The sequence below is a fragment of the Vibrio sp. DW001 genome (assembly GCF_029016285.1).
In the GTDB taxonomy this organism is placed as follows: Bacteria; Pseudomonadota; Gammaproteobacteria; order Enterobacterales; family Vibrionaceae; genus Vibrio.
In genome coordinates this window covers 519045-634387 of record NZ_CP091976.1, presented here as the reverse complement: position 1 = coordinate 634387, position 115343 = coordinate 519045, and the positions used below count along the sequence as shown (strand labels likewise).

At 40.6% G+C, this 115343-nt stretch carries 99 protein-coding genes, 2 pseudogenes and 1 riboswitch (2 of these 102 cut by a window edge); of the genes and pseudogenes, 49 read left to right on the top strand and 52 right to left on the bottom strand.

The window, feature by feature from the left end:
* The 5 genes from L3V77_RS20215 to punR form a co-directional block, all read right to left on the bottom strand.
* On the bottom strand, positions 1 to 497 hold the start of the coding sequence (locus L3V77_RS20215) for an efflux RND transporter permease subunit (protein WP_275138039.1). Its footprint begins 2650 nt before the window's first position; 497 of the gene's 3147 nt are visible here — the first part of the coding sequence; the start codon lies at positions 495 to 497; its stop codon lies off the left edge, out of view.
* Positions 497 to 2206 carry an efflux RND transporter periplasmic adaptor subunit gene (locus tag L3V77_RS20210; RefSeq protein WP_275138038.1) on the bottom strand — a complete coding sequence of 570 codons (1710 nt, stop codon included), beginning with the start codon at positions 2204 to 2206 and terminating at the stop codon, positions 497 to 499. The genes L3V77_RS20215 and L3V77_RS20210 overlap by 1 nt, the downstream gene beginning before the upstream one ends.
* The gene (locus L3V77_RS20205) at positions 2206 to 3546 is read right to left on the bottom strand and encodes a TolC family protein (protein WP_275138037.1); all 1341 of its coding nucleotides are present in this window, start codon (positions 3544 to 3546) and stop codon (positions 2206 to 2208) included. Before L3V77_RS20205 ends, L3V77_RS20210 begins: the two co-directional genes overlap by 1 nt.
* A gap of 124 nt (positions 3547 to 3670) precedes the next feature.
* Positions 3671 to 4081 carry a hypothetical protein gene (locus L3V77_RS20200; protein WP_275138036.1) on the bottom strand — a complete coding sequence of 137 codons (411 nt, stop codon included), beginning with the start codon at positions 4079 to 4081 and terminating at the stop codon, positions 3671 to 3673.
* Between the two features lie 169 nt (positions 4082 to 4250).
* On the bottom strand, positions 4251 to 5165 hold the full coding sequence (punR, locus tag L3V77_RS20195; RefSeq protein WP_275138035.1) for a DNA-binding transcriptional activator PunR: 915 nt from the start codon (positions 5163 to 5165) through the stop codon (positions 4251 to 4253).
* 141 nt (positions 5166 to 5306) lie between these two features.
* Here punR and punC point away from each other — a divergent pair, with 141 nt between their 5' ends.
* The gene (gene punC, locus L3V77_RS20190; RefSeq protein WP_275138034.1) at positions 5307 to 6521 is read left to right on the top strand and encodes a purine nucleoside transporter PunC; all 1215 of its coding nucleotides are present in this window, start codon (positions 5307 to 5309) and stop codon (positions 6519 to 6521) included.
* A 62-nt stretch (positions 6522 to 6583) separates the two neighbouring features.
* Here punC and L3V77_RS20185 read toward each other — a convergent pair whose 3' ends face one another.
* From L3V77_RS20185 to hisC, 3 genes are all read right to left on the bottom strand, one after another.
* Positions 6584 to 7273 (bottom strand): glutathione S-transferase N-terminal domain-containing protein, encoded by a 690-nt coding sequence (locus L3V77_RS20185; protein ID WP_275138033.1) that lies wholly within the window; start codon positions 7271 to 7273, stop codon positions 6584 to 6586.
* Positions 7274 to 7628: 355 nt separating this feature from the next.
* Entirely contained in the window at positions 7629 to 8396 is a 768-nt protein-coding gene (locus tag L3V77_RS20180; protein WP_275138032.1) for an ABC transporter substrate-binding protein, read from the bottom strand.
* A 19-nt stretch (positions 8397 to 8415) separates the two neighbouring features.
* Positions 8416 to 9507: a histidinol-phosphate transaminase gene (gene hisC, locus L3V77_RS20175; protein WP_275138031.1), complete on the bottom strand. Its 1092-nt coding sequence runs from the start codon at positions 9505 to 9507 to the stop codon at positions 8416 to 8418.
* 180 nt (positions 9508 to 9687) lie between these two features.
* Between hisC and L3V77_RS20170 the strand changes: the two genes are divergently transcribed.
* Positions 9688 to 10569: a LysR family transcriptional regulator gene (locus L3V77_RS20170; protein WP_275138030.1), complete on the top strand. Its 882-nt coding sequence runs from the start codon at positions 9688 to 9690 to the stop codon at positions 10567 to 10569.
* A gap of 240 nt (positions 10570 to 10809) precedes the next feature.
* Here L3V77_RS20170 and L3V77_RS20165 read toward each other — a convergent pair whose 3' ends face one another.
* From L3V77_RS20165 to add, 7 genes are all read right to left on the bottom strand, one after another.
* Entirely contained in the window at positions 10810 to 11433 is a 624-nt protein-coding gene (locus L3V77_RS20165) for a hypothetical protein (protein WP_275138029.1), read from the bottom strand.
* Between the two features lie 50 nt (positions 11434 to 11483).
* A complete protein-coding gene (locus L3V77_RS20160; protein WP_275138028.1) occupies positions 11484 to 13238 on the bottom strand; it encodes an FAD-binding protein in 1755 nt (584 codons plus the stop codon).
* 5 nt (positions 13239 to 13243) lie between these two features.
* Positions 13244 to 13459, bottom strand: a complete 216-nt coding sequence (locus L3V77_RS20155; protein WP_275138027.1) for a 4Fe-4S binding protein — start codon at positions 13457 to 13459, stop codon at positions 13244 to 13246.
* A gap of 24 nt (positions 13460 to 13483) precedes the next feature.
* Entirely contained in the window at positions 13484 to 14866 is a 1383-nt protein-coding gene (locus L3V77_RS20150) for a ferredoxin reductase family protein (protein WP_275138026.1), read from the bottom strand.
* A 221-nt stretch (positions 14867 to 15087) separates the two neighbouring features.
* Positions 15088 to 18291 (bottom strand): EAL domain-containing protein, encoded by a 3204-nt coding sequence (locus L3V77_RS20145; RefSeq protein ID WP_275138025.1) that lies wholly within the window; start codon positions 18289 to 18291, stop codon positions 15088 to 15090.
* A 272-nt stretch (positions 18292 to 18563) separates the two neighbouring features.
* Positions 18564 to 18920, bottom strand: a complete 357-nt coding sequence (gene raiA, locus L3V77_RS20140) for a ribosome-associated translation inhibitor RaiA (RefSeq protein WP_195705922.1) — start codon at positions 18918 to 18920, stop codon at positions 18564 to 18566.
* 295 nt (positions 18921 to 19215) lie between these two features.
* Positions 19216 to 20211: an adenosine deaminase gene (add, locus tag L3V77_RS20135; protein WP_275138024.1), complete on the bottom strand. Its 996-nt coding sequence runs from the start codon at positions 20209 to 20211 to the stop codon at positions 19216 to 19218.
* Positions 20212 to 20234: 23 nt separating this feature from the next.
* Positions 20235 to 20334: riboswitch (purine riboswitch) on the bottom strand.
* A 392-nt stretch (positions 20335 to 20726) separates the two neighbouring features.
* Between add and trpS the strand changes: the two genes are divergently transcribed.
* Positions 20727 to 21737, top strand: a complete 1011-nt coding sequence (gene trpS / locus L3V77_RS20130) for a tryptophan--tRNA ligase (RefSeq protein ID WP_275138023.1) — start codon at positions 20727 to 20729, stop codon at positions 21735 to 21737.
* 179 nt (positions 21738 to 21916) lie between these two features.
* Here trpS and L3V77_RS20125 read toward each other — a convergent pair whose 3' ends face one another.
* The 3 genes from L3V77_RS20125 to L3V77_RS20115 all read right to left on the bottom strand — a co-directional run bounded on the left by L3V77_RS20125 (position 21917) and on the right by L3V77_RS20115 (position 25043).
* Entirely contained in the window at positions 21917 to 22447 is a 531-nt protein-coding gene (locus L3V77_RS20125) for a MerR family transcriptional regulator (RefSeq protein ID WP_275138022.1), read from the bottom strand.
* 37 nt (positions 22448 to 22484) lie between these two features.
* Positions 22485 to 23303: a DMT family transporter gene (locus tag L3V77_RS20120; RefSeq protein ID WP_275138266.1), complete on the bottom strand. Its 819-nt coding sequence runs from the start codon at positions 23301 to 23303 to the stop codon at positions 22485 to 22487.
* A 540-nt stretch (positions 23304 to 23843) separates the two neighbouring features.
* Entirely contained in the window at positions 23844 to 25043 is a 1200-nt protein-coding gene (locus L3V77_RS20115) for an NADH:flavin oxidoreductase/NADH oxidase family protein (RefSeq protein WP_275138021.1), read from the bottom strand.
* Between the two features lie 125 nt (positions 25044 to 25168).
* On the opposite strand from L3V77_RS20115, the gene L3V77_RS20110 reads away from it, so the two are divergent.
* Positions 25169 to 26065 carry a LysR family transcriptional regulator gene (locus L3V77_RS20110; RefSeq protein ID WP_275138020.1) on the top strand — a complete coding sequence of 299 codons (897 nt, stop codon included), beginning with the start codon at positions 25169 to 25171 and terminating at the stop codon, positions 26063 to 26065.
* A gap of 337 nt (positions 26066 to 26402) precedes the next feature.
* The gene (locus tag L3V77_RS20100; protein WP_275138019.1) at positions 26403 to 26819 is read left to right on the top strand and encodes a hypothetical protein; all 417 of its coding nucleotides are present in this window, start codon (positions 26403 to 26405) and stop codon (positions 26817 to 26819) included.
* An 88-nt stretch (positions 26820 to 26907) separates the two neighbouring features.
* Here the strand turns inward: L3V77_RS20100 and L3V77_RS20095 are convergent, their stop codons facing one another.
* From L3V77_RS20095 to L3V77_RS20080, 4 genes are all read right to left on the bottom strand, one after another.
* Complete coding sequence (locus L3V77_RS20095; RefSeq protein ID WP_275138018.1) at positions 26908 to 27516, bottom strand: hypothetical protein; 609 nt, start codon at positions 27514 to 27516, stop codon at positions 26908 to 26910.
* Positions 27513 to 28061 carry a sigma-70 family RNA polymerase sigma factor gene (locus tag L3V77_RS20090; protein ID WP_275138017.1) on the bottom strand — a complete coding sequence of 183 codons (549 nt, stop codon included), beginning with the start codon at positions 28059 to 28061 and terminating at the stop codon, positions 27513 to 27515. Before L3V77_RS20090 ends, L3V77_RS20095 begins: the two co-directional genes overlap by 4 nt.
* Positions 28061 to 29761, bottom strand: coding sequence for a VWA domain-containing protein (locus L3V77_RS20085; protein ID WP_275138016.1), 1701 nt, complete (start codon positions 29759 to 29761; stop codon positions 28061 to 28063). Before L3V77_RS20085 ends, L3V77_RS20090 begins: the two co-directional genes overlap by 1 nt.
* A gap of 88 nt (positions 29762 to 29849) precedes the next feature.
* Positions 29850 to 30755, bottom strand: a complete 906-nt coding sequence (locus tag L3V77_RS20080; RefSeq protein WP_275138015.1) for a DMT family transporter — start codon at positions 30753 to 30755, stop codon at positions 29850 to 29852.
* A 98-nt stretch (positions 30756 to 30853) separates the two neighbouring features.
* Between L3V77_RS20080 and L3V77_RS20075 the strand changes: the two genes are divergently transcribed.
* Complete coding sequence (locus tag L3V77_RS20075; RefSeq protein ID WP_275138014.1) at positions 30854 to 31771, top strand: LysR family transcriptional regulator; 918 nt, start codon at positions 30854 to 30856, stop codon at positions 31769 to 31771.
* Between the two features lie 39 nt (positions 31772 to 31810).
* Here L3V77_RS20075 and yegD read toward each other — a convergent pair whose 3' ends face one another.
* The gene (gene yegD / locus L3V77_RS20070; protein ID WP_275138013.1) at positions 31811 to 33163 is read right to left on the bottom strand and encodes a molecular chaperone; all 1353 of its coding nucleotides are present in this window, start codon (positions 33161 to 33163) and stop codon (positions 31811 to 31813) included.
* Between the two features lie 233 nt (positions 33164 to 33396).
* On the opposite strand from yegD, the gene L3V77_RS20065 reads away from it, so the two are divergent.
* Positions 33397 to 34218: a GNAT family N-acetyltransferase gene (locus tag L3V77_RS20065; protein ID WP_275138012.1), complete on the top strand. Its 822-nt coding sequence runs from the start codon at positions 33397 to 33399 to the stop codon at positions 34216 to 34218.
* 124 nt (positions 34219 to 34342) lie between these two features.
* Positions 34343 to 35182 carry a helix-turn-helix domain-containing protein gene (locus tag L3V77_RS20060; RefSeq protein WP_275138011.1) on the top strand — a complete coding sequence of 280 codons (840 nt, stop codon included), beginning with the start codon at positions 34343 to 34345 and terminating at the stop codon, positions 35180 to 35182.
* 45 nt (positions 35183 to 35227) lie between these two features.
* On the opposite strand, the gene L3V77_RS20055 is transcribed toward L3V77_RS20060, so the two are convergent.
* The 5 genes from L3V77_RS20055 to L3V77_RS20035 form a co-directional block, all read right to left on the bottom strand.
* Complete coding sequence (locus L3V77_RS20055) at positions 35228 to 35758, bottom strand: lipocalin family protein (RefSeq protein ID WP_275138010.1); 531 nt, start codon at positions 35756 to 35758, stop codon at positions 35228 to 35230.
* Positions 35759 to 36073: 315 nt separating this feature from the next.
* Positions 36074 to 37102: an OmpA family protein gene (locus tag L3V77_RS20050; RefSeq protein ID WP_275138009.1), complete on the bottom strand. Its 1029-nt coding sequence runs from the start codon at positions 37100 to 37102 to the stop codon at positions 36074 to 36076.
* A 600-nt stretch (positions 37103 to 37702) separates the two neighbouring features.
* Entirely contained in the window at positions 37703 to 38872 is a 1170-nt protein-coding gene (locus L3V77_RS20045; RefSeq protein ID WP_275138008.1) for a 3-phosphoglycerate dehydrogenase family protein, read from the bottom strand.
* Positions 38873 to 38923: 51 nt separating this feature from the next.
* Positions 38924 to 40039, bottom strand: a complete 1116-nt coding sequence (locus tag L3V77_RS20040) for a phosphoserine transaminase (RefSeq protein WP_275138007.1) — start codon at positions 40037 to 40039, stop codon at positions 38924 to 38926.
* A 206-nt stretch (positions 40040 to 40245) separates the two neighbouring features.
* Positions 40246 to 40590 (bottom strand): hypothetical protein, encoded by a 345-nt coding sequence (locus L3V77_RS20035; RefSeq protein WP_275138006.1) that lies wholly within the window; start codon positions 40588 to 40590, stop codon positions 40246 to 40248.
* A gap of 174 nt (positions 40591 to 40764) precedes the next feature.
* On the opposite strand from L3V77_RS20035, the gene L3V77_RS20030 reads away from it, so the two are divergent.
* The gene (locus tag L3V77_RS20030) at positions 40765 to 41661 is read left to right on the top strand and encodes a L,D-transpeptidase family protein (protein ID WP_275138005.1); all 897 of its coding nucleotides are present in this window, start codon (positions 40765 to 40767) and stop codon (positions 41659 to 41661) included.
* 26 nt (positions 41662 to 41687) lie between these two features.
* Here L3V77_RS20030 and L3V77_RS20025 read toward each other — a convergent pair whose 3' ends face one another.
* Positions 41688 to 44129, bottom strand: a complete 2442-nt coding sequence (locus L3V77_RS20025) for an EAL domain-containing protein (RefSeq protein WP_275138004.1) — start codon at positions 44127 to 44129, stop codon at positions 41688 to 41690.
* A gap of 229 nt (positions 44130 to 44358) precedes the next feature.
* Here L3V77_RS20025 and L3V77_RS20020 point away from each other — a divergent pair, with 229 nt between their 5' ends.
* Positions 44359 to 44595, top strand: coding sequence for a DUF1059 domain-containing protein (locus L3V77_RS20020; RefSeq protein ID WP_275138003.1), 237 nt, complete (start codon positions 44359 to 44361; stop codon positions 44593 to 44595).
* 23 nt (positions 44596 to 44618) lie between these two features.
* Here the strand turns inward: L3V77_RS20020 and L3V77_RS20015 are convergent, their stop codons facing one another.
* The 7 genes from L3V77_RS20015 to L3V77_RS19985 form a co-directional block, all read right to left on the bottom strand.
* Entirely contained in the window at positions 44619 to 45209 is a 591-nt protein-coding gene (locus L3V77_RS20015) for a hypothetical protein (protein WP_275138002.1), read from the bottom strand.
* A gap of 81 nt (positions 45210 to 45290) precedes the next feature.
* A complete protein-coding gene (locus L3V77_RS20010; protein WP_275138001.1) occupies positions 45291 to 46079 on the bottom strand; it encodes a ribonuclease H family protein in 789 nt (262 codons plus the stop codon).
* Between the two features lie 297 nt (positions 46080 to 46376).
* Complete coding sequence (locus L3V77_RS20005; RefSeq protein WP_195705942.1) at positions 46377 to 46649, bottom strand: Lpp/OprI family alanine-zipper lipoprotein; 273 nt, start codon at positions 46647 to 46649, stop codon at positions 46377 to 46379.
* A gap of 197 nt (positions 46650 to 46846) precedes the next feature.
* Entirely contained in the window at positions 46847 to 47752 is a 906-nt protein-coding gene (cyoE, locus tag L3V77_RS20000) for a heme o synthase (RefSeq protein ID WP_275138000.1), read from the bottom strand.
* Positions 47745 to 48809: a COX15/CtaA family protein gene (locus L3V77_RS19995; protein ID WP_275137999.1), complete on the bottom strand. Its 1065-nt coding sequence runs from the start codon at positions 48807 to 48809 to the stop codon at positions 47745 to 47747. Before L3V77_RS19995 ends, cyoE begins: the two co-directional genes overlap by 8 nt.
* A gap of 10 nt (positions 48810 to 48819) precedes the next feature.
* On the bottom strand, positions 48820 to 49395 hold the full coding sequence (locus tag L3V77_RS19990; protein WP_275137998.1) for a hypothetical protein: 576 nt from the start codon (positions 49393 to 49395) through the stop codon (positions 48820 to 48822).
* Positions 49392 to 50171 (bottom strand): SURF1 family protein, encoded by a 780-nt coding sequence (locus L3V77_RS19985; protein ID WP_275137997.1) that lies wholly within the window; start codon positions 50169 to 50171, stop codon positions 49392 to 49394. Before L3V77_RS19985 ends, L3V77_RS19990 begins: the two co-directional genes overlap by 4 nt.
* On the opposite strand from L3V77_RS19985, the gene L3V77_RS19980 reads away from it, so the two are divergent.
* The gene (locus tag L3V77_RS19980; RefSeq protein WP_275137996.1) at positions 50137 to 50364 is read left to right on the top strand and encodes a DUF2909 domain-containing protein; all 228 of its coding nucleotides are present in this window, start codon (positions 50137 to 50139) and stop codon (positions 50362 to 50364) included. The genes L3V77_RS19985 and L3V77_RS19980 overlap by 35 nt on opposite strands.
* A 37-nt stretch (positions 50365 to 50401) precedes the next feature.
* On the opposite strand, the gene L3V77_RS19975 is transcribed toward L3V77_RS19980, so the two are convergent.
* Genes L3V77_RS19975 through coxB form a run of 4 tightly spaced genes read right to left on the bottom strand, consistent with a single transcriptional unit; the run spans position 50402 to position 54631 of the window.
* On the bottom strand, positions 50402 to 51301 hold the full coding sequence (locus L3V77_RS19975; RefSeq protein WP_275137995.1) for a cytochrome c oxidase subunit 3: 900 nt from the start codon (positions 51299 to 51301) through the stop codon (positions 50402 to 50404).
* On the bottom strand, positions 51298 to 51912 hold the full coding sequence (locus L3V77_RS19970) for a cytochrome c oxidase assembly protein (RefSeq protein WP_275137994.1): 615 nt from the start codon (positions 51910 to 51912) through the stop codon (positions 51298 to 51300). The genes L3V77_RS19975 and L3V77_RS19970 overlap by 4 nt, the downstream gene beginning before the upstream one ends.
* A gap of 8 nt (positions 51913 to 51920) precedes the next feature.
* Positions 51921 to 53552 carry a cytochrome c oxidase subunit I gene (gene ctaD / locus L3V77_RS19965; RefSeq protein ID WP_275137993.1) on the bottom strand — a complete coding sequence of 544 codons (1632 nt, stop codon included), beginning with the start codon at positions 53550 to 53552 and terminating at the stop codon, positions 51921 to 51923.
* Complete coding sequence (gene coxB, locus L3V77_RS19960) at positions 53549 to 54631, bottom strand: cytochrome c oxidase subunit II (RefSeq protein ID WP_275138265.1); 1083 nt, start codon at positions 54629 to 54631, stop codon at positions 53549 to 53551. The genes ctaD and coxB overlap by 4 nt, the downstream gene beginning before the upstream one ends.
* 731 nt (positions 54632 to 55362) lie before the next feature.
* On the opposite strand from coxB, the gene L3V77_RS19955 reads away from it, so the two are divergent.
* From L3V77_RS19955 to L3V77_RS19890, 14 genes are all read left to right on the top strand, one after another.
* A complete protein-coding gene (locus L3V77_RS19955) occupies positions 55363 to 56874 on the top strand; it encodes a fructose-specific PTS transporter subunit EIIC (RefSeq protein ID WP_275137992.1) in 1512 nt (503 codons plus the stop codon).
* A gap of 403 nt (positions 56875 to 57277) precedes the next feature.
* Positions 57278 to 57994 (top strand): FCD domain-containing protein, encoded by a 717-nt coding sequence (locus L3V77_RS19950; protein WP_275137991.1) that lies wholly within the window; start codon positions 57278 to 57280, stop codon positions 57992 to 57994.
* A 103-nt stretch (positions 57995 to 58097) separates the two neighbouring features.
* Positions 58098 to 58994, top strand: coding sequence for a 2-dehydro-3-deoxygalactonokinase (locus L3V77_RS19945; protein WP_275137990.1), 897 nt, complete (start codon positions 58098 to 58100; stop codon positions 58992 to 58994).
* Positions 58987 to 59649: a 2-dehydro-3-deoxy-6-phosphogalactonate aldolase gene (locus L3V77_RS19940; RefSeq protein ID WP_275137989.1), complete on the top strand. Its 663-nt coding sequence runs from the start codon at positions 58987 to 58989 to the stop codon at positions 59647 to 59649. Before L3V77_RS19945 ends, L3V77_RS19940 begins: the two co-directional genes overlap by 8 nt.
* An 18-nt stretch (positions 59650 to 59667) precedes the next feature.
* The gene (locus L3V77_RS19935; protein ID WP_275137988.1) at positions 59668 to 60651 is read left to right on the top strand and encodes a TRAP transporter substrate-binding protein; all 984 of its coding nucleotides are present in this window, start codon (positions 59668 to 59670) and stop codon (positions 60649 to 60651) included.
* Between the two features lie 53 nt (positions 60652 to 60704).
* Entirely contained in the window at positions 60705 to 61250 is a 546-nt protein-coding gene (locus L3V77_RS19930; protein WP_275137987.1) for a TRAP transporter small permease, read from the top strand.
* Complete coding sequence (locus L3V77_RS19925; protein WP_275137986.1) at positions 61250 to 62530, top strand: TRAP transporter large permease; 1281 nt, start codon at positions 61250 to 61252, stop codon at positions 62528 to 62530. Before L3V77_RS19930 ends, L3V77_RS19925 begins: the two co-directional genes overlap by 1 nt.
* 8 nt (positions 62531 to 62538) lie before the next feature.
* Complete coding sequence (gene dgoD, locus L3V77_RS19920; RefSeq protein ID WP_275137985.1) at positions 62539 to 63696, top strand: galactonate dehydratase; 1158 nt, start codon at positions 62539 to 62541, stop codon at positions 63694 to 63696.
* A 2-nt stretch (positions 63697 to 63698) separates the two neighbouring features.
* A complete protein-coding gene (gene ilvD, locus L3V77_RS19915; protein WP_275137984.1) occupies positions 63699 to 65402 on the top strand; it encodes a dihydroxy-acid dehydratase in 1704 nt (567 codons plus the stop codon).
* The gene (locus tag L3V77_RS19910; RefSeq protein WP_275137983.1) at positions 65399 to 66298 is read left to right on the top strand and encodes a dihydrodipicolinate synthase family protein; all 900 of its coding nucleotides are present in this window, start codon (positions 65399 to 65401) and stop codon (positions 66296 to 66298) included. Before ilvD ends, L3V77_RS19910 begins: the two co-directional genes overlap by 4 nt.
* Before the next feature lie 396 nt (positions 66299 to 66694).
* Positions 66695 to 67291, top strand: a complete 597-nt coding sequence (locus L3V77_RS19905) for a hypothetical protein (protein WP_275137982.1) — start codon at positions 66695 to 66697, stop codon at positions 67289 to 67291.
* A 123-nt stretch (positions 67292 to 67414) separates the two neighbouring features.
* Positions 67415 to 67879, top strand: coding sequence for an oxidoreductase (locus tag L3V77_RS19900; protein WP_275137981.1), 465 nt, complete (start codon positions 67415 to 67417; stop codon positions 67877 to 67879).
* Positions 67876 to 68994, top strand: a complete 1119-nt coding sequence (locus L3V77_RS19895) for a GGDEF domain-containing protein (protein WP_275137980.1) — start codon at positions 67876 to 67878, stop codon at positions 68992 to 68994. The genes L3V77_RS19900 and L3V77_RS19895 overlap by 4 nt, the downstream gene beginning before the upstream one ends.
* 1014 nt (positions 68995 to 70008) lie before the next feature.
* Entirely contained in the window at positions 70009 to 70440 is a 432-nt protein-coding gene (locus L3V77_RS19890; RefSeq protein ID WP_275137979.1) for a VOC family protein, read from the top strand.
* Between the two features lie 238 nt (positions 70441 to 70678).
* Here the strand turns inward: L3V77_RS19890 and L3V77_RS19885 are convergent, their stop codons facing one another.
* A complete protein-coding gene (locus L3V77_RS19885) occupies positions 70679 to 71071 on the bottom strand; it encodes a cupin domain-containing protein (RefSeq protein ID WP_275137978.1) in 393 nt (130 codons plus the stop codon).
* Positions 71072 to 72180: 1109 nt separating this feature from the next.
* On the opposite strand from L3V77_RS19885, the gene L3V77_RS19880 reads away from it, so the two are divergent.
* Positions 72181 to 73521 (top strand): S41 family peptidase, encoded by a 1341-nt coding sequence (locus L3V77_RS19880; RefSeq protein ID WP_275137977.1) that lies wholly within the window; start codon positions 72181 to 72183, stop codon positions 73519 to 73521.
* A 336-nt stretch (positions 73522 to 73857) separates the two neighbouring features.
* Positions 73858 to 75252: pseudogene (locus L3V77_RS19875) on the top strand (PTS mannitol transporter subunit IICBA); the annotation flags it as partial.
* A 233-nt stretch (positions 75253 to 75485) separates the two neighbouring features.
* Here the strand turns inward: L3V77_RS19875 and L3V77_RS19870 are convergent.
* Positions 75486 to 76091, bottom strand: coding sequence for a TetR/AcrR family transcriptional regulator (locus L3V77_RS19870; protein ID WP_275137976.1), 606 nt, complete (start codon positions 76089 to 76091; stop codon positions 75486 to 75488).
* 2880 nt (positions 76092 to 78971) lie between these two features.
* Between L3V77_RS19870 and L3V77_RS19865 the strand changes: the two genes are divergently transcribed.
* The 11 genes from L3V77_RS19865 to pstB all read left to right on the top strand — a co-directional run bounded on the left by L3V77_RS19865 (position 78972) and on the right by pstB (position 88669).
* Positions 78972 to 80312, top strand: a complete 1341-nt coding sequence (locus tag L3V77_RS19865) for a DEAD/DEAH box helicase (RefSeq protein WP_275137975.1) — start codon at positions 78972 to 78974, stop codon at positions 80310 to 80312.
* Positions 80313 to 80456: 144 nt separating this feature from the next.
* The gene (locus tag L3V77_RS19860) at positions 80457 to 80813 is read left to right on the top strand and encodes a helix-turn-helix domain-containing protein (protein ID WP_275137974.1); all 357 of its coding nucleotides are present in this window, start codon (positions 80457 to 80459) and stop codon (positions 80811 to 80813) included.
* A gap of 323 nt (positions 80814 to 81136) precedes the next feature.
* Positions 81137 to 81451, top strand: coding sequence for a hypothetical protein (locus L3V77_RS19855; RefSeq protein ID WP_275137973.1), 315 nt, complete (start codon positions 81137 to 81139; stop codon positions 81449 to 81451).
* Between the two features lie 61 nt (positions 81452 to 81512).
* Positions 81513 to 82508, top strand: coding sequence for a dihydroxyacetone kinase subunit DhaK (locus L3V77_RS19850; protein WP_275137972.1), 996 nt, complete (start codon positions 81513 to 81515; stop codon positions 82506 to 82508).
* A 129-nt stretch (positions 82509 to 82637) separates the two neighbouring features.
* Positions 82638 to 83279 (top strand): DAK2 domain-containing protein, encoded by a 642-nt coding sequence (locus tag L3V77_RS19845; protein WP_275137971.1) that lies wholly within the window; start codon positions 82638 to 82640, stop codon positions 83277 to 83279.
* A 10-nt stretch (positions 83280 to 83289) separates the two neighbouring features.
* On the top strand, positions 83290 to 84174 hold the full coding sequence (gene lsrF / locus L3V77_RS19840; protein WP_275137970.1) for a 3-hydroxy-5-phosphonooxypentane-2,4-dione thiolase: 885 nt from the start codon (positions 83290 to 83292) through the stop codon (positions 84172 to 84174).
* Positions 84175 to 84185: 11 nt separating this feature from the next.
* Complete coding sequence (locus L3V77_RS19835) at positions 84186 to 84734, top strand: DUF1097 domain-containing protein (protein ID WP_275137969.1); 549 nt, start codon at positions 84186 to 84188, stop codon at positions 84732 to 84734.
* 414 nt (positions 84735 to 85148) lie between these two features.
* Positions 85149 to 85970 carry a phosphate ABC transporter substrate-binding protein gene (locus tag L3V77_RS19830; protein ID WP_275137968.1) on the top strand — a complete coding sequence of 274 codons (822 nt, stop codon included), beginning with the start codon at positions 85149 to 85151 and terminating at the stop codon, positions 85968 to 85970.
* A 95-nt stretch (positions 85971 to 86065) separates the two neighbouring features.
* A complete protein-coding gene (gene pstC / locus L3V77_RS19825; RefSeq protein WP_195705972.1) occupies positions 86066 to 86986 on the top strand; it encodes a phosphate ABC transporter permease subunit PstC in 921 nt (306 codons plus the stop codon).
* Positions 86987 to 86991: 5 nt separating this feature from the next.
* A complete protein-coding gene (pstA, locus tag L3V77_RS19820) occupies positions 86992 to 87855 on the top strand; it encodes a phosphate ABC transporter permease PstA (protein WP_195705973.1) in 864 nt (287 codons plus the stop codon).
* A gap of 64 nt (positions 87856 to 87919) precedes the next feature.
* Positions 87920 to 88669 carry a phosphate ABC transporter ATP-binding protein PstB gene (gene pstB / locus L3V77_RS19815; RefSeq protein ID WP_275137967.1) on the top strand — a complete coding sequence of 250 codons (750 nt, stop codon included), beginning with the start codon at positions 87920 to 87922 and terminating at the stop codon, positions 88667 to 88669.
* A 226-nt stretch (positions 88670 to 88895) separates the two neighbouring features.
* On the opposite strand, the gene L3V77_RS19810 is transcribed toward pstB, so the two are convergent.
* The gene (locus L3V77_RS19810; RefSeq protein WP_275137966.1) at positions 88896 to 91694 is read right to left on the bottom strand and encodes a M16 family metallopeptidase; all 2799 of its coding nucleotides are present in this window, start codon (positions 91692 to 91694) and stop codon (positions 88896 to 88898) included.
* Positions 91695 to 91888: 194 nt separating this feature from the next.
* Entirely contained in the window at positions 91889 to 92608 is a 720-nt protein-coding gene (locus L3V77_RS19805; protein WP_275137965.1) for a GntR family transcriptional regulator, read from the bottom strand.
* A gap of 278 nt (positions 92609 to 92886) precedes the next feature.
* Here L3V77_RS19805 and L3V77_RS19800 point away from each other — a divergent pair.
* The 4 genes and pseudogenes from L3V77_RS19800 to L3V77_RS19785 all read left to right on the top strand — a co-directional run.
* Positions 92887 to 93336, top strand: a pseudogene (locus L3V77_RS19800) (fructose PTS transporter subunit IIA); the annotation flags it as partial.
* 307 nt (positions 93337 to 93643) lie between these two features.
* A complete protein-coding gene (mngB, locus tag L3V77_RS19795; protein WP_275137964.1) occupies positions 93644 to 96286 on the top strand; it encodes a mannosylglycerate hydrolase in 2643 nt (880 codons plus the stop codon).
* A 333-nt stretch (positions 96287 to 96619) separates the two neighbouring features.
* A complete protein-coding gene (soxR, locus tag L3V77_RS19790; RefSeq protein ID WP_275137963.1) occupies positions 96620 to 97084 on the top strand; it encodes a redox-sensitive transcriptional activator SoxR in 465 nt (154 codons plus the stop codon).
* A gap of 161 nt (positions 97085 to 97245) precedes the next feature.
* Positions 97246 to 97959: a transporter substrate-binding domain-containing protein gene (locus L3V77_RS19785; protein ID WP_275137962.1), complete on the top strand. Its 714-nt coding sequence runs from the start codon at positions 97246 to 97248 to the stop codon at positions 97957 to 97959.
* A 34-nt stretch (positions 97960 to 97993) separates the two neighbouring features.
* Here the strand turns inward: L3V77_RS19785 and L3V77_RS19780 are convergent, their stop codons facing one another.
* The 6 genes from L3V77_RS19780 to L3V77_RS19755 form a co-directional block, all read right to left on the bottom strand.
* Positions 97994 to 99646 carry a BatD family protein gene (locus tag L3V77_RS19780; protein WP_275137961.1) on the bottom strand — a complete coding sequence of 551 codons (1653 nt, stop codon included), beginning with the start codon at positions 99644 to 99646 and terminating at the stop codon, positions 97994 to 97996.
* A gap of 1 nt (position 99647) precedes the next feature.
* Positions 99648 to 101465: a VWA domain-containing protein gene (locus L3V77_RS19775; protein ID WP_275137960.1), complete on the bottom strand. Its 1818-nt coding sequence runs from the start codon at positions 101463 to 101465 to the stop codon at positions 99648 to 99650.
* A complete protein-coding gene (locus L3V77_RS19770; protein WP_275137959.1) occupies positions 101458 to 102423 on the bottom strand; it encodes a VWA domain-containing protein in 966 nt (321 codons plus the stop codon). Before L3V77_RS19770 ends, L3V77_RS19775 begins: the two co-directional genes overlap by 8 nt.
* Before the next feature lie 4 nt (positions 102424 to 102427).
* Positions 102428 to 102907: a DUF4381 domain-containing protein gene (locus L3V77_RS19765; RefSeq protein ID WP_275137958.1), complete on the bottom strand. Its 480-nt coding sequence runs from the start codon at positions 102905 to 102907 to the stop codon at positions 102428 to 102430.
* The gene (locus L3V77_RS19760; RefSeq protein ID WP_275138264.1) at positions 102904 to 103833 is read right to left on the bottom strand and encodes a DUF58 domain-containing protein; all 930 of its coding nucleotides are present in this window, start codon (positions 103831 to 103833) and stop codon (positions 102904 to 102906) included. Before L3V77_RS19760 ends, L3V77_RS19765 begins: the two co-directional genes overlap by 4 nt.
* A 73-nt stretch (positions 103834 to 103906) precedes the next feature.
* On the bottom strand, positions 103907 to 104863 hold the full coding sequence (locus tag L3V77_RS19755; protein ID WP_275137957.1) for a MoxR family ATPase: 957 nt from the start codon (positions 104861 to 104863) through the stop codon (positions 103907 to 103909).
* A gap of 318 nt (positions 104864 to 105181) precedes the next feature.
* On the opposite strand from L3V77_RS19755, the gene L3V77_RS19750 reads away from it, so the two are divergent.
* Together L3V77_RS19750 and L3V77_RS19745 are read left to right on the top strand one after the other, a co-directional pair.
* A complete protein-coding gene (locus L3V77_RS19750; protein ID WP_275137956.1) occupies positions 105182 to 105382 on the top strand; it encodes a restriction endonuclease subunit S in 201 nt (66 codons plus the stop codon).
* Between the two features lie 267 nt (positions 105383 to 105649).
* The gene (locus L3V77_RS19745; RefSeq protein ID WP_275137955.1) at positions 105650 to 107194 is read left to right on the top strand and encodes a DUF3369 domain-containing protein; all 1545 of its coding nucleotides are present in this window, start codon (positions 105650 to 105652) and stop codon (positions 107192 to 107194) included.
* 143 nt (positions 107195 to 107337) lie between these two features.
* Here the strand turns inward: L3V77_RS19745 and L3V77_RS19740 are convergent, their stop codons facing one another.
* Positions 107338 to 109293 carry an ATP-binding protein gene (locus L3V77_RS19740; protein ID WP_275137954.1) on the bottom strand — a complete coding sequence of 652 codons (1956 nt, stop codon included), beginning with the start codon at positions 109291 to 109293 and terminating at the stop codon, positions 107338 to 107340.
* 263 nt (positions 109294 to 109556) lie between these two features.
* On the opposite strand from L3V77_RS19740, the gene L3V77_RS19735 reads away from it, so the two are divergent.
* The 3 genes from L3V77_RS19735 to L3V77_RS19725 all read left to right on the top strand — a co-directional run bounded on the left by L3V77_RS19735 (position 109557) and on the right by L3V77_RS19725 (position 113552).
* On the top strand, positions 109557 to 110459 hold the full coding sequence (locus tag L3V77_RS19735) for a DUF808 domain-containing protein (protein WP_275137953.1): 903 nt from the start codon (positions 109557 to 109559) through the stop codon (positions 110457 to 110459).
* Positions 110460 to 110619: 160 nt separating this feature from the next.
* Complete coding sequence (locus tag L3V77_RS19730) at positions 110620 to 113112, top strand: bifunctional diguanylate cyclase/phosphodiesterase (protein WP_275137952.1); 2493 nt, start codon at positions 110620 to 110622, stop codon at positions 113110 to 113112.
* A 158-nt stretch (positions 113113 to 113270) separates the two neighbouring features.
* On the top strand, positions 113271 to 113552 hold the full coding sequence (locus tag L3V77_RS19725) for a pyrimidine/purine nucleoside phosphorylase (protein WP_275137951.1): 282 nt from the start codon (positions 113271 to 113273) through the stop codon (positions 113550 to 113552).
* A 193-nt stretch (positions 113553 to 113745) separates the two neighbouring features.
* Here L3V77_RS19725 and L3V77_RS19720 read toward each other — a convergent pair whose 3' ends face one another.
* A complete protein-coding gene (locus L3V77_RS19720) occupies positions 113746 to 114168 on the bottom strand; it encodes an organic hydroperoxide resistance protein (protein ID WP_275137950.1) in 423 nt (140 codons plus the stop codon).
* Positions 114169 to 114278: 110 nt separating this feature from the next.
* On the opposite strand from L3V77_RS19720, the gene L3V77_RS19715 reads away from it, so the two are divergent.
* Both L3V77_RS19715 and L3V77_RS19710 read left to right on the top strand, forming a co-directional pair.
* Positions 114279 to 114731: a MarR family transcriptional regulator gene (locus L3V77_RS19715; RefSeq protein WP_275137949.1), complete on the top strand. Its 453-nt coding sequence runs from the start codon at positions 114279 to 114281 to the stop codon at positions 114729 to 114731.
* Positions 114732 to 114760: 29 nt separating this feature from the next.
* On the top strand, positions 114761 to 115343 hold the 5' portion of the coding sequence (locus tag L3V77_RS19710) for a fumarylacetoacetate hydrolase family protein (RefSeq protein WP_275137948.1). 32 nt of this gene lie beyond the right edge of the window; only the first 583 of its 615 coding nucleotides appear in the window; its start codon is at positions 114761 to 114763; the stop codon falls past the right edge of the window.

Genomic DNA, 115343 nt, shown 5'->3' with positions numbered 1-115343 from the left:
TATTTTAAGAACCAATCTTGAATACTTCTTAATTGGGCAAGGTCATGTTGACCGGTTTTATCTTGCAGTACGTAACTATATACCCAGCCGACACCAGTGGCATCCGGACCTAATGTCGGTTTTGCATTCGCAGGTAGCTTTGGAGCAACCTGACTTAGGTATTCTAATACACGTGATCTTGCCCAATACATGTCGGTATCATCGTCAAAAATGATATAAACGTACGAATCACCAAAAAATGAGTAGCCACGAACTGTTTCGGCTCCCGGTACGGCGAGCATAGCGGTCGTCAGTGGATAAGTTACTTGGTCCTCTACTACCTGAGGTGCTTGTCCAGGATAACTGGTTTTTATAATCACCTGAACATCTGACAAATCGGGCAGGGCATCAACGGGTGTATGTTTAACACTGTAGAGCCCGGAAAAGACGAGGAAAAAGGTGGCCACCAAAACCAAAAATCGGTTGTTGATCGACCATCTTATAATGGCAGTAATCATTATTGGTCTCCTGCCTGTTCAATCAATATCAACTGTGTTTCTGCACCTGATTTACTGACTAGAAACCGAATGACCTGCCCTTCAGAAAATGGTGTTAAATCGATGGCCTCATCCACAGAAAAGTTCATTTCTCCCGCTTCCCATCCCCATTCGGTGACTGCTTCATGGTTTACAGTAATCATGCCAAAATCAGCCATTAACATGCTAATACTGCCATCTATCCATACGTCGTTAGCGATAACAGTGTCTCCGACTTTATAGTCAGTTATCTCGTATTGTCCGCCCTCGGTTTTTTGAATTTCAAAATCGATGGCTTGCCCTTTTTGCACACCTTCAATATTGATACCATCAGCGAAGGTGAAGTTCATCACCATTCCCGGCCATTGCCACTCTCCAACGGGTTGGTGGTTAATGGTTACCATGCGGTGGTCGATCATGGTATCGGTAATCTCACCAACTGCCCAAACGCGGAGCTGGTTTGCCTCTTTTAAACCGTTAATTCGTGACAGGTCTGCACGCTGACTAGATTCGGAATCAAGCATAAATTGTGCAGAAGTGACAACCTTATCGCGGTCAGATAATCCAGCCAGTACCTCTATCTGATCGGATGTTTCACGCCCTATCTGAATGCGGGCAGAGCGATATTTACCATCGCCCTCAGCTAAAACCACACGAGTCATCCCCCCAGAACGAATTACCGATTCTCTTGGTATGGTCAAAACAGGCGCTGCTGAGCGGGCCTTCAAAGTAACGTTGGCAAACATGTTTGGTTTGAGTTCGTCGTTATTATTAGAGAATTTCAACCTGACACGCAGTGTTCTGGTTTTAGGATCGAGAATTGGATAAATGAAATCGACAGTGCCATTCCACGCTTTACCGGGAAAGGAGCTTAATGTCATTTCTGCTTCTGCTCCTATTTTTACCCAATGAGATTGGCGTTCAAAAACCTCAACGTCAGCCCAGACTTCATCAAGAGGTCCCGCACTAATAATCGTTTGTGCAGGTGAAACATAGCCACCTTCTCGAACCTTCAGAGACGCTATCACGCCATTTTCTGGTGCTTTTATGGCTACATTTTGACTTGCTCGTCCTGCTTTGAGAATTTGTTTCACTTGAGGCTTGTCTATGCCCAAAGCGGTTAGACGATCCGTTGCTCCGCTGATAAGAGCTTTTCTCCCAGAGCGATAGGCGTTAAGCAATTCTTCTTGAGCCTTAACGAGTTCTGGAGAGTAGATAGTGAAGAGAACATCGCCTTTATTAACGGTTTGCCCTACTGCATCTATGTTCAGCTTTTCTACCCAGCCGCTCACACGTATGTTGGTTTGCCATAAACGACTTTCATCAAAATTAATGTACCCTACTGTTTCAATTTCAGGGGTTAATACATTGAAACTAACATTAGCGGTTTTAACGCCTAAGTTGTTTTCAACCGCAGGATTAATTCTTACCGTGCCTTGTTTTTCACTGCCACCCGCCGTGTTGTTATCGTCATAGACAGGGATTAGGTCCATTCCCATAGGTGATTTACCGGGTACATCACGCTGATAGTTAGGGTCCATAGGAGCAACCCAATATAGGGGAGCTTTTTCAGTAGTTCTAGACATGTTCTCTGACGTCATATCATGGTTGGAAGTTAGATATTGATGACCGGTAAATCCTAGAACGCCACCGATCAAGAGCGTTAGCGTTGCTATTGGTAGTGTTTTCATTATTTGTTTTCCCTAGAAGCCACATCAACACTGAGTTCGATGATATTTTGGTCGTATCGATTTAAGGTATATGCTAATTGATTCATTGTTTTGTCTAGATCTGAGAGCAATTTGGCCTCTTCAACGGCCATCGTCAGTTCGTCTCTTGTTGCTAAGATCAGCTCATTAAACTGCACGGTATTATTTTCGTAACCACGCTCTATCGCTTTCGTTCGATTGTGGGCCTGTTTTATGAGCACACTCTGGTATCTTTCGATTCGTTGCTCTAAATTACTTTTGTCAATGAACAGCGTGTTTACTTGCGCATTCATCTGCACAAGGAGTAAGTCTTTTTGAGATTTGGCTGCACCAACTTGATATTGGGCGGCAGCATGGGATCTATCTTGTCGTTTATCCGTGAAAAGGGGGATGTCCATGGTTAAATAAGCACTGACCAAATCAGACGCTGGCTTACCATTCATTCCATTAGATTGACGATAGGCATAACCCACTTCTACACCAAATTGAGGGGCATAAGCCTCTTCTGCGATACGAACTTGAGTCTCTTTTGTTAAGATATTTTTGTCGGCGGCCAGAACTTTAGGGTGCTGCGTGAGCAAGCCATAAAAGTGAGTAGTATTTTCCGGAAGTTGGTTTAGTTGCGCTTTTATATTTGTCCATTCAAGGCTAAGTTGTTGTCCAATATCAATATTTTCTACGTACTCAATTCCAACCCATTCTGATAGTTGGGTGCGAATTCGCTGTTGCATTTGTTGGTTTTGCTGTAATTTTTCATCTAATTTACTGACCTGCATTTCTGCAAACAAAAGGTCTTGAGCTTCGCTCTTTCCCAATGAATAGTTGGTCTGAATAAATGTTGTCATGTCACCCATCAAATCACGCATTTCTTCTGTTAATTGATTCGCACGTCCAAGATATTGAAGTTCGATCCATTGACGAGTGATATTATTGGCTATATCCAATTTACGTAACTGCAATTGTTGTTCGACCACCTGTGATTGTTGCTCGAAACGCTGTTGGGACAAGTTTAACGTCGAGCCACGGCTGAACTGCTGTGCTAATCCAATAGAAATATTGGTCATTGGATCGTCATCAAATTGAAAGCTGTCAATCGGTAAACCACCGACACCAATTTTCATTTTTGGATCCATAAGAGTGGAACTTGCTATTCCAGTTTCTTTAAGGGATAAAACGGTAGAGTTAATCTGGCTGAGACCATGATCTTGCAATACGGCAAGTTCAATAATTTCGTTTAATGAGTAATACTTACCATCTTGGGCATACAATGGTGCTGATATTGCACTTAATGCGAGTGCTATCGCTATAGGCTTTATGTTCACTTATATTCCAATCGTTAACTGGCGCAAATAGGCCGCAATAGCGTAATATTTGCAAATAAAACAGATCACACGGAAAGATTCCGTGTAAAAACGATGTTGATGACGTTAAATCATCAGATAGGAATTAAGCGATAGGGGGTTTATAGAGCGCATTAGCAATTGAGCTTATACGTCTTGAAGGTTCTTTTGAAATTAAGATTAAACTGTGTGGTTGGGTATGACTGTGCACCGACTCGATGATTAATGAGAAACTTACTACGCAGCTAATGGCATTACATTGATGATCTGAGGTTATATTATCAGGGCCACAACATGATTGTTCGGTATCCGCTGCGTTTATCATGGAAGATGCGCAATGACTATCTGGCGTATCTGATTCCATCACCATTTGGTGGACAACGTCAGTTTGAACGATAACCTGATTAGCGACGGCCATTTGAATCGGCATAAGAGGGGTACTAGACACAATACTGGACAGTAATAAAGCAACCAGCGTGATTGTCGTTAACCAAATTGTGCGCATTTTATTTTGCATCACAAGCTCTTAGTCCAAATGATTGAACGGTCAATATCTATTAAACTCCATTTCATGTCAATATATAGATACTCACCGTCGATACATTTCTGAACTCTATGTCAGCGAAATAATCCATGTGCAGTTTAGTTAAGGTTTTCTTTGTAGAGTAAGCCGTACACTTTAATGCTTATAAAGATTCAGGGCTCTTTAACCAATCCGCATTTAGTTTTTCTGTGGATCCCAAATAGTCGACCATCCATTCAATCAGCTTGTGGCTTGAATCTCGTTTCCAAACCAAGCAGCATTGGCTAGGTTGTTGTGGACGAGGGATTTGCTTTCTAACCAGCTCTGCTTCTTTAACTAGAGGCGCGGCAATATGGCGAGGAAGATAGCCGACTCCGACGCCACTTTTAATCAATTCAATAGCACTAAACCAATTGGGTAACAATAACCGACGCTGTGCCTTATAATTTCCAAAATGTCGTTTGGGTAATTTAATGGATGTGTCATCAAGGCATATGAACGGATAGTCCGCTAATTGATCCTCTGATATGTTTTCTATGTGAGCTAACGGATGTATGGCTGACAAAACAAAATCCCATTCGACAACCCCCATATCTTTCACACTAAAGTCACCATTTACGGGGATGGACGATGTGGCTCCAATCACGATATCTGTGCGCCCTTGAGCAATGGCATCCCATGAACCGTTGAATACCTCCATGTTAATTTGCAATTCAGATTGTGTAAATGTGTCGTAGAACACCTCTATCATCGGTTTTAGTTGATCCAATTTTACTACGTTGTCTACCGTTACTCTTAATCGAGATTGCCAGCCCAATGCCGCTCTTTGTGTTTGGGTTTTAACGTCTTCCATATGCATTAATAATTGTTCAGCTTCAGCAACTAAAATTTTTCCTGCCGATGTGAGCTCTACTTTTCTAGGTAACCGCCTAAATAGCACAACATCCAATTCCTGTTCTATTTGACGAATGTTGTAGCTAATGGCAGACGGAACTTTGTGAAGCAAACTTGCCGCTGCCGTAAAACTCTCTAAGCGCGCAACCGTAACCAGTGTTTCTAACGAGGATTTGGAAAACATATATTGCCTTCAAAAAATTTGATTCATAACTACTAAAAATGTCGCTTAATTTGCGATTTACTTAGGTATACCATCATCGCTTCTTTATTTACGAACATCACTTAGAAATAAGTGTAATCAAATTATTTAGTCGAGAACACCATGAGCGTATCAAAATTACAAATTTTTTATTTATCAGCACTTTCTATGTTGGGCTTTATCGCTACCGACATGTATCTACCTGCATTTGATTCGATGCAAACCTTTTTTGCTACTGGTCCTCAGCAAGTTGCACTTTCACTGACTGTTTTTTTAACGGGTATGGGTATTGGCCAACTAGGATGGGGCGTGTTATCTGAAAAGTATGGCTATCGCAAATCCTTAGTAGCGGGTCTTTTCATTTTTTCAGCCGCTTCATTTGGTCTTCTCTACAGTACTCAAGTTTGGCATCTGCTGACACTTCGGTTCATCCAAGCAATAGGAGTCTGTGCGCCTGCCGTTATATGGCAAGCGATGGTCATCAGCCGTTATCCTGAAAAGGTTAGCCAGCAGCTATTTGCTACTATCATGCCTCTTGTCGCGTTATCTCCTGCGTTAGCACCGCAATTGGGCGTGCTGTTGCTTGGAATATTTGATTGGCAAAGTATTTTTCTATCACTGACGGCTTTTGGACTCATACTCATGGCGGTGACATTACGACAACCACAATCAGAGATACTGATAAAGAAAACAAGTACCTTAGAGGATATTAAATTATTAGTTAAGTCGAAAGAATACATGGGCAACATCACTATATTTGCATTTGCGTCGGCGGCATTTTTCGCCTACTTGACTGGCATGCCAGTGATCATGAGTCAGATGGGGTACACCCCGCACGACATTGGCATGAGCTTTCTTCCTCAAACGGCCGCATTTATTATCGGAGGATATTTAGGTAAAAAATGGACTCAAAAACTGGGTACAGAACGTGTTCTTAAATCACTGCTTATTTTCTTTTCTGTTTCGGTAGTACTTTTGTTTGTTAGCTCTCAGTGGACCTTAACGTCTATTTGGCCAATATTGATTCCATTTTGTCTTATTGCCATGGTAAACGGAGCCTTGTATCCAATTGTTGTCAATAAAGCATTGGTTAACGCAAAACATAGCCCTGCTACGGCAGCAGGCTTTCAAAATAGCTTTCAAATTGCGGTGAGTAGTGTGTCCAGTGGCGTGGTAGCAACATTTGCTTTGAATGCTCAGTCGGTAACTGGGTTGGTTATACTGTTTTGTACAGTAGGACTATGGGTGGGGTATATCGTGTCTAATAGAAAACTAGCCGCACAGTTTACCATTCCTGATAATGCAAGAGTGGGCCCAGGGAAAGAAAGTCACTGGTAAGATATAAGGCGTTGAAAATATCGGAGACGACATTCGTCACCGATATTTTCAATACGAAAACATTAATCGTTTTCTGAGGTGTTAGAGAAATTTTGTGGGTACATTGCACGCTTAGCAATGTCATCATATTCTTTCTTGAAATTGACTTCTTTGCCAACGTTTCTAGCGCGTTCAACCGAAGGCAGTTTGTTGACGTTATCGAACCAACGCTTCAAGTTGGGGTATGTATCTAAACCACTTTCGCCTAAGACCACCGTCGCTTTGTCGATCCAACCCCAAGCTGAAATGTCAGCAATGGTGAGGGACTCACCTACAATGTAGTTACGATTATTCATGTGTGTTTCTAACACTTGGTAATGGCGATGAGCTTCATGTAAATAACGATTAACGGCGTAGGGAACATCTTCTGGCGCGGCGTGTTGGAAGTGCACTGCCTGACCAGAAAAAGGACCCAATCCGGTGGCAATAAACATCATCCAAGAGAGCAGTTCTGCTCTGTCTTCTGCTCGTGAATCTAAACGTCCTGTCTTCTCTGCTAAGTAAAGCAAAATAGCACTAGAATCAAATACGCGTACACCGTTATCTTCAATAGCTGGTGCTTTACCATTTGGATTTACAACACGGTATTCAGGCCTGTGCTGATCGCCCTTTAGTGTATCTACAGCAATGAGTTCATAAGGAAGCCCAGTTTCTTCGAGATACAAGGCGATTTTCATAGGATTAGGTGTGGTGTGAAAATAGAACTTTAGCATGATCTTCCCTCTTAGTTTGAACGCTCATTCAATCACGAAATGAACAATCGTTCAATAATTAAATGAAAGAACCAAAGTTTAGCTGAATGAGGAGGATTGTAAGCGTTGTGCTAGAAGTAATAGGTATAGCCATTCCTATATTAACCAATGGCTTCGATTGCAGTGCAAGTGCAAGTGTGTATGGAGTGACATTATTTGAACGATTGAATCAGCCGTAAGGCTTTTTTCATCTATTACTGAAACGCCAGCCTAGGGTGACGTTTCAGTATTCACGCAATACCGACCTTTTGGGTTAATGAAGGCCCATTTATCGTTGGCCTATCAAAACGAACAATATTTAAATTTTGATGACGGTTTAGTCACCGTAGATATCAAAGGTAAAATACTTACTTGCAATCTTGTCGTAGGTGCCATTTTCACGAATGGCAACAATGGCCTGATTGAATTTCTCAGCGAGTTCAGTGTCTTGCTGCCTAAGCGCTAGCGCGGTACCTTCTCCGATATAGGCTTTGTCTGTTACAGCTTCACCTTTGAATTCAAAACCATCGCCTTGCTTTGTGTCTAAGAACGCAAGGGCAAGTTGGTCTGAGTTACCGAAAGTGGCATCTAAGCGTTGATTCGCCATATCGATATAAACTTCATCTTGACCTGTATAGCGTTTAATTTCTGCTACATCTCCAAACTTGTCGGTGACGTATCGATCGTGGATTGTACCTTGTTGTACACCAATCACCTTTCCATTCAGTCCGGTTTTATCAATAGTAAAGCTGCTTGACGCTTGGGCGACAAATCGAGCGGGTGTTTGGTAATATTTATTGGTGAAGAGTATTTTCTTCTTACGCTCTTCTGTAATTCTCATTGATGCCATGATGACGTCCGACTTTCGGGAGAGCAGGCTAGGGATCAATGCATCCCATCCTTGCGATACCCATACGCAATCTAGTTTTGCTTGCGCACATAATGCGTCAGCAATCTCGATGTCAAAGCCAACAGGTACACCGTCACTATTTTTGTAGTTAAACGGAGGGTAAGTAAAGTCCGACGCGAGACGAACTTCCTTTGCGACGACGGAAGTGCTCATCAGGGCCGCGACGCAGGCGATAACTGATAGTAGTTTATTCATTGTTGTTTCCTTCCTTGAATCAGTATTCGGTTGAGTTTTTCGTTACATGAGTATACTGCGTAAGAAGATTGGCGACCTCACGCATGGTTTCTTTACAACCAATAGTGATTCTCACACAATTGGTTAAAGCGGGTTCGTGGCCTTGATTTCGAGTAACAACGCCATTGCCTAAGAGGTATTTAAATACATCTACAGACGAGTCGGTTTTTATCAATATAAAGTTAGTGTTTGACGGGTAAATCGATTCTATCCACTTGAGCGACTGAATAGCGGATACAAATTCATCACGGACAGCGATTATCTCTTTGAGACCAGAACGCATTATCGCAAGGCCTTCCGACGATAATGCTTGCATCACAATATGGGATGAGGAATCTGGCATTGGGTAAGGAGGAACCAGTTTCTTTAGATAATCCATAACGGTTTGTTCTGCAAGTATAAAACCACAACGTACAGCGGCTAGTCCAAACGCCTTTGATAAGGTGCGGATAACAATTAGGTGTGGAAATCGGTTAATCAGCGAAGCAATATTATTGGTCATGTCAAAGTCAATATAGGCTTCATCTACGACCACCAAAGCACTCTCTTTGGTTTGTGTAAGCACCTGAATGATGGTCTCTTCTGGTATTAAATTTCCTGTTGGGTTATTTGGTGAGCAGAGAAATACCACATTAACGTCATGAGCTTTTACTGCGATTTCGTCAACATTCAGTGAAAATGTAGGTGGCAATAAAGGCACGTCTAAGGTTTCGACAGAAAAAGAGTCCGCACAAAATTCATACATTGCGTAAGTTGGGGAGCAGATTAATATTTTGTCCTTTCCAGGCTGACAAAACGTTCTGATAATGAGGTCGATAGCTTCGTCTGCCCCTCTCACGGCCAATGTTGGCGTCTCTGTCTGGCTATAATCTTGATAGGCGGAGGCGATATCGAATGGCAAAAAGTCGGGATAACGATGGTACTCGGCGTTGGTGTCTGGATACACTATGCCATGCTCAAGTTCGTTGGCATTCAACCACAACCTACCACTGCCACCTATTCTTCTGGCAGATTGATAAGGTATTAGTTTTTTTATGGCTTCCGGTACTAAGCTCTCTACTAACGCTGACATTAAATCCCTCTATATAATTATCTTACTCAATCATCTGATTTTATATGCGTTGGTTTTGCTTTTTTATCCGAAATATAACCAGTACGCTGCATAAAACCTATTCAACCAAAAAACGCTTGCAGAAGAAATCGAAATAAATGCATACTAGCCATGAATAAAAAACATGGCTAAGTAATATTTATGAAGAGTCGATTACCCTCAACGAAGAGCTTGCAGGTATTTTTGATTACGGCTAAGCAGCTAAATTTGACCCGCGCGGCGGAGGTTCTGAATATTACTCAAGGAGCGGTGAGTCGGCAGATCCAAATGTTAGAGGATCTTCTTGGCGTTCAACTTTTTTATCGTAAAGCGCGTGGACTTAAATTAACGGCGCAGGGAGAGAAGTTTATCCCTCATGCAGAAGACGTGATTACTCGGTTGCGCAAGGCGGTCGTAGAGATGTCCAGCCAATCAGAGACCATTAAGTTAAACGCGCCGAGTTGTATTACACCTTGGTTGTTACCCAAATTAATGAAGTTTCAAGAAAAGTATCCTGAAATTAAAGTGGAACTTACCTCAACAGTTACCCATTTTGTGACACCGGATTTTGATGTGTTTGATGCCACTATTACCTATGGTAAAGCGCCAAAGTCGTCGTTTATGGATGCGCATCTTTTATTTGAAGAGCAGTTGTCGCCTGTTTGTAACCCTAGATTATTAGACGCAATCAAATCACATGAAGATCAACAGGTAGGGGGCAATATTGAACGCTTTACTTGGTTGCATGCTGATGCTGATCACACAGACTGGAAGGCATGGCTAAGTCATCGTGGCTATAGAGGTAAGGTGAGTAAGCAGAATCAGAATTTTCCTACGTTAGATCATGCTATGAATGCGGCATTACAAGGATTTGGTATTGCTATAGGTGACATTAAGTTGGCAGAGCTAGATATCAAGGCAAAGCGTTTGGTTAGGCCTTATGATGACGTGGTTCTTTCCGGTATGAGTTATTTTTTTGTCCACCCTAAGAACAGCCAGCATTCACTGTTACCGAAACTGGTAGAGCAGCTTTTGTTTGAGTGATTATTGGTTGAGAGGATACTAAGCTCACTGCGACTATCAATCACACCGGCTGATAATAGACACGTAGTTAACGCTGTTAATGCGCATGTGGGCAGTTTCGTATCGTTAAGTTTCATCATCGGTACAAATTTGTTATGCACTAATATGCAACTAGTAGGATCAAATGTGTCAATTGATGGGATGACGGTTAGTAAGAAGGTGCGATCAATTAGTCGTGTGCGTTATTCGTTATCATCCAATTTAATTAGTCGCGGATTTTGCATCTACCTCTATAAGCGCAACACAGAAACTAGAACGAAATGAAGCATTGTTGTTTGACGTTTTAGACATGTTGCTACAGATAGGTGTGTTTGAATCCAAGATAAAATTCACTTCATATTTTACATCTTCAGGTGAATCCTTGAAGACGATCTTGTTCTCTACTTCGTTCGATAACGATAACGTTGGTATACCCATATATTCTAGAGAAAATCTATACAATCCTTCAGATTGATTGATTGCCTTCGACTGTACAGTTAATCCGTACGTCACTTGTTTTGTAATAGGATAGTTTTTTTCTTCATCGCTTTTTAGCTCAGTGAATAGCGTGACTGAATGAAGTGATTGAAAGACCATTTGATACAGCTCGTCTTTGTTTTCATTTGGCAGTAAAACTTCGGATTGATATTTCTGTCCGTTTCCTAAGACGAAGGATAGTTGGACTATTTCTGTTGCGTTAGCCCACATTGGAACGATGAACAGAATAAGTATTAGAGCTGATTTATGTATTATCTTGTGCATAGGTTTGGTGATAAAGTTCATGGCTAGAGTTTGTTTCACTTTGCATGAGGAATGTGGAGAGAGAATGAAGAAAAAACGAAACATTAGTGAGTTCGCTATTTTCTATGACATATATTCACGCTCCACACGACTCGTCAGCTGTAATCAATAGAGTCAAATGCTTGTTTTTCAAACTGCATGTTACCATTGCCATCTTGCCAAAGGTTGATCCACGCTTGCCAATTTTCGTAATCTACTTCTGGATAATCTAGACGATAGTGGCTACATCGACTCTCTTTACGCATAAGTGAGGCTTTCAACTTCATCTCCGCGGTAATGACCATATTTTCTGTCTCGTGCGCCAGCCTTAGTTGATGAAGATCTTCAGCAATGAGCATAGGAACATGGTGCTCTTTTAATTCTTCAATGTAAGCGAGAGCGGCCTGCATCATGCGTTCTTTTTTAATGTACAGAACAAAATTAGGGATCATGGTATTTTGAAGTACCTGAGTTACCCATGCGGGGTTGTAGCCTTTCTCTCTTTGCATGGGTGCTAATATTTCTCTGCTGATGCGGGCTTGTTTTTCTGAGCTTATTTTATTGAGTGTGATGTATTTGATTTCTTCTGCTGCGGCTTCGCCAGAGATAGCGCCTTGCACTGCTGAACCCGCTAACGACGAGCCTATTTGAGTGTAAATCCCGCCAGACATATAAGAACCAAGTGCATCACCAGCAGCATAGAGTCCCGGAATGGTACTCAATCCTTTACTATTAATTGGCACCAAACCTTCGGCTTTATGAATGGCCATACCTGCCGTTGAACCACCAACTTGTTCGCCACCCATACCTGGAGGTCCAGAGTGCCCTTTACTTGCGAAGATCGCTCTTAAGCCCGTTTCTTCAGGTGGTTTCGGTGGTGGGCCGGACTGACGAAATGCAGGAGGCACATAAGGTCCTCCTTTTGATTCTTTAGCTTGCCTAGGTTTATCGCCATTAGATCTTGGTGGCCCCATGGTTACAGGTCCCCCTTGTGTATAGGCTTGGTAATTCATATCAACGCCCAAATGGTGATTGATTTGAACCGTTGTTGTGCTTGGTTTTTCTTCGATTTGCCCGTGCCAGTTATCGTAACAAGATCCTGAATTTTTGGCCGAACCTGGGTGACCATCATTCCATTCTTTACCCGTGATCTTCGCACCAATTTTGTACGCCATGATGGAACCATCATGGGTAAGGTCGCATACCGGAAAACCGCTTGGTTTGAAGCCGCCAGAACCAGTACAAATGATCACACTTTTCGCGTGAAAATGGATGATCTCTTGCTCATTTAAACTAAAACCTGAAGCCCCCGCAATACGACCATCTTCTTTGAGAAGATGGGTAATCATAATACGTTCAAGCAATGGAATTTGTCTTTCGTTCATCGGCTTCATAAAACTATGGTTATACAATGCTGAGTCGAAAAAACCCCATTCCTTTAGTTCCTGAACCCGTTCAAAAGAATGCTCTGCTAATTGACGTGTAAAAACAGGATTACTGGTGTTAAGTGAGGACTCAGAGACCTTGGCCACGAATTCGTCGATACTCACACTAGCATTGGATTTGTCGTAACTAAAAATACCTTTAGCGAAAGGTGTCAGGCCAGAACTACCGAGTCGTCCTTTAGATACCATCATGACTTTTGCACCTGCGTCATGAGCTTTAACCGCGGCAAATAAACCTGCCATGCCACCACCGATAACGAGTACATCGGTATCATACTGCTTGGTAATGAAGTTTTTCACATCAAGTGCCGTGTTATTTTCTTCCGTTTCCTGACTAAATGGTATAGATGCAAATGCGGATGCACCCAGAACACCACCTGCCACACCAATAAACTGTCGACGAGATAGACCTACTTTATTACTCATTGTTGTTACCTCCACGAAACCATAACAGGGATCGATTTTTCAGGTGTGATGGTGATTGCACCAACGGGACAATAGAGCCTACATAGGTGACAGATTTGGCAATCTTCAGGGTATTTGATTACCGCAATTTTCTTATTCTTATCGAACTGAATGACGTCGGTCGGACAGCTTTCAATACAGGTTTTGCAGCCTATACAACCGGATATTTGATGAATGGGCATAGTCGTTCCTAATTCTGCTGTTACTTAAAAAGCGAGCTGTTCGTAGTGAATTTGATCGCTATGGATCTTTAATACTTTCGCGTGCTGGTTAACGGCCTGTATCATTGGTGCAGGACCACATAAATAAACCGCCCAGTTATCTTTATGGTTAGGGTTGATGCTGTTTTCTAAACACGCTTTATCAATTACACCGGTATGAACATCGCTTAAGTCTGTCTTTTCAATGCAGACTAACTGTTGGCGAAAATTAGCCATTTCAGACTCTAATTGTTGAATCTCTTGCTGAAACACCATCTGATCGAGCTTATTGTTGCCGTAGATGAGTCGAACTGGACGAGAATCATGCTTGTACGCCAGTTCTCTGAGTAGGCTTAACATAGGACCAATCCCCGCACCTCCAGCGATAAGGGTAATGCCGTGTGTACCTTCACTATCTTTTAAATTGAGGCTTCCATAAGGGCCGTCGACATAGACATCTTGTCCTTCTTTTAAGGCACCAAGTGTCGAAGTGTAGTCACCTAATTCGCGAATAATGAATGAAAGGCTAGGCAGGTCTTTTTTACATGAAGCAATAGAGAATGGATGGTCATTTATTCCCTTAGTCGACCCACTGGTGTTAAGCCACACAAACTGTCCTACTTCAAAGTTGAAATCGTTACGGTTTTTATTTTCTAGAGTAACCAGCCAATCACTACTGCTGATTTTAGTTACTTGGGTCAATGTGAATGGATTTTTCTTCAACTGCGTTGGTTTAACAAAATAGTTATAGCCAACCATTAAAACAGACAGCGAACATAGCACCCACCAAACAAGGTTAAACTGAGACTGGAACTGACCATGACTGCCTATGTTTGTTATATGCAAGGTAGCAAGAATAGCGACAAAGACGAACCCAACGACATGGAATAAGCGCCAGGTTTCGTAGCGTATTGGGAGACGATTTTTAAATATTGAGGTAAGGATCCAGGTGATCATCAAACACCAAGCTATAACGCCAGTGAGCATCTGCGGAGAGGTAACGGTATCGACAATACTGACGACAGCATCGTCAAATGAGACGGAAAATCGTGGGGCAAGAATCAGGATAGGGTGCAAAAGAAATATTACACTTAACCACTGACCTACTTTTTTATGCTTTGAGATATTCCAGTCGATGTTGGCAAAGAGAGAGATCTGTTTTAATCGGCTTGCCAATGGAAACTGAACAAAAAATGCCATCATTGCTAGCAGATTAATAATACTGAGGACAGAAGCATAGACGCCTTTATTGTCCATATTGATCGTGCGTGAGATAACGTAAGGGATAAAAAGCCCGATGAAATAGATCACGGCCATTTTTCTCTTTCTGCTTAATACCAAAGGACCTTGACCGGGGACGTTGTCGTTGTTTTCTGAAGATGTTGCCATAGGTGCATTCCAATATAAGAAAATACTAAGGTCAGAAAATGAATCAATATGTTCACTTTACAATCATTCTCTAGCAGGATATTGAAGGAATAATGGAGAAATTAAGAAATTGGCGGGAATATTATGTGGACTTGAAAACACCTGAACGACCGAGCAGTAAGTTTACTTCTTAGTGTTTGTCTTGTAGAGGAGACCAAGCGCGGTTTCTTTGTAACGTAGCATCATGATTTCCAAGCCGCATCTGGGCTCCATTCCGCCACCCACTTGGGCAAATCTTCCGCTGGCATAGGACGCGCGATACCATAGCCTTGAGCGAGGTCACAGCCCATAGATAATAATTGGGTTCCATGATCAATGGTCTCAACACCTTCGGCTATCACCTGACGACTGAAAGCAGACGCTAAACTGATGACTCCCACTACGATAGCGCGATCATCAGGGTCGATTAGCATATCTCTAACAAAGCTTTGGTCGATTTTTAGCTGATCTACTGGCAAACGTTTTAGGTAGGTCAACGATGAAAATCCAGTACCGAAGTCATCAAGAGAGAAGCTTACACCAATATCGATACACGATTTCATTATGGTTAATACCTCGACTAGGTCTCCTAACGCACTGGTTTCTAATATCTCAAGTTGTAAAGAGTTAGGGCTGATCATCGGGTATTTTTTCAGTGCAGCGGACAACTTATTGATGAAGTCTCGTTGTTGTAACTGGAAAGCATCTATATTGATACTGACGGGCATATTGAGCCCTGCAGATTGCCACTTGGCCATCTGGATCAGTGCGGTATCGATAACCCATTCACCTATTTCCAAACTGATTGGGTGGTTATCGATGATTGGTAGAAAATCATTCGGGTAGACTAACCCTCGTTCTGGGTGCTGCCAGCGAATCAAGGCCTCCGCACCGAATATAGCACCCGTTCTCATGTTAACTTTGGGTTGATAATGTAGCACGAATTCGTGTTGATCGAGCCCTCGCTTGATATGTTCGATAGTCTCTCGTTGTGTCTGGATAGATTTGTCTTTATGAATATCAAACAGGTGATAGCGATTCTTTCCCGTCTGTTTAGCAATGTACATTGCTTGATCTGCATGACGCATCAATTGGTCAGCGTCGACGCCATCTTGAGGATACAATGTGACGCCGATGCTGGTGGATACCTGTAACGTGTTATTCTTGATCGTGATGGGGCTCATGGATGCTTGTAATAATCGCTCTAATACTAGCGTGCACTGACTCATTTCCTCTATGTCGACGAGAACGGCCACAAATTCGTCGCCACCGATACGAGCGAGGGTGTCGCCGTCGCGTAAGCAATTGTTCATCAGTGTAGAAAGTTCGATCAATAGCTCATCACCTACGTCATGGCCATAGGAATCATTCACCGTTTTAAAACCGTCTAAATCAAGATACGCAACCGCCAAAGATTGCCCCCGTCGTTCACTTTGAGCCATTGCATGGTGTAGGCGGTCCGCCAACAATATGCGGTTAGGTAGGTTCGTGAGGGTATCGTAATGCGCAATATGTTCGAGTTGCTGCTGGTGGTTCTTCATTGGGGTAATATCTGAGAATAAAGCGACGTAGCTTTGTGTTTGACCTTTGGTATCAGTTACAGCACTGATAGTGACTAATTCAGCAAATAACTCGCCATTTTTACGCTCGTTCCAGATCTCTCCAGACCATTGCTTTTTGTTGAGTAGTGATGTCCACATCTCAGTGTAGAATGCTTGGTCATGACGACCGGAACGGAGAATACGAGGGTTCTCACCTATCGCCTCTTCGCGAGAATAACCAGTGATATGAGTGAAGGTATCATTTACGTCAATAATGGTGCCTGAAGTGTCAGTGATTATAATACCTTCACGTGCATGAGTGAATACACTGGCGGCAAGCCTTAACTGTTCTTCCGTTTTTTTACGTTCGGTGATATCGAGAAACTCAATGACTCTTGCATTCCGTTCCTTGTAGACAATATTTTTGCCTTTGATTGACAGTGGATATTGAGACCCATCACGACGCATACCAATGACTTCATAGCTTTGGGTATAATCGATTCGCATTTTGTCAAAGACGGTTTCAATGCATTCTGGTGCGATCAGCTCAAGACCATTCATGTTGATAAGCTCCTTGTAACTGAAGCCAGTCATGTCAGATAGACCAGTATTGCACTCCAGTATCTGACCTTCATCATGAATGATAACGCCGCCATTTGTCGCACTACTAAGCGCCTTAAACCGTTCTTCGCTCTCTTGGATGGTCTTCTTTGCGTGGGCAATTCGCTGATTAAATCGATGGAGATAAAAGTTGAAGGAACTAGTGCCTAGTACGATGACTAGTGCGATGGCGAGTACTGGGAATACCCAGTCGGGTAATCGACTAGGATTAGTATCGTAGATAAAGCCGTCAAGGTTTTCGTCATTGGGTATTAGCCCAGCCGTCACAAAAACATTGGCCATATGTTGCCAACGTTCAGGGTTCATATGGCCGATTTGAATTAGGTTAGGAATAATCAACTTACGCATTTCTTCGGCTTCAAAACGGAGATGATCCCTTGTTTTTTGCACCTTATATTTTGTTAATAGAAGTTCGATTATTTCTTCTGGGTTATCCATCGCATAACGCCAACCTTTTAGTGTTGCTCTGGTCATCGCTTCAACCCTTTTCGGGTTGCTACGTAATTCGTGTTCAGACGTAAAGAAAATATCACTATAAAAATCGACACTGTAAGATACTGGGTCGATAATGTTGTATTCGATATTACGTTGTTTCAGAAAATACGGTTCGTTAGTGGTGTAAGAGTTGAAGGCATCTACTTTGCCAGAGATAAGGTCTTCAAGCTGATAGCTACTATGTATCGCATTGATTTGTGAAACGGAAATACCTTCGTTGACCAACATGGTTAAAAAGTCCGCATCTTCGTTCTTATTGGCAAGCATGACCTTTTTGCCGATGAGATCGTGTACAGAGCGGATACCAGAACTTTTTAGTGTAAGTAGTACGGAAGGGGAATGCTGGAATATAGATGCAAGGGCGATGAGCGGCTTGCCTTGCAAGCGCTGATAAAGGATTTCGCTGTTCCCTTCCGCGTATTGTGCACGACCTGACAATACTTCAGCGACTGGTTGACGTTTTGGGTCACCGTTAAGAATTTGAACGTCGATTCCTTCGTCTTTATAGAAGCCCTTTTCTAATGCAGCATAGTAACCAGCGAACTGGAATTGATGATGCCAACGCAGCTGTATATAGACCACGTTGGGGTCTGACGGATTTGATACAGATGATTCTGATGCAGAGTTTTTTGATATAGCGAATTGCGATGCCAACGACGGTGAAACCCAAGAGGTTAGAACCAAAATTAAGCACAGAAAGGTTGCTCCGCTTAAGGATCCCCATTTTTTTTCTAAAGCAATCGTATCCAACTATTGCACCTTTTATTCTATTTGTTATCCAGCGAATGAGAAGGGAGGCTTGTTGTCCACTCTATCAAGGTACTGTAATTATTAGTATAGGAACAATAAAATAGATTTTGCACAGGTATATTCTCGAACTGCTAACTTGAACAGAACCTTTGTGGAGATAAACTCGTTTGCGAGCGGAAGGTTGAAGGAACCGTTGTGTATTTTCTTGTATTTTAAATGTAAAAAGCCAGCACTGATTTGCTGGCTTTATGAATCTGGTTATTTGTCGTTGCTTAAAGTAATTTCATCTCTTGGATAATATCTGAAGCAATCTCTGGTTTCGTGCTAGTTGGTTTCTCGTGAAGGTCCGATTTTAATTGCCCTTTACGGCTACTTAGACCTGTCTCTAGTTTTTTCAATGTTGCCGCAATCGCAGGATACATGATAGCGTTGGTTGACTTTGCTGAAACCCTTACACCCTCATAATTGGTAAAAATTTCCACATCGTATTGTCCATGCTCTTTGGTAATGATGATGTCGCTGCTGATGAGTTGTGGAAAGTGAGCGGATACCTTCTCAAATTTACTTTCAATTTCTTTACGTGAGTCGTCATTAATTGAAACGTGATGTGTTTGAACATTTACTTTCATATAATTATACCTTTTCAATCACTGTGTCACTTAAACTTAGCAAACGCAGCGCAGTTTGACCACGTGTATATTTGCATATATGTGATTGAGTACTGTGTTATGAAAGTGAATTGAGCAGGATTTAACCTTTCATCCAAGAACCATAAGGTTGTTGTGGACATTTATTACAGACGACACTCGTAAATTATATTCGAGAGGTGCAATAAATCACTAAGTCAGAAGCTTCTAATGAAGGGCATAAAGCGGTGAGGGCATTTAACTCACCATTTTATAAGTTCGTAATACAAATGTGGGTTTATTCTGCGAAGGTTAACAAATATTGTTTTACAGAATCGGAGGCGAATGAACGTTCTACGCTTACTCTATAGATTTCAAAATAGTCTTCACGACGTAGTTGAAACTCCTCCATAACTCTACGAACTTCTTCCGTCATTGTGGTATTGGAAACGGTACGGTTATCGGTGTTTATAGTAACGAGTAAACCATCTTTATAGAAAGCTTCTAACGGGTGGTTGCTAAGTTTATCGACTGCTTTGGTTTGGATATTGCTGCTGGGGCATGTTTCCAGTACAACTGCGTCGTTTTTAACCAATTTATAGGCACTTTCGTGAGCATTAATACCAATACCGTGACCGATACGTTCAGCATTTAACAGTGAGACGGCATCGTGTACATTTTGACCATCACCTTGCTCACCCGCATGAATCGTAATTCGATACCCATTGTCTTCGGCATACTTTGCATAAGGCACGAACTCATGACTGAATCCTGGTACTTCGCTACCCGCTATGTCGAATGCAATGACGCCGTTATGCAAGTACTTTGCGCCGGCATCAATAACCTCATTAATTCTATCTTTAGGCATATGTCTTAATACTGAAAGAATGAAATTGCCTTTGATATCATACTGTTCTTCAGCCTTTTTCATGCCTTTAATTGCATTGCGTAATACTTGGTCAAGGTTAAGACCATTCTGAAGGTGTAGTAATGGTCCAAAGCGAACTTCTAAGTACTTTACGTTCTCTTTTGCTGCGTCTTCAAAGACCTCGAAAGCGATACGTTCGATGCCATATTCAGTTTGCATGACAGAAAGCGGAAGTTCAAATCGCATCAAATACTCGTCAAGGTTCTGGCAGGTTTCAGGTGCAATCATCATTGAGCGAATTACATTGATGTCGTTACTCGGCAAGCTTAAGTCTTGTTGGTTAGCGAGATCAATAATAGTTTGTGGACGAACACTTCCGTCAAGGTGACAGTGAAGATCGATTTTTGGCAGGTTAAAATAGTTCATGAGCCTCTACCTTTATTGGTGGTAAATAAAGTTACAGACTTCATAATCAAGAGTTATTGGCCCTTGGTAGAAACTCCCAAACCATATCATTGGGATTATACGAAGTAATTTTCCGCAGGAGTTTAGCATTCTAAACTTCGCTCTGCAATTATGGCTTTTTACTAAAAAATTTTAATCGGTAAAATTGATTACTGATATAAAGTAAGCTTCAAATATTGTCGTACTTTGACGATATCGAATTTTGGTAATGAGGCGCTCATTTTCTTGAGTACATTTAGTTGTTTAGATGACGATCTATTTATCTTTGACAGCTAAGTGCCGCTCTGATAGTTTGAAAGACTATGAATAAAATTAAAATCACGACTGTTTCTTCACATCTTATTAATTGGTGGCGCTCTTTTTAGAGCGGCGTCGAATCATTGTGTTCACTAGCCGCCGAAAGGTAGCTGGGGACAAAAACGATAACCATTTCTCCCTCTTATTATCTTCGGTGGCACATAAACTGGAGATAAAAAATGACAATATTATCGAAAAAGACAATCTTAACGGGTGATAGAGCGACAGGCGCTTTGCATCTAGGGCATTACGTTGGTTCTCTTAAGCCTCGCGTCGTATTACAACATAATCACAATCAAACTATCTTAGTCGCCGATATGCAAGGCCTTACGGACAATGCGTTTGATCCTCAAAAAGTATCGAGCAATATCTTGAATGTAGTAGCGGACTATTTGGCTGTGGGTATTGAACCCACTAAAACAACTATTTGTCTACAGTCTAAGATCCCAGCGTTAGCAGAGCTTACGATGTTTTATAGTAACCTCGTGTCTGTGGCGCGATTAGAACGCAACCCTACTGTAAAAAATGAGATCCAATCCAAAAGCTTCGGTCGATCTATCCCTACAGGTTTCTTTACCTATCCCATTTCTCAAGCGGCAGACATCACGGCGTTTCGAGCTGATACCGTTCCCGTGGGTGATGATCAACTTCCCATGCTTGAGCTGACGAATGAGATTGTTAGAAAGGTCAATCGCCTCGCGAACAGGCCGATCCTTACTGAGTGCGAACCATTGCTTAGTCATATGCCAAGGTTACCAAGCGCTGATGGCAAAAATAAAATGTCCAAATCAATGGGAAACACGATCTCATTAGGTTCCACGCCTAAAGCGATAAGTGTTGCGGTAAAGTCGATGTATACAGATCCGAATCATGTGAGGGTCGAGGATTCTGGCCAGATAGAAGGAAACGTGGTGTTTACTTATTTGGACGCTTTCTGTGAAGACCAAGGGTATGTTCAAAGCTTAAAAGAACAATATCAGCGGGGTGGGCTTGGTGATGGTACAACGAAAAAAATTCTTGAAGAGTGCCTCCAAGAACTATTATTGCCTATTCGACAGAGGCGTGAGGCATTCTTAGCAGATAGGCAAGAACTGGCTAACATATTACGCGCGGGGACAGATGCTGCTAATGCACAAGCCAACGAAGTGCTAAGCGATGTAAAAGATATTTATGGTCTAAATATATTCTGAAAGAAAGCGAGACCGTGGGCTTATTACTCGTTGCTGAGGGGACATATAACCCTGTTTTTATATGTTCCCTCAACTTCCATTTAACAGTAGGGAAAAGTCTTTAGATGTTCACAGTGATCAAACAATTTTAGTTACATTACATCGATCTTTACATCGGCATATGCAGAATTGTAAATGGTTTACCCATTCTGTTTTTTTGACCATGTTCTTATTTTACGGATTTCACTGGCTTCAATACCTAACGATTTAAGAAACGTTTGGTGTCCTTCTGGCTCTATTTTTTCAAATTGTATATGCCAATTAACCATCCCCTCTTCATCGAGGCCTGACGCTCTTAAAACGTCGGTCCATTGGTCTTTTGTCATCGGCTTATCGCTAAGTAGCGAGGGGTCTTTCAAAATTGCTACAACGGATGCTTGTTGTTGACGTAACTTCTGGATTTCCTGACCTAACGAAGTGAATTGGTTACGTAATATTTGTTCCCGATTTTTTGTATTCTGGTTATCAAGCAGCGGAAGAATATCCCGTACTGAAACACCAAAAGAACGATAAGACATAATGCACTGGAGCCTCTCAACCTCTTTCGGACCATATTGTCTATAGCCACTTGCCGTTCGACATACTGCTTCAAGCAATCCTTCACGTTCGTAATAGAGGATAGCTGTACGAGAAATTTCGAATTTTTTCGCTAATTGCATGACGGTTAACATGAATCTTTTCCTACCTAAATGTTGGCGTTAAGGGTCATTAAGATATTGTTTTTTTCTGTCTTAATTTTGCCAGATTAGGCATGACCACGCTGGCTATTATAATGGCAGTCCCTGCTAAGGCATAAATGTCCGGAATCTCGGAAAACAGCCAATAACCAATTAATAAAGAATAGATAATTTTAACATACTCGACATTGGCGACGACATTTGCTTCACCCCACTTGTAAGCAGTGATACCTATCCATTGAGCAATCGAAGATATCACTCCGACCAGTATCAGTAGTATCCATTCATTTGACGTCGGCCATTGCCATGAAAGCATACTTGGAACAAATACTATAAGACCCACGAATATGGCCTGATAAGCCAATAAGGTTATTCGAGGTTCTGTTTGAGCGACTTTTCGAACACAAATAACGGCCACTGCCGCGCCAAGAGAGGCAATCACGCCAAATAATACATAAAGTGACGATGCTCCACCGAAGGTTGGCCGAACAACTAACATAACCCCAATAAATCCGACAATGATTGTAAATCGGCGGGCAGAACCTACCTCTTCAGACAGAAACAATCGAGATATAGCAGCAACAAAAAGTACCTGAATAAAGCCCAATGCAGTTGCATCGGCAAAAGGAAGGTTACTCACTGTTAGAAAACCAAAGTAAAGCGCTATAAAAGCACCGGATACTCTCAGTATATGAAAACTGATTTTATTAGGCTTTAAAAGTACCTGAATGTTTGATGTTATTGCAGGGGTCAATAGAATAACAAATACAATCTGACGAAAAAATAGGATCTGAAATGGGTCGATATGGTCACTTAGTGTCCTAACGATAACGCCAACTGACACAAACATCGCAGTAGAAACCAGTGCAAGCAACACACCTTTTTCTGTTGGGGAAAGTGAGTAAGAAAGTCTGAGCCACAACCTATTGTTTTCGAATCGATTTACAATTGATTTGGTTAACGACATGGGAATCTCTCTTTATGGTGAAAGATGACTTTAAACCCTATACCTATAGACAAGTCAAGGGACGGCTAAGTCATTGGTTATGCGGTGTTGTTGACGTTTTAATTGTTGATAGAGCTCTACCATCACTTCGTTTTTATTCACTTGCTTAACACATCACATGTGTCTTAATTCGCGCCAGTGTTCGAAAAACTACTTGTCAATACCAGAGCACAATGTTCGAAGTAAGAGTATTAGCGAGTTCAGACAATGGATTCTTGACCAAATTAATCGGGAAACAATATCACCGTCCCACAATACAGTTTATGAATGATATGTTGCTCAACCACCTGAATTTTAAACATAATTATGTAAGATGGCAGTATTGTTGTCATAAAATTAGCCCAACTCTGCCGAAATGTTGCTAAGTAGGCAGCTAAAACAGATCTAATTGTATTTTGTTAACCATTTCATAATACGAGCTTTATCGCGTTGCTCGTAACTCTGGATTGCGGCTATTAGGGTGAGATTGAGATCTATTTCGTTGTCACTACCTAGTGTCGTTAAGAGCATAGTATACCAAGCCGTAACGCCGCCTTGAGGTGGGGATTCAAATCTTGGAAAGTTTGGGTCGATTCCCATTCCTTTTAGCCACTTTGTAGGGAGGTCTGGGATCAGCGCTAGTGCGCGCCCCAGTCCAACAAAATCAAATGTCTCTGAAGATAATGCGTGTACTACCTGTGCCCGAGTCTTAAAACCACCCGTAACAACCAATGGTATACGCGTTAAACGCTTAGCCTTTTTTGCAAAACCAACGAAATATGGCCCGGTTGAACCACTATCAGAACAAGACTTTGCTCCTGGGAAATAAGACCCTCCGCTTAACTCAATCAAGTCGATAGAGGTTTGGTTTAAAATTGAAATTGCCTTTAAAGCGTCTTCTTGGGTCAGGCCTCCTTCTATCTGATCAGACGTGTTGATCTTAATTCCAATAGGAAATGCGCAACCAACAACGCTTCGGACTTTTTCAATGATCGTGACGATAATTTTGCTACGCGCCTCTATGGAGCCGCCATACTGGTCGGTACGTCGGTTAAATAATGGGGATAGGAATTGGCTAAGCAAAAAACCATGACCAGCATGAATTTGCACACCTGTGAATCCAGATTTTTTTGCAATTTCTGCTGCTCTAGCATACATACCGGGTAGTTCAGCAACTTCTCCCTCTGTCATCCCTAAGCAACGAAAGCCACCTATATTTAGCTCAGATGGTCCTTTAGGTTGGCTTATTGACGAGTAGGCTAACCCTCCAGCATGACCTAACTGAGGCCATATGTGGGTCTCATCAATTGAAGCTCGGGAGGTTAATACCTGCAATGCTTTAAGATTTGAATGAGGATCTAATACCAGATTGCCAGGTTTTTCAGGAAATCTAGGATCCACCTGAACCTCACCAACGATGGACAAACCGACGCCACCTTCAGCCCATCGTTCATAAAGCCGAGCCTGTTCGGTTGTTGGGTTTCCTTCTCCGTCTGCTAATGAATCAGACATCGCTGATTTTATAAGTCGATTTTTTATTACTGCACCACAGGGAAGTTCTAATGTGCAGCCAAGTAAATGACAAGGATCATTTGGTTTATTCATCTCTACCTCGTATGGAACTCATGTCTATAAATCGTGGCGTCTAATCATAGTAGAGACATTATGTGCATTTTTTACTAAACTATAAACACGCTAATAATACACACACTATTAGAAATAAGTTAATAATGAACACTTCAGATCTGAACCTATTCATACGAATTGTAGAGACGGGCAGCATAACGGAAACGGCAAGACAACTTAATGTAACGCCTTCTGCTGTTAGTTCCGCCCTGAAAAGATTAGAGAACCAACTCGATATACAGCTACTCATAAGAACGACTAGGCGATTGAGAATTACACCTCAAGGGGAGCAATTTCTGTTTTATTGTCGTCAAGCGTTAGATAGTTTGGAACAGGGTCGCGTTGCGGCCCATGTCACCCAAGGAAAAGTCAGTGGGAAGTTACGATTGTCAGTGTCATCTGATTTAGGACGTAATACTCTTCTCCCTTGGATCGATGAGTTGTTAGATCAGCATCCTATGTTGTCGGTAGATTTGATGGTAGGTGATTCATTATCTGACTTTTTTCAGGATCAAGTTGATATGGTTCTTCGTTATGGGAAGCCTGAAGATTCAACTATGGTTTCATTTCAAATTGCGACGACGAGAAGGGTTACTTGTGCTTCTCCAGACTATATCTCCACGTTCGGGGAGCCAATACATCCTAAAGATTTACGAGAATATCATTGTTTATTGTATCGACGTGCAGGTCGTCTTTTTAATCATTGGGAGTATATGGAAAACTCAAGTACATACAAAATCAAGGTAGATTGTAATCGAGTAAGTAATGATACGGACATCGTAAGGCGGTGGGCGGTAAATGGAAAAGGTATTACCTACCGTTCTGAAATAGATATTATGCCAGATTTGCGTTGTGGACGACTCGTTCGGTTATTAACTGACTACGAATCACCGCCTGTCGAACTACATTTAATTTGTCCGAGTAGAGAACAGGTCACGCCCGCTGTTATAGCCTTCAGGGAATTACTTCGGGAGAAAATCGCATCAGTGATGTCTGCTTAAAAACAATGGGTAATACCGCAATACCAATCGGGTTAGGACGATGAAGAGTACGCAATGCAAACGTTCCTTTGATAGGTATATCATCGCGGAAACTTTGGCGCATTATGCTCCTCTCGCTTAGAACTGATGTCCTATTGGGTATGTCCAGATCAGTGCCAGATTGAAACCCATGCTGCTGACACAACGTCCTTTCTCATGATTGAAAATGCCCTTAAACGGAAGTAATAAAGACACATTGTTATTAGACGTATCTCTTTTACCAGTGGCTGACATTGTGTCGTAACCCGTAACGTATAAATGTATCTCCAGTACGGCGACCATGAAGAATACGACTATTATGATCAGCAAGACCTTACTTAAAATTGTTTGTTTTACAACGGGCGTCATATTGCTTTCTGCGTCTTTTTCTACTTACGCATTAAGCTATATCAAATCGGCGGCGAAAGCCTATCATCTCAACACCAGTCAATTTCAAACAAATCTATATAAAGCAAGGAGTGTGGAATCGATGTGTCGAGTGAAAGTGAGTTCAAAGTTGCTTGATAAAGGGTATTTGCGCCCGATGGTTCATAACAATATGCACAGTGGAGAAGTCACTTTACTCAATGATTATTTGCAGAAATCTAATGGTTTACAAGACGAATGCAATGTGAGAAATGGATATGACTCTTATATGCAAGAACACAAGTATTACTTAGATGAATCGCGCAAGTTTAAAAGTCGAGTCGGTAAACTGACGGCGAAAATTCTGTAATTCGCGGCGGAGTAAGATCCCATCGCTCTGTTGCCCTACAACAAAGCGATGAGACTTGTGATGATAGAAACCCAGTTCTCAAATTGTGTTATTTCGGTTTATTTGCGAGCAAGTCTCTCAATTCTTGGGGTAATTTTTCTTCAATTTCTGGGTCACCTTTGAGCATCTCCAGTAATTGTTCGCGCGCTTTCTCTATTTCACCATTGGTCAATAGCAATTCGATTTCTGCAAACAAATAATGTTCTTTGGTCTCCGGTATATCCATTGTCATGCCTGATGTTTCGCTGTTTTTCATCAACCTTTTGCTGGCGTCAGATTGCGATGCATTTTCTTGTATTGAACGTAATAACAATGTTTCAGATTCGACCTTTTTGGCCTTGATACTGCGAGACTCCAGTTTTGGCGTGTCATGCATTAATTGATTCTCGGATTCAATTTCCGATATAAGTGGAAGCGCATTATATTGTTCTTGCTCGGTCGGATTTTGCAACGTCTGATCTAACCAATTCCAAGGTGCAAGAAGTGTGACAAAAGTGAGCGATGCTGCTAATCCTATGTGCGGCCACCACGTTTTCTGTTTTTTGCTTTGTTGCTTAGCGTAGCCAAGAATTTTTTCATCCAGTTCACTTGAAGTTGTTTCTGTTGCGCCTTGTTGGTAAAGCGAAACCATCTCCTCATCTTTTAGTGGTCGGTTCATTCTTGACCTCCTAGTTTGCGTGTTAGGCATTGGCGTAATTGATCTAATGCATAGCGAAGACGGGTTTTTATCGCCTCTGGTTTTGCGTCAACAATCGTGCAGATTTGAGCGGATTCGAAACCGGATTCGTATCGCAATAAAAAGGCTTCTCGCTGAAGGGGGGCAAGCTGTGACATACAGTGTTTTATCGCGCCTTTATTTTGCTCGGTTGGGTCGTGTAATTCAGTGAATTTTTCATTGTTGATTTGTGCGCTATACGCTTTTTCAGACATGCGTTTTCGATATTCATCGATAATCAAGTTATGCGCCATTCTATACAACCAAGTGGTAAATTTGGCTGATGGTGTATAGGACTCTCGCTTGTCGACAACTCGAAACCATACGTCTTGGAACAGCTCTTCCGCGTGAGCATTTTGTGAGGGTTCAAGCTGCCTCACAAAGTATCGATAAAGCGGGTCCTTGTGCCGTTGATACAGCTCGGAAAAAGCGTCTTGCTCGCCTTTCCCAAATGCTGCCATTAGTTGTTCATCGGTTCTGTTTATCATTAAAGACTCTGTGCTAATTCAACTAAGCTAATAAATTCTCCACGATAATTGTACGGGTCTTTGCCACGATTTTCTCGGGCAATATCAGCAATTTTTTCATAGGAGAAGCTATCTAAGTAGTCGTTGTCCTTAAGCTTTTGAGCAAATGCAGCAACGCTAGAAGCAAATTGGAAGTCTTCACTGGCATGGTTAAAGCGTTCTTTTATCTGATGGCTGCTTACGATGCTCGTGGTCAAAACGCTCTTTTTTGACTCTGGTAATTTGTAACGTACCTTCACTTGCGCTAGCTCACCTTCAAAATTTTCTGCTGTTATAGCTTTGCGATCGTACCGTAGGTCGTCTATTTGACCTTTTTCGCCTGCAAGTGTGATTTCGTATAATGCCGTTACGGTATGACCCGCTCCTATTTCACCCGCATCTACTTTGTCGTTGTTAAAGTCTTCGTCTTTCAGAATACGGTTCTGATATCCGATTAAACGGTACTCTTTGACAATATTTGGGTTGAATTCAATCTGAATTTTAACATCCGACGCAATGGTTTGTAATGTGCCACTCATCTGACGAAGTAGAACTTTTTTAGCTTCATGTAAGGTATCAATATACGCATGATTACCATCACCAATGTTAGCGAGTTGCTCCATCATCGCATCATTGTAATTACCACGACCAAAGCCAAGTGTTGTTAGTGAGACCCCTTTGTCACGTTCGTTGGCAATCATCTTTTTTAGCGCATCAATACTCGCTATACCTACATTAAAATCGCCATCTGTGGCTAAGATTACGCGATTTACCCCCTCGTTGATGAAACTAGCACGTGCTTGTTGGTAGGCCATGGTAATGCCACTTTCTCCGTAGGTTCCTCCTCCCGCAGACAGGCTTTTTAGCGCGTTGGTAATGGTCTCTTTTTCATTTCCTTTTGTTGGCTCGAGTACGACACTTGAATGACCTGCATAGGTCACTAAGCTCACGGTGTCTTTCTCGTTCAGCTCCTTAACTAACATGGAAAGGCTTTGTACTAGTAAGGGCAGTTTATTTGGTTCATTCATGGAGCCAGAAACATCGACTAAGAAGACCAAATTTGAAGATTTACGTTCAGTCTGTGGGACGTCATAACCTTTAAGTGCGATTCGAAGCAGCTGTCGATGCTCGTTCCAAGGAGAGGGGGCAATTTCGGTATTAACCGAAAATGGTTGATTTTTGTTCTGTGATGCAGCGTATTGATAGTCAAAATAGTTGATGAAAGCTTCTTCACGAATCGCGTCGGTAGGGGGTTTACGGCCCATATTGAGATAACTACGAACGTTGGCATAACTGCCAGTATCCACATCAATAGAAAACGTGGATAGAGGGGTATTAAGTACCTGATGTACGTTATTGCTGACACTTTCAAGGTAGTTGTCACGATCTTGGTTGTAAGTCGGCGGCTCTAGTCTAAGCATCATATCCATTTGAGATACGTGCGCAGAACGCACGGCTTGTTTAGATAATTTGGATTTCGATTGTCTTTCTAATACAGCAGCAGCATACATTTCTTGTTCTTCTATAGCGTGAATTTTTGTCTCTCGAGTAATAACTTCGGTTGTGGCGACCTGCTGTGTGTTTGAGTTTGATGCTTGGTCTTGTTCGTTAGCTATCTGGTCACTGCAACCCATTACTGCGGTCAGCGCCGTGAATACCGTTGATATCTTGCGTAAAGTCATGTGTATTTCCTTCTGTGTAGTCAGTCTGTTTCCTATATAAACGGATGAGTTTTCAGAAGGGGTTATTTATTTGTTATATTTTTTAAAGCTAAATATTTCGATTGGAAGTAAGAATGACGCTAGTCAAAATAATAGCGGCGCCGAACAGTTGCAGCGCGGTAAAGGTTTCGTTTAACCAAAAATACGCAAATATTGCACCAAACAACGGCTCACTACCCATTAACAACGACGTTTTGGTGGCAGAAATTTTTCTGACTGCATAGTTTTGTACAAAAAAAGCCAGCAGCGTACAGAATAGGACTAAATAAGTAACATATAGCCAAAAGCTAAGTTCGGTTGGCAGAGATATTACGGAGAATTCTACTGTGGTAAAGAGTGCGATAACGGAGCAACTGGCGACGACAAAAGATTGAACAAAAGTAAGCGTCGTGTTTGCTATTTGCTTGCCATTGGTTAATCGTCTTGTTGTTGTGACCATTAATGCGCGAAGTACAGCAGCGCTAAGGATGCAGTAGTCGCCTGCGTTAAGTGAGATACTCACGTTTAAAGAGTCAGTGAGTAACAACACCCCAAACACGCTTGAGGCACAAAGTGTTATTAACCCCACACTCGGCTTTTCTTTATTAACTATGTTCTGAATAAAGGCAGTAAAAATGACATTGAGACTTATAAGAAATGCGGCGTTTGCTGCGGTAGTTTTGCTTACGCCATAAACCTCAAAGAAGAAGATAGCGGCCAATATAAACCCCGTTGGTAATGACACTATCCAATCCTTATTCCTTTGTTTTGCAATGTCATTCAAAACAAAAGGGAGAAGGCAACAACAAGTCATGGAAAACCGAATAGCAATAAACAGCAGTACCGAGGTGTAACTGAGCGCACTTTTTGTTAAGCCATAGCTGGTTCCCCATACGATGGCGACAAGCAGTAACAGTACCTCGGTGGTTGGAAACGTAAAGGTAGAATGCTGTTTAGATTCAGTTGCTATGTTCATTGTTAGGGTATCTCAGAGTGCTTACGTGATTGATTAGTACACTATCAACTAGTACTCTGTGATAAACAATAGGTCGAAATAGAAAGGATTATTGCGTTGTGGATATGAATAAGTTGATGGTACTTTTACCAGAGATGGCTATCTTTGTTGTTGTTATTGAGGAAGGCAGTTTTTCAAGAGCGGCAATAAAACTTGGCGTCGCGCCTTCATCGGTTAGCCGTTCGGTAGCAAGGCTAGAGAATGCACTGCAGCAAAAATTGATTGAAAGAACCACCAGAAGCCTGCGCCTGAGTACAATTGGTGAAGAGGTATTTTGTCTCTGTATCGATATGTTGAACTCAGCTAAATCGGCAGTGAATGCTGCCTATTCAGAATCGGATACGATTTCTGGTTTGGTTCGAGTTTCGGCGCCTAAGGCTTTGGCTAGACAAGTATTATCGCCAATTATTTTGGATTTTCTGCAGACCCACCCTAATGTCTCTATTCAGATTCAATCCGAAGATCATTTCATTGATCCAATCGGCAATGAGGTAGATGTTGTCATCCATATTACCGATAAACCCGTTGAAGGCTTGGTTGCCAAATTATTAGGAAATAGTCGGCTGGTTCTATGCGCTAGCCCTGCATACATTGACACACATGGTGTGCCGCATTCACCATCTGATTTGGTCACACATAACTGCATTCGATTGGGTGAGTCAGCCGCGGATAGGAAATGGTCGTTTAACCTTGAACGTAACATAGAAACGGTTAATATCGACGGAAACTTTGCAGCAAATCATACCGAAATAAGAAAAGATGCAGTGTTGAGAGGGCTAGGTATTTCGGTGTTTCCAGAGTTTACTATTAACGAACTTATTCAGTCAGGAGAGGTGGTAGAAGTGCTCCCTGATTGGACATTAAATGGTCGCTATCAAGGGCAAATAGTTGCACAATATTTACAATCGAAATATGTACCAGCTCAATTAAAGCTATTTGTAGAATACCTGCACGAGCAGATGCTAGACTGCCGGTAGGCATGCATCTGCTCGTGCTGAGGTAATGTACACTTTACGTTATTTGAAACAAAGATCCGCCCAGCGAGATAAACCTGCGGTTACCGACCCGAAATAACTGCCGCTTACAATTTCTGTATCTGGTAACACCGATTTTATCGCATTTCTTAGTATGGGAGAACGTGCCGAACCCCCAGTCATGTAGACAATATCCGGTTTTACTTGCCCCTGTTTTTCTGCCTCCTGTACCATCTGCGTGATTTTTCTTACTGGTTCTGAAATCGCATCGGCCATCTGCTCTCTAAGCAGTCTAATATCAAGGGTTTCTTCCAATAGATTCAGAGTAGAAATGTATTCCTCTTGATCGCCGAGTGCTATTTTTGCTAATTCAGCCTCTCGGACAACACTGTGCCCAAGCGTCCCTTCATGAACGTATGCTAAGCGTTTCAGTTTTTCTGGTTGCTTTGCATTTTTAATGAGTTCGTAGATCGGCTTTAAATTATCGAATTTATAAAAGTCTCTTTGGGCAACGACATCATTGACGGCAATACAGTTCCAAAATTGAGAAATAGGGACAGGTAAGTCTGATAACTGTTCCGTACCTAAACCAAAATCGGCCATGAATTTTTTGAATGCAATCGAAATATCAAGGTCATTTCCGCCAACGGATAAACCACTATGTGAAAGAAGGGATTCGGAGCGATTTTGATTTCCTCGCCAGGTGGGGCCCATTTGAATTAAAGAACAATCTGATGTACCGCCGCCAATATCAACGACCAATACGGTTTTATCTGAAGTTAATTTAGATTCATACTCGAATCCTGCTGCAACAGGTTCAAATTGAAATTCAATATGCTTGAAACCTGCTCGAGTCGCAGCGCGCTGCAAAATGCCTTCGGCTTGCTGATTGGATTTTTCACCACCGCGACCACGAAAATTAACCGGGCGGCCAATAACAACCGCTGATACGGGTTTATTTAAAGCGAGTTCTGTCTTCTGTTTTACGTTTGCCATCATGGCACAGATGAGGTCTTCAAAGAAAGAGAGCTGAACATCTCGCAAACCTTGTGTGCCTAAAAAAGACTTGGGTGATTGTACATAGTAGACGTCTTTGGGGTCGTCTAAGTAAAGATCTAAGGCGGCTTGACCAAAATGAATGTCATCTGGTCGAACTATTAGTCCCTCTTCTTTATTAAGTTTAATGGCTCGGCGGAGTACGGATTCTCCTATAGCGTTAGCTGGTCTAATATCAAGGCACCGGAACAAGTACTCGGACACAGACTCCGCATTGGGTGCGCTGAGTGTTGATGGCAAATAAATATCACTTCCAGATAATGGGATGGCGTGAACCTTCTCATTAATAATATGCGCAACCGAGCAGTTAGCAGTACCGAAATCAAAACCAATGGCCATTAACAACCTCTTTGAAGATTAATAGGCGAGTCGAAAAGCGCAACACTATAAGGGCTACCCCTATAGTCAGGTCAATCGATTTATTCATTTTTTTAATAATTTGTCGTTTTTATTCAATCTTACTATGGATGCATCAACTACTATTTCAGCCATCAGATGCGGGAGGCGGATGAAAGTTAAGTGCTCTCACCATTTAAAACGATAGTTGATTGAATTTGGTAGGTAGAAAAGCGATGTTAGAAATAAAAAAAATCGGGTCAATAGATGAGATCCGTGAACTAAGAGCGGCTTATTTTGAACAAACTAAGGCCCCACTAGATGGTATGTGGCACTTTGGGTTTGCTCCTATGTCGAATCATTTTGGATTCTATGAAGATAAAGCTCTAGTCGGATATTGTTGCGTCAATGAGGATGGTTATCTGTTGCAGTTTTATCTGTCGCCTGTGGCTAAGGTACAGGCAACAGAATTGTTCACCTTAATTGCACAGCAAAACAGTGTCGATATAGGTGAGGTTGTCGGGGCATTTGTCAGTACGGCTGAAACGGATTATCTCTCGCTGTGTTTAGACAATTCGTCATCGTTTACGGTAAATGCATTGATGTATTGCCAAAATACAACAAGTAAAGTTGACCAAACAAAATGGTTGGAAATGAAAATGGCCAATCAGGAACAGCTTAAAAGTTTTGTAGAATTTGCCATCGAAGCTATCGGTGCTCCGGAGCAATGGTTATCTGGGTATTACGATAATTTAATTAAGCGCCAAGAGCTTTGGGGGTATTGGATAGATGAGAAATTAGTCGCCTCAGGAGAGTGCCGTTTATTTGACGAGTATCAGGTCGATTTTGCCGATATGGGTATGATTGTGGCGAAATCTGAGCGAGGAAAAGGCATTGCTACTAGAGTCTTGCGATTCTTAAAAAATAGAGCAGCGGAACAAGGATTAAAGGTGATGTGTTCAACTGAATGTGGTAATACAGGTGCACAAAAAGCGATTATGCGAGCGGGGCTTACTTCTTCAAATCGAATCGTTCAGTTCGAATTTGATCGCGCTTAACTTGTCGCTATTAGGTTCATATTCAATAAAAGGGTTGAGCTTTTGTTTCATTATAAGAACACTGAATTTCGTCTCTATTTGGCATATAGTCAGATGACAAAAACGATCGCGGTTATATAACACTATGATTCATTGGCTTCAGGCTCCAGAATTACCAAGCGTAGCAAAGTATATTGAGTGTTATTGGTTTATTGAAAAACGACCGGACGCAATAAGCCACCAATATCCAAAGCTAAACCCAGACCCGTCCGCGCACTTGATACTTTCGCCTTCGAATCAAGAATATCGTTACGACATGAATCCTGCAATAGTTGAAGGTAAGGGTAGTCATTGGTTGTTTCCTCATCAGCAAACCTTGCAGTTGGACCATTCACAAGCTTTTGTACATCTGGGCATTAAGTTCCGTATTGGTGCTTTGTATACATTAGAAATACCCGCGTGCGCCCACCCGATGTTGGACGCTGTAGAAGCGTTCAACTTGACCAGCTTATTTAGTATGGATGGATTAGTAGAGCTTGATCTTATTGATTATGCGAGAAACGACCCCAATCTTTGCTGTACTCAATTAGATAAGTTATTGCAACCATGGCTCGAGAATGCCAAAGAAGATCAACACGGCGAACTCACTAATAAAGTCCTTCCGCTCCTTGGTAATACCCTCATTTCCGATCTAAGTAGTGCGTTGTTTTGCTCGCAAAGGACGTTGGAAAGAAGCTTCAGCCGAGTGACGGGCTTCACTTTGAAACAATGTCAGACAATGAACAAACTAGAACAGATGTTAGAGTATCTCTATAAGCGTAGTGCTAGTGAAATAGACTGGGTGGAGGTTGCATTCCAATTTGGGTTTAGTGATCAGCCTCATCTTATTAGGCATTTAAAAAAACAGATTGGATTGACGCCAAAAAGCTATGCAAAAGAGAGAGGGTTCACTATCGATGTGTATGGGGGCGTGAGATCTTCGTAAAGCGCGTTTTGCTCTGGTCCACAAACCAGAGCGTTGTTAAATTAACTATTTTAGTTCTTGCGTAGGAAAGATAAGCTCTGAGGTATTAAATCCAGCAGCCTTCGCTATCATGATGTACTTGTCCATTTTATCCTGAGCAATCGTTGGTGTGCGAGACAAAATCCAAAAATAGTCGGTGTTATAGCCACTGATTAGTGCCGTTGAATAATCAGACTCTAAATAAAAGACAATGTAACTGCCGTAAAATGGCCCAAAGAACGACACCTTTAAATGCGCTATATCGGGTGTGATGACAAATTTGGCCTTACCTTCCGCTTCACTCCATTCTTTGTCTTCTTTCTTCCATCCGCGGTTTATTACACGTACCGATCCGTCATCATTGACAGAATACGTTGCGCTGACATTGTTGAGCCCACGCTCAAAGCTGTGATCTAGCCTGGCAATTTCGTACCATTTACCTAGATAGTTATCGAGATTAAAATTGGCAACAGGTTCGATATCGTTCGGTTTACCTGTACATCCTGACAATGTAAGAATGCAGATAATTAGTATGGTCAAATTTCTTAACGCTTTCATTCCTTTCCCTTTTTGATTAAAAGTCTTTTCTTAAGTCTATACCTAAAAAAGAATAAAATGGGTAAGTAATAATAGAAAACGGCTTAACAATGGGCTTTACGCTCATTGATGTCGGCGACATAACGTTCATATTGCGAATAAATTAATCTTTTAGATTGGTATTGCGCTTTCTAGCAGGGTGAAATTAGTTTACTTATTCAAAAATAGATATAAAAATCCTTGAATCTTGATTCAGGGATTTTTATATCTAGAGCGTGTTTATAGACCTACCTTCAAAGTAAAGGGTTTAGAAGGTGGGTTTATGATAACAAGGGGCTATGGCGCCGATTGAGTAAATGATGGTGAAGTGACCTCAGTGCGGCGATTCAGTGCTCGCCCTTCTAGCGTGTTGTTGTCTGCAACTGGCTCACTTTCCCCTCTGCCCTCAAGCTGAATACGACTTGCCTCAATGCCATTATTTTCAAAATAGGAGGCGACACTTTGTGCTCGTTGTAGAGAGATTTGATCATTGTAGCGCTCTGATCCTTGAGAATCGGTATGGCCAATAATGAACAACTGAGCCTCTGAATGATCTTGAAGTCTTTTCAGCATTGGACTCAGGTGTCTATTTGCTTCTGGCAGTAAATTAGTGCTATCAAATTTGAACAGAGCATAGCTATTCAATTCATTGATGCTCACCACTTCAGGCTCAATGACCTCAGGTTCAATCACTTCAGGCTCAACAATAATAACTTCTGGTTCTGAGGCGGGAATGGCTTTATCAGTAGAGCCAAACGCATAGGTTAGACCTACGGTTACAAAGCTAATGTCTGAACCACTTACGCCTACATCATCAAACCATTGGTATTCTAATCTCGTTCTTAATTGGTCAGATAAATGATACTCAAGACCGGTACCAAGCATTAAGGATGTCCCGTCGTCTGTATTACGGGTGCTACGGTTTGGTTCTTGTCTCTTTTGCTCCGTTTGCCATCTAAAGCCACCAACTTTACCAAAAATATTTAGACTATCGACCAAGTAATAATCGGCTTTAAGACCGAGTTCTACACCTCGGACTTTCGTGCTATTAGAAGCGTTTATTGATGATTCACTTGAACTCGGGTAGGTCGCCTTAGCTTTGCCCAAGTAATCATAACCACTTTCAATTGCAAGCCAATCATTGATGCTATAACCAAGGAATAAACCGCCACCCATCGCTTCTTTGTCGCAATCTAAACTTAATGGTTCGCAGCTCCCAGAAAAATGAGTCCAGCCAGTTTTACCACCAATATAGAAACCGCTCTCATTGGCGGCCACGTTGAATGCGACACTGGCACCCAATAGACATAGTGTTATTTTTTTCATAATTCTCCATTCAACATAAATGTTAAGATTTCTTATTAATTGAATCAAGAATTAACCTTGATTCTGGTTGTGAATAAAATGCAACCTTAATGTAGGCTGCATTTAAGGAAATATGATTAAGAGTTGCAGTTAAGGTTTGCGTTGAAGGGCATTATGGTAAACGTATTTTCTAACAGTAATAATAGCGTAATATTAATTTTTTAAATGACATGTGCTATATAATTAATCTGATGTTTGTACCGTATTATTGTGAGTATTTTAATCTTATATGTTTAGCTATATGTAGTATTCCTATGGGAAATGTATAGATTAAATGGTTTATTAATAACTAATTGTATTTAAAGTAATTGTTAAAAAATAGTTGTATTTATTAATATAGTGAACGGATGGTTTTCGGTTGTCATAGATTGTCTATGCCACGGATTAATAACGTTTACTAGGTCAATGTATTCTAGATGGAGATAAGTAAAATAATATTTATGTTGTAGAGATAACGTAAGAATATATCCAGATTGAAGTAGGGTTGCAGGAATAAAGCCTTATAGTAGGTAGCAGTACAAATTAGACGCGTAGTGAGGCACGCCTAATTTGTGTCATATATTAAAATGTACTGACATTAAAAACATGTTCGACAGCGGTTATTTTAGCCAGCAAATGCTCAGTAGGTTGAGATTCGATATCGACAATGGTGTACGCAATGTCGTCGCGGCTTCTGTTGAGCATGTCAATTACGTTGATCTCCAAGTCAGAAAGAACCAGAAGAACTTGACTTAATACCTTCGGAACGTTGTCGTTAGCAAAAGCAATTCGATAGCCTTTCGTTCTATCTAAACTAATCGTTGGAAAGTTCACTGAATTGCGAATATTACCATTTTCAAGGAAGTCCATCAGTTGGTCGGCGGCCATTGTGGCGCAATTTTGTTCGGCCTCGTGCGTGCTTGCCCCTAAGTGCGGTAGCAGAATTACTTGAGGATGCTCTAGAAGCTCTGGTGATGGGAAGTCACATACGTATTGTTCAATCAACCCTTGCTCTAGTGAGGCGAGAAGGGCTTGTTGATTCACAATACTACCACGAGCGAAGTTCAGTAGTACGGAACCTGGTTTCGCGTGAGATAAGGTTTCTGAATTGAGCATATCTTTGGTATGTTCATTAGCAGGAACATGCAAGCTGATAAAATCACTACGTGCAATGAGCCACTGCATATTTTCTGCGCGTTGTATTTGTGAAGAGAGTCGCCACGCTGTATCGACACTGAGTGCAGGATCGTAACCCACCACTTTCATACCCAGAGCCAACGCCGCGTGTGCGACACTTGCTCCAATAGCACCTAAACCAACAACCCCTAAAGTTTTACCTGATAACTCTGAACCTACGAAATTTTTCTTCTCTTTTTCAACCAGCTTTGAAAACTGAGGGTTATTGCGTTCACTAACAAGCATTCTGGTAAAATCGATACCGTTAATGATTTTTCGCGAAGACATTAACATGCCAGTTAAGACTAACTCCTTTACTGCATTTGCGTTTGCTCCGGGCGTGTTGAATACGACAATCCCTTGATGGGTGCAATCACCCACTGGAATGTTGTTAACACCAGCGCCACAGCGTGCAATGGCTTTAACTCGCTCAGGAAAACAGATGTCATGTAGGTTTTGACTGCGCAACATAATGGCGTCGGGTTCGCTTATCTCACTGGCGACTTCATAGCTATCACGGGGAAAACAGTCCAATCCATGGGGGCTGATACTATTGTAGGTACGAATTTTTCGCATTAGCATGGCTCTCTTATACGTGGTATTCAGTATTTATTTAAGGGGGTGTGATTATTTACTCACCTGCTGATAACCCCAGCTTAACCATGGAAGTAGTGTTTTGAGGTCGCTTGATTCAACCGTGGCGCCACACCAGATTCGAAGGCCTGCTGGGGCATCGCGATAAGCACCAATATCGTAGGCGACACCTTCAACATCAAGCAATTTTACTAACGCTTTAACTTGTTCTGGCGTTGCGTCTAAAGAGAGACATACACTGGTATTAGAACGAGTTTGGGGGTCTATTGCCAGAAAATCTATCCACTCATTATTGGCAATAAATTCTTCTATAACGGCTAAGTTTTCTTGTGATTTTGCGATACATGCAGAGAGGCCACCAATAGAGTCAACCCATTGAAGTGCGTCTAAGTAGTCGGCCACACACAACATAGATGGCGTGTTGATCGTCGCGCCGCTAAAGATACCTTCAATAAGCTTGCTCCCTTTGGTTAAGCGGAAGATTTTAGGCATCGGCCAACTTGGAGTGTAACTCTCTAAACGTTCAACGGCTCTTGGGCTAAGCACGATAACTCCATGCCCGCCTTCACCACCCAGAACTTTTTGCCAGCTGTAGGTCGTGACGTCTAATTTATCCCAAGGCATTGGCATGGCGAAGACGGCAGAGGTTGCATCACAGATAGTCAACCCATCTCGATCATCTTCTATCCAGTCGCCGTTAGGGACACAGACCCCCGACGTTGTTCCGTTCCAAGTAAACACGACGTCATGATCTGAATTAGCCTGATTAAGGTCTGGTAGTTGTCCATAATCGGCACCAAAATGGCGGACGTCGTTGAGCTTGAGTTGCTTGGTTACGTCGGTGAGCCATTCCTCACCAAACGATTCCCACGTAAAAATATCAACAGGACGTTGACCTAACATGGACCAAAGGATCATTTCCATTGCTCCAGTATCTGACGCGGGCACGATACCCACTCTGTAACCTTCTGGAAGTTCTAACGCTGCTTTTGTTTGTTTAATCGCCGACTGTAAGGCGGCCTTACCAATCGTACTACGGTGGGAGCGCCCCAGAGTGGATAAATCGAGTTGGCTTACATCGTATCCTGGGCGCTTGGCGCATGGGCCTGAAGAGAAATTAGGGTTAGCAGGCTGTTTCTGAGGTTTCATATTGCTCCTTGGTGGCGATAGCCGATTCGAAAATAGGTTGAATCAAGCCAATGAGTATAAAAATTATATAGGTTGGGAAACTTGATCCTTGCGCGATTTTCGTACATACGTGAATAAATAAGCTGTTTTCGTGAAGTTTTAGTTATTTTTTGTGTTTGATAGCTTTGTTTTTACTGGTACTCGCTTATGCCGTTCTTTTTTAGACGTCAGAGCACTAAACAGAATAAGAGGCTAGCTAAACCAGACAAAAACAATTTCTGACTTAAAGGTAGATCAACATAAGTAAATGTTTGTTCACTTGAACTATCACTCATTGACGACGCTTTGCTTGTCGCTAAATTTGGGCTGTGTTTTATATAGCGAGTATTTGTCGGTGTAGAAACCATAAAGAAGGTACCAATAAGCCATTGCGCCATCATGCTATAGAAGAAGTAATCCGATATAAATTTAACCGCTAGAACGCCAGTTTGATACTCGATAAGGAAAATAGCTCCAACAAAGAATACGTTGGATAGGGCAACAAAAATGAGCAGTTTAAAAAGTTTTTCCATGGAGTTAAGCTTGTCGTGTAAGGTCAGTTACTATACTAACATTTCGTCTGCACAATTATGTAGTAGTATGGTGTCATATCGAAACAGGGACTTCCTCCAATAAATGGAAACGAGTGATTTGGTTACTACAAAATGTAGTCGTTGCGTTTTTAAATCGAAAGGAACAGATTTTTGATGATATCTAGATGGTTTTTATTGGTTAGCCTACTGTTTGTTGCACCACTGCAAGCTGCAAGTTATCGACTGCCAACCGACGGTAGTCAACTCGTTGGTCGAATACAAAATCACTTGGTGGAACAGGGCGAATCAATGGCCGGTATTGCAAAACAATATGATGTCGGTTTTCTATCATTAATGGCGGCAAACCAAGGCGTGGACCCTTTTTTACCAGAAGAAGGGACTGTCCTTACTATACCTTCACTCTTTATTCTACCTTCCAAAGACCGCGAAGGAATAGTGATTAATCTTGCAGAATTACGGCTCTATTATTTTGATAAAGACAAAAAAAATGTGCATGTTTTTCCTGTCGGTATCGGTCGTATTGGCCGTGATACTCCAGAAATGACCTCATATATTAATCAAAAAATTAAGGACCCAACTTGGACACCAACGCAGACAATTCGAGCTGAGTCATTGGCCAATGGTATTGAACTACCCAAGGTTGTTCCTGCTGGACCAAATAATCCTCTGGGGTTGTATGCATTACGCTTAGGTTATGGAGTAGGGGATTACCTCATTCATGGAACCAATAAAGATTTTGGCATAGGACTGCGTGTAAGTTCTGGTTGTATTCGAATGGAACCAAAAGATATTGATTGGTTATTTCATCAAGTCTCTCGTAAAGATAAAGTGAAAGTAGTGAATACGCCTGTGAAAATGACGTTAGAACCTGATAGCAGCGTATTTATGGAAGTGCATGAGCCCTTGACCAGAAGCAACGGTGAGAAAAAAACCTTGGCTGTCCCCAAAAGTTTAGAGGGTTGGATGGATGAGTTTGGAATGTCTAAAAATAAAGCAAAAGCGGCGATTCTAGTTCAAAGTGGTATTCCTATAGAGATAGCTGGGCCATAGTTTTCGTTCGAGAACGGAGGCTATCTTCATATTATTGGCGGTGCAGTATTTTGCTCTATGTATAGACAAAGTTCGTTTATGGGAACGGGTTGGCTAAAGTAGTAACCCTGTAAGCGATCACAGTGGTGCTGTTTTAAAAAGGCGATTTGCTGTTCTGTTTCAACCCCTTCCGCAACGACCTGCAATCCCAGATTGTGAGCTAAGGAAATCGTTGTAATACAGATCTCTTCATTATTGATATCCCTTCCTATATCGCTAACAAATGTTCTGTCTACCTTGAGGGTTTGGATAGGTAATTTTTTCAAATAACTCAGCGATGAATAACCTGTGCCAAAATCATCGATAGCCAATGAGATACCTAGATTACTGAGAGCGGTAAGTTGTGAAACGGCAAAGTCTGGATCTTGCATTGCGGCTGTCTCTGTGATTTCAAATTCTAGTTCACCGACTGAAATGCCATATTTTTTCATTGCCTTGTTTACTTTGTCGATCAGTTTAGTGGATTGCAGTTGGTTGACTGAAAGGTTAATGGATATTTTCGTTAAGCCACAGCCACGCTGTTTTATTTGAGAGAATGAATGGCAAGCCTCATCCAATATCCAATCGCCAAGGGTGTGAATGAATCCAGTGTCCTCTGCGATAGGTATAAATTTGTCGGGTGGATAGAACCCGTGCTCTGGATGTTTCCAGCGGATAAGTGCTTCTGCACTAACGATAGCCAGAGAGTTTGTGTTCACGATAGGTTGAAAGTAGATTTCGAATTGACCCAACTCCAATGCAACCCTCATTTGGTTCTCTAGTTTCAACCTTTCATCTGCGGCTTGGGACAAAGCGGTGGTAAAAAATTGGTAGTTATTTCGCCCCTTTAGTTTTGCCTGATACATGGCTATATCGGCATTTTTCATCAGTTCGACCGTCGTCGTACCATCATCTGGATATAAACAAATACCAATACTGGCAGAGGTCTCCACATCGCGATTACTAATGTGATAGAGCTTGTTTAGTTTCTCTTGGATCCGTTGAGCAACAAGAGCAACATCTGAAGCATCAGTTACTTGAGGAAGAATCAGTACAAACTCATCACCACCGATCCGTGCAAGGGTATCTTGATCTCGCTTTATTTTTGAAAGTTCGTGCGCCACTTCTATGATCAGTTTGTCGCCAAATGCGTGACCAAGTGAGTCATTAATCGTTTTAAATCGGTCGAGGTCAATGAACAACATCGCCGCTTTGTAGTGATATTTTTGGGCTTGTTCCAATACTCGCTCTAGCCTCTCTTCTAAGCTGTAGCGGTTATGCAGATCGGTTAAAATGTCGAAGTGAGCAAGATGGGCAATTTTCTTTTCTGCTTCTTTTCGCTCGCTAATATCACTGTAAGTACTGATATAAAAGGATGAATCATTGCTTTCCTTTTGTATTTTGGAAATTGAAAGCCATTTGGGGAATACGTTGCCATCTTTTTTCCGGCCGTAGGCTTCTCCTTGCCAAAATCCTTTGTCTTCTAATGTACTCGTCATCTCAAGGTAGGTAGAAATTGGCGTATTATTCGCGTGCATCATTGCCCAGTTTTTGGAAATAACGTCCTCAATTGAATAACCACTGTGTTTTAAAAACGCACGATTTGCATTGATGATTTTTTGGTTTTGGTCAATGATCAACATAGCTTCACCGCTGCTGGAAAAGGCGTTAGCATAGAGACCTAGAACCTCGGCTGACTCTTCTCTTTCTATGTCTCTTTGTTGACGTTCCCTGACCTGAGAAGAGGATATATTTGAGTATAAGAAGATACCCAGTCCACCTAAAACCCAAAGAATAGAATGGCTAGCTGACAGGTTGTTAATGGATCGCTCAACTAATTGATAGTGTTCGGTAAGAGGTAAACTTACTCCGATACCACCTCTGATATCACCAAGTCGATAGCCTTGTGAAGCGTGGCATTTAAGGCACCCTTCTTCAACGTTCATGGCTCTCAGGTAGCGAAGATTAGGTACTCCATCGATTAACTCTGTATCCCAACTTTCTGTTATGACACCCTGTTCAAATGCGGTCAACTGTTGCGTCTCCCAAGCGTCAGGTGCATTGAACTTGTTGATCGGCTTTAAGGATGTAATTCGACTCTGTATACCAAATAATGTGGCATACTTCTCAGATGACTGACGAAGCATCGCGGCAGGATTCACAAGAGTGAGCATTGTACCATCTAGGCGTTTGACGTCCCTATTTGGGATATGGCTTAACCATTTAATTGGTTGTTGTTTGTCCGAAACAGGCACATAGACGCCACCATGAGACGCTCCCCATAGGCGAAATGTGATGTCTTTATTGATAGACGTTTTAGCCTCGCTATAGGCTCGACTTATGATGCTTTCTCTCGCAGCGATAATATTCCAGCTAAGTGAGCCAGCAATCAAAATCGACCACACAAGCAACATACTGATGGTGGTTTTGTGTTTTTTAATAAAGCCCAAATGAATGTCTCTTTTCTAGCCAATTACATATTATTATTCTATGAGTATAACGACAAATATTACTTTGGGTTGAGTGATTGGGTGCGTAGATCTTGTTTTTGACAATGCCGTCATTTTTTGCGGTTTAAAATGAATGTAGAGAAGTGTGCATACCAACAATGCCAGTGGTATTTGAACTACAATTAACCGACATGCGAGAGACAAACTTAACCCTGAAGAGGATGAGGTAATGAAAACGATGACGTGTAAGCAACTAGGTGGTGCTTGTGATGAAGTATTTAGTGCCAATACTTTTGAAGAGTTGGTCGAGCTAAGCAAACAGCATGGAATGGCGATGTTTCAACAACAAGATGCTCAGCATTTGGAAGCGATGGCTCGAATTCAACAATTGATGTCAGACCCTGAAGCGATGAAGGTTTGGTTCGATAGCAAGAAAAGTGAATTTGACCAACTCGAATCTGATTAGGTTCGAGTTGGGTATGCTGCAATCTATTTGATCGTTAAGGAAAGTGAAGCGACGCGTTGAAGAAACGTAGTCAGGTGCATTATTGCCTCGATATGTTGAGGGTAGTCTTGAAATGGTTGGCAGCGAACGTTATCCATTTCGACTAACTCGTTGGATAATAACCAATATAAATCTGAGGTGTAAAGCATAGCGGATAGCGGCTTGTATACTTCCGTTTCATACGCTTGAGAGAGATCCGCGATAATCATCTCACGATCGTGTTCACTCTCTATTGGCTTATTGGCATTGTCTACAGCCTTTATGTAGTGCAGGTTATTAATGAGGCTTTCCATAATCGGCTTATTATCCTTTGACAAAGATGACAACGTTTGTCTGATAATGCTTAGCCAGTTTGCTTTGGTTAATGTGTGTTCATCCACACTTTCAAACTCATTAACGATTTTGTGTTCTACAAAGACCTGTGATTCTTTCAATACCGCTCTTACCTTTTGAAACGGCAATTGAAATTCTATGCAAAGTGCAAGGATAAGACGATGGAAGCCGCCATCAGGAAGATGAAGGTTACCTTTAAAAAGAGTAATGGCGTGTTCTTGTTCTTGAGTGAGGTTACTCATTCTGGGTCTTTCCTTACTGCTTAGCATTTATAATTACTGTTGATATCAACAACATTATATATCGATTTATTTAGCGCTGAATTATCCGCGGCGTTTTTTAAGAATAGCGTCAATATCTAGCGCTTCAGTGTATAAGCTCAGCTTATCTTGTTTCGTTTCGATTGCTAAAATAGACATTCTGTCGGCGAGTTCATTGCCTTCTACACCAATGTGGCCATTGACGTGGTGGATCGCTATTTTACTCTCTAGGGTTTGGTATAGGGCAAACATCTTTTTAATAAGCTCGATATTTTTGATCTCGCCCCCTTTCCTAACCCATCCGTTCTTTGCCCATCCTTTCGCCCATGTGGTTAAACACTGGATTGAGTAACTAGAATCGCTATAAATGCCAACGGTTTTGTTGTTATCCAGATAGGCTTGACTGATCAATAAGCTCTGATGAAGAGCATTCAGTTCTGCCGTGTTATTGGTCCCTTCGGCTTGGTAGATTCCAAACCATAGCTCAGTAAGCTTGTTGGAATGATAGATAGCAATACCTGACCCCGCTTCACCAGGATTTGGCTCGCAAGCCCCATCGGTAAAAATCTTAACCTCATAAGGCATGGCGTTAATATGTTCATCGGTTAGAGCTGAGACTTTTGGTTTTTTAGAGCCCGCGATAGATTTGTTTCCGCGTTTGGACTTAACGGCGGGCGATTTAGGTATTATTTCGGTGTTCGCTGATTGGCCAAATGCCTCTTCAGCCTCAATGCGAGTCGTAAATGATTTATAACGAGCCCCAGCGAATTTTTCAACTTGAGTCTTACACGTTGCCCAATCAGTAAAAATACCCGTTTTACGGCCTCGCCAAACGACATAGAATTTTGCCAAATTATGCTTTTAAACCTAATGAATTAGAGACAGAGCGAATGTATTACACTATTCGCGTTATTTCAATTGAGATACTAGGTATTTATACCAGTACCACTAAAAGATAGGTTAGATGCAAAGTGTTCACGCTCACATGTCTCGATCGGTTCGACAAACCAAATTCATTTTAATCACATAATCAATTTGACTGATATTGGTTGTAAACCGTAGATAAAAAAAGCCCTAACAAAGGTTAGGGCTTAGCGTTGTTTTGTTGCTATTTAGTAAAGCTGTCTATCACTACTTAGTATTTGAAAGCTACTTCGTATAAGACTGAGCGATATTATCGATTCGCTCGTTTGCTCTAGCTGCTTCATCTTGAGCTGACATAGCTGCATCAGTCGCTTTACCTGCTTTCATTTCAGCAGCTGATTGACTTGATTTAAGCGAAGAAACTTCACTGCTTAACTCATCTACTTGTGAAGATAGCGCGGCAAGTTGACTGGTTGTTTCTTCATCGGGTCCAGAGGCACAGCCTCCTAGTAAAAGAAGAGAACCCATACCGACTGCTATTAGTAATTTGTTATTCATGCACACTCCTGTTATGTAATGTCATCTTTTTTTAACTCGAATTTAGTGTAGCTCTGATCTTATTGATCCGATAGGGTTTATTAGTAAATAGATTTGCATCGTCATCACTATTTACACTGTAAAATTGTATCCGTCTCATTAATAAGACAATTTAATGCGATTTGTTCGACAAAAAATACTCATAAAAACGAATTATTTTACAAATTCAGGTAGTGATCAACCAAAAGAGCAACAAATAGAAGCATTAAGTGATAAATAGAAAACTTAAATGTATCCATTGCTGTGCTGTTTTTACAGTTATATTTAAGCTGCCATGCATGGAAAATAAACCCACTGCTTAATACCGTTGCAATCGACAAATATAGCATTCCACTCATGCCGACAAGAACCGGTAATAAGCAAACCAAAAATAGTAAAATGGTGTAAAGCAAAATACTTGTTTTTGTGTATTCCACTCCATGAGTAACGGGGAGCATAGGGATATCAGCTTTGGCATACTCATCTTTTCGGTGGATCGCGAGTGCCCAGAAATGAGGCGGGGTCCAAACAAAAATAATCATCACCAATAACCACGCGTTAGCATGGAGTTCTCCTGTAACAGAGGTCCAACCTAATAGAGGAGGCATCGCGCCTGCAATACCTGCTATGACAATATTTTGCGGCGTGGCTCTTTTTAGGTACATGGTGTAGACCACGGCGTAACCGAGCAGACTCACCAGGGTGAGAAATGCAGTTAATGCGTTAACACCTATATAGAGCACGGCAAATCCAATGACCCCTAATGCGAAAGCAAAAAACGAAACCTCATAAGCGTTGATATTTCCCGACGGGAGCGGCCTTTTTTGAGTCCTCATCATCAAAGCATCGATTCTTCTATCGATTAGGTGGTTAAATGCGGCAGCAGAACCTGCCATCGCGCCAATACCCAATAGACCCAGTAGGCTTTGCTGTACGGGTAACGAAGTGGGCACGGCTAAACACATACCTACAACCGCAGTAAGCAACATAAGTGCGACTACTTTTGGTTTGGTGAGCGAGAGGTAAAGACGCCATTTTGACTGTTCAAATTCAGCCGTACTGCTTGCGACAAGTGTTTTATTCATGAGTCCCCCTAATGTGTGATTCGATAGAGTGAGAAGTTGCAATGTTGTGGTTCTTACTGTGTACGTAAATAACGTAGTTGATTCTGACTGTGGTAATGAGAATCAGTGCACCGCAAAGATTATGCAGAACAGCGATAGGCAATGGTAATTGAAGTAAAACGTTACTGATCCCTAAACTTATTTGAATCAGTAACAAAAAGAGGAGCCAATGTGATTGATGGCGAAGAAATGGATCAGTGCTCCGCTTTGCCTGCCAATGAAATAGCAATACAACGATGACGACGACAATCGCGCCAATGCGGTGGCTGATATGTATGGTCATTCGGCTCGCGTAATCCAATACGCCAAATTCATAATTATCATGGCCAGATTGGATGAGTGTAAACGCCGTTTTAAAATTAAGATATTGCGTCCATTCACCTTGGCAAATCGGCAGACTTGTGCACATTAGCGCGGCATAATTGGCTGATGTCCAGCCACCCAAAAATATCTGACCGATGACTGAAACCAAGATGATCAGTGCGAGTGGTTTTATAGCGCCTTGTAACGGTTCGTTAATTTGTGCAGGCGCAACGGTACGTAGATGTATTTTGGTGTACAGAAGCACCAGCAAACTGAGTAATGTAAAACCACCAAATAGATGGGCTAACACCACGATAGGCATGAGTTTAAGGGTGACGGTCCACATGCCGAGTAATGCTTGTGCTATAACGACTATCGATAGCGAGATTGGAAGTATGAAGCCGACACGGTTGTGTCGCAATGAAATCCACGTGACAGCAAAAACAAGTAAGCCGAGAGAGCCAGCGAAGTAGCGGTGAATCATTTCTGGCCATGCTTTACTCTCGACGACGTCAAGATGAGGGTAAAGTTGATTCGCTTTTGCTATCTCAGTCGTGGAAGTGGGTACACTAAGGTGACCATAACACCCCGGCCAGTCCGGACAGCCCAATCCGGCATCGGAGAGACGAGTATAGGCACCTAAAACGATGACACACAGAGTTAATATAATACTCAGCTTTAATACCAATAATAAAACCCGCGGTTCGTTCTGCATTTCGGTATCCTTATCCGACTCTGGAAAGCTTTAATAACTTACGAAAATCAGTAAGTAGTTCTTTATGCTGCTTAAAAAGTTCGTTTTCTAATGACTGTCGAGGATATTTCATTACTAATTGCCCGAGAGGATCGACTAACAAATACTCTGATGAATCGATGTAGTCCATAAAGTTATCTGTCACTTTAATGGTTGTAAATAAGTCACTTAGACTGGATAAGCTATTAAGGTCACTTTTTTCGGTGACATAAAGGACGGCTTCAACTCTAGGTTGGTATTTTCCTAGTGCGATATAGCTTTGGTTGAGTAAATAAACCTGTTGTTTACATAGTTCACCACACTCAGCAGGGATGACGATTCCCATGTGCCAAATTTTGCTTACGGGCATCTCTATCTTAAGCATTGAATAGGTGAGTCTTGGTTCGATCAGGACGCCTTTGTTTGTTACACCTGACTGGTACCAATGTTGAGTCAATATTAATTTAGCCGCGATGGCTGGAATCATGAACATGAGAATAAGAGAAACCAAAACGATTCGGCCTTTGGTTCGGCTATTGGTGGGGTTTTCTTCTAGTGAGATGGTCATGATATATCCCTGTTAATGGCTCGTAATTTTTTATAGAAAATGGTTAACATGAGCAGTAACCAAACGGTTGCCATCGCAAACCACTGTACTGAATAAGCGAAGTGTTTAGATGAAGCCATGGGTATCGGTTTCCATGGTTGAGGGAGAGGCCAGTCTTCTACTTGATCGGGTTGTAGAGCGAAAGGTAATAAGGAAACCATAAGTTTGGTTTCAAGTTGTTTGAAGTTTAAATTTTGAATTCTAAGATGTTTGATAGTTTCGGGCATCAGGTCTAAGCTAAGCTTATTCAAGCTTCGAGCATACAGTCGACCTGTTAAACGTTCTTGTTGTAAAGTTTGTGGGGTAACAGGGAGTATTGAACGATCATACCCCGTTGGTATGAATCCGAGCTCGATCAACAGGTGATCGTTATGGTTATGAGGCTTAACAATTTGATACACCAAATAACCGGCTTGGCCGTTATGGGTTTGATTATCAAGATAGATTAAAGGGTTATCGCTGGTATTGAAGGCTGCGGATACTTTTAGTCCAGTGACAGGAACCGAATAATCGGTCAATTCACTAAGGGGGATATGAGTTTGTACTGCTCTCGTTTCTAACTGTTGTTCAAGCAGTTGTTTCGCCTCGCTTCGACTTAATTGCCATAATCCTAAGTTGACCAATAGAAAAAATACAACCACAGTTAATAGTGCTGCAACCCAATACGAGACGGAGTGGGATAACACAGCAATAGGAGATGCTATGGTTTTTGCTTTCAAAACAGCACTGATATTCATGTTACTTTTCATCATCGGCAACTTGGCGATAGCCCTTTATTATATGGTGAAATCATCACCTTCTGATGGTGAAAAAACCCCTTCCATGAGTCAATTTTTAGGCCGCCGACTTATGGTATCAGTAGGTGTCGTTATATTACTTATTATTGCTTTGAGCTCAGGCTTAATAGAGCCCAATGTTCGTCCTTATTGATCATTAGAATGCGTTCTATTCGTGAGTCAAACCGTCTCTATAGCACATAAACGAATACAAACAGGCAGAGCCAGATCACGTCAACAAAATGCCAATACCAACTTCCGGCTTGAAACGCAAAATGGTTTCGAGGTGTAAAATGGTCATATGCAATTCTACAAAGCAGAATTATCAGAAAGATGGACCCCAATAAGACGTGCAGGCCGTGAAATCCGGTCAGCATAAAGAAGGTGTTGCCATAAATACCAGATTGCAATGTGAGTCCGAGTTCTTGGTAGGCATGGATGTATTCTTCGATTTGGAAGAACAGAAACAGCCCCGCTAACACGATGGTTATCTCTAACCAGAAAACCAATGCTGTGCGGCGGCCTTTTTCCAAACTGACATGAGCGAAGTGCAGTGTGATTGAAGAGAGCAACAAGATTATCGTATTTTTAAGTGGAATTCCTTGCCACGGCATGGCTTCGACTGACTGGCCCGCAGGTGTACTGGTTAAGGGCCAAAGGGCTTCAAATGCGGGCCACAAAATTTCGTGAGTCATCGCATTGTTATCTGCACCTGCTAACCAAGGCACGGCAACCATCCTCGCGTAAAATAGGGCACCAAAAAAAGCACCAAAAAACATAATTTCTGAGAAAATAAACCAACTCATGCCTTGTTTGAATGAACGATCGATCTGATCTGAATACAAGCCAGAGAGAGATTCGGTGATCACGCTCTTAAACCATCCTGCAAACATATACAATAGAACCAAAAAACCGATGGTTAATACGCCTTTACCGATGACAGAACCAAGGCTCTCGGTCCCTTTATACTGGACGGTTACCCCTGCGCCTACCGCGATCAGAAATAGAGCAATAGCACCAATGATCGGCCAGTGACTCTGCGCTGGGACATAGTAAGTAGGATGTTGTGAATGGGGGGCTTCTACGCTCATTCTGATCTCCTTGGTGTCGCGGTTGAGTTAGTGAGCATGGCGACACTTTTTGGCTCTTGTTCTACTGAGTCGGTTATGTCGAATACGGTGTAAGAGAGTGTAAGAGTATGAATGGAATCGGGAATATCTGGTTCGATATAGAATACCAGCCCAAGCTCGGTACTTTCCCCGGCTTTAAGTGGTTGACGAGTAAAACAGAAACACTCCATTTTGTTAAAATGTGTAGCTGCTATGCCCGGAGAGATCGAAGGTACTGCTTGTACAATCGTATCTTGTTGCGACAAATTCTTGGCGAGATACGCCGTTTGTATCACCTGTCCTGGGTGAACTTGGAGCGTCCGAACTTTTGGTTTCATTTGCCAAAGCATACCAGACGGAATGTGAGCCATAAGCTCTACGTCAATAGTTCGAGATAGATCAATAACCATTCCATGGGGCTGATCTATCGCGACTTTATTCGTCTTTCCATTGATGCCTAAAGCATCACACATGACGTCATACAGAGGCACAAGCGCGTACCCAAAACCGAACATCGCCATGACGGCAAACAGTAGTTTGGTCGTCAGCGCTTTGTTTGCTTTTTGCTTGTCTTTTTTTTCACCTATTCCCATGACGACACCTAATCGATTTTTGGTGGTTGATCAAACGTATGATGAGGGGCAGGGCTAGGGACCGTCCATTCTAGTCCTTCGGCTCTTTCCCACGGTTTTGCTGGTGCTTTCTCTCCGCCTTTAATGCATTTAATGACGACCCAAAGGAATAGCAGCTGTGATATACCAAATGCGAATCCTCCGATGGAAACAATCTGATTCACGTCGGCAAATTGGATAGCGTAGTCGGGTATTCGGCGTGGCATACCGGCAAGACCAAGGAAATGCATTGGGAAGAACAGAATGTTTACCGAGATAAGCGATGTCCAAAAATGCCATAGACTAAGGCGTTGGTTGTACATATTTCCGGTCCATTTTGGTAACCAATAATAGGCCGCTGCCATGATGGAGAATACGGCACCAGAAACCAGAACATAGTGAAAGTGGGCGACTACAAAATAGGTGTCGTGATACTGGAAATCTGCCGGAACAATGGCCAACATCAACCCAGAAAATCCGCCGATGGTGAACAGAACAATGAAAGCGATAGCAAACAACATAGGGGTTTCAAAGGTAAGCGAGCCACGCCACATGGTGGCTACCCAGTTGAACACTTTCACACCCGTGGGTACCGAAATCAACATGGTGCAATACATAAAAAACAGTTCAGCAAACACGGGCATACCCGTTGTGAACATATGGTGCGCCCACACTAAAAATGACATCAATGCGATGCTAACGGTCGCGTAGACCATGGAGTTATAGCCAAACAATTTCTTACCAGAGAAAGCTGGAACAATGGCGGAAACAATGCCAAAAGAAGGTAGGATCATTATGTACACTTCTGGATGACCAAAGAACCAGAAAATATGTTGGAACATGACAGGGTCACCCCCCCCAGCAGCATCAAAGAAGCTAGTGCCAAAGTACTTATCGGTCAATACCATGGTTACCGCACCCGCTAGCACGGGCATAACGGCAATGAGTAGGAAGGCCGTTATCAACCATGTCCACACAAACATCGGCATCTTCATTAGTGTCATGCCCGGCGCGCGCATATTGAAAATGGTGACGATAACGTTGATCGCGCCCATGATAGAACTAATACCCATAATATGAACCGAGAAAACAAATAATGCAGTGCTATCGGGGCTATAAGTGGTAGAAAGTGGTGCGTAAAATGTCCAACCAAAATTCGGACCGCCCCCTTCAGTAAAAAGCGATGCCAGCAAGATTAAGAATGCGAAAGGTAATATCCAAAAACTGAGATTATTCATGCGAGGTAGCGCCATATCTGGCGCACCGATCATCATTGGGATCATCCAATTGGCTAAGCCAGTAAATGCCGGCATGACGGCACCAAATACCATGATCAGTCCATGCACCGTTGTCATCTGATTGAAAAAGTTTGGTTCGACAAGTTGTAACCCCGGCTGAAAAAGTTCTGCACGGATCACCATTGCCATCGCACCACCAATGAAGAACATGGTTAGGCTAAAAATAAGATAGAGCGTACCTATATCTTTGTGGTTGGTTGAAAACACCCACCTGGTCCAACCGCTAGGCGCATGATGAACATCATGGGAGGAAGCGGTATCTGACGCTACCAATTCTGATTCGATTGTCGAGCCGATGTTGTTGCTTTCTATAGAAGTTTTCATTGCTCTTCCTCCGAATTTTTATCTGCTTCAGCTGGATTCTTAAATGCATTGATATCGGAAGCCTGAATCACGTCACCTGTTTTGTTGTCCCAAGCATTACGTTGGTAAGTGATAACGGCAGCGATTTCTTGATCGGTGAGTTGAAGAGCAAATGCTTGCATAGCGGTGCCGGAGCGGCCATTAACGATGGTGTCAATGTGGAGAGAGATATCACCTGTAGCGATAGGACTTCCATTGATAGCAGGAAATACGGCGGGCAGACCCATTCCATTTGGTTGGTGGCATACTGAGCAGCGTTCCAGGTATACTTTTTCACCTATGGTCATGAGTTGATCTAATGGCATATTGTTTGCCAATGCTTTGGCAGCCTCGGTTTTCTGACGTTCGACGTCCTGACGTTTACCTAATAACCATTGTTCGTAGTCAACTTCCTCCATCGCGTGAACGACGATAGGCATAAAGCCGTGGGCTTGGCCGCAAAGCTCTGCGCATTGGCCGCGATAGATGCCGGGTTTGTCAATTTTTGTCCACGCCTCATTGATGAAGCCGGGTACGGTGTCTTTTTTTACTGCAAAATCTGGCACCCACCATGAATGGATAACGTCGTCGGAAGTGAGTAAAAAACGAATTTTTTTATTGATAGGTAAGACGAGTGGATTGTTAACTTCAAGTAGATAATTCGCCCCTTTCTCTTTAATACCGTCAATCTCTTCTGAGGAGGTGGCGAGTAAGCTGAAGAACTCAATTTCTTCACCAAAGTAGCTATAGTGCCATTTCCACTGCGAACCAGTGATCTTTATAGTCAAGTCTGACTTGCTTGTATCTTCCATTGCAATCAGTGTTTTGGTTGCAGGAATCGCCATCGCGATCAAAATGATAACAGGGATTACTGTCCATATAATCTCGACCTTTGTGCTTTCATGAAAGTCGGCAGCGACAGCACCTTTAGATTGACGGTGATTGAAAATGGCGTAGAACATCGCACCGAACACAACAAAAGCAATGGCACAGCATATATAGAAGATCAACATATGCAATTCATACACTTTGCCGCTAATTTCTGTCACACCTTGTGTCATGTTGAGTGAAGTCTGACCTAATGCTTTAACTGGTAGTGAGAGTAAAAGTAAATAAATGAACAATTTTCGGACAGTAGCTAGTTGATGCAAACGATATCCCCCCATCTTAGTCGAGTGCATCCCACGTCAATCTTTGATGATAACGCTGGAAACATACTGCACTGGTTGTAATTGTTATGATTATGTTAATGAATGCTAGTTTGATAATAGGAATTGTTCAAGGTGACAGAGTAAATTGCCGCCGCGATTATTGTGTTATCGAGAGCAACATTTGTGTACTTTTTTTGGAGTAAAAATTTAAAATTAACTACTTTTATTCTCAATTCGTTTTAGAAAATAGATCGTCTAAAATGAATGTAAGTTAATTTTGTTCTGTAATAAAAAGTAGAATGAAAGTAAAGTTTAATGGTAATAATCTTTATAAACAAATAGTTAAAAACAAATATGACTTGTATTTCTTGTATTAACATTGCAGATTCTTTGTATTGTTCAGTTGTATTAATGTGGTTACATTAAAATTAATACAATTATAATACATAAAATGACTCTTATGTGATAATTGTCACGGAAAGTTAGGACAAATAGTAAGAATATATAGCTACTGAGTAAGTCGTGACTAACTCATATATTTCTGAAATAGTTGTGCACCTCTTCTAAAGAGATTGAAAGGGCCATCAATAACGTTCGCAACTAATACGAGACGGTAGAGAGACGAGATAAAGGATAACAAGATGAAAATCTTAGCAATTACTGCATGTACTGCTGGGGTCGCTCATACTTATATGGCGGCTAAAACGTTAGAAAAAAAAGCGAAAGCGCGCGGTTATGATATTAAAGTAGAAAAACAAGGTGCTAACGGTATTGATGACCGCATCACGGCACAAGATATCGCTCAAGCTTCAGGTATCATTTTCGCCACAGATGTTGGTGTAGCGGAAATGGAACGTTTTGAAGGGCTAATATCTGTTCAAGGTAAAGTTAAAGACGGTGTCAAGAAAGCGGATGCAATGATTGATGCCCTAGTACAAAAGATTGAAGCAGCAGGTGGTGAAGCCTCTAAAGTTACTAGCGCTTCTACCGTGGCATTTGATGAACCTGATGATAGCAATAGCAACTTCGTTGTTAAGTTCTTAAAAAATTGGTACAAGGGCGCACTATCTGGTGTATCTCACATCATCCCTCTTGTTATTATTGGCGGCCTTTGTGTTGGTTTACTCAATCTTTTTTATGGTTATGACTATACCCACCTTTACAACCTCACAAGCGAACAGATTGCTGACAAAGAATTCATGGGTGACTTTGCCACCACACACCAAGGCATTGTTCACTATCTATACTACATTGCACTAAAAGCATTTAATCCACTGTTGATTTGTGTTCTTGCTGCATTTACTGCCTACGGTATGGTAGGTAAACCCGGCCTAGCGCCAGGCTTCGTTGGTGGTTATGTTGCCGTGGGTGGCACTTTCGGTAAACTAACGATCGTTAGTGGTGGTTTCATTGGTGGTCTTGTCGCAGGTGCAGCAGCAGCATTGTTTGTTATGCTTGTCCGTCAAATCAAGGTCCCTCAAGTATTAGAATCAGTTAAGATTCTTATTATTACTCCGCTTGTTGCCGGCGTATTAACGATTCTATTCATGCTAGTCGGCCCTGGTAAGTTCTTTGCGTTCCTAAACACTTCTTTAGCTGATTGGCTAAACGTAATGAGCGGTTCTAATCTACTCATCCTTGGCTTCATCCTTGGTTGTATGTCTAACCTTGATATGGGTGGTCCAATTAACAAAGCCGCCTACCTATTCTGTATTGGTGCCGGTACAAATGGTAATACTGAGTTCTACGCCGCGTTTACCGCCGCGAAATGTATCCCCGGTATGTCTCTTGGTATCATGGCGATTGCACTCCCTCGTTTCTTCGACGAAGAAGATCGTCTTGCAGGTCCATCTACCGCAATTCTAGGTTTCTGCGGTATTACAGAAGGTGCAATCCCTTACGCTGTTAAAGATCCAATGCGTATCATCCCAGCTCATATGATTGGTGGTGGTGTTGCGGCTGCTCTTATTCTCTCATCCAAGATCCAAATCGGCACGATTGCAGGTGGTGCGGTGTTTATGCTACCAGTAATTAGTGAGCCTATGGCATGGTTGACCTACTTTATCATCGGTGTTGCCGTTTCTATGGGCCTCACTATCGCTCTTAAGATGGTGGGCAAACAAGGTAAGGCAAAAGTAAAAGCACAGGCGTGATAAAAACATTTGGCACTCTTGACCCAACGAGTGCCGAATTTTAAGAAAGATAGGACGTTATTCCAATAAGTAAGATGTGAAGCACGGTGTTGATTTTATTGCCTTGTGCTTTCAATTGTGTGCCTACTGCCCATCCTTTCGGATGGGCTTTTTCTTATAAGTATAAAGGTAAAATTTATACGAGCAGTTGCGACATCTGCTAAAAAAGATTGGTTAATAACGTTATATTATTTCTAATAGTTTACTTGCAACATTGTTCCTTTTGTTAGCGACAAAGAGGCATTAAATAATTATCAATTATTAAGGGAATTGATCTTAATAGTCAAAATGTTAATTAAATCACAAATTTCTCCTGTCAAATGCTTATCATGTATTACAAGAAGAGAACACATGAATACAACAAATGACGGAATCAAAATCAAAACTAGCTATAAACCAGATTGTTTATGACATTCTAAAAGAAAACATTCCAGCAGGGTCATTTTTAAAAGGCGAAAATGAATTAGCGCAATCTTTAGGTGTTTCAAGAACTTCAATTCGAAGTGCATTGCAAACTCTGGCGAGTAAAGGCTTGATTACTATAACGCCAAAAGTGGGTAGTGTGGCGAATTTACCCGATGTATGGAATTGGCTAGATCATGACGTATTACGTTGGGTTACACAGTATAAAGAGTCGGATACTTTTATCCCTCATTTATTAGAAGTGCGTTTGATGGTTGAACCAAATGCGGCAGCGTTAGCTGCATTGAACGCGACTGGAGATAACCTCGCCGCTCTTGAAAAAAGTTACAATATGATGGCTTCTGGCTTGAAACAGGAAAATAGAGCGCAAATCAACATTGGTGATATAGAGTTTCATAAACAACTTTTGCAGGCTACTAAGAATCCATTTTTGATATCGCTGGGTGACGCGTTAACGACTACGATGGAAGTTTCTTTTTCTAGAACATTGGAACAGAACGTAATTTTGAGTAAACCAGCACTTAATGATCACTTTCATGTGATGGACGCAGTTCGGATGCGTAAACCGCAACTAGCCAGAGACACGATGAGGGGAATTATTATGGATTCCATCGCTAAGACAGCAAAAGTATTGAGTAGTAGCGACTATATAAAATAAACAGAAATAAATTAAACGCTGCGATGATTAATATCGTGGTCGTTTAGTTTAACAGCCCTTGTAATACAAGAGGCTCACTCAGGTAATACATTAAGAGGTTGGAATGGAAACTAATTGGATTGCTGTAGATTGGGGAACGACAAATTTTAGGGCCTTTTTAATGTCCGTTAACGGTGAATGCATAGATACAATCGAACAACCAAGGGGGTTGCTATCTGTTGAGCAAGGCCAATATCCGTCGATATTTGACGCATTAACAGAGCGCTGGACCAAAAGTTTCGGGTCATTACCAGTAATCATGGCTGGTATGGTTGGTTCACAGCAGGGTTGGCTCGAAGTCCCTTACGTTTGTGCTCCCGCTTCAGTAAATGATCTTCTTGAAAACATTCATGAGGTAGAACTTCTCTCTGGCAACAAAGGTAAGATTGTATCGGGTGTAAGTTATGAGAATGGCTTTGGTAGTTTTGAGGTAATGCGAGGTGAAGAAGTTCAATTGATTGGACTAAGCGAAATAGTCCAACAAGATTTTACGGCAATTTTATATGGCACTCATAGTAAGCACGCATACTGGCGGAATGGAAAACTAGATCGTTATTCAACAATAATGACCGGAGAGCTATATTCAATATTGATCGACCATAGCATTTTGAGTAAATCACTACCTGAACAAAAATTTAATGAAGAGAGTTTTATCAGGGGTATAGATATAGGTAAAAATCATCCTCTAAATCATGTTTTATTTAGCGCAAGAACGTTAAGGCTATTTAAAGAAATAGAAGAGTGTCACGTTCATTGTTATATCTCTGGAATGCTTATAGGCCATGAGTTTTCATTTATTGATGTATCTGAAAAGCTCTATTTAATAGGGTCTAAAAAGCTGTCAGACATTTATACTATTTCATTAAATTACCTAAATATTAAATTTGAAGTTATTGATGGTGACGACTGTTTTCTAAAAGGTATGAATAAAATATATAATAATGGGAATGACAATGAATAGTGAACAACTAAGAAATAACCTATGGTTTAGAGAACTGCCATTAATTGCAATTTTACGTGGTGTCAAGCCAAGTGAAGTGTTGGATATCGCTAAGGTTTTAATTGACAACGGTTTCCGCTTTATTGAAGTGCCATTGAACTCACCTGAAGCAATATGTAGCATTGAGAGATTAATAGAAAAGTATAGAGATAAAGCTTTTATTGGAGCAGGGACAGTGACCGATATCGAGAAACTAAAATCTGTTCTTCAAACTGGTGCTAAATTAATTGTGACACCCAACATGAATCCAGATGTCATTCGTTTGGCAAGAGCACATGATTGCGTGGTTTTTTCAGGAGTACAAACTGCAACAGAAGCGTTTTCAGCAGTAGATTGTGGTGTTACAGCATTAAAATTCTTTCCAGCGGAACTTATTCAACCATTAGGGGTGAAAGCGATCAAATCGGTATTACCATCTGAAGTGATCTGCTGTCCCACTGGAGGTATTGAAGCAAACTCTAAACAGATGAAATCTTACTTAGAAGTGGGTGCAGATGGTTTTGGTTTAGGGTCGGCTTTGTATAAAAAGGGCATGAAGCCCTTAGAGTTAAATATACGTGCTAAAGCGTATAGAGATAGTTGGAACAACATACAACACATAACACATAACACATAAAAATTAAAAGGTTACCCTATGAAACTAAATAAAATTACTGCCTTAATAACTATACCTCTAATGGCTATGTCATTACATGTTCAAGCAAAAGATATGCGTATCGGAATTGGAGTGCCTGAATCTCACTTTGAATTTATTGCAATGAAGAAATTTGAAAAACACATTGAAGATAACACCGAAATAGATGTGGAAGTTTACCCAAGTAATCAATTAGGGAGCGATTTGGAAGCGCTTGAACAGGTTAAGTTTAATGCAACTCAAATGAACCTACCTTCACCTGCTGTACTTGGTAATATAGTTAAGGACTTTAACATTTTAACTCTCCCATTTATTTTCCCAGACGAAAATGTTGCTAATCAGATAGTAGACGGTGAATGGGGTAAAGAGCTCTTATCTAAACTTGATAATGCGGGTTACGTTGGTCTTGGCTTCGGTAATTTTGGTTTCCGTCATGTGTCTAATAATGTTCGTCCTATAGAAAAAGTAGCTGACATGAAAGGTCTAAAGTTGCGCACTATGCAAAACAAGGCTCATCTTGACGCGTTTCGTGCACTAGGTGCTAATCCAACACCAATGGCTTTCTCTGAGTTGTTCTCGTCGTTGCAACAAGGTGTTGTTGATGGACAAGAAAATCCTTATACAAACATTTATTCTCAGCGGTTGTATGAAGTACAAAAATACGTGTCCAATACTGGTCATGTTTACTCTTGGGTAGTATTCGTCGTTGGTAAGAAGTTTTATGATGGTTTAACGACGAATGAGCAGAAAACGATGCAAGAAGCCGCTCGCATAGCTATTGAGCACATGCGTGTTTCAGTGAAATCTCAAGATGAAAAATCGTTACAGAATATGATTGACGCAGGTCTAATCTATACACCGTTATCTGTGGAAGTGAAGTTGGAAATGCATGAAAAAGTAGCTCCAATTGTAGAGAAATATGCAGCCAAAATTAATCCAGAATTATATAAGAAACTAACAAAAGAAGTGGCTAAGCTACAGTAATTTTTCATTCAAGGGCTGTGCAATGCAGCCCTAATTTAACATATGGTTTCGTTATGATTAATAAAAAAACTTCATTTTCAGACAATATTGAGGAATATATAAGTACATTTCTTTTTATTTCTCTAATAATCTTATGTTTTTTACAAATATTATTTAGATTTGTTTTTAATTTCTCACTTTCTTGGACTGAAGAATTATCTAGATATGTTTTTATAGCATTAGTTTATTTCTCCGCAAGTCTTGCTGTCGTCCGTGGTGCTCACGTTCGTGTAGAAGTTATAGATGGGATTATAAAAGGAAGTAGTAAAAAAATATTAGATTCTATAATTGATTTGTCGTTCGCTGCCTTTATGATTTGGCTAGGATATTTCGGCTTACATATTTCAATGGATGCCATAAGTATTGAACAAACAACACCTGCTCTTGAATGGCAAGCAGGTTGGGTATACGCGATTATTCCATTTACTTTTTATTTAATCGCACTGAGATTAATTCAACGAGTATACCGTCGAATAAACGGCAACCTTGAACATGAATATGCGCTCAGTGAAGCACAAGAAGCATTGAGAAAAATAGAAGATGAACGAGGAATAAAATAATGGAAGCATTTCTGATTACTATGTTCGTTTTTATCGCTTTACTCGCAATAGGAATGCCAATTGCGATTAGCATCGGTATGTGTACTGCTTTCGCGTTGATACTCGCAGATATTCCTATTTCGTTCATTGCTCAAACGGCATTTACCTCACTGGATTCTTTTACCTACTTAGCAATCCCTATGTTCATCATGGCGGGTTTTGTGATGGAAAAAGGTGGGCTTTCTAAGCGGATAGTTAACTTTGCCTCCAGTTTAGTTGGGCGTACGGCTGGTGGATTAGGGATCGTTACTGTTGTGGCTTGTATGTTTTTTGCAGCCATTTCAGGTTCGTCACCAGCTACAGTCGCTGCAATTGGCTCAATGATGGTGCCTTCGATGATAGAGAAAGGTTACAACCGTCATTTTGCTGGAGCGTTAACGGCATCGGCAGGATCTCTGGGAATTCTTATTCCTCCATCTATACCAATGATTATTTATGCCGTTACTGCAGAAATATCTATTGGCGATATGTTCTTAGCTGGCTTTATACCTGGAGGGATGATTGGTTTTGGTCTCATTTTTGCGGTTTATGTAATTTCTAAAAAGCGTGGTTATAAAGGGCAAGACGAAGACTTTTCACTATCAAAAATAAAAGAAACTTTCCTTGATGCAAAATGGGCGTTGTTAACACCAATTATTATTTTGGGTGGTATTTATTCAGGTATTTTTACTGCAACTGAAGCGGCTTGTATTACGGTTATTTATACGTTGATTGTAAGTTTCTTTATCCACAAAGAAATGAGTTTTAAGGATCTGATTCCTACGGTATCAAGAGCCGCGCTAACCACCGGTTGTGTCATCATTATTTTAGGTTTTGCCACCGCATTTGCCCGGTATTTGACCATTAGCATGATTCCGCAACAGATTGGGGAAGCAATTTTAGAACTAACGGACAACCCCACAATAATTTTATTAATTTTTGTCGCCTTGATTATGTTTACTGGCTTATTTATTGAAACGGCTGCACAGATTTTAATTTATACACCGTTGTTCTTACCTATTTTAGTTCAACTCGGTATTAGCCCATACCATTTCGGCATCATTCTTATCGTGGGGACTGAACTTGCTCTAATCACGCCACCTGTTGGTGTCAATTTATTTGTCGCAAAAGGCATTACTGGATCATCTATGGTCCAACTAACTCGCGCTGTAATTCCATTTTTAATCAGTATGTTACTTGTACAAATCGCATTGGTATTTATGCCCGGCGTTATTACTTTTTTACCAGATTTATTTAAATAGGTTACGTCATGAAAATTGTAGGTTATGAAAAATTTATTGTTGCTCCTCGTTGGGGATTCCTAAAGATAATTACCGATGAAGGTATAGTTGGTTGGGGTGAGCCAAGCCTAGAAGGACGGACACATACTGTCCACACCTGTGTTGATGAGTTAATGGAATACCTTATAGGCAAAGACCCAAGGGATATTGAACTTCATTGGAACTACCTACACCGTTCGACGTTCTATCGCGGTGGCGCCGTGATGATGAGCGCGCTATCAGGTATTGACCAAGCGTTATGGGACATTAAAGGAAAGGCGTTAGATACCCCTGTATATCAATTAATGGGTGGTAAGTGCCGAGACAAAATACAGACATATTCATGGATAGGTGGTGATAGACCTGATGATGTAGTGCGTATGGCTAAAGAACGTAAAGCGCTTGGATTTAATGCAATAAAGATGAACGGGACGGCAGAACTCAATTTTATTGATGACTTTAGTAAAATTGATGCGTTGCTGGACCGAGTTCAAGGTTTACGAGATGCAATGGGCAAAGATTTTGGGATTGGCATTGATTTTCATGGACGCGTTCATAAAGCGATGGCGAAAATTATGATGAAAGAGTTAGCACCTATGCGGCCTATGTTTGTTGAAGAACCTGTACTTGCTGAGCATTTTGATTGTATCCATGAAATTGCTCAGTATGGCGCAATTCCAATAGCTACGGGTGAAAGATTGCACTCACGCTGGGAGTTTAAAAAGCTATTGGAGCATGGAGGGGTTGACATTATTCAACCGGATATTTGTCATTGTGGTGGTTTAACTGAGCTTAAAAAAATCGCCTCAATGGCGGAAGCTTATGACGTGGCGTTAGCACCGCATTGCCCACTTGGGCCGATCGCTTTAGCTTCTTCTGTTCATATTGACACTACTTGTCAAAATGCAATTATTCAAGAACAAAGTATTGGAATGCACTACAACAAAGGTTGTGACGTTCTTGATTATGTTGAGAATAAAGACGTATTTGAGTTTGATAACGGTTATTGCTTGAATATTAATGGACCGGGCCTTGGTATTGAAATCAAGGAAGAATTCATGAGAGAACAACATGAAAAAGCGTTAACTGAGCCGAAATGGAGAAATCCTCATTGGTCAAACAAAGACGGTTCTTTTGCGGAGTGGTAAGGATGAGTAATTGCGGATCATGTGGTTCGTGTGGTGTAGGGGATTTAACTTCTCATTACAACGAGATACTGAAAGAAGACAATGGTGCACTTAAGCGTGCTCTGTACAAGTCTATGGGTCACAGTGATAGTGACCTTAGAAAGCCAATCATTGCTGTAGTAAATAGTTATACCAATGCAACTGCAGGCCATGCTAATTTGGACGTGGTTGGAGCTGAAGTGATTAGAGGTATCGAAGAGTCCGGAGGTACAGCGATGACTTTTGGCACTATCGCTCCTTGTGATGGAATTGCGGAAGGCCATATTGGTATGCGTTATATATTGGCCGCCCGTGAAGTCATCGCTGCGTCGATAGAAGTGATGGTCAGGGCTCATAATTTTGATGCAATGGTGTTACTTGGCTCGTGCGACAAAATTGTACCGGGGATGCTAATGGCCGCGGCTCGATTGGATATTCCAGCTATTTTAGTTAATGGAGGACCAATGTATCCGGCAGAGTACGCCGGGAAACATTGGGACGGCAATATTGTTACTGAAGCGATAGGTTGGAAAAACAAAGGGCAGATAGATGACAAAGAGTTTCGCAAAATAGAAGATCTGGCAGAGCCAACTATTGGCTCGTGTGCCATGTATGGCACGGCTAATACTATGTGTTGTCTATCTGAGTCATTAGGTATGACTTTACCCCAAACTTCAACTATTCCTGCCGTACATCCACAACGATTAGAAGTTGGTTATCAAAGCGGTGTTCGTATTGTTGAGATGTTGGCAGAAGGGTTGACTGCTCGGAAGATTATTTCTAAAAACGGTATACATAATGCAATTTGTACGCTCCTAGCAACGGGAGGTTCAACGAATGCAATTATTCATCTGCAGGCCATTCATTACGAAGCAGAGTTAGGTGAATTAGACCTTGATGTTTTTGATAAAATGAGTCAGAAAATTCCTTTGGTAGCATCGATTTATCCTGCGTCTAAATACGATATGATTGATTTTTTTGAGGCTGGAGGTGTGGCAGCAGTAGAGAAAGAGCTTTCCTCTTTGCTTGAGTTAGATGCGGTCACGGTTTTAGGTACGAAACAGGAGTGCTTGGAACGTGTTCAGACTTCGACTAATCGAGAATTAATTCGAACATTAAATAATCCTTTTTTACCAGAAGCTGGCGTTGGTATATTAAAAGGTAACTTATCTCCATTGGGTTCGGTGGTTAAGCCTGCTGCTGTGCCTGAAGCTATGTTTAAGTTTACTGGCAAAGCTGTCGTTTTTGAGTCTGAACAGGCTGCTGTTGAGGCGATAATGAACGATAAAATTCAAGAAGGTAGTGTTGTTGTAATTCGTTATGAAGGAACGACAGGGGGCCCAGGATTACCTGAAATGTATAAGCCAATGAAATTACTCGAGGGAATGGGTTTATCAGAGAGCTGTGCATTAATTACGGATGGTCGCTTTTCTGGATCAAACCGTGGTCTCTTTGTAGGACATATATCACCAGAAGCCTATGAAGGTGGCTTGATTGGATTAGTAAATAATGGTGATGAAATTAGCTTGGACTTAACGACAAGAAAAATCACGTTACATGTCGATGATGCAATATTAGGTTCCCGTAGAAATTCTTGGACTCGTTTGCACAAAGAAATACCTAAAGGTTTTTTACGTTTATACCGAGAACGAGTTTCATCTGCAGCATATGGAGCGATTTTAAAATGATAAAGCCTGAAGATATTATAGGGGTGAACCCCATTGTTGCAATGCCATTCGATGCTTTTGGTAGAGTTGATATTTTGAGTTTTAAAAGGTTGGTAGAACATTTGGTCAATATAGGTTGCAATGGATTGACTTTGTTTGGAATTGCCAGTGAATTCTACAAACTAAATATATATGAGAAGGAGAATCTAGCTGATTGGTTCCATCAAATAACTTCAAGATCTAAAGTGTTCAGTTGTGTTTCTATCACGGAGCATGCAACTGAATTGGCAGTGGAACAAGCAATAAAATACTGGAATCAAGGCTTTGATTCATTGATGCTTTTACCTCCATTTTTTTTAAATCCGAGCGCGAAACATATAATTCATCATATTAAAAGTGTGCTAGACGCGGTCGATATCCCCGTTTTCATTCAGTATGCTCCAACAGAAACAGGCATGACGATTTCGCCTGAAGATATGAAAGAGATCAGCGATAATCACCCTAATGTGGTATTCAAAATTGAATGTAATCCGCCAATGGAATATACAAAACAACTACTAAGATACGTACCAGATGCGGTTGTTATGAATGGTTATGCCGGTTTGTACATGTTAGACATGCTTGATAACGGAGGGAAAGGAGTAATGCCCGGTTGCTCATTTGCTGAAATATACGTGTCAATCTATCAATTATGGGAAAGTGGTAAACAGGAAAAGGCAAAAACACTTCATAATAAATTATTGAAATATATAAGAAAATGGATGTCGAGTTGTGAGTATATTATATCAATAGAAAAAGAAATATTAACTAGGCGAGGTATTATTTCTACTGGGTACTGTCGTAAACCTGATTACCCTCTTACCGAATCAGATATGCAAGATGTCGATATGTTTTTAAGAGAATTCAATCTCCTCTGAACGTGTAATTTTTATGTACTAATATCTAATTGGTTACGTAAATTGGCTCATTGAGGAGGATTGGTGTCGTTCTTTATTTCATTTTGCTCTAAATGTTATACTCAGACATCATTCAATGAATTTTGGTTTTATTTAACCGTTCACCACATAACGGAAAATGCTATCTGCTATAAAGGTAGATATAAAGTAAAAGTGATACGAATGACTGTAGAGTTAGAAAGATCAACCTAAAGAGCATGTCGTTTTAAGGACGGATACTGAAGGAAGATTTGTGTTATTAATAATGAAATATATTAGACAAAGGTTTTCTCTTTTCTGAAATAAATACACATTTGCTTTGTAGATACGCTAAAGTCTTCATTGATAATAAATACTTATTTAATAGGATATTACGTGATGTTTCGAATGTTAGTGATCTGTTGTTTGATGTTTAGTGGTTTCTCTTCTGCTGAAAATGAATTGGTTGCCGAACCCGAGATTCGTGGGCCACTTATTGAGCTAGATGTTGTGGTGGATACGAAGGGAATAGAAGAAGCAATATTGATTACCAACCAGTCTATGAAGCAGGTAATAGAAGCGTTAAATCGGATATCCGATAACCAAGAACTTACACCAGAACAAGCGGCAATAATTACCTCGACATCAGGGAATATTAGCCACTTAGCCATGTCATCAACAGAAGTGGTAGAAGCATTGCCAGAGGCCATCGCCAAAGCAAGAGAATCCGTTGTCGCTAATGCCCGGATATTTCTGAGTGATCTGAAAATGAATATACTCATCGTGCTGATTTTGATAGTGGTCGGGTTAGCGATTGTCATTGCCTGTTTGTATTGGTTTGTCATTCGACCTATGCAGAGCACCATAATGGCAGCGACGGGTAATGTCGCAAGTATGGCAAATTCTATTCAGATAACGGCTAAATCTTTAGAAGAAAGTAACAAAACTCATGCGAAGTTGTTAGAGATGTTAGAACAGAATCACAACACGGCATAGATGAATCAATGCACTGCCCATGTTGTTTTGATGGGTTAATAAGGTGTTGCTAATTTGTAACTATACGTGACAGGGCCTATAATTTATCTCGACATAATAAAGATTTGATATGTGGGAGATTACATGCGAGTTCTTATCTTTGGATTAATGGTGGTATTGCTGAGCCCTGTTGGTTTAGCTCGTGATTTAATTTTAGAAGTTTCAAATAAGCCAGTAAAAATAGTTACGTTTGACGAACTTAAAACTATGCCTTCAATAAGCTATAAAACCCATTTGCCTTGGTTTACTGGTGAAGCGGAGTTTACGGGCGTTTCATTAAAGTATTTTCTGACTAAGCAGTTTGGAACCATCCCAGATGTTGTTACCTTCCGCGCGTTAAATGACTATTCCGTCGATATTGTTAAGAGTGATATAGAAAAATTTGATCCTATTATCGCCTATCTAAAAGATGGAAAGGAAATGATAGTGCGAGAAAAAGGACCTTATTGGATAATATACTCGCTTTCTGATTTTCCGATAATTGATGTCAGCCCATATCACTCTCAGATGATCTGGCAGTTAGAAAAAATTAAAATCGATAGCCTATGAAAATAGAGCGCTCCATTAAAAAGGCTCATCTTTACTCAGGCACAACGAAACTCTTGCTGTCAATGTTTGCGATCATTATATTGATAGCCAACATTTATATATTGGGAGAAACCAAGAAATTGGTGGCTTCTTTTTCTAGTCAACAAAACCAGGCAACGTGGTTTCTTTTTCAGTTGAATAAAGAGTTGTTAGAGCTTACAGCGAATGCGAGCCATTTAGGTGACGGTGATAATCACCTGCCAACGGTATTGCTTAAATACGACCTTGCATGGAGCCGTTTTGATCTATTGTTGACGAGTAAGCAATCGGATGACTTTATGGCATTGACTGGCACGAGGCCTTTCTTTACTCATCTATTTGATGAGTACAAAAAGATTGAACCTCTACTCGATACTATTGAAGACACAAAATCGAAGAGCTCTATTGAATTTGTAAATGGGACTACAGAGATTCATAAACAGTTAGTCGACTATATTAATCGAAATTTTCGTGTTGCAAGTCCTCTGTATTTGGAAAGACGAAATCAAGTAAACAATTTAGAGCAGATGCAAACAGTGTTACTTCTGTTACTGGTCGTCTGCATATCCATCATCGGATTGATATTTGCCAAGGAGCTAAAATACAGTCGATGCCTCGCGTTGACGGACACATTAACTTCATTACCAAATCGATTAGCGCTGTTTAACGTGGTCGATGAATTAAATAATGAAAATAAGTCATTTAACCTTTTTCTTTTAGATTTAAATGGCTTCAAGCAAATAAATGACAAATATGGGCATCAGGTAGGCGACAAAGCCTTGATCGAAGTTGCTAAGCGTCTTAATTTGAATCGAAGCATGAAATCCTATCCATTTAGGATTGGTGGGGATGAGTTTGCTGTGGTGGTACCAGAAGAATTTTTGAGCTCAGGTGATGACTTTTGTAAAGTACTCGAGTCGATATTTCATCGCCCGTTTAAGTATGAAGATACCCATTACGAGCTTTCTACCAGCATAGGCTTTGCAAACTTCCCAAATGATAGCATTCATATTGACGAACTCATTCGTCACGCCGATCAAAGAATGTATCAAATGAAGTTTACCCATAGGGAGGCAACAACCGATAGTTGGAAATAATGTATATTCTCATCAATTGAGGTGATGAATTTCATTTTAGGTTAATGGTTCTTTGGAAAATTATTAATGTTCAGAAGAGGATCTATTTATATTGACCGACCGTCAGTCAAGTGTTAGTCTATCTCGATATAATTGAGAGATAGACCATTTTTGGTATCAGCAATAACGATGGACACCTAGTTATTGTGTGTTTTAGAATTATATGAGTTGAGGATGTATTAACATATGCTGTAGTAATAGCGAGATTATCGTAGATGTAGATGTAGATGTAGTTGTAGTTGTGCTTACAATATCGAATCCGAAAAGGACATTAAGCTAAATAAACGTGTGTATTGGACGAAATAGTTAGGGATATTATGTAAATTATAAACTGCAGAGATTATCCCTTAAGATTAATGATAGCAATGCCTTATATTAATAGTAATTGGAAATAAGAAAATAACTTTTTTATTTTTTAGACGCTGCAGAAAACTCGAGTTGTCAAAGTGACACCATACTGCAGTTCTTCCTTTTACTTGACGGTTCTACAATTTTTGGATGTTATGGCATTATTGCTAATGATTGCATTAACCGTCCCGATCTAGGACCGTGGTTATGTTGTCTTTATATTGAACCTTAATACAGAGATGCACATCTAAGCCAGATCATTTTTAATATTCTGAGGATAAACTGCGAAATACAACTGTTGATTATCTATTATTAACTACAAGTTACGACAATTTATACGAGAAATTTAGTTGGGCCCGTATTGAAGATGCCTCCTAAAATAATGTTATTAGATATGAGAGACGATTTATTGTGAGGGGCAGAGATTGTATTCAATTGACAATTTTTTAGGGTATACAATATTAAATAGCTGTTCAAAAAAATTAGATGTTGTAAATACACATTAATTGTACTGAATATATTAATATAAGGTTTAACGTTATTAATTATTTAAAAACCCCCATGGTTGAATACTACATAAAAGCTACTTAATAACGCATTAATAACAATAAATTTAGGATATTTTGAATGGAACAGTCAATCAATCATATAGCCCTAGTTGTAGAAAACTATGATGACACTATCGATTTGTTGAAATTAGAGTTGTCAGCAGATACTTATCAAATGGAGCAAAATAAACGTTGGATTATCGATTCAACGACGGCCCATGATAGCGTCACATTATTGCTTGTACATGAGTCAGATTTTGGACTATATGAAGCTATAGGACATCAATTTGGAGGGCGTGCATTCTTGTTTTCGAACGCTGATCTTTCTTGTCGAGATAACAATAGAATGGTAAATGAAGGAAAAGGGGTCGAATTCATTAGGTTTTTTGAAGTGGTAGATTACGGGATGATAGTTGTGTTCGAAGATTTTTATGGAAATTTATGGAATTTACTAGAACGGAATGAGGAACATATTATATTGGTAAAAATGGCACAGTTAAAATCAACATAGGTACAAAATTTTCGATTAACTTTAATATGTAATGCATAATGGATATACTCATAATAGGGCTATATTTTTTTAATTTTTGAGGTAATAAGTTGTCAGTTACATTATTCAAATATGACATGCTCAATATTTCGTATTAATACCTTAGTTAGATCTGGGGCCAATACAGTTAAACCTGACTAGAGTTAAGAACAAATTCTGAATACTTAGAAGAGTCTCATTCCTCTTTCACCAATTAAATTTAAAACGTGGTCGTGATGATTTTAACAAGTAAAATTAAGCCGTCATCACCAGCTAGAATCATATGTTCTTTTCCTCTAGGAATTACCGCCATTGTACCTAAATGGTAAGTAACACTCTCTTTGTTTAGTACACATAATCCAGAACCTTCAATAACTTCATGCAATTCTATTTGATTTATATAACGATGATTCTTAAAGGAAAAATTAGGGGGAATTTTAACTAAATGATAGCTTAAAAGACCATTTGTAGCCGCTGAATTTATAACTTTTTTAAGGTAAATACCACTATATGTAGGATGCTCTACCCATTCTATTTCCGCAGTATTTACCGTTCGAGCGGTATAGTATGTTGCTCTATTGGCAATGTTTGTAGTAATGACTTTTGTTTCCATTGAAAACTCTTATTTTTAATTTAATAGGTATTATTTACTTTGATAAAGATGATAATCATTTGTAAAATAATATATTGAACGAACTTTCTAATTGGTACTAGCGATTTAGATTCTTTCAGCAATAACAACCCCACCAATTATGAACTTCGCTAGTAATTTTTGAATTTTAATAGGTGAGTTGGACTGCCCAGACTCCAGTAGATATTTTCCACCTATGCCTGTTAATTTTTACAACAATGCTTGCAGCACACTATATGATTAAGTTTGTCTCCATAGTTCCATTTTGCTTCTGCTAGTGCATCAGTTGAGTTTGCATGTGCACTTAGACACTTTATATCCCCGTTTGAGAAATCAAGTAAGGAACAACCATTACAGTGTATTTCAGAGCACTCTAATAAATAGAAATATCTTTTGCGTTTCTTGTTCATTTTTTCCTCTAATCTACTAATTTTTAAATAACTCTAATCACTATAGAGTCAGAAAGTATTCTTATTCATGGTCTTCTAAAGGTGGATCACATTGTTGGGATTCGTGTCGAATTGATGTTCCAATACCACAGAATCAATAGGCGGCATTTAAATTACAACAATATACGTGTGTTCTCATTTTATTTGATTATTTCAATCATGATTTAATTTATCATGTCTAATCGCCTGAAAAAGAGACTTCTCTAATTATAGTATTGACTGCTGGTCGGTCGTTTGATAGGCTGATTATAAAATGCTTTCTGTATATGTCAAGATGAATGTGATCGAAAAAGTATGGATATTTTTTTACTTTGAAATATTTATTTGATATTGAATGTTTTCGTTTAAGACCGCTCAATCTCAAATACAATCATGTTAACGATTCGTGAACAAATGGTGGTTTTAGATATGAAGTTGTATGTGCGAATTTACAATCAGGCCAAATGATGGCGGGTAAGGGAATGCGAGTTATTTACTCATCTGAGTTAATAGTAGAAATATTAATGTTAGCAGGTAAACACCCTATACAATGATAATAAAAATTGCAAAATCAGAGTATCGCAGAGAGTTTGACAATGAATAACTCGTATGAACAAAGATTTTTGGTGTTGCGATTAAACTTACGTACTCTTGGAAAGTGATATGAGAAAATATAAATCAATAACTGTTGGACTTATTATTACGGTTTTGATTTCAGCCGTGTCCTTCTATAGCCAAAGAAAAGTGATAGAAGATAAAGTGTATTCAAAGAATGAATTACAAGAAGATTTCCTTCAAGCGGTTGAAGCCATCAAAACCTATCATTCAAATTTTTATATTAAAGAGGAACAGTTAGATAGTTATGCTAAGGAATACATAGATGCGATAGTTGATGATGATGTTTTATTTTTTAGCAGAATTTTGTCTGAGTTCCTTGAAAAAATCGGTTGTGGGCATAGTTACATTGAATTGTCTGGACGAAATCAAAAGAAATATTTTGAGATAGAAAGCCATCATATACCATTAGATCTCTTTGTCGTTAATGACAAGCTGTTCGTTAAGAAATCAGTGTCCACCGCAAGCATACCAGTGGGGGCAGAAATACTTTCAATTAATGGTTTATCTGGTAAAGCGATCATTGAAACATTACTTAATCGGATTGGCTCTGATGGAAGGAACAAGGCATTTAAGTATGCTCAAATGAGTACCATATTTAGCTGGGTCTATTTTGATTTAGTTGATAATCAAGATAAATATCAGGTCACATATAAAACCAAAGATAATCAGATAGTTATAGAAGAAATAGAAGCGGTTAGTCGCCAAGCGCTAAATGTACTACTAAATTATGGAGATATGGATGCTGAATCTATTGGTATCGAGTTCTTCGATACATATGCGGTTTTAACTATTGACCATTTTAATTACTATAAACCTAATGAAAGGCAGGTGTTTTACGAAAAATTAGATGCGTTTTTTAGCGATGTTGATGCGTTAGGGTTAAAAAACTTAATTTTAGATATTCAAGAAAATGATGGCGGTGACCCTTTTAGTGCAAATTATTTATATTCATATATATCACCTAATAGTTATCAGTATTTTAGTAAAAAAAAGAGCTATCATGACTGGTATCATTCATTGTATTTATCCGCTGAACCAAAAAAAAATAACTTTAAGGGAAATATTTATACTTTAACAGGAGGAAGAGTTTTTTCAACAGGTGCACACCTTGCTTCATTAATCAAACAAAATAATATTGGGCCGCTTATTGGGTCTGAGACTGGAGGTTCCTATCGCTGTAGTTCATATGCTCAAAAAATAGTCTTAAGGAATACAAATTTGAAGTTAATTATTTCCACCAAAATATATGAAACGCTCTCATCAAAATTGAAAGAAGTGTACACGATTACTCCTGATTATGTTGTCAATAAAACCGTTTCTGAAACGGTTAAAGGTATCAATATGGCTAGAATGAAAGCTATAATTTTAATTAGTCAACAGTATTAGTAACGAATATTTTCGTTGGCTTCACGTATCATTTTTATATATCGATATATGATCTACTCTCTCTTCGAGCGAAGTGGGTCTGCTCCACTATCCAATAATGGAAGTACAATTTGTAATACCCTAGATTAGTTGTAAATGAGTTTTGAACCTCTCCAAACTCTTAAACTGTAAATAACATGCACATCCTAACTATTTATAATTAACATAATTAACATAATTATAACTCAGCATTTCACTTATCTTGTACATTTAACCAATTGACTGACCGTCGGTCGTTTAGTATGATTTATTTACCACTTATATATTTATTAATTATTCAATCTAAAAGGTAATTATATGTTAGGACAAGACATAAGGATTAAGATGCAACACGTCGGTCGTTTTCTTTCGGCGATGGTGATGCCCAATATTGGAGCGTTTATCGCGTGGGGTTTTATTACTGCGTTATTTATTCCATCTGGATGGTTTCCAAATGAAGCTCTGGCTTCAATGGTTACTCCAATGGTGAAGTATTTACTCCCGCTATTAATCGGGTATACAGGAGGTAAGATTGTTGCTGGTCAACGTGGGGCTGTAGTGGGAGCAGTGACTACAATTGGAGTGATTGTAGGGTCAGATCAACCTATGTTCATAGGTGCAATGATTGTGGGGCCTCTAGGCGGGTTAGCGATCAAAAAATTTGACGTTATGATTGAAGGTAAAATTAAAACTGGCTTCGAAATGTTAGTCAATAACATGTCCGCCGGTATCGTCGCCATGGTATGCGCTATTATCGCTTTCATGATTATTGGCCCTTCAGTTAAAGCGCTTTCGTTACTCTTAACTGGCGGTGTTGCCGTACTAGTGGAATCTGGTTTACTTCCTTTGACGTCAATTTTTATTGAACCTGCAAAAGTACTTTTTCTAAATAATGCTATAAACCATGGAATCTTTACACCATTAGGAATACAGGATGTCAAAGAAGCGGGACGTTCGGTTTTCTTTTTAATTGAAGCTAATCCAGGACCAGGATTTGGTCTTTTACTTGCTTATATGGCATTTGGTAAGGGAGAGGCAAAAGAATCAGCAGCAGGAGCATCTATCATTCATTTTCTTGGTGGTATTCACGAAATATATTTCCCGTACATATTAATGAACCCTCGTTTAATTCTAGCAACAATTGCAGGTGGAATGACTGGAGTAGCCACACTTTCAGTATTTGAGGCAGGTTTAGTCTCTCCTGCAGCTCCAGGGTCTATTTTTGCAGTACTGTTAATGACTCCAAAAGAGTCGTTTATAGGTGTGATATTGTCGGTTATTACATCAACTATGGTTAGTTTTTTTGTTGCTTCACTCTTATTGAAAACACAGAAAGTTGGTTCAGAAAAAGAAGACAGTTTTCTGCATCAAACAAGCGAAGAAGCACAAAATATAAATACTTCACAAAATGAAATTAGCCACGAGGGTCAAAAATTATTACTGTCAGATGTCAAAAAAATTGTTGTTGCTTGTGACGCCGGTATGGGTTCTAGTGCTATGGGGGCGAGCCTTCTTCGAAAGAAAATACAAGCGGCAAATCTTGACATTGAAGTGACGAATCTAGCCATCAATAACTTAACATCCGATGCTGACGTTGTAATTACTCATAAAGATCTGACAGATAGAGCTCGGCAGTATACAAGTTCAGCACTACATATTTCTTTGTCGAACTTTTTAGATAATGAGCTATACAACAGTCTAGTAACGGAACTTAAACTTACCAAGTAAATATATGGTTTTTTTATTACCATCCTACTCAAGGATAAGTCGGAATTCTCTCTCCTTGAGTGGGATGGTAAAATATAAAATATTCTATTGATAAATTGAATAAATAATAAAATAAATTCTTTATTATTTTAATTAAATATAATATCTAATACGAATTAGCTTAAGTAATTTAGGTTACTAGCAAATGTAAATTCGACAGTTTTATCAATCCTATCGATTTAAGAATTAATAAATGAAAATGTTCCTTCTTTAGCTCCAAGGCATCTATCCATGAGATTTGGTAAAGACGCATAACGTCGGCGTAGTTCCTCTTGTGTCCAAAAATCCAACCCATCCTCGGTCAAAAATTGTATACCAGCTATCAATAATTCCGCCGTTTCTAAGGGGTTATATACATTGAAAACTTCTTCCTTTACGCCTTGTCTAATCGCTTCTCCTGTAAAAGGAGCCAGTTGTCGAGTTATTTCAATAGCCAATTTAGTATGAAATAAAATATTTCCGGGTTTATGTATCGATTCAAAAGAGCTAGGAATTTCATTCGGTGCACCTTCAAAATGTAACGTACGAATTTTGTCTATTGCATTCATATCACAAGTAAGCTTTTCAAGCTTTTGTTTTGTATACTCACTTACCATGGACTTTACGACAGCATCCAAAATTTGCTCTTTGCTATCAAAGTAATGATAAAAAGTTCCTTTTGCTACATTTGCTTTCTGTACTATCGAACTGACGGTTGTTTTATCGTAAGACAGATCTAAAAAAAGGTCTTCTGCTGCCTTTTCTAATTCAATTATCCTAACTTCAGGTTTTTTAACTATTCGCATATCAATGAACACTATTTTGAAAATCGGTAGATAGTAACTAAGACACTAGGTGCTATCAATATTTAATGATAATTTATTGTCAGTTTTGCTGTACAACTTTTATGTGAGACAGACAAATAGTCATACATGAATAAGTATAATCGATCTCACTTCCTAAGTATTTGAACTAAAATAGCGATAATTATCAAATAATTGACTATAAATTCTCAAACAAGTTTGTATATGACTGACCGTCGGTCTATAATGATTAGATTCAGTTTTTGAGGTTTCAATAGATGCCTCATTACTCGTGGTCTAAATGAGGCATTTGCTACGCATAGACCATGATAACAATATTCTGATAGGGGATAACAGATTGCTAGAGTTGACGACATAATTATTAGTATCATGAATATATGTCGTGGTTCTGTCTCTAATCGTTGCATTGTCCATTACTGATTTATTGCTTTCATTTTTTGGTTATAGATAGCAAGTGAATTAAATAGCATTCACTTAATAACTTAATCCAAACTATTTATCATAGTTAATTTTCAGAGTCACTAAAAAGCAATGAAATATTCTATCACTATTTAATTGATGAGAGGGTTGTATTTTCACCATGAATCGTTGCTTTATAATTGATTGGCTTAAAAATTTATTTAAAATTGATATTAATATGCGCATGAATTGGGATCATGAACTTTGTAAAATAAGCGCAGATAAATTTAAGTATAGAAGTGGCTGGCGGAAAAAAACGGAATTTGTTACGATCATACTAGCAATAGTGGTTATATTGTATTTGCTATCTGTAATATAACTGATGCGTCATAACTGGTCGTGATTTAAATGAATTAACTTGTTACTTTATTGTATAGGAGGTTGAAGATGTTCCATCATTACATTCCAGAGTTGGCAATGAAAACATATATGGAAGACACTATTTTTACGAAAAGAAAGTTGTCAAGTGTAATGTATGTATTAATATTGCTCTCATGTTAATTATCATGGGAGCCATTACGATGGTGTTGTATTTTATATTTAAGTTGAATTGTAAATAATATTTGGCTATTAATATTATATAATGTAATTTTTTATGGTCTATTAATGCTGACTGTAATGAGTTGTTATTTTGAGTGATGTCATATGAAATTTTATGTATTATTTTGCAGTTGTTGATAGAATGAGGGTTTATAAATTCCAGATTTGTCCATGCCGAAAGGTATGAATGTAAAGTTCTTAACGTGGCCTATATTCGTTGAAACGTATCTCGTATGACGTTAATTACGTGAGATATATCCATGTTGATTTATTTTTCTGACAACGCAGTCGCCGCAGTCGATTGGTATATCAGATAAATTTTTTCTATTAATTATGTTCATGAAGGTCAGTATACAGGTAAAATATTCTAATATGTCAGTTCAATGGCACAGGTGAGTTATATAAGGCTTCTGATATAGCAGTCGCGAGTATGTATTTGACTGATTTATTGGATGTTATGACGTACTGTCTTTGCATGACATTATTAATTTATTTGAACTAGAAAAGGAGGTGGTCAGCTATGGGTTTGATTATTTAATCATATATAGAAGTGCATCAATCACGCTAGCTATTACGGTTATTATGCTTACAATTTTACGTCGTTTTGGTTATTATCGTTCTCCTGTTATTATAAGTGTATTCTCCGGTGTAATTATATTCCATTATGCCATCCATTTTGTTTTTCTGTATATTTCGTGTAGGTGTAGCAATCTCTACTGTATTCAGTAAGATGGTTTTAATGTGTGTGTTACTGGCAGTAATTAAGTATAAACATCTCGATGTAAAAAGCTACATCCATTGCTAAAAATAATAATAGTTATTATTTTCGGGTTAGGACATTGAATATTGTCGAGGTTTTGACATATAATATGGTCCAGTTAACTATTCTTTATATTATGATAAATATGAGGACAGTACCATTGATAGCTTACACATATACACAAAATATTTGTAGGCTTAGTTTTTTACTTTGTCATTAGCAAGTGCTATTCAGATCCAAACTCGATATTATGTAAGAAAAGGTCGGTTAAGTGACATCAGATTTAGGGTTCAAGGGTATTTATTTGTCGCGTTATTTAGTTAGTAGATAATATTAATTATTTTTAACTATCGCTACCAAATTTATGAAATCTTTACTAGTAACCTTTTAATTATATATTTAATAGTCGGTCTAATTGTTTTCTCTGTTTTATTAGAAATAGGTAGATCAATAAATTTAGTATTTATTTCAGGACTCAAAGGTGCAGGTGATGTTGGTATGTCCTATACAAATCGGGATTTTTTGTATGTGGGGTGTTGGGTTGTTGGTGTGAGTCTTGCTTGATTACTAGGTGTGCAAATTCCACTCGGTGTACTAGGCGTATGGATAGCTGTTTCAATAGATGAGTTTGCAAGAGGATTTTTAATGTTAAAATGTTGGCGATCTCGAGTGTGGTATAATTACTCTACTTATTCCAATTGGGGCAGATTTATATATGTTTGAATCGACGGATCTAATGGCAGTAATTAGTAAGCTGGTTAACTAACCAGGTCGGAGTTGGTTACATTTATAATTCGGTAAACATGTAGGATTCAATGGTTTCGACCTTATTGATACTTCTTCAAATATCTCAGTAAGTATCTTTGTAACGTGAACATAAAACCTTAGTTTTGTCATTTCATGATGTTATGAATCTTTTTAATTCAATGTCCGTGGAGTGTTGAATTTTTGGATGAGAGAAAAGGTAAATTTTGAGATTATAAGTAGAAATACCATTTGATTAAAAAATAAGCGATAATAATTTTTGTGATCGCTATCTATTAGATAGCGATCTGCGTTATTATGGCGCGCTATTTTTTACCTTAAAATCGGAGAACAAACTTTTGCAGTTTAAAGACCTCGGCCTAGATAATCGTTTACTGAAAAACCTTAACCATTTCGCATTCAAACAAGCGACAGACATCCAACAGCAAGCAATTCCTGTTGCGATTGCTGGCAAAGATTTAATGGCATCGTCAAAAACTGGGTCAGGAAAAACATTGGCGTTTGTGTTGCCAATGCTGCATAAGTCTCTAAAAACCAAATCGTTCTCAGCGAGAGATCCTAGAGCCGTTATTCTTGCGCCAACTCGCGAGCTTGCTAAGCAAGTTTATGGTGAGCTGCGTGGCATGTTAGGTGGCCTTTCTTATACCGCGACTCTTATTGTCGGTGGGGAAAACTTTAACGATCAGGTTAAAGCGTTAAGGAAACACCCAAAATTCATTGTCGCGACACCCGGTCGTTTGGCGGACCATATTGAACATCGGTCACTGTTTATCGACACGCTTGACACATTGATTCTGGATGAAGCGGACCGGATGCTCGATTTAGGTTTTGCACCGGAACTACTTAAAATCAATAAATTAGCAAAACATCGCCGTCGTCAAACGCTTATGTTTTCGGCGACGATGGACCATGCTGAAGTGAATGAAATCGCCTCAGAGATGCTAAATGATCCGAAACGAATTTCAATAGGTCTTTCAAATGAAGAGCACAAGGATATTACACAATCGTTTTATCTCTGTGATCATTTAGACCATAAAGAAGCGATTTTAGACCGGGTCATTAGCGAAGCTGAGTATCGCCAAGTCATTGTGTTCACAGCAACACGTGCAGATACTGAGCGTTTGACAGAAAAACTGAACGAGAAGAAGCTTAAGGCGGTAGCACTAAGTGGTAACCTGAACCAAACACAACGTAATTCTATCATGAGTCAGTTTGAACGTGCTGTTCATAAAATACTTGTGACGACAGATATTGCTTCTCGTGGACTGGACATTGCCAATGTTACGCATGTTGTTAACTTTGATATGCCAAAGCATATGGAAGAATATGTGCACCGAGTTGGCCGTACAGGTCGTGCTGGTAATAAAGGTAATGCGATTTCATTGGTTGGTCCGAAAGATTGGGACAGCTTTAAACGTGTAGAGTCATTCCTTCAGCAAGACATTGAATTTGCAGAATTAGAAGGACTGAAAGGCAAATTTAAAGGGATTAAACCTCCAAAGCCTGCTGTGAAAAAAGGCGATAGTTCGAAGAAGAAACAGCATCCAAATGCGAAGAAAGTGGCTAAGAAGCCCGTTAAGCGAGATAAGACGTTTTATAAAACAGTTGCTGTTGGTGATGACGTATTTGTACCAAAAAAGAAAGCGGTGAAAGCAGAATCGTCAACGCCTGAAGAGTAAGATTACTCAAGAAATATCAAGCCCTACTAATCTTTGTTAGTAGGGCTTTTTTAATGCGGTTATAAACGACTTCTCACAGATTATTACTTTTATTTATTGCACTCTATTGGCATTAAGGCGAGGCTAATCTTAAGAGGAACTACAGTGTATAAACAGTTGAACGAGGAAAAGCGATTACAGATATGGGCACTTAGAAAAGAAGGAAAATCCCAAACTGAAATCGCTTATATTCTCGAGGTTCACCGCGCAACGGTAAGTAGAGAGCTTTCCAGAAACTCAGGCCCTTATGGCTACGAGCCTCAACTCGCTCAACGCATGGCGATCCATCGGAAAAAGTTTCACACTCAAATTGTAGAAAAACAGTATGAAGAGTTAGTAAAAGAGCTCGTTGGTATAGGTTGGGAACGAGAACAGTGTCAGGAATTTATTCTTCATCATCACTCTGAACTTACCATTGAACAAATCGATAAATTGATTGACGATTGCCTCTTGGCTGAATAATTTTAAAAATTGGGACATGAGTCACGTGTTGCACTTGCCTATCCTTTTCTGTTCATATCTCTCACCTACCTGTTGCACTTGCCCTAGAGAAAATAGATGTAACCTGTGAATTACGATCTTTATCTGTTGCACTTGCTCGCTTTCAAATATTCATCAGTGTTGTTGCACTTGCTCAAAAAAAAATATCAATTATTTTAAATGTTCTATTAAATCAATTGGTTATATATATATCCTTCAGGTGATATCCGTCACACTTTTAATGCTGGGAGCTGTCTATATTAACCTCGTTACCTAAAAGAAGTGATTTAGCTAAGGAGCGAGAAATGAAAAAATTTAATCACATTGGAATACCTTCAAATATCGAGCACAAAGGTGAAGTGTTAAATGCAGATATCGGTTTGTACTGTACCGATTTCAACGAAAGTGAAAATCGTATCGAATGGTTGCGCTTTCTGGAAGATAGCCCGATGCCGAAAGAGTTAAAAACTACCGCACATATTGCTTATGAAGTGAGTGACCTAGAAGAAGCAATGAAAGGTAAAAAAGTACTTTTAGAACCGTTTAATGCGAATGAATCATTAAAGATTGCATTTGTAATGGAAGATGAAGCGCCCGTAGAACTGATGCAATTCTTATAAAATAAAGCCATTAGATTACGAATAACGTGTTTATCAAATAACGTATTAAGAGAACCCTACAATGAAAAAATTTATTAATAATAGTGAAAATATTACCGTAGAGCTCCTTCAAGGTTTAGCTCTCACCTTTCCTCAAAAAGTAAAAGTGGTTTCAGATAAAATTGTCTGTCGCCGTACTCCAAAAGATCCTAGTAAAGTGGCGGTCGTTACGCTTGGTGGCGCTGGGCATGAACCCGCGTTAAGTGGCTACGTAGGTGAAGGTATATTGGATTACTCTGTAGTAGGCGATATCTTTGCAGCACCTGGCGCACCTAAAGTATTTGAAGCATTAAAAATGGCTGACTGTCCAGCAGGTGTTCTATTAATTGTGCTTAACCATGAAGGCGATGTGATGTCGGCTAATATGGCAATGGAAATGGCCAAACGTGAAGGCATCAATGTGAAGATGTTGCTTACCCATGAAGATATCAGTGCGGGTATCGATATAGATATCAAGGATCGTCGTGGGTTGGCTGGTTGTGTACCAGTATACAAAATTGCAGGTGCTGCCGCAGAGGCGGGACTGGAGTTGGAAGAAGTCTACCGTGTGGCGCAAAAATTTAACCAAAATATGGCGACATTAGCGGTCGCGATGAGTAATGCGACTCACCCACAATCCGGGATGATTATTGGTGACCTCGCCGATGACGAAATGGAAATTGGTATGGGGCAGCATGGTGAAGGCGGTGGGGGGCGAATGAAGATCCAAACCGCTGATGATACGGCGAGCATAATGTTAACCCAGATCTGTAAAGCCATCGATTTGAAAAAAGGTGATGATCTTATGCTGATGATTAATGGTACTGGTGCCACTACGTTGATGGAAATGTTTATCGTTGCGCGTGCGAGCCATTTTTATCTTAACGACAAGGGCGCCACAATCTCACGTTCGAAAGTAGAAGAGATACTCACTGTTCAAGAGATGGCCGGATTCCAGATGTGTGTTAGTAAGTTTGATGGCGAGACATTAAGTTACTGGGATATGCCATGTAACGCACCTTACTGGACGCAACAGTAGGTCAATAGTGGCTTGCCAATGATTCACTGGCAAGCTCTTTCAAACAATAAAACGAATGTTCAAATTTATATGCCGTGTTTTTGCACTTTGGCGTAGGGATTCGTTTAGCCATAAATCAGGAGAAGAATAATGACCACATTCAATCAAGATTTGTTATTTGGCATGTTTGCGTACGCAGCGAAATGCCTATTGGAGCAGGTCCCACACCTTAATGAACTCGATGGACAAACGGGGGACGGTGATCATGGAACTACCATGCTGCGAGTTTGCCATTGCATCGAAACATCTATGCAGCAAACAAATGTAGGCGATTGGAATAAACAAGTGGATGAGCTTGGTTGGACGATTATGAGTCAAGACGGTGGTTCGGCTGGGATGCTAATTGGCAATCTATTTATGGGTATCGGCTCTGGCTTGGTCGAACCCGATCTTTCCCCCTCGGAGGTTGCGGCTGCATTTCGTGCAGGGCTTGATCGTCTGACTCACTTTAGTGGCGCTCATCAGGGTGACAAAACAATGTTGGACGCACTTATTCCAGCGATTGAAGCATTAGAAATAAACGCCAAAGATGGGGCCGGCATTGCTCAGATGTTTGATATGGCGTCTAAGGCCGCACAGCAAGGTTGTCAGGAGACCATCGCTATGATCCCAACACGTGGGCGCGCAAAAAACATGGGCGAAAAAGCGGTGGGTTTTGTTGACCCAGGAGCAACAAGTATGGCGATTATTTTCGAATCATTCACTCATTATATAGAAGAACAAAAAGGTTAGGAGAGAAAAAATGGCAGATAAAGATGGTATGAAGTTGTCTAAAAATTTCGGTTTAGATATTCCGCAAGCAAATCAATCTTTTTATATAAAAGGCATGGATCATGTTGATTGGGGAATGAAAGACCGCCTAAGCCGTATTTTTAGACCTGATACAGGCAAAACAGTGATGTTAGCGTTTGATCATGGCTACATGATGGGCGCAACCGCTGGGCTAGAAAGAATGGATCTGACTATAGAGCCTTTAGCTCCTTACGCTGACGCTCTGATGGCTACAAGAGGTGCGTTAAGAAGCTGTATTCAACCTGTCCACAATAAGCCTGTGATTTTACGAGCAAGTGCGGGGAGCACAGTATTAAAAGATGACATGAGTCATGAGGTGATAGGTGTCGAAATTGATGATGCGATTAGAATTAATGCTTCTTGTCTCGCGGTGCAAGTTTTTGTCGGCTCAAATGGTGAATGCCAAAGTTTAAAGAACTTAGTTAATACGATTGATGCGGGGGCACGTTTTGGTGTTCCAACATTAGGGGTGACTGCAGTAGGAAAGGAGATGGCGAGAACGACTCGATACTTCATGCTAGCAACCCGTGTTTTAGCAGAACTTGGAGCCCACATAGTGAAAACTTATTACTGTGATGATTTTGAAAAAGTTGTGGCAGCATGTCCGGTTCCAATTGTTGTCGCGGGAGGTAAGAAAGTTACCGAAATGGAAGCATTAGAGCTTACATACAGGTCTATTCAAGCTGGTGCTGCTGGTGTTGATATGGGGCGAAATGTGTTCCAGTCCGATAGCCCAGTGGGCATGATAAAAGCCATTAATGGTGTTGTTCATTGTGGTCTAACACCAGTACAAGCGTATGACCTCTATGAAACTGAAAAAAGCGCTCAAGCTTAAGGAAGGCAAAGATGAAATTTTCACAGTTTTTATTTATCCCCGTAATCGTCGCATTTTTAGCATTTACCATTCAGATATTGGACCAATTGGTCTCTGGATTTATGCCTGTTGAAAATAATGTTGGATTTGGTTGGATAGCGTTCATAGCATGGGCGATGTACTTTATGGCGGGGTGCACAATTGAGGGAGGTAAGAAAGCCTTCTTCGGCTACATCGCTGGTATAGTGGCATCGGTTGCAATAATGGAACTGGGCGGCGTTTTGGCTAGCCTTGAATTCTTTGCATTTCCTGTCGCTGTTTTTATTGTGGTCATCTTCTGTATTTGCTTAGAACGCCTACCCCCATTTGATTTTGTTCCGGCTCTATTTGTTGGTGCGGGTACTTTCTTTGGATTTATGTCTTATGTTGATGGTGCAACCTATGTGTCAGCAACTATCACAGAGCTTATTTACTGTGTAATTGGCCTTGTTTACGGACTGATCACTATCGTGCTTCGTGGACGTTACGAAGCCTATATTGAAAACCACAGCCCAATACACGATATGCATGCAAGCAATTAGATTTTGTTTAGGTAGGTTTATTGTAGAGCCTCGGTCTCGGAGAACAGGACAGGGGCTTTTTAATTTGTGATACTTTCAATTCATTTAAGGTTTATTGGTCAGTGGATCAGTCGAAAATACAGTATATGACTGGCTAAATAGCATTCTATCCTTTGTCGTAATCTTTCGTATTCGCTGTAATATTACCTGCGAAATTAACCCTTTACTCGTTGCTGGTTACTTATTTCTTAATGCTCTTAATATCCTTTTCTTTTAATATTCAATAAGTAACAACTTAGCCATCCAATAATCCAAATAAAACGTACTGTCACAGAGTGTTCAATATACTGAAACACAACTGTCACATTTAAGTCCTAAAGTTACTCTCGTTCAAACAAAACAAATACGGCAACTATGCCCCTAAAGGAAATTGTGATGAAAAAGACAGTAATCGGTGCAATTGCACTTCTTGGCGCTCTATCAGTAACTCCAGTTTCAGCGAAAGAAACTATCTCAGCTGTAGGTTCTTCAAGTGTAACGCCACTGATGGAAGTTTTTGGTGAAACATACATGAAATCGCACGAAGGTGTTTTCATTGAGGTTCAAGGGCCTGGTTCTTCTGCTGGTGTAAAAGCCGCAAAAAATGGCTCTGCTGATTTAGGGATGGCATCTCGTAATCTAAAAGCATCGGAAAAAGAAGATTCACTTAAAGAGCTTGTGGTTGCACGTGACGGAATCGCGGTAGTAGTAAACCCTAAAAATAAAATCCAAGGGCTAACGGCTGCACAAGTAACGGCTATCTATAAAGGCGACGTCACTAACTGGAAAGATGTTGGTGGTGAAGACAAGCCAATCGTTGCTATCACTCGTGATACCGCATCAGGTACTCGTGGTGCATTCGAAGATATCATGAGCTTAAAGCAAAAAATCGCAGGTAAAAAAGTATCGGCAATCTCTCAACGTGCACAAGTTGCAGCGGGTAATGGTGCTCTAAAAACGAACGTCGCTTCTAACCCATATGCTATCGGGTATATCTCTCTAGGTACGGTTGATGCGTCTGTTCATGCGCTTGCAATTGACGGCGTTGATGCGACTGTTGTTAATGTTAAAAGTGGTGACTACAAAGTTGCTCGTCCTTTCTTAGTCCTCTACAGAGAAGGCAAACCTTCTGTTGAGACTCAAAAATTCCTTGATTGGATGGTTGCCGATGACGCGCAGAAACTTGTTGATGCGAAAGGCTACATCTCTGTTCAATAAGATAGACCATTTGTAATGATTGCTCAGCCCGCTAACTTTTAGGGCTGAGCCTTTTCCTTTTCCATATCGAATAATTCGAAATGTGAGAATTCTATATGACCATCGCGACAAATAGTGAAAAGCTTATGCCTAGCGTTAAATCAAATGGTTTACGTACGAAAAAAGGTGTTGATTGGAAAGAACGAATTTTCCATGGCTTATTCTTAACCAGTGCAATCATTGGTACTTTCTCCCTTGCAGTGATTGCTTATACCATCATTGTAGAAAGCATTCCCGCGTTCCAAGAAGCCGGTGTTACAGGCATCGTGTTAGGAACGAACTGGCTTCCCCCTGCGCTATATGGCGTATTGACGATGATCGTTGCCTCAGTAGTATCCACCTTTGGTGCCGTTATTGTTGGTGTGCCCGTAGGTGTTCTTACCGCTATTTTTATCGCGGAGATCGCCCCTAAAAGACTCGCGGATATAATCCGTCCAGCTGTTGAACTACTCGCTGGCATTCCTTCAGTGGTTTATGGTTTCTTCGGTCTCGTTATCATCGTACCGCTTATACAAAACGTTTTTTCTGTTCCCGCCGGTAACACCATTTTGGCGGGCATTATCGTTCTTGGTATCATGATTCTGCCGACGGTAATTACGGTTTCCGAAACATCAATTAGAGCTGTACCACATTCATACAAGGAAGGTTCCTTAGCTTTAGGCGCCTCTCGTGTGTTCACCATTTTTAAGTTACTTATTCCTGCGGCACGTTCAGGAATCATGACCGCGGTTATCTTAGGTATCGGTCGTGCTCTTGGTGAAACCATGGCGATTATTATGGTGATGGGGAACGCACCAGCCATGCCAGAAGGCATTTTGGATGCAGCACGTACATTAACGGCGAATATCGCGATAGAAATGTCATACGCTAGCGGTGTTCACGCGAGTGCACTTTACGCCACCGGCGTCGTGTTACTGGTATTTATTATGGTGCTAAATGCGGCACTGCTTTACTTGAACCGTGAGAGAGCGAAGTGATTATTATGGATACAGTAAAACTTAAACAAGCTCGCCAGAACAAGGATAAAGTTCTTATCACTTTAATCTGGGGCGCGGCGGCGTTAACGGTCGGTTTCTTGTTCTGGATTATTTGGTACATCCTTTCTAACGGCTTGCAATATGTAGACTGGGAGTTTATCTCTACAGATTACACTGCAACAGGTGAGGACAAGGGTATTTTCCCAATGATCATTTCAACCATTTATATGGTTATTGCCTCTATTTCAGTGGCCGCACCTTTGGGGATAATGACGGCGATTTATCTAACCGAGTATGCCAAAGTGGGCAGTCGCTTAGTTAAAATAATCCGTTTTTGTACTGAATCTCTAGCAGGTATACCATCCATTATATTTGGTCTGTTCGGTATGACCTTTTTTGTGGGTGTCCTTGGGTTAGGTTTCTCAATATTATCCGGTGCATTGACGTTAAGTATTCTTATTTTGCCGGTTATTATTCGTACCACAGAAGAGGCATTAATGGCGGTACCACAAACGTACCGCGAAGGGTCGTATGCGTTGGGTTCTTCAAAAATCTATACTATCTGGCGTTTAATATTGCCAAGTGCAACACCGGGTATTTTAACGTCGGTCATTCTTAGTATTGGTCGTGTAATTGGTGAATCGGCTCCGGTATTTTTAACCGCAGGCATGGTCGCGCGCGTACCCGAATCTCTATTGGATTCTGGTAGAACGTTAACCGTTCATCTCTATAAGTTAACGACGGAGCTATTTTCTGTCGATGAATGGAACCAAGCCTATGGCACAGCAACGGTACTTATTGTACTTGTGTTACTGATTAATATGGTTACCAAGCTTATTGCGAAACGCTTTAATACAGCGACTTATTAATTGAATTTCTCGCTGCAAGATATGATGGCATCGAGAAGAATTCGACGAAGGCAGAGACGAAAATATGAACAAATTTAACATCGAAAACCTTGACCTTTTTTACGGTGAGAATCAGGCGCTAAAAGCCATCAACCTACCTATTCCTGTTCGACAAGTAACGGCACTTATTGGGCCTTCAGGTTGCGGTAAATCAACACTGTTACGTTGCTTGAACCGTATGAATGATTTGATTGAAGGGGTAACCATTACCGGGTTATTAGAAATGGACGGTACCGATGTGTATGGCAATATTGATGTTGCAGACCTTCGTATCAAGGTCGGCATGGTTTTTCAAAAACCAAATCCATTCCCAATGAGTATTTATGAAAACGTAGCATACGGCCTTCGTGCTCAGGGTATTAAAGATAAAAAACACATCGATTCGGTTGTTGAAGGCTCTTTACGTGGCGCCGCATTGTGGGATGAAGTGAAAGATCGTCTTAAATCTCACGCTTTTGGGCTTTCTGGTGGTCAACAACAACGTCTATGTATCGCTCGTACTATTGCAATGGAACCTGATGTTATTTTAATGGATGAACCGACGTCGGCGCTTGACCCAATTGCAACGCACAAAATTGAAGTGTTGATGGAAGAATTGAAAAAAGATTACACCATTGTGATTGTTACCCACTCAATGCAGCAAGCCCGTCGTATCTCCGACAGAACCGCGTTCTTCTTGATGGGAGAGCTCGTTGAACACGATGATACAAAGAATATCTTTAGTAACCCGCAAGATGACCGTACGAAAGGTTACGTTAATGGTGATTTTGGTTAACAGAACCGATGATGGATTGGTGGCAACAGACACATTGCAATACCAATCTACAAAACGAATCGCACAACATTAGGAATGATATTTATATTGAGCATAACGTTACTCTGCTTGGTATAACGCCGTATTTATCGGCGAATAATGTAATTACTGGCAACCTATTATAATAATATGCGATGGAAACTTTTCCCCACTCGATGAGTGGGTTTTTTTTGACTAAAATTTGGTTTTACTTAGGATTTTGTGGACGTAAGTATCCGTTTATGCGGTGTGATTTTGCTCCTATTAGTGTCTCTATTCTTTTGTTTAGGTCGGAAACTGAGATTCTGTCCATTATGATTTTAGGGTTGGTATAAGCATCCAAGGAATAACCAAAGGTTAGGTAACGCGTTAGTTTATCTAAGTTGTCTGTCACGCCATTGTTTTTTTCTATATCGGTGGTGACTTGTTTTTTCGCCGTTCTCAACTCTTCTTCCGATACCCCATTGACACGAAGATCGGATAATAATTCATCCATCGCTTCTTTAGCTGAATGGACATCTTTTGGTTCTAATGTCATTTCGAACCATAATTCACTGGTGTTAACACCATCTATTTTGCTTAGGTTAACGGTGGGAGAGTAATCTAACCCTGTATCTTCTCGAATTAGTTTGTAATATCTTGAATCAACGATTTTGTAAATTAGCTCGTTAATAACACTCTCTTTAGTATCCGCTATCGATGACTGTGCTGAAAAATAGACGCCGTAAAGGACGGAATTCTCATTCGATGTTGCTCTATCGAACTCAGTTTTATGTGAAGAAAGCATTATTTCCTGACCGCTGTGTCGCTTCGCGGCATAATCTATATTAGCCACATATTGTTCAAGGTATGGTGTGAGCTCTTCTGGGGTTATGTCTGCTGCTAGAACGAGTCGGAATGGATGTTCAGTGCGAAATAACAAGTGATAAAGGTCTTCTAAAGAATCCGGAGTTACCGCGGCGATATCGTTCGGTGTTGAGCCCGTATTTGCACTGCCTATGCCGTATTGCTCTCTTTGTAAATCAAAATAATAGGCATCTAAAGGCGATTGTTGTAGGTTTCTCTTTTCATCTACGGTTCGGTTTTGTATTAAATCAAATTGGGATCGGTCAATCTGAGCTTCAGTCGCACTTAAATGTAACAGAGCAAAAGCATTGTTTAGGTTCTGATTTGTTGTATCTATTTGAAATCCGTGACTATTAATAGTAAAGAATGGATAGATGTCGGTTGCATGACTAATTAGATTTGTTTGCAGCTCGGTAACGTTTAGTCCTGCAAGACCGCTTTGTTGTAAGGTCTCTAACAACAGGTAGTAAGCAGGATTGAATCGCTTATCGACACTGAGCAATCCGCCTTCGCTGATATAGTTTATATAGACGTTATTTTCCGCTTGTTCCGATTGCGTTAGCCAGACTTCGATACCATTTTCTAAATTCCATTTGTGAAGATCCTTTTTTATCGTCTCGAACGACAATATTTTTCCAGCAGGAAGAGATATTGAAAGTGGTTTATTGGTGATTTCGGTTGGTTTTTTGTTGTTCGTTTGAGAGAAAATAGTATTGAATGTGTCGAAATGTTTATGTGTTGGAAAATGTGCAAAGTCTAACGACTCGATTAACGTTGGAGTGCCAAATATGATTTTTTGATGATCCGTACCGAGTGCCGTTTTAATGGTCTCATTTGTTTTGGCTAAGTTGGCCTCAGTTAAGAATTGTTGAAAGCTCTGTTTGGTATCTTGAATATATTGATAAGGGTTCCCGGTTAAAATAGAGGCTTCTTTTTCGTTAATGACCTCTAGAGACGTTCTATTATTATAGTCGCTCTCAATCTCATCAAATGCGTTGTTAAACGTCTGCAATACAATAGAGAATTCCGATTGGCTCATACCTTGGTCACGCAAATTGGCCAGTTCTGTTGCGAGAAATGCTTGCGATTGCTCTCTGTCTTTTTCAGAAAAACCGACTGTTATTTCTCCGTACTTAACTTGAAAAAGATCGAAATCGCCGACGAAAACATAATCAGTATTAAGTGATTCTTCATACGCTTTGCTCTCCAAGCGATACTGTATTGCTTGATAGGCAAGAATGTAATTAAGAATGCGTTGTTGGTCGAGTCGTGTTTGTTCTTGTGAAGTTCCTAGAGGTTGTAGTAGCGTTATTGATGCAGGTTCTGAAGAAGGGACTGCAAATGCTGTTGGTACAGTATCCCTAATGTGTTGCAATTGTATTTTGGATTTGGTCGGTATTGTGTTTGATGACCAGTCAGAGAATAAGTCGTTAACCTTTTGTTTTACTTTTTGTGGTGAGATGTCGCCAACGATAATGATCTCTGTATTGTTTGGAAGGTACCACTTGTTATAGAAATTGGTCAGCTTTTCTCTATTTATTGTTTTTATGTGGTCTTCACTTCCCAATGGGTTATAGCCAGAGAGTTCGGCTTCTTCTATAAGCTCGTCATATATTTGATTATATAGTGGGACCTCATTGGTATTGGTGACTCTAAACTCACCTAATACAACATTTTTTTCTTGTTCAATTTGGTCTGGTGATAACGTTAATCCATCGCCAATATCACGAAACCAAGTTAAGGCATCATCGAATTTGCGGTTGTCTGGCAATGACATTTGGTAACTGGTGACCTCATAGTCAGTATAAGCGTTGAGATCGGCACCAAAGGTTATGCCTTCTTGTTCAAATTTATTAATAAGTTGGTTGTCTTTAAAATGTTTGCTGCCATTAAAAGCCATATGCTCTAAAAAATGAGCATAACCGAGTTCGTTCAAGTTTTCGTTATAGCTGCCAACCTTGACAAGTAGACGTATCTCAACGGGTTCACCTTCCAAGTAATAAGAATAGTATTTTAGTCCGTTATCTAATGTTCCAGTGTGCCAGTTAGGATCTGAGATGATGGCTTTTGATGTTTGGATTGTTGAATAAGAACACCCAGAAATGAGTAATGAAAAGAGAACAAGTAATGTATTTGATAATACTATTTTTATAGGCTTCATACACGGTTAACCATCTGAATTAGTGAGAGATAACATAGATATCAGATCGTTGCTGTTGTCGTCAACTTAACGTGTTTAATACAGAAGTAATAATTGCGCTTTAATAGTTTGGGTTTTAACTAAGCGCTAAAATATTAAAAACAATAAACCAGCTTTAACTGGTTTATTGTGTGAAGTAAACGCTCTGTTTTTGGTTACCCTTTATGGCGTTTTGCTATTAGGGTAAATTTATAGTCGGTTGACTTAAAATAGTTGCGGCTGTATTCGAATACCGTTCCGTCCAATAAATAGCCACGGGTACGTTTTTCAATTATCGGTTGAGAAGGGTCTATTCCAAGTAAGGCCGAAACTTTTTCGGGCGGAAGCACTGGAACAATTTCCTGTTCGCTCCGATCGATTATCATACCTTTTTGATTTTCAATATAGTCATATTTTGAGTTTCGCATTACTTCATAAGTCAAATCTGGAAATAGACTTAGTGGCATCCATGTCTCTTCGACAGTAATAGGATTATCGTCCAAATATCGTACACGTTTGATATAAAATATGCGCTCGTTCTCTGTGATATTTAGATGCTCTGCCATACTCAGGTTGGGCAATGTAATTTCAAATGCAATCACGTCGCTGTGGGTCGCGACATTCAGATGCGCCCATTTTTCTTTGAAGCTAGTTTGTTGATAAATATCATAATTTACCTTGCTAGCTTTTACGTATGTCCCGCTGCCTTGAACGCTCTCTAACTCACCATTTTCGATGAGTAATTTTAATGCTTGCCTAACCGTGACTCGGCTGACTGAAAACTCTTCACGTAAATTGGCTTCGGTAGGCAGGGCTTCACCAACCTTATATTCACCGTTGCCGATTTTTTCGCGGATTGCATCAGAAATTTGACGGTACATTGGAAGTCTGGCCATGCCTACCTCTTTAATTTTGGCAGTGTAATTCTATATTCTTATTGTTTACATGATACAAATTAATTACGATAACACAACTCAAATCTAGTCATGTTTTCTATATTCAATACAACAAGGATACAAATTTGTATCAAAATGTGGTATTGATCACGGATAATTTGTATTGTTGGTGTATTATTCTTTCAGAACCGATAACGATTGTTTGCTAAAACTACGCTAGTTTTGATGTTTGACAGTGTTATCGATACTTATTTCTTTGACGATGATGAGACTGGGCCATGAAATTAACCACTATTACCGATGCGTCGCTAATCAATATAAAAACGACATTCACTAGTAAAGATGAAGCGATTAAAGCGCTTGCGGAACAACTTAACCAACAAGGTAAGTTACATAACCTTGAAGAATATCTTGAAGCTGTATTTGAACGTGAAGCACATGGTGCAACCGCTTTGGGTGAAGGTTTGGCCGTTCCGCATGGTAAAACAAATGCAGTAAAAGAAGCCGCGTTTGCAGTTGCAACCCTCACCGAAGAGTTAAAGTGGCCTGGTATCGACGAAGACGATGAAGACGAAGATGTAAACCTTATCTTTCTTATCGCTATTCCAAATGCAGAAGCAGGTTCAACCCACATGCATTTGCTTACCGCATTAACATCGACATTGGTTGATGATGATGTCCGTGAAGCCGTGTTGAACGCCTCTACAGCGGAAGAAATTTTGGCTATCTTTGATGCCCAAAATGAAGACGCAGAAGCACCGGTAGCAAACGTCGAGCCAACACCAACGCCACCATCAGAGATAAGTGCGAAGACAACATCACCTTCTTTCTTCGGAAGAGTGGCGAGTTGGTTTAAATCCTGAGTTTCCAGAGATGATGCTGAAGGCTAGCGGTCAAGATACACGCTATCTATTCTCCAAATCTCAGCACACATTGCGCCCATATGACCTTTTAACATTCTAATTTTTGCTGACGAGTAAGTTTCGAAGCCTACGTCTTTGAGTACTCTAATAGCGACCACATCAGGTAAAAACAATGACTACATCACGCGTTCATATTACTCCTCACATGCACTGGGATCGTGAATGGTATTTCACAACGGAAGAATCGCGCATTCTTCTCGTGAATAACATGGAAGAGATCATGCTTCGTTTAGAAAGTGATCCAGAATACAAATACTACGTACTTGATGGCCAAACTGCAGTACTAGAAGATTATTTTGCAATAAAACCACAGAATACTGAGCGTGTTAAAACCCTAGTCCAAGCAGGTAAATTGATTGTCGGCCCTTGGTATTCTCAGACGGATACAATGCAAGTATCGGGTGAGTCTATTGTTCGTAACATGATGTATGGTATTCGTGACTGTCTGCAGCTTGGTGATGTGATGAAGATTGGTTATCTGCCAGATTCGTTCTCTATGAGTTCACAGCTGCCGATGATATACAACGGTTTTGGTATCAATCGCACAATGTTTTGGCGTGGTTGTAGTGAACGTCATGGTACCAATAAAACGGAATTTTTGTGGCAAAGTAACGATGGCAGTGAAGTGACCGCGCAGGTTCTACCTCTTGGATACGCTATTGGTAAATATTTGCCAACAGATGAAGCAGGTTTGCGAGCTCGTTTAGATAAGTACTTCCCAGTCTTAGAAGCGGCTTCGGTTACTAAAGATATCTTACTTCCAAACGGTCACGATCAGATGCCGATCCAAAAGGACATCTTCGATGTGATAGATAAGCTCCGTGAAATCTATCCAGATCGCGAATTCCATATGAGCCGCTATGAAGAAGTATTTGAGAAGATCGAAGCAATGCGTGATCAATTAGATACAATTAAAGGCGAATTTAACGATGGTAAATACATGCGTGTTCACCGTTCTATTTCGTCAACTCGTATGGATATTAAACTTATCCATGCTGAAATTGAGAACAAAATAGTTAATATTCTTGAGCCTTTGGCTTCTATCGCTTGGACTTTAGGGTTCGAATATCATCATGGTCTTATTGAAAAAATGTGGAAAGAGAGTATGAAAAATCATGCCCACGACTCAATCGGCTGTTGTTGTTCAGATAAGGTTCACGCGGAGATTCTTAACCGTTACATTCTTGCTGATGATATGGCAACGAACCTTATTCATTTTTACAAGCGTAAGATTGTCGACCATATGCCAGCGCAGGGTGATTGCGATAAGCTCGCGTTTTTTAACTTGATGCCTTATGAACGTGATGACGTCGTCAATACGATGGTCACTATACGTGCTCAAGAATTCTCTATCTTTGATGAGAATGGCAACCAAGTTGAGTATTTTGTTCAAGATAAACGTCAAATAGACCCGGGCAAAGTTGATCGTCAAATCGTTCATTATGGTAACTATGACCCGTTTATGGAATTTGATATCCAACTGAACATTAAAGTACCCGCGATGGGTTACACAACACTGCATATTCAAGCCAATGAGAGCGGTACTGTAAAAGTTGCAGAACAGAAAGTAGATAAGCTTGAAAACAGTTTCTATAAAATTACCGTAAATAGTGATGGCACTTTGTCTGTCTTTGATAAAGAGACGAACGAAACATTCGAACAAGTCCTTCGTTTAGAGGATGGTTCTGATGACGGTGATGAATACGATTATTCGCCATCGCGTAAAGAATGGCTTCTGTATTCGAATGAGTTTGATGTAGAAACACGCATCAAACGTGAGGGTTTCCAATCTGTTGCAGATATCGCGTTTCGTATGAACGTGCCAGAAAATCTGACGGAACGTGAAGCTCGCACTGGTAAAAATGGTTATGTTGATGTCAAGTGCCAAGTGGTTCTCAAAGACAATTCACGTCGTATAGAAATCCGTATAGAACTTGATAACCAAGCCGATGACCACCGTATTCGTGTCCTCGTACCGACCCCCTTCACTCCAGAAGTGGTTGTGGCAGATAATCAATTTGGTTGTATCACTCGTCCCGTTGATGACCCTGCAATGCAAGTCTGGGAAGAAGAGAAATGGAAAGAAGCGCCTGTGCCTATTTATCAATTGATGAACTTCGCTGCGGTGCAAAATGACAACGCTGGTATGGCAATATTTACTAACGGGTTGCGTGAGTTTGAAGTGATTGTTGGTGAATCAGGGGTTCGTGATACATTCGCTCTTACTCTGTTCCGTTCTGTTGGCGTATTAGGTAAGGAAAATTTACTTCTGCGCCCGGGGCGGCCATCTGGTATCAAGATACCCGCTCCAGATTCTCAAGTACGGGGTAAGTTGGTATGTGAATTTGCACTCTTCGGTTTTGACGGTGATCATATTTGTGCAAACGTCATGGCGAAAGCGCGCGAGTATGTGACACCGATAGTCTGTTATAACAAGATTCCATACAATGCTATGAAGTTAAACGTTGGGGATCAGATTCTTCCGTTAACGTATAGCCTGCTTAACAAGGAGGAAGGTGGTGCTGTTATCAGTGTCTTGAAGAAGGCGGAAGATGACGATGCATTAGTCTTACGCATGTATAACCCATCTGAAACAGAACAGCTGTCGGACGACATTAGCTTTACTAACAATGTCAAAGAGTGGACTGAGGTCATGCTTGACGAAACAGTGAAAGTTGATGCGGAAGAGGTAACAGACGGTTCCGTTGGGGCGCTTGCTCAGTGCCAGGCGAAGACATTCAAAGTGAAGTTTTAAGCTGTACTTGCCAGTTACTAGGTCAAATTAATGTATCGGAACTGGCAACCCATTACCAATGTCACTAACACGACTTTATATCACCTGCGTTTGTTAGTCTCACCCCCGTAGAATAACGGTTTATCGTATTTGAATATCGTTTTATTGGTGACTTTTTGGCACGTCAGTACTTGGATTCGTCAGTACTTGGGTAATCCAATATTATGGGTCGTCAACCATTTGTGCCAAAGCTCATCGTAAAAGATGGGCTTTTTTCGTTTTGTTAATTGAAATGTGGCACTATAAACCTATAGTTAAACTTAACTTTAATTACTTCTACGTATGGACATTGAAATGAAAGTTAATCCGCGTTTTTTTACGATAGGCGAAGCGGCTCAGCGATGTGGAGTAGCGACGTCAACGTTACGTTTTTATGAATCCAAAGATCTGATCCGTTCTATCCGTACTCATGGAAACCAAAGACGTTACCATGCCGCCACATTAAGGACTATCTCAGTTATCCGTGCTGCACAGAAAGTGGGTATTTCGTTAGAAGAAATAAAACACGCGCTTAACGCCTTGCCGGACGGCAGACAACCAACTAAAAAAGATTGGGAAAAAATGTCTAAAAATTGGGCGAATACGCTCGATCAAAGGATTGCGGAGATGAAAAGGTTAAAAGATAATCTCGATTCTTGTATCGGTTGTGGTTGTCTCTCACTAAAAAGCTGCAGGTTGTTCAACCCTAATGATGAAGCGGCTTTACAAGGTGATGGGCCTCGTTATTTGATTGACGGAGCACCAGAAAAAGTGGTCTGATTATTGGAGTCAGGTGATCTTTCTCTGCGAGGTTACCTCGAAAGATCAATTGACCCTAAGCATGAGCGAAAGACAAGTCTTTAAGTGCAAATTAATAATGCCGTAAATAACGGATGATGCTTATACTTAGTTGTAAGGCACACGAAATTTTACATGGTGTAATGATGAAGCCTTTGTATTTGGTATTGTTGACGTTTCTTATTTTACCGAGATCGGCGTATAGCGACGATAAGCTTGAATACGCACGAATTGCTTATAGCCCCATTCAAAGCGTTGCTGAGAGACTACTTACCCTAGTGTATGAAAGGGCAGGTATAGAGATGACAATCACTCAATTGCCTGGAAAACGTGCCTCGTTTGAAGCGGGGATGGGTGAAAAAGATGGTGAAATTATGCGTATTCTTTCTTATGGGACAGATAAGATTGGCCTATACCGAATCCCGTATCCGTTAGGTTATGTAAAAACAAGGTTGTATGTACACAAGGATCATCAAGTTGTTGACGTTAATCGGTTAGAAGAATGCAAGCTAGCGGTAGTTAAAGGGGTCAGACATACCAATGAATTCGCCGCGGGAAACCCTTATATCTACTTCTTTAACAACGTGAATATACTGATGAAGCAGCTTGATAGAGGAAAAGTGGACGTTGCCGTTGTGAGTGAAATCAATGCTCGCTATGAATTTAAAAGGCACCCTAACACCAACATTGAACCTATACCTGAGTTGATAAAGGTCCAGGGTGGTTTTCATTATATCAATGAACGGCATTCAGAAACGATTATCCAAATTGAGCAGGTGATGAAAGAAATGACGGAGTCAGGTGAACTGCTGAAATTATGGAATCAATACGTTGAAGAACTGATTGAATCGAGTTGAATCTATGTTCTCAACGTATCGTCACGATAACGGGTTAAAGAGGCGCTAAACTCGGCTGCTCGGTTTTTTTTCTGGAGAGGTTTTTCTTTGCACTCTTAAGCAATGTAATCAAAGAATCTTCCTTCCAAGATAAGGTTTCTTCGGCATAAATAGACGCAATCATCGCACTTAACTCGTCATCTATTTGAGCTTTAACTGTCTGGTCTATGCCCGAGTTTTCTTTATACCATAACGTCATATTTGCTTGCGCCCTCAGTCCATCTCTCTCTTTGATTGAAGCAATTAGGTTAGTAAAAGTGTCGGTATCTTTATCTTCGACTGGTTTTTTGGGTGCATTGTGTTTACTCTTTTTTAAAAGGAGTACTAGGGTAATCAACCAAAGTACAGAAACCAATACGGTGAGATATGGCCAAATACCGGGCTCTTTGATAACGACGGTTTCCGTTGTAACTTGAACCGGCTGAGCGAGTTGATTGTCATTATAATCGAGTGTAATGCTTGGGTTTTCGTTTGGTTTGACAGCGAGAACCAAGCCAGCCAGTTTTTCTGTTTGTGCCTGTTTTTTTACTGTGTTCCACCAATTCAAAGTGAGTGACGGCAGGTTAACGTGACCTTTCGTTTTTGGAATGAGTACATGCTTAATCGTCATTGAAACCTGATTATCATCTTGTACTATTTTGGGCTGCTCATCGTAATAACGGATATCGCTAGGATAGTTAACTTTTATGTTCGGTAACTGTGACTGGGCGATTCCCTCCACAGTGATGACAATTTCTCGAGTAATGGCGGAACCTGCCGTCGTGTTTATTTCTTCCACGTTAGTTAACTCATTACCGTTATCGTCGAGCCATTTTTGAGATAGGGTGAGATTTGGACTTGGTAACCATGTGCCGACAAAGTCAGTTGGTTTATCCAGAACATGAAGAACAATTTGTTTAGAGTCTGTGTCTACGGGGATTAATCTTGTTGTGCCGGTCTGAGAATTTCTGTCTAGGATAGTAGCTGTAAATTTTGGGCTGGTGATAGAGTGCTGGCCAGCTTTGTTCGCTGTTACTTGGTAGCTTTGGTCAATAATGGTCGCTTCAATACCATCAATGATACTTAGATATCGATTCGCGGTGCCTGTTGGTTCAATATCGAGCCCTTCTAAAGCCGTCGGTGGAACCAATAATGGATCTTGTACCCGTCTTGCATCGGTTTTGATGATCAGTCTAGTATTTAACTGAGCGATTTCTCCGGGGTAGATCTCGTTTTTACTGAGCTGTGATTGATACACAACGAAATCATCAGATTTTGGCACCGCGGGGTCAATATGAGAAGTGATCGAAATAGGATCGGTCTTTTCTCCTTTCACTTGAAAAGAAGGTATGATTAGGCGACCGGCTTTAAGTGGGGCAAGGGATAGTGTCCATTCACTGCGTGTTGAGCGGGTGCCATTAAAGCTGTTCATCGAAGAAGAAAAGCTTGGTCGACCCATATAGAATTCTTTATCTAAAACAGTGAAATCTACGTCTCCAGAGTCTACTCGATTGTCAGAAACTATCTTGAGGGTAAATATGTCACCTTTTGCCATCGAATTACTGGAGACGGAAGCGATGACTGCTGCGTGTGATAACGAGCTTAAGAACAGCAGCAATAGGCTAGTGGTTGTTATAATGAGGGTGTGGATGTTAGGTTTCGATTTCATGTTACCAACTCTTACTGTTATTTTTTGGCGTTTCTTTGCCACGTGCCTGCAAAATCATCTGTGCGCGAATCAATAGGCTCGGATCTCGGGCGTTTTCTACTTGCTCTAATTTACGTAATTCAGGGTCGACAGCTTGGCTATTATCCGGTTCCGTTAAAGCCTGTGTTTCAGGTTGTTCTTCCTGAAATTGATTGCCTTCTGATGCTGATGTCGATTCGCCTTTAGATTTAGAAGATGGCTTGTTATTAGAGTTCTCTTGGTTATCCTGAGATTCCTGAGATTCCTGAGATTCCTGAGATTCCTGAGATTCCTGAGATTCCTGAGATTCCTGAGATTCCTGAGATTCCTGAGATTCCTGAGATTCCTGAGGGCCAGAATTGTTTTTGTCCGATTGCTGTGTACTGTTGTCGGAGTTTTGTTTCGACGAATCAGTAGGTTTATTATCTGATTGCGAATTCTTATCTTGTTGCTGTTGCTGTTGCTGTTGCTGTTGGGCTTGTTTTACTTTGTCTAGATTGCTTTTCGCATCAGAGAAGTCTGGGCTTTCGGCCAACACTTTTTGATACGACTCTATTGCCTTTTCAAATTGTCCTGCCTGAGCGTAAGCGTTACCCAAGTTATACTGAGAGTCGATTTCTTGCCTCTCTTTGAGTTGATCTATTGCCGTTTGATAATCACCGGCCTCGTAGGCTGCTGCGGCTTTCCATCGCGTATCTTCGAATTTATCTAGTGCAGCTTTAAAGTCTTTAGATTCAAAATCTTTGTAGGCTTGTTGATCGTTATTTATCCACGGAGAGGCTTCTACTTGTTGTGGTGTTGTTATCGATAGCGTGCTGATAACAAACACAAAGAGAACCCCTCTTCTGAAAATCATAAGAGCAGGAAGAATCAATAGTAAGAGCAGCCAATAACCATTGTTGATGCGCTCCTCGATTTCTTGACCTGCTTTTTTAGTGTCAGAAAGTTCGATTTTTGTTGTCGCTTTAGCGATCAGCTCGATATCTGAATTAGTGGTTTGTACCGGGGCAAAGGCACCAGAAAATGCTCTCGTGATATTCTGCATATTGCGCATACGCGTCTTGGCAATGACGGTTGAGCCAGCGCTGTTTGTCAAAAGCGATCCGTCTTTCATCGGTATAGGTGCGCCTTCTTCTGTACCGACAGCAAGTATGGATAGTGACCACGACAAACCATTAAGCTGATCTTGAATAGTGGCCGTCTCTTGCTCATCAAGGTCATCGGTAATCAAAACAAGATCACCTGTATGGTAACCAGCTTGTTTTAGGTTATTGATGGCGAGTTCGACTGCTTTTGCCGCATCCGCGCCCGGATAAGGCATTAATTCTGGTGACAAATGGGAGATAAGGTTGTGCAGCGTCGATGCGTCGGATGTGAGAGGACTAATGGTATAGGCATCACCCGCATAGGCGATAAGACCAACGCTGCCTTCATCCCAATAAGAAAGGAGATCCCGTGCCTTATATTTCACCTGTGCCAGACGACTCGGTTTGATGTCTTGAGCATAAAGTGAACGAGACATATCTAGAATGAGCATTCGTGCGGAACTAATAGAAAAAGTAGGTTTAGCAACCTTCTCTATGCTTGGGCCCGCAAGAGCGATAATGGTAATTAACCAAATGAGTCCAAGTAAGAGAATACCCTTATTTCGACTCTTCGTTGGGGACAAACCCATTTTTTCCGCTATATGTGACGCAATCAATTCTGATGTAGATTGACTTTTAGTTAACCAAATCAAAACACCAAATAAGGGGATGAGCGCTAGCAACCAAATAGGGGTAAGGAAAATAAAGTCAGACACGTATTTTTCTCCCCACGACTAATACAACGGAGAGTAATAAGGCAATACCCAATGGATAATTAAACCACTCAGTTTGTGGGCGCCATGTTTGCGTTACCCCTGAAATGGGTTCGAGTTCATTGATAGTGTCGTAGATTTTCTGCAAATCATCCTGATTACGAGCACGAAAATATTCACCACCTGTCATCTCTGCAATCTTGGTAAGCGACGATTCGTCAAGGTCTTTTGCTGTGTTAACTTTTCGACTCATAAAAAATTCCTGTACAACCATTTCTCCGGCACCTACTCCAATGGTGTATATGGTCGTTTGATATTTTTTAGCAATCTCGGCCGCTTTTAAAGGGTCGAGAACACCCGCGGTGTTCTCGCCATCACTTAAAAGGATAATGACTCGTTGAGGCGCGTCACTATCCACAAATGTCTTGGTGGCTAAGCCGATACCTTCGCCAATGGCGGTTTTATTGCCGACTAACCCTAATACCGCTTGGTTCAACTGAGAAGCGATGGTGTGCCGATCGAGTGTTAAGGGTGTTTGTAGATAGGCATGGTCCGCAAAAAGAACAAGACCTAAACGGTCGCCTTTTCTTTTTTTAATGAAATCAGTGAGTACATTTTTAACGGCGGTTAAACGGTCAATGTATTGGTCTTCAAACGCCATGTCTTTCGTATCCATGGAGCCTGATAGATCGACAACAAGCATCATGTCACGATGTTTTGGCTGACTTTCTATCGGTTCCCCGTACCAGACAGGCCTAGCACATGACAAAACGAGTAGAAGCCAAATTAATCCTGCTATAATTTTGGCAAATAAATTTGAAGGCGCAGTGATACTCCCTTCATTAGGAAGGTAAGGCAAAGTTATTGCCGCATTTTCTTTTACGGGAGATGCAAAGAAATAGATCAATATAGGAAGAGGAAGCAAAAATAGCATCCCCCACCACATAAACTCAAAATGCATGAGGTTACCCACGGCCTCCCTTTTTTGGTGGTAACGCAGCATTCAGCCAGGTTTCGCATTGGGCAATGAGAACGTCACGATTTACCCGCGATTCCTTCTGATACAAGGCAGTTGTCCACTCTTTCTCATGGGTTTCAAAAATAGGTGTCTTAACCTGTGAATCTAAAAAAACTAACCAGTTTTCGCCGGATAGGTGAGCGACGCGTCCTCTTGGGTAATAGCTAAGAACGGCTTGCCTTAAGATTTCCATTGCACCTGATGGTGTGATCAGATTTTTCTCTAACGAGAGCAAAGCAATAGCGGCCTTTTTTGCTCTTAGTCTACGTTTTCGCCATTTCCAAATGACGATGACAAATAATATGGTAAGGATAAAACTGGCTAATAAACTCCACCATCCCCACGGAAAAGGCCAAAACCCCGGTACGGAAGGGAGGTGTATCGCTTCTAAAGAAAGTGGATGGGTTACAGCAGTTGCTTCGGTCATTGATTGGTTCCGGCAATTTGAGAAATTAAGGGTTCAGCACTGGATATGGAGTAATAAGGTATCGCAAGCGAGCGACACAAAGAAGCGATTTTACGTTGTTCAGATTGAAATGCGCTTTCCAGTTTCTCCCTGTTTTGTTTCGTCGAAAAACTTAGCCATTGAGTCTGGTGGCCATTCGTTACTTTCTCTGTACCTCTGAATGTGGTTTGTCCGAGTTCTAAAGGGTCATAAAACTGAATAAACTGAACTCTATTGTGCTGACGCAGTTGTGTCAGTAGTATTTTGTCAGCCTTGTGATCGAACCGAGTAAAGTCACTGCATATGATTATTTCACTCCCTTTTGGGCATAGCCGATGCAGTGCCGCCAATCCCTTGGAAAGCGGGGGCTCATTTTCAACAACGGTGTCTAGTATTTGGTTGTGCATTTTAATCAGTTGATTAAATAGTTGCAGAGGCCCTTTATTTCTCGACGTGGGCTTAATATCAAATAGCTCACTTCCGGAATCTAGAATGGCACCAATTCTGTCCTTCTGTTCTATTGCCAACCAACTCACTAGGCTCGCCATATGTGCCATTTGGATAGATTTAAGCATCAACCTAGAACCAAAGCGCATCGACTTTCCAAAATCCAAATAGAGCATGACAGGTTGCTCTCTTTCTTCATGGAATAGCTTGGTATGTGGTTTTCCTGTCCTTGCGGTGACGCGCCAATCGATAGAACGGATGTCGTCACCGGGCTGATATTGCCGAACCTCCGAGAAATTCATCCCACGACCTTTTTGCACACTGTTATGCTGGCCGTTGAGTTGTGACCATAAGCTCTTGGCTGGAGATAACCAGCGTACAGTTTGCGCTTTGTATTGTAACAACTCGGCAAGCGACAAGGTTACTCCGTTGGTGTGTTCTGGCAGCAATGATTCGCTCATACTTTGTTTTACAAACACAGTATATTCTCTGCTTCTATTAAATACCGAGTGTTTGCGGTGTGCATACCCTTCATCAAGCGCTACCGACCATTGATATTAGTTGTTGTACAACTTGGTTTGGATGGACACCTTCAGCTTGTGCTGAATAACTTAAAAGTAATCTATGTCTCATCACTGGGAAGGCCATTGTCTGAACATCTTCAGGGGTGACATAGTCTCGTCCATCTAACCACGCACGCGCTCTTGCGCATCGGTCCAAGGCGATAGTGGCTCTTGGGCTAACACCCATCTCCAACCACTCGGCCAATTGAGGGCTATATTTTTCAGGATGACGAGTTGCTAGAACGAGTCGAACGATATAGTGCTCGATACTTTCTGCCATATGAATGGATAGAACCTCTTTGCGAGCCTGAAAAATATCTTTTTGCGTCACGTGTGCTTTGTCTATCGCTGCCGTTCCTAATGCTTCACCACGATTCAGTCTGAGTATTTCCAGTTCACTTTCTGCTGTGGGATATTGAACATCTAAATGTAATAAAAATCGGTCAAGCTGCGCCTCTGGTAATGGGTAGGTGCCCTCTTGCTCAATAGGGTTTTGGGTCGCCATAACCAAAAATAATTCGGGAAGAGGGTAGGTTCTTCTGCCCGCAGTAACCTGTTTTTCAGCCATGGCTTCTAGCATCGCGGCCTGAACTTTTGCAGGGGCACGGTTGATTTCGTCAGCCAGAATCAATGAGTTGAAGATAGGCCCTGTTTGAAACGTGAACTCTCCCGTCTCGGGTCTAAATATATCGGTGCCCGTTAAGTCCGCAGGTAATAGATCTGGGGTAAACTGAATACGATGAAAATCTCCTTCAATGCATTCTGCGAGTTTCTGTACGGCTCGGGTCTTGGCAATGCCCGGAGGGCCTTCGACCAATATATGCCCATCTGCCAGTAGGGCAACGAGTAGTTGCTGAATGAGTTCGGACTGTCCGATTATTTGTGAATCAAGATAGTTCTGAAGTCTTTGAAATGTTTCTGAATGCATCTACGACATATCTCCTGCTTTTAATGCTTTGTCGTCTGAAACGAAAATAAGTTCCTAACCGACGAATTGATTGCTTGATTTTTGTTCAATATAGAATGTAATCCCTCAGCCTAGGAGTATTGATACAACCATGCAGTTATAAACAATATGCTATTTAGGCAATGCATTTCAAGCGACTTCCGGTTCAAATCAACAGGTAACGAACGGATTTGATATTAGGCTACCCCATATCGTTATCTAGCTAAACGAGTTTTTCTAGAATCACGTTGTGGAAATGGGTAGACTTCACATAATTCATAGTAATGTAAGGTTTTGAAAATGAGTGATTTGGAAAAAGAACTAGAGAACATGGCTCTAGAAATGGGTACGGAAGACGAAACTAAACTACCAACATTAGAAGAACAGAAGACGGTGGTTGAAGAGCTGAAGAGATTAGAGAAAGAAGGGAAATTAACCCCTGAAGTACTCGAAAAACATTTCGGTCAATTCAATAAAAATTCAGATAAACCTATTCATTAAGTTTGCTGGCTGAAATTCGATAAAAGGACTACTATTTTGTAGTCACTTTTTTATCTTTAAAGTGTCCCGTAGTGAAATATGTCATCAATGAGATTAATTGTATCTACAGGATAAAAATTGATGTCTCAATTCGAGAAATTCCTAGGTCAGTTTGTCACGTTGTGCTTGATTTTTTAGTATAAATGCTCATTCTAAGGTATAGGTTCTATCTTAATGCTTACGATCTAATCAACCAGTAGAGTCTAACTTTTATGTTAAGGGGTGGGAATGGAGTTGTTCGCTGATCTACGCGATCCTAATAGTGAGAAGGTTCCAACTGAGAAAGTTATAAAACCTAGAACTCCGTGGCGTGTATTGCTTGTCGATGATGATGAACAGATGCATCAGATCACTCAAATTGCGTTGAGTGGATTTGAATTTCAAGATCGTGGTCTTGAACTCATTTCAGCGTATTCTGGCGCTCAGGCTAGAGAAATAATAGATTCTGAAAAGAATATTGCCATTGCATTGATTGATGTTGTAATGGAGACCGAACATGCGGGACTAGAGCTCGTACACTATATTCGTTCAGAGTGTAAGAATCACCTTACTCGTCTCGTACTAAGAACCGGACAAGCAGGACAGGCACCGGAAGATGTCGTGATCCGTGAATATGAAATAGACGACTATAAAGAAAAAACAGAATTAACAACCCAGAAGCTAAGAACCTTATTGTATTCTTCTCTCAGAGCCTATAGAGATATCTGTTTAATTGAAGATCAAAAGCAAGGGCTTAGCCGCGTCATTAAGGCCTCTGCAAATGTTCAGAGTACGGGTACCTTAAAAACCTATGCGACGAGTGTACTTGAACAGCTTACAGGCCTGCTTAAGTTAGATGCCTCCGCATTCTACTGTATCGTTCAACCTAGCGAAGAGGGCGAAGCCACTCGTGCTCTGACATTGGCGGCTACTGGGGAATTTGTTCATTTTCATCCAAAATATTCTCTAGAATTGTTACCAGAAATTGTGGCCCAGCGTTGTCAAGATGCGATCCATAGTGAACGATCCGAGAATTACTCTGATGCATACGTTTTTTATAGTGTGGACGATCAGGGTGTAAAAAGTATTCTTTATATAAACTTGATTACTGAGCTTACCGAGCTTGATAAGCAGTTGCTCGAATTATATATGCAGAATATATGTTTAACGTTTGAAAATATCAATTTGATGGTGGATCTGCAAGATACTACGAAAGAGTTGGTATACAACCTAGCGAACGCAGTGGAAGCTCGTAGTAAAGAGACCGGAGCTCATGTACAGAGAGTGTCGTTAATTAGTGAACATCTTGGTTTGCTTTATGGTTTGTCAGAAAAAGATACCACAATGTTAAAGCACGCTTCGCCGCTGCATGATGTTGGTAAAGTTGCAATACCGGATAGTATTTTGCATAAACCAGGCAAACTCAATAAAGAAGAATGGGCTATTATGCAAAAGCATGTTGATTATGGCGTTGAGATATTGAGTAATTCAAAACGTCAGTTGATGCTTGTTGCAAAAGAGATTGCAGGAAACCACCATGAAAAGTGGGACGGGACGGGTTACCCAAATAAATTACAAGCGGAAGATATCCCTATTAACGGCCGTTTAACGGCTATCGCAGATGTGTTTGATGCACTTGGCTCTAAACGTAGTTATAAAGAACCATGGTCGAATGAGGATATAAAAGCGGAGATTATTCATCAACGGGGCAAACATTTTGACCCTAAATTGGTTGATTTGATGATTGAACATTGGGATGATTTCATTGAAATTAGAGCAAGACACCCCGACTAATTCGTGTAATTGAACACCGCAATAAATAAAGGGTGACAGAATGTCGCCCTTTATTTTGCCTATTGAATTGTGCTTCTTTAAAGCCACAATACGAGGCAGTTATGTGTTCTATTTGGTATTAAATGCCTGCCCATTCGGACAATTTAAGCATCGGAATCGATAGCCTTTTTGTCCACGGTATTATCCAGTAGACGCGGCAGCCTGAAGGTCAGGTGTACACCTTGACCGAGTTCTGAATCGAAAGTTAGCTTCCCTTTCATTTTATGTTGTATAAGGTTGAATACAAGATAGAGCCCTAGACCAGACCCGCCTTTACCTCTTTTGCTTGTAAAGAAGGGTTCAAATATTTTCTGGTGTAAAGATTTATCGATTCCCGCTCCGTTATCTCGGTACTCAAACACCACATCGTCCCCGTCTTCAACAAACGAAATTGAAATTTCCGGTGTTGTTTGAGTGGAAAAAGCATGATTGACGCTATTAAGGACAAGGTTAGATACCACTTGAGTGAGAACGCCCGGCAAGCTATTCATGACTAATTCCGTGTCACCTATAAGTTGCGGTTCAACGGGAACTTTTCTTGTCTCTGGGTGTAGACTGGCGAGCAGTGACACAAGTACCTGATAAACAGAGAATGATATTCGACTTTCCGAAACTTGATCAACGGCGGTTTGCTTGAAGTCTTTAATCAACTGTGCTGCTCGGTTCAAATTGCTCTCCAGCATAGAATTGCTATCGCCAAGCCGTTTCATTAGGTTGGAAAACTGGGTTGTTGTGAGTGTTTTCTTAGCGAAACTTTGGTTTAGATCGTCAATGCCCTCTCGAATAATAGAGGCTGCCGTGACCGATATCCCTAGAGGAGTATTTACCTCATGGGCAACACCTGATACTAATCCACCAAGCGCCGCAAGCTTCTCCGATTCAATCAACTGCTGTTGAGTCTGTTTTAGTTGAGACATGCTGGTTTCAAGATCTTGTGTTCGTTCGCTTACTTTTCTTTCCAAATTATTATTAAGTTCTTCGAGTTCAATCTGAGCTTGTTGTAGAACCGTTATATCAATAGTTGTACCTCGAAAACTAATGAATGTTCCATTTTTATAGTTCGCGATAGCTTGAAATAATAGGTAGTGGGCCATTCCATTAATGACGACAGTTTCTTGGCATAATGAAAAGCTCTGTTTTTTCTCAATGTTTGAGAGTAACGTTCTGGCGTTGCGCATGACAGGTAGGTCCTTAAAATGCACTTTGGCTAACTCATCAATGCCTAGACTATGCCGCATTTCGATAGATGCATAGATTAGGGCGTCATTACTGTCGGTTTCCCACAGCCAATCAGAGGCTACATTAGCAAAATCACTAAAGCGTTCTTGTTCATAACGGATATTGTTATATAGGAGCGTCAGGCGTGTGGTGATTTTATTGGTCTCGTTACCCAGTTGGCTGAGTTCGTCAGACGCGTGGGTGATAACTTTTGCTGACGGTAGATTAAGCGGCTTACTTGGATGCCTAGGGTTATATTTCTGAAGATATTTACTGATAGAGAATATTCGCTTGTTAATGCTCTCGTGAATAACGAGCATTATGACCATGCAGACGATGAGTGTTTTAAAACCATTGATGGCGAGCGTAAGTAGAAACTGTGTCAGCAGATAATCGTAGATTTCTTGTTCATCTGATTCGACTCGAAGGGTACCCAGAACTTCCGGATCCTCATGATAACTGGATTGATAGACAATAAGATATTCATCCGCGATAGCGTTCTTTTTTACCGGCTCACCAGCATAATAAAGTTCGTTGGCAGAGCGAACTTCTAAGTAATTGATTCGAGGTAGATTGATCAGGCCTTCAAGTTTTTGCTGTAAAAGTTTGAGGTCAAATTCCCATAAAGAGGCGGCGAGTAGAGGCACATGTATGGTTTCAATTTCTTGGTGTCGACTCTCTACTTCATTGACTTCTCGCGAATAATCCCATGCAAGCTGAAATGTTGTCGCGGTTAGCGTCACCATGCTACTTATTAGAACCATAATTAGGGTAATTCGTTTGCCAATACGACTTCGCATTGGATTTTCGATTAAACCTATTAATTTTCTTATCTTACCCATATCCATCCTTAGAACGATCATCTGAATCAGTATAAACGTATACACAAGGATTCGAAAACAGACTATTTATCATAACGTGAAGTTATTACACAGCTAATTATAAGAATGCTTGCTTATGAGCAGATCTATGAACAATTATATTATTTTTGAGGAGTGATTTTTTCCTGTTAACTGAATTGAGTTAAGAAGAGAGATATTAATCGGATCGTTTTGCCTAAATGTGCTGTAATTGTTGTTCTTGGTTTGGATTCAAAGGATGAAAAATGGCTGGTGCAAGTCTATTAACGTTACTGGATGATATCGCTAGTGTATTGGATGATATTGCTGTGTTATCTAAAGTTGCGGCAAAAAAGACGGCAGGCGTCTTGGGTGATGATCTTGCTCTTAATGCACAGCAAGTTTCTGGTGTCGCGTCAGAAAGGGAGATTCCTGTCGTTTGGGCTGTCGCTAAAGGATCGTTTCGCAATAAACTTATCTTAGTTCCAGCCGCATTGCTTATCAGCGTTATCGCTCCGTGGCTAATTACTCCACTGCTTCTCGTTGGTGGTTTATATCTTAGCTATGAGGGAGCAGAAAAAGTAATCGAGAAATTTTTTCATAAGAAGCAAAAAAGTGAAGACTCCGCACCCGTTTCCAGCGGCGTTGGGTCACTAGAAGAGTATGAAAAACAGAAGATAAATGGCGCAATTAGAACCGATTTTATACTGTCAGCTGAGATTATAGTGATTGCTCTGGGTACGGTTCAAGGCCAGCCAATATTGACTCAAATTTTAGTAGTGAGTACGATCGCTGTTCTAATGACGATTGGCGTTTATGGCTTGGTTGCAGGTATCGTGAAAATAGATGATCTCGGGTTCTATATGCAAAAGCGCAAGCGTTCCCGTGTTTTAGTCTCAGTAGGAAATGGTTTGGTTGCTGGTGCACCCAAATTGATGCACTTATTAACGATAATAGGTACGGCAGCTATGTTTTTAGTTGGGGGAGGGATCGTTGTCCACAGTATTCCAGTCATCCATCACTTGATAGAACCAGTATTATTTAATTTACCTCATATCAGTATTGTAGAATCACTGGTACCAATAGTCTTTAATGGACTCGTTGGCCTTTTGTCTGGTGTCATTTTGGTTGGTATTGTCGCTATTGCCGCCAAAATTAAGTTAAAGTAGTAGTCAATTAGTCGCTTATACGCCTGAATTGCTTGTTAGTTAACGTATTGCGAGGTTATTTCTTCCTTTCAGTTAGCATTCCTTTATATTCATACTGATACTATTATAATTAGTATGTGGTGTCAGAGTTTATATTATTAAACATACGTAGAAGTAGGTCATGGTAGAAATCGACGTCCCTGTAGAGGCGCGCAAAAACTGGCAAAGAGTACTCGTTAGTTATCAAAACGTATTAGGTTACGAGCTTGTGCTGTGCACAACAGTTAAACACAATGTATATCAGCCGATTGTGTATTCCTCAGAATCAATCGATTACGTAAAGTACACATTGGAAGTGGATGCTTTTTCTAAGCTTGTGTTATCCCATAACGCGATTTATTCAAAACCCTGCCTGATTGATGGCTTTAATTACTCTGTTGGCGTGCCAATAACGTGGTCAAGCATGTCTCATTTTGGTGTGTTATTGGCCTTCAGTAAAGATAAGCCAATTCAAGTAGAACATTATGATTTATTGAAAGGGATTGTGAGTCAGATAGAGCAAGATCTCGTCAATACATATAGAGAGAATCAAAGAGAGTTTCAGGTTGATTTGACCAGTATTGTTGATGATCAATCAACACCAGAATTTCAGAGTTTTATCGATAGTTTTAGCGATCATTTATGGGTAAAAAATTTAGAAGGTGTTTATACCCATTGTAATCGTGAAGTGAGTAAAGCGTGGGGTAAGCCTGTATCTGAGATTATAGGTAAAACTGATCTCGAGCTATTCGATCCTGAGATAGCGGAAAAATTTGAGATTGCAGACAAGGAGGTTGTTGTTGCGGGGAAGCAGACCGTTGTTGAAGAATGCGCCAATGCTGTTAACCCTCAAAGTAAAACGTGGTTAGAGACGATTAAAGCGCCTATGTTAGATGGTCAAGGTCAAACGATTGGAATTATCGGTATGACACGAAATGTGACCAATAGAAAAGCGATTGAAGATCAATTATTGATTGCCGCGACGGTTTTTGAAAACTCTATTGAAGGTGTCATTATTTCCAATAGAGATGGCATGATTATCTACGTAAATAAAGCGTTCTGCGAAATCACAGGGTATCAAGAGCTAGAGGCCATTGGGCGTAATCCAAGGTTTTTAAAATCGGGTCGCCATGATAAAAGTTTTTATCGTGAGATTTGGAAGGATTTATTCAATGAAGGTCAATGGAAAGGCGAAATATGGAACAGGCGAAAGAATGGTGAAATTTTCCCTGAACTTTCGACAATCAGTGTTGTGTATGATGATAAGAGAAATATCTGTAATTATGTCGCTGTATTTTCAGATATTTCTCAACAGAAACAGCAAGAAAATGACCTTCAACACATGGCGTATCATGATCCACTGACCGATTTACCTAATCGTACTAAGCTAACCAATCAAATAAAGCAGGAAATATATCACGCAAAAAGAAACCAAGAACTGTTTGCGACGATCTTCATTGATATAGACCATTTTAAACATGTTAATGACAGCTACGGTCATCTTGTGGGTGATGAAGTATTGTGTGAAATAGCCTCTAGATTGAAAGGTATTTTACGCGAAGTCGATACCGTTTCTCGAATAGGGGGCGATGAGTTTGTTTTGCTTCTCCCTGCTATCGCCGATCTGGAATCTATATCGATAATTGCCCCCAAAATCATGTCTATATTTGATAAACCGATTGAATTAGATAAGACAGACTCGATCCGACTGACCGGTAGCATGGGGATCGCGCTTTATCCACAAGATGGAGAGGATAGCGACCTACTATTGAGCAACTCAGATGCCGCTATGTACAGGGCTAAGAAAACAGGTCGAAATAACTATGCCTATTATACGGAAGCCTTAACGAAGCAGTCGGAATCGCATCTAAAGCTTCAGGCTGCGCTCCATGATGCGCTTGATCATGAGCTGTTCTTTCTGGTGTATCAACCCCAACTGGATATGATTACAGGTCGGTTAATCGGTTTTGAATCGTTGCTACGTTGGCATGATCCAAAATTGGGTTCAGTATCACCTGACGAATTTATTCCTATTGCAGAAAAAACCGGTTTAATACAAGAGATCGGATTGCGTGTCGTAAAGGAAGCTTGCAAGCAGGCAATTGAATGGCGTGATAAAGGTTTCAAATTCGGTCGTATCGCTGTCAATGTCGCGGGAGCTCAACTACAGCGCTCCAACTTTGCTGAATTGGTCATTTCGGTGCTTAAAGAAGCGGATTTAGAGGCAAAATATCTTGAACTCGAAGTGACAGAGGGTTTTATGATGAGTAATGCAGAAAACGCTGTCAAGCAATTGGAAACGTTGCGCGCACATGGAATAGAGTTATCCATGGATGATTTTGGTACAGGATACTCCTCGTTAAGTTATTTACAAAAACTTCCACTCAATACATTGAAAATTGACCGTTCTTTTGTGATGAATCTTCCTGAAAATAAGCACGATGTAGCGATTACCGATGCCATTATTGCACTCGGAAACGCGATGTCACTCAATGTTATTGCCGAGGGTGTAGAGACGCTCGAACAGGCGGATTTTTTAGTGCAAAGGGGGTGTAGGTACGCGCAAGGTTATTATTTTAGCAAGCCGTTACTAGCGAAAGAACTTATCCCATTATTGGAACAGCAAAACGCTTAACTAAACCTCAGTTTATCGTCATTTCTGCGTAATTCCCGACGGCATCGTCTAAGAAAAACCGCCATCCTTTATACGGAGGGGTTTGTTATATTGCTTGTGAATGGGTGAAAATTCTTATACAAATATGGGTTCAATAAATGAAGCAACAAGGATGTAAAATGATCAAAGAAAATACTTACTTTGACGGTGGTGTTAAGTCGTTAGGTTTTACTCAGGAAGATGGAGACAGCAGTGTTGGTGTTATGGCTTCGGGTGAATATACATTTGGCACGGGTGCACCGGAAAAGATGACGGTAGTGAAGGGGGCATTAATGATCAAGCGTGCAGACGAAGAACAATGGACGACGTTTACCACAGGGCAGGCTTTTGAAGTCGTTGGTAACGCATCTTTTGATGTAAAAGTAGAAGAGCCGACGGCGTATCTTTGCGAGTATCTTTAATTCAATAACCCAAGTGTCGACCCCCTAAACATGGTCAATAGATGATAAAAAAAGAGCCTACTCGCATTAGGAGCAGGCTCGAATATCGTCATAGGCAGTGGAGGTCTATTTCGATGTTTCCTTTCTAAATAATACTCACCTGGAAACGTAGTTGGTCACAAACTTACTTAACTTGGTATGACCAGTGTTCAGGTTAAATGGCTTCACCGTTTATGGTGACAGCAACATCAATGTTACCGCGAGTTGCATTCGAGTATGGACAAATTTTATGTGCCATGCGCACTATCTCTAATGCATTTTCTTGTGGCAAATCTAGTGTTGCAGCTAGGCTGACAGTGAGAGCGAAACCGCCTTCTGCATTTGGTCCAATACCGACTTCTGCAGTTACTGGTGCTTGGTCAATACTAACTTTAGTTTCGCGAGCAACATGAAGAATCGCATTCGAGAAACAAGCAGAATAACCCGCCGCAAATAGTTGCTCAGGGTTGGTAGCCGTACCTGAACCGCCCATTTCTTTCGGGTAACTTAAATTCACTTCAAGCAAACCATCGTCTGTTGCTACTTTGCCGTTACGACCCGCTAATGCTGTTGCTTTAGTTTTATATATAGTTGTCATAGTAAGTCACCTTGTAATTAAATTGCGCGCAATTAAGTTGTGCTCAATTATAAATCGAAGTTAAACTGAAATGCAAGTATATTGTGCACAATATTGTTCGGAGATGAATTATGACATCGGGTCGTTTTACCGTAGATGAAAAAGCATTAGAATTGGATAATCAAGTCTGTTTCCCTTTATATAGCGCTGCTAACGCCGTAATTCGAGCTTATCGGCCTCTTTTGTTGGAGATTGATCTCACCTATTCTCAATACCTTGTGATGATGGTGTTGTGGAAGACCAATGGAATCAATGTAAAGGAACTGGGCAATAAACTTCATCTTGATTCTGGCACTTTGACACCGCTTTTAAAGCGGCTAGAAGGTAAAGGGTTAGTCAGCAGAAAACGAGGTCTAGATGATGAAAGAGTTCGCATGCTGTACGTGACTGAACAAGGTTTGGAATTGAGAAAGAAGGCGCTTTTAGTGCCAAATGGTATGGTCTGTAAACTTAATATGGACGTTGAAGAGTTGATAGAACTGAAACGATTATGCGAGAAGTTACTGAGTAAGTTGAACGATTGATGCTTGTTCATAAGTAGGGAACATAACAGATGAATACCGTAGCGTTAGGCGATAAAAAAGTGAAACCGTCCAAGGTGTTATGCATCGGTAGAAACTATGTCGAGCATATAAAAGAGTTGAACAATGTCATTCCTGACGAGATGGTGGTATTTAATAAGCCTAATTCGTCGATTTCGAATAGATTGCGATCTTTTCACCAAGAAGCCCTTCATTATGAGGCGGAAATTTGTTTTATGGTGAGGCGTAAAAAACTGGCGGCTGTTGGGTTCGGTCTTGATCTCACTAAACGAGATTTACAAAGTCGGTTGAAAGAAAAAAGATTGCCTTGGGAGCGAGCAAAGGCCTTTGATGGCTCTGCTGTTTTGAGCCGATTTGTGCCTTTAGATGGTGCTGAAATCGATGACCTTAATATTGAGCTGTTTATCAATGGGGTTCGTATTCAAAGCGGTCACGTGAACCAGATGCTTTATCCGCCGCGGATCATTCTACAAGAGCTCAGCAGTTATACTGACCTAGTAACCAGTGACATTGTAATGAGTGGAACACCAGCAGGTGTCGGTGTTGTTTGTCAGGGCGATATATTCACTGGACGCATAAAATGCGGTGATAAAG

Excerpts from the sequence above, each read along its gene's own strand:
- pstC (WP_195705972.1), top strand. The coding sequence starts at position 86,066 with ATGACCATCGCGACAAATAGTGAAAAGCTTATGCCTAGCGTTAAATCA.
- L3V77_RS19785 (WP_275137962.1), top strand. The coding sequence starts at position 97,246 with ATGATGAAGCCTTTGTATTTGGTATTGTTGACGTTTCTTATTTTACCG.
- L3V77_RS20060 (WP_275138011.1), top strand. The coding sequence starts at position 34,343 with ATGATTCATTGGCTTCAGGCTCCAGAATTACCAAGCGTAGCAAAGTAT.
- L3V77_RS20045 (WP_275138008.1), bottom strand. The coding sequence starts at position 38,872 with ATGCGAAAAATTCGTACCTACAATAGTATCAGCCCCCATGGATTGGAC.
- L3V77_RS19980 (WP_275137996.1), top strand. The coding sequence starts at position 50,137 with ATGGTTTTTGCTTTCAAAACAGCACTGATATTCATGTTACTTTTCATC.
- L3V77_RS19910 (WP_275137983.1), top strand. The coding sequence starts at position 65,399 with ATGATAAAGCCTGAAGATATTATAGGGGTGAACCCCATTGTTGCAATG.
- coxB (WP_275138265.1), bottom strand. The coding sequence starts at position 54,631 with ATGACACAAGGTGTGACAGAAATTAGCGGCAAAGTGTATGAATTGCAT.
- L3V77_RS19730 (WP_275137952.1), top strand. The coding sequence starts at position 110,620 with ATGGTAGAAATCGACGTCCCTGTAGAGGCGCGCAAAAACTGGCAAAGA.
- L3V77_RS20090 (WP_275138017.1), bottom strand. The coding sequence starts at position 28,061 with ATGATAAACAGAACCGATGAACAACTAATGGCAGCATTTGGGAAAGGC.
- L3V77_RS19935 (WP_275137988.1), top strand. The coding sequence starts at position 59,668 with ATGAAACTAAATAAAATTACTGCCTTAATAACTATACCTCTAATGGCT.
- L3V77_RS19885 (WP_275137978.1), bottom strand. The coding sequence starts at position 71,071 with ATGGAAACAAAAGTCATTACTACAAACATTGCCAATAGAGCAACATAC.
- L3V77_RS19755 (WP_275137957.1), bottom strand. The coding sequence starts at position 104,863 with ATGCATTCAGAAACATTTCAAAGACTTCAGAACTATCTTGATTCACAA.
- mngB (WP_275137964.1), top strand. The coding sequence starts at position 93,644 with ATGACTACATCACGCGTTCATATTACTCCTCACATGCACTGGGATCGT.
- pstA (WP_195705973.1), top strand. The coding sequence starts at position 86,992 with ATGGATACAGTAAAACTTAAACAAGCTCGCCAGAACAAGGATAAAGTT.
- raiA (WP_195705922.1), bottom strand. The coding sequence starts at position 18,920 with ATGAAAGTAAATGTTCAAACACATCACGTTTCAATTAATGACGACTCA.
- L3V77_RS19930 (WP_275137987.1), top strand. The coding sequence starts at position 60,705 with ATGATTAATAAAAAAACTTCATTTTCAGACAATATTGAGGAATATATA.
- L3V77_RS19940 (WP_275137989.1), top strand. The coding sequence starts at position 58,987 with ATGAATAGTGAACAACTAAGAAATAACCTATGGTTTAGAGAACTGCCA.
- L3V77_RS20050 (WP_275138009.1), bottom strand. The coding sequence starts at position 37,102 with ATGAAAAAAATAACACTATGTCTATTGGGTGCCAGTGTCGCATTCAAC.
- ctaD (WP_275137993.1), bottom strand. The coding sequence starts at position 53,552 with ATGAAAACTTCTATAGAAAGCAACAACATCGGCTCGACAATCGAATCA.
- L3V77_RS20165 (WP_275138029.1), bottom strand. The coding sequence starts at position 11,433 with ATGTTTCGTTTTTTCTTCATTCTCTCTCCACATTCCTCATGCAAAGTG.
- L3V77_RS19970 (WP_275137994.1), bottom strand. The coding sequence starts at position 51,912 with ATGGGAATAGGTGAAAAAAAAGACAAGCAAAAAGCAAACAAAGCGCTG.
- L3V77_RS19925 (WP_275137986.1), top strand. The coding sequence starts at position 61,250 with ATGGAAGCATTTCTGATTACTATGTTCGTTTTTATCGCTTTACTCGCA.
- L3V77_RS19830 (WP_275137968.1), top strand. The coding sequence starts at position 85,149 with ATGAAAAAGACAGTAATCGGTGCAATTGCACTTCTTGGCGCTCTATCA.
- L3V77_RS19810 (WP_275137966.1), bottom strand. The coding sequence starts at position 91,694 with ATGAAGCCTATAAAAATAGTATTATCAAATACATTACTTGTTCTCTTT.
- L3V77_RS19760 (WP_275138264.1), bottom strand. The coding sequence starts at position 103,833 with ATGAGCGAATCATTGCTGCCAGAACACACCAACGGAGTAACCTTGTCG.
- L3V77_RS20080 (WP_275138015.1), bottom strand. The coding sequence starts at position 30,755 with ATGAACATAGCAACTGAATCTAAACAGCATTCTACCTTTACGTTTCCA.
- L3V77_RS20100 (WP_275138019.1), top strand. The coding sequence starts at position 26,403 with ATGATCAGCAAGACCTTACTTAAAATTGTTTGTTTTACAACGGGCGTC.
- L3V77_RS20095 (WP_275138018.1), bottom strand. The coding sequence starts at position 27,516 with ATGAACCGACCACTAAAAGATGAGGAGATGGTTTCGCTTTACCAACAA.
- L3V77_RS20200 (WP_275138036.1), bottom strand. The coding sequence starts at position 4,081 with ATGCAAAATAAAATGCGCACAATTTGGTTAACGACAATCACGCTGGTT.
- L3V77_RS19995 (WP_275137999.1), bottom strand. The coding sequence starts at position 48,809 with ATGCAGAACGAACCGCGGGTTTTATTATTGGTATTAAAGCTGAGTATT.
- L3V77_RS19850 (WP_275137972.1), top strand. The coding sequence starts at position 81,513 with ATGAAAAAATTTATTAATAATAGTGAAAATATTACCGTAGAGCTCCTT.
- L3V77_RS19880 (WP_275137977.1), top strand. The coding sequence starts at position 72,181 with ATGAGAAAATATAAATCAATAACTGTTGGACTTATTATTACGGTTTTG.
- L3V77_RS20160 (WP_275138028.1), bottom strand. The coding sequence starts at position 13,238 with ATGAGTAATAAAGTAGGTCTATCTCGTCGACAGTTTATTGGTGTGGCA.
- L3V77_RS19835 (WP_275137969.1), top strand. The coding sequence starts at position 84,186 with ATGAAATTTTCACAGTTTTTATTTATCCCCGTAATCGTCGCATTTTTA.
- L3V77_RS19735 (WP_275137953.1), top strand. The coding sequence starts at position 109,557 with ATGGCTGGTGCAAGTCTATTAACGTTACTGGATGATATCGCTAGTGTA.
- L3V77_RS19740 (WP_275137954.1), bottom strand. The coding sequence starts at position 109,293 with ATGGGTAAGATAAGAAAATTAATAGGTTTAATCGAAAATCCAATGCGA.
- L3V77_RS20150 (WP_275138026.1), bottom strand. The coding sequence starts at position 14,866 with ATGGCAACATCTTCAGAAAACAACGACAACGTCCCCGGTCAAGGTCCT.
- L3V77_RS19750 (WP_275137956.1), top strand. The coding sequence starts at position 105,182 with ATGAGTGATTTGGAAAAAGAACTAGAGAACATGGCTCTAGAAATGGGT.
- pstB (WP_275137967.1), top strand. The coding sequence starts at position 87,920 with ATGAACAAATTTAACATCGAAAACCTTGACCTTTTTTACGGTGAGAAT.
- L3V77_RS20185 (WP_275138033.1), bottom strand. The coding sequence starts at position 7,273 with ATGCTAAAGTTCTATTTTCACACCACACCTAATCCTATGAAAATCGCC.
- trpS (WP_275138023.1), top strand. The coding sequence starts at position 20,727 with ATGACAATATTATCGAAAAAGACAATCTTAACGGGTGATAGAGCGACA.
- dgoD (WP_275137985.1), top strand. The coding sequence starts at position 62,539 with ATGAAAATTGTAGGTTATGAAAAATTTATTGTTGCTCCTCGTTGGGGA.
- L3V77_RS19950 (WP_275137991.1), top strand. The coding sequence starts at position 57,278 with ATGACGGAATCAAAATCAAAACTAGCTATAAACCAGATTGTTTATGAC.
- L3V77_RS19945 (WP_275137990.1), top strand. The coding sequence starts at position 58,098 with ATGGAAACTAATTGGATTGCTGTAGATTGGGGAACGACAAATTTTAGG.
- L3V77_RS19765 (WP_275137958.1), bottom strand. The coding sequence starts at position 102,907 with ATGACCGAAGCAACTGCTGTAACCCATCCACTTTCTTTAGAAGCGATA.
- L3V77_RS19985 (WP_275137997.1), bottom strand. The coding sequence starts at position 50,171 with ATGAATATCAGTGCTGTTTTGAAAGCAAAAACCATAGCATCTCCTATT.
- L3V77_RS20065 (WP_275138012.1), top strand. The coding sequence starts at position 33,397 with ATGTTAGAAATAAAAAAAATCGGGTCAATAGATGAGATCCGTGAACTA.
- L3V77_RS20005 (WP_195705942.1), bottom strand. The coding sequence starts at position 46,649 with ATGAATAACAAATTACTAATAGCAGTCGGTATGGGTTCTCTTCTTTTA.
- L3V77_RS20035 (WP_275138006.1), bottom strand. The coding sequence starts at position 40,590 with ATGGAAAAACTTTTTAAACTGCTCATTTTTGTTGCCCTATCCAACGTA.
- L3V77_RS19845 (WP_275137971.1), top strand. The coding sequence starts at position 82,638 with ATGACCACATTCAATCAAGATTTGTTATTTGGCATGTTTGCGTACGCA.
- L3V77_RS19725 (WP_275137951.1), top strand. The coding sequence starts at position 113,271 with ATGATCAAAGAAAATACTTACTTTGACGGTGGTGTTAAGTCGTTAGGT.
- L3V77_RS20180 (WP_275138032.1), bottom strand. The coding sequence starts at position 8,396 with ATGAATAAACTACTATCAGTTATCGCCTGCGTCGCGGCCCTGATGAGC.
- L3V77_RS19745 (WP_275137955.1), top strand. The coding sequence starts at position 105,650 with ATGGAGTTGTTCGCTGATCTACGCGATCCTAATAGTGAGAAGGTTCCA.
- L3V77_RS19805 (WP_275137965.1), bottom strand. The coding sequence starts at position 92,608 with ATGGCCAGACTTCCAATGTACCGTCAAATTTCTGATGCAATCCGCGAA.
- L3V77_RS20155 (WP_275138027.1), bottom strand. The coding sequence starts at position 13,459 with ATGCCCATTCATCAAATATCCGGTTGTATAGGCTGCAAAACCTGTATT.
- L3V77_RS20040 (WP_275138007.1), bottom strand. The coding sequence starts at position 40,039 with ATGAAACCTCAGAAACAGCCTGCTAACCCTAATTTCTCTTCAGGCCCA.
- punR (WP_275138035.1), bottom strand. The coding sequence starts at position 5,165 with ATGTTTTCCAAATCCTCGTTAGAAACACTGGTTACGGTTGCGCGCTTA.
- L3V77_RS20110 (WP_275138020.1), top strand. The coding sequence starts at position 25,169 with ATGAACACTTCAGATCTGAACCTATTCATACGAATTGTAGAGACGGGC.
- L3V77_RS19890 (WP_275137979.1), top strand. The coding sequence starts at position 70,009 with ATGGAACAGTCAATCAATCATATAGCCCTAGTTGTAGAAAACTATGAT.
- L3V77_RS20120 (WP_275138266.1), bottom strand. The coding sequence starts at position 23,303 with ATGTTTGTGTCAGTTGGCGTTATCGTTAGGACACTAAGTGACCATATC.
- hisC (WP_275138031.1), bottom strand. The coding sequence starts at position 9,507 with ATGTCAGCGTTAGTAGAGAGCTTAGTACCGGAAGCCATAAAAAAACTA.
- L3V77_RS20055 (WP_275138010.1), bottom strand. The coding sequence starts at position 35,758 with ATGAAAGCGTTAAGAAATTTGACCATACTAATTATCTGCATTCTTACA.
- L3V77_RS19895 (WP_275137980.1), top strand. The coding sequence starts at position 67,876 with ATGAAAATAGAGCGCTCCATTAAAAAGGCTCATCTTTACTCAGGCACA.
- L3V77_RS20125 (WP_275138022.1), bottom strand. The coding sequence starts at position 22,447 with ATGTTAACCGTCATGCAATTAGCGAAAAAATTCGAAATTTCTCGTACA.
- soxR (WP_275137963.1), top strand. The coding sequence starts at position 96,620 with ATGAAAGTTAATCCGCGTTTTTTTACGATAGGCGAAGCGGCTCAGCGA.
- L3V77_RS20085 (WP_275138016.1), bottom strand. The coding sequence starts at position 29,761 with ATGACTTTACGCAAGATATCAACGGTATTCACGGCGCTGACCGCAGTA.
- L3V77_RS19975 (WP_275137995.1), bottom strand. The coding sequence starts at position 51,301 with ATGAGCGTAGAAGCCCCCCATTCACAACATCCTACTTACTATGTCCCA.
- L3V77_RS20170 (WP_275138030.1), top strand. The coding sequence starts at position 9,688 with ATGAAGAGTCGATTACCCTCAACGAAGAGCTTGCAGGTATTTTTGATT.
- lsrF (WP_275137970.1), top strand. The coding sequence starts at position 83,290 with ATGGCAGATAAAGATGGTATGAAGTTGTCTAAAAATTTCGGTTTAGAT.
- L3V77_RS19770 (WP_275137959.1), bottom strand. The coding sequence starts at position 102,423 with ATGCATTTTGAGTTTATGTGGTGGGGGATGCTATTTTTGCTTCCTCTT.
- L3V77_RS19905 (WP_275137982.1), top strand. The coding sequence starts at position 66,695 with ATGTTTCGAATGTTAGTGATCTGTTGTTTGATGTTTAGTGGTTTCTCT.
- yegD (WP_275138013.1), bottom strand. The coding sequence starts at position 33,163 with ATGGCCATTGGTTTTGATTTCGGTACTGCTAACTGCTCGGTTGCGCAT.
- punC (WP_275138034.1), top strand. The coding sequence starts at position 5,307 with ATGAGCGTATCAAAATTACAAATTTTTTATTTATCAGCACTTTCTATG.
- L3V77_RS19715 (WP_275137949.1), top strand. The coding sequence starts at position 114,279 with ATGACATCGGGTCGTTTTACCGTAGATGAAAAAGCATTAGAATTGGAT.
- L3V77_RS19855 (WP_275137973.1), top strand. The coding sequence starts at position 81,137 with ATGAAAAAATTTAATCACATTGGAATACCTTCAAATATCGAGCACAAA.
- L3V77_RS19990 (WP_275137998.1), bottom strand. The coding sequence starts at position 49,395 with ATGACCATCTCACTAGAAGAAAACCCCACCAATAGCCGAACCAAAGGC.
- L3V77_RS19780 (WP_275137961.1), bottom strand. The coding sequence starts at position 99,646 with ATGAAATCGAAACCTAACATCCACACCCTCATTATAACAACCACTAGC.
- add (WP_275138024.1), bottom strand. The coding sequence starts at position 20,211 with ATGAACTATTTTAACCTGCCAAAAATCGATCTTCACTGTCACCTTGAC.
- L3V77_RS20115 (WP_275138021.1), bottom strand. The coding sequence starts at position 25,043 with ATGAATAAACCAAATGATCCTTGTCATTTACTTGGCTGCACATTAGAA.
- L3V77_RS19900 (WP_275137981.1), top strand. The coding sequence starts at position 67,415 with ATGCGAGTTCTTATCTTTGGATTAATGGTGGTATTGCTGAGCCCTGTT.
- L3V77_RS20030 (WP_275138005.1), top strand. The coding sequence starts at position 40,765 with ATGATATCTAGATGGTTTTTATTGGTTAGCCTACTGTTTGTTGCACCA.
- L3V77_RS19870 (WP_275137976.1), bottom strand. The coding sequence starts at position 76,091 with ATGCGAATAGTTAAAAAACCTGAAGTTAGGATAATTGAATTAGAAAAG.
- L3V77_RS20020 (WP_275138003.1), top strand. The coding sequence starts at position 44,359 with ATGAAAACGATGACGTGTAAGCAACTAGGTGGTGCTTGTGATGAAGTA.
- L3V77_RS20015 (WP_275138002.1), bottom strand. The coding sequence starts at position 45,209 with ATGAGTAACCTCACTCAAGAACAAGAACACGCCATTACTCTTTTTAAA.
- ilvD (WP_275137984.1), top strand. The coding sequence starts at position 63,699 with ATGAGTAATTGCGGATCATGTGGTTCGTGTGGTGTAGGGGATTTAACT.
- L3V77_RS19955 (WP_275137992.1), top strand. The coding sequence starts at position 55,363 with ATGAAAATCTTAGCAATTACTGCATGTACTGCTGGGGTCGCTCATACT.
- L3V77_RS20210 (WP_275138038.1), bottom strand. The coding sequence starts at position 2,206 with ATGAAAACACTACCAATAGCAACGCTAACGCTCTTGATCGGTGGCGTT.
- L3V77_RS19720 (WP_275137950.1), bottom strand. The coding sequence starts at position 114,168 with ATGACAACTATATATAAAACTAAAGCAACAGCATTAGCGGGTCGTAAC.
- cyoE (WP_275138000.1), bottom strand. The coding sequence starts at position 47,752 with ATGAATAAAACACTTGTCGCAAGCAGTACGGCTGAATTTGAACAGTCA.